General features: G+C 67.5%; 111 protein-coding genes (2 of these 111 only partly in view). 70 read left to right on the forward strand and 41 right to left on the reverse strand.

From position 1 onward, the window contains the following. Both otsB and kstR read right to left on the reverse strand, forming a co-directional pair. Positions 1 to 223: the 5' portion of a trehalose-phosphatase gene (otsB, locus tag JK358_RS23685; protein ID WP_201950605.1), read on the reverse strand. Its footprint begins 2348 nt before the window's first position; the window shows 223 of its 2571 coding nt (coding positions 1–223); it begins with the start codon at positions 221 to 223; the stop codon falls past the left edge of the window. 253 nt (positions 224 to 476) lie between these two features. Next, positions 477 to 1124, reverse strand: coding sequence for a cholesterol catabolism transcriptional regulator KstR (gene kstR / locus JK358_RS23690; protein WP_201950613.1), 648 nt, complete (start codon positions 1122 to 1124; stop codon positions 477 to 479). 124 nt (positions 1125 to 1248) lie between these two features. Between kstR and JK358_RS23695 the strand changes: the two genes are divergently transcribed. Genes JK358_RS23695 through JK358_RS23720 form a run of 6 tightly spaced genes read left to right on the forward strand, consistent with a single transcriptional unit; the run spans position 1249 to position 8220 of the window. After that, positions 1249 to 3414 carry an acyl-CoA dehydrogenase family protein gene (locus JK358_RS23695; protein WP_201950616.1) on the forward strand — a complete coding sequence of 722 codons (2166 nt, stop codon included), beginning with the start codon at positions 1249 to 1251 and terminating at the stop codon, positions 3412 to 3414. Positions 3415 to 3440: 26 nt separating this feature from the next. Next, complete coding sequence (locus JK358_RS23700; RefSeq protein ID WP_201950619.1) at positions 3441 to 4508, forward strand: acyl-CoA dehydrogenase family protein; 1068 nt, start codon at positions 3441 to 3443, stop codon at positions 4506 to 4508. Continuing rightward, positions 4493 to 5662, forward strand: a complete 1170-nt coding sequence (locus JK358_RS23705) for an acyl-CoA dehydrogenase family protein (protein ID WP_201950622.1) — start codon at positions 4493 to 4495, stop codon at positions 5660 to 5662. Before JK358_RS23700 ends, JK358_RS23705 begins: the two co-directional genes overlap by 16 nt. A 58-nt stretch (positions 5663 to 5720) precedes the next feature. Continuing rightward, positions 5721 to 6632, forward strand: a complete 912-nt coding sequence (locus JK358_RS23710; RefSeq protein ID WP_201951424.1) for a bifunctional MaoC family dehydratase N-terminal/OB-fold nucleic acid binding domain-containing protein — start codon at positions 5721 to 5723, stop codon at positions 6630 to 6632. Beyond that, entirely contained in the window at positions 6629 to 7048 is a 420-nt protein-coding gene (locus JK358_RS23715; RefSeq protein WP_201950625.1) for a MaoC family dehydratase, read from the forward strand. Before JK358_RS23710 ends, JK358_RS23715 begins: the two co-directional genes overlap by 4 nt. Beyond that, complete coding sequence (locus tag JK358_RS23720) at positions 7045 to 8220, forward strand: lipid-transfer protein (protein WP_201950629.1); 1176 nt, start codon at positions 7045 to 7047, stop codon at positions 8218 to 8220. Before JK358_RS23715 ends, JK358_RS23720 begins: the two co-directional genes overlap by 4 nt. Before the next feature lie 20 nt (positions 8221 to 8240). On the opposite strand, the gene JK358_RS23725 is transcribed toward JK358_RS23720, so the two are convergent. Next, positions 8241 to 8675 carry a PIN domain-containing protein gene (locus JK358_RS23725; RefSeq protein WP_307817697.1) on the reverse strand — a complete coding sequence of 145 codons (435 nt, stop codon included), beginning with the start codon at positions 8673 to 8675 and terminating at the stop codon, positions 8241 to 8243. Continuing rightward, complete coding sequence (locus tag JK358_RS40420; RefSeq protein ID WP_201950632.1) at positions 8672 to 8881, reverse strand: type II toxin-antitoxin system VapB family antitoxin; 210 nt, start codon at positions 8879 to 8881, stop codon at positions 8672 to 8674. Before JK358_RS40420 ends, JK358_RS23725 begins: the two co-directional genes overlap by 4 nt. A gap of 125 nt (positions 8882 to 9006) precedes the next feature. Here JK358_RS40420 and JK358_RS23735 point away from each other — a divergent pair, with 125 nt between their 5' ends. Then, positions 9007 to 9324 carry a hypothetical protein gene (locus JK358_RS23735; protein WP_372440707.1) on the forward strand — a complete coding sequence of 106 codons (318 nt, stop codon included), beginning with the start codon at positions 9007 to 9009 and terminating at the stop codon, positions 9322 to 9324. On the opposite strand, the gene JK358_RS23740 is transcribed toward JK358_RS23735, so the two are convergent. Next, positions 9308 to 9898, reverse strand: coding sequence for a TetR/AcrR family transcriptional regulator (locus JK358_RS23740; RefSeq protein WP_201950635.1), 591 nt, complete (start codon positions 9896 to 9898; stop codon positions 9308 to 9310). The two genes, JK358_RS23735 and JK358_RS23740, sit on opposite strands and share 17 nt — an antisense overlap. A gap of 78 nt (positions 9899 to 9976) precedes the next feature. On the opposite strand from JK358_RS23740, the gene zapE reads away from it, so the two are divergent. From zapE to JK358_RS23785, 9 genes are all read left to right on the forward strand, one after another. After that, the gene (gene zapE / locus JK358_RS23745; RefSeq protein WP_201950641.1) at positions 9977 to 10966 is read left to right on the forward strand and encodes a cell division protein ZapE; all 990 of its coding nucleotides are present in this window, start codon (positions 9977 to 9979) and stop codon (positions 10964 to 10966) included. Between the two features lie 187 nt (positions 10967 to 11153). Continuing rightward, positions 11154 to 12347: a glycosyltransferase family 4 protein gene (locus JK358_RS23750; protein WP_201950643.1), complete on the forward strand. Its 1194-nt coding sequence runs from the start codon at positions 11154 to 11156 to the stop codon at positions 12345 to 12347. A 2-nt stretch (positions 12348 to 12349) separates the two neighbouring features. Next, positions 12350 to 13807, forward strand: a complete 1458-nt coding sequence (locus tag JK358_RS23755) for a UDP-glucose dehydrogenase family protein (RefSeq protein WP_232851828.1) — start codon at positions 12350 to 12352, stop codon at positions 13805 to 13807. A 353-nt stretch (positions 13808 to 14160) separates the two neighbouring features. Then, a complete protein-coding gene (locus JK358_RS23760; protein ID WP_307817698.1) occupies positions 14161 to 15105 on the forward strand; it encodes a DUF4129 domain-containing protein in 945 nt (314 codons plus the stop codon). A gap of 49 nt (positions 15106 to 15154) precedes the next feature. After that, positions 15155 to 15655 (forward strand): hypothetical protein, encoded by a 501-nt coding sequence (locus tag JK358_RS23765; RefSeq protein WP_201950647.1) that lies wholly within the window; start codon positions 15155 to 15157, stop codon positions 15653 to 15655. A 25-nt stretch (positions 15656 to 15680) separates the two neighbouring features. Continuing rightward, positions 15681 to 16643: an AAA family ATPase gene (locus JK358_RS23770; RefSeq protein ID WP_201950648.1), complete on the forward strand. Its 963-nt coding sequence runs from the start codon at positions 15681 to 15683 to the stop codon at positions 16641 to 16643. Positions 16644 to 16723: 80 nt separating this feature from the next. Further along, entirely contained in the window at positions 16724 to 17998 is a 1275-nt protein-coding gene (locus JK358_RS23775; protein WP_201950650.1) for a DUF58 domain-containing protein, read from the forward strand. Further along, positions 17995 to 18450 (forward strand): hypothetical protein, encoded by a 456-nt coding sequence (locus JK358_RS23780; RefSeq protein WP_201950653.1) that lies wholly within the window; start codon positions 17995 to 17997, stop codon positions 18448 to 18450. Before JK358_RS23775 ends, JK358_RS23780 begins: the two co-directional genes overlap by 4 nt. Positions 18451 to 18591: 141 nt before the next feature. Continuing rightward, on the forward strand, positions 18592 to 19167 hold the full coding sequence (locus JK358_RS23785) for an RNA 2'-phosphotransferase (RefSeq protein WP_201950665.1): 576 nt from the start codon (positions 18592 to 18594) through the stop codon (positions 19165 to 19167). Here JK358_RS23785 and JK358_RS23790 read toward each other — a convergent pair. Beyond that, a complete protein-coding gene (locus JK358_RS23790) occupies positions 19133 to 19489 on the reverse strand; it encodes a hypothetical protein (RefSeq protein ID WP_201950668.1) in 357 nt (118 codons plus the stop codon). The two genes, JK358_RS23785 and JK358_RS23790, sit on opposite strands and share 35 nt — an antisense overlap. A gap of 191 nt (positions 19490 to 19680) precedes the next feature. Here JK358_RS23790 and JK358_RS23795 point away from each other — a divergent pair, with 191 nt between their 5' ends. After that, positions 19681 to 20718 (forward strand): AraC family transcriptional regulator, encoded by a 1038-nt coding sequence (locus tag JK358_RS23795; RefSeq protein ID WP_201950675.1) that lies wholly within the window; start codon positions 19681 to 19683, stop codon positions 20716 to 20718. A 7-nt stretch (positions 20719 to 20725) separates the two neighbouring features. Here the strand turns inward: JK358_RS23795 and JK358_RS23800 are convergent, their stop codons facing one another. The 4 genes from JK358_RS23800 to JK358_RS23815 all read right to left on the reverse strand — a co-directional run bounded on the left by JK358_RS23800 (position 20726) and on the right by JK358_RS23815 (position 24714). Then, positions 20726 to 22306 (reverse strand): alkaline phosphatase D family protein, encoded by a 1581-nt coding sequence (locus JK358_RS23800; protein WP_201950679.1) that lies wholly within the window; start codon positions 22304 to 22306, stop codon positions 20726 to 20728. A gap of 132 nt (positions 22307 to 22438) precedes the next feature. Further along, positions 22439 to 23371 carry an AraC family transcriptional regulator gene (locus JK358_RS23805; protein WP_201950681.1) on the reverse strand — a complete coding sequence of 311 codons (933 nt, stop codon included), beginning with the start codon at positions 23369 to 23371 and terminating at the stop codon, positions 22439 to 22441. Positions 23372 to 23427: 56 nt separating this feature from the next. Beyond that, on the reverse strand, positions 23428 to 24360 hold the full coding sequence (locus tag JK358_RS23810; protein WP_201950683.1) for an NADP-dependent oxidoreductase: 933 nt from the start codon (positions 24358 to 24360) through the stop codon (positions 23428 to 23430). Between the two features lie 117 nt (positions 24361 to 24477). Further along, on the reverse strand, positions 24478 to 24714 hold the full coding sequence (locus JK358_RS23815) for a glutaredoxin family protein (RefSeq protein WP_201950685.1): 237 nt from the start codon (positions 24712 to 24714) through the stop codon (positions 24478 to 24480). A gap of 107 nt (positions 24715 to 24821) precedes the next feature. On the opposite strand from JK358_RS23815, the gene JK358_RS23820 reads away from it, so the two are divergent. Further along, complete coding sequence (locus tag JK358_RS23820; protein ID WP_201950687.1) at positions 24822 to 25046, forward strand: DUF433 domain-containing protein; 225 nt, start codon at positions 24822 to 24824, stop codon at positions 25044 to 25046. Between the two features lie 63 nt (positions 25047 to 25109). Further along, positions 25110 to 26105: a CAP domain-containing protein gene (locus tag JK358_RS23825; RefSeq protein WP_201950690.1), complete on the forward strand. Its 996-nt coding sequence runs from the start codon at positions 25110 to 25112 to the stop codon at positions 26103 to 26105. A 157-nt stretch (positions 26106 to 26262) separates the two neighbouring features. Here the strand turns inward: JK358_RS23825 and dmpG are convergent, their stop codons facing one another. From dmpG to JK358_RS23840, 3 genes are read right to left on the reverse strand one after another with little or no spacing between them, the layout of a single operon-like run. Beyond that, positions 26263 to 27312 carry a 4-hydroxy-2-oxovalerate aldolase gene (gene dmpG / locus JK358_RS23830; RefSeq protein WP_201950702.1) on the reverse strand — a complete coding sequence of 350 codons (1050 nt, stop codon included), beginning with the start codon at positions 27310 to 27312 and terminating at the stop codon, positions 26263 to 26265. 12 nt (positions 27313 to 27324) lie between these two features. Further along, positions 27325 to 28230, reverse strand: a complete 906-nt coding sequence (locus JK358_RS23835) for an acetaldehyde dehydrogenase (acetylating) (RefSeq protein ID WP_201950705.1) — start codon at positions 28228 to 28230, stop codon at positions 27325 to 27327. A 41-nt stretch (positions 28231 to 28271) separates the two neighbouring features. Further along, complete coding sequence (locus tag JK358_RS23840; protein ID WP_201950708.1) at positions 28272 to 29057, reverse strand: 2-keto-4-pentenoate hydratase; 786 nt, start codon at positions 29055 to 29057, stop codon at positions 28272 to 28274. Positions 29058 to 29200: 143 nt separating this feature from the next. Between JK358_RS23840 and kstD the strand changes: the two genes are divergently transcribed. Continuing rightward, on the forward strand, positions 29201 to 30913 hold the full coding sequence (gene kstD, locus JK358_RS23845) for a 3-oxosteroid 1-dehydrogenase (RefSeq protein ID WP_307817699.1): 1713 nt from the start codon (positions 29201 to 29203) through the stop codon (positions 30911 to 30913). A gap of 255 nt (positions 30914 to 31168) precedes the next feature. Next, positions 31169 to 32032 carry an enoyl-CoA hydratase ChsH3 gene (gene chsH3, locus JK358_RS23850; protein WP_201950718.1) on the forward strand — a complete coding sequence of 288 codons (864 nt, stop codon included), beginning with the start codon at positions 31169 to 31171 and terminating at the stop codon, positions 32030 to 32032. Here the strand turns inward: chsH3 and JK358_RS23855 are convergent. After that, positions 32023 to 32484: a hypothetical protein gene (locus JK358_RS23855; protein ID WP_201950719.1), complete on the reverse strand. Its 462-nt coding sequence runs from the start codon at positions 32482 to 32484 to the stop codon at positions 32023 to 32025. The two genes, chsH3 and JK358_RS23855, sit on opposite strands and share 10 nt — an antisense overlap. Before the next feature lie 228 nt (positions 32485 to 32712). Between JK358_RS23855 and JK358_RS23860 the strand changes: the two genes are divergently transcribed. Next, positions 32713 to 32907 carry a type II toxin-antitoxin system VapB family antitoxin gene (locus JK358_RS23860; RefSeq protein WP_201950720.1) on the forward strand — a complete coding sequence of 65 codons (195 nt, stop codon included), beginning with the start codon at positions 32713 to 32715 and terminating at the stop codon, positions 32905 to 32907. Continuing rightward, positions 32904 to 33326 carry a PIN domain nuclease gene (locus JK358_RS23865; RefSeq protein ID WP_307817700.1) on the forward strand — a complete coding sequence of 141 codons (423 nt, stop codon included), beginning with the start codon at positions 32904 to 32906 and terminating at the stop codon, positions 33324 to 33326. Before JK358_RS23860 ends, JK358_RS23865 begins: the two co-directional genes overlap by 4 nt. Positions 33327 to 33380: 54 nt before the next feature. Here JK358_RS23865 and hsaB read toward each other — a convergent pair whose 3' ends face one another. Genes hsaB through hsaA form a run of 4 tightly spaced genes read right to left on the reverse strand, consistent with a single transcriptional unit; the run spans position 33381 to position 36923 of the window. Continuing rightward, entirely contained in the window at positions 33381 to 33968 is a 588-nt protein-coding gene (gene hsaB / locus JK358_RS23870; protein ID WP_201950723.1) for a 3-hydroxy-9,10-secoandrosta-1,3,5(10)-triene-9,17-dione monooxygenase reductase subunit, read from the reverse strand. 1 nt (position 33969) lies between these two features. Continuing rightward, positions 33970 to 34869 carry an iron-dependent extradiol dioxygenase HsaC gene (hsaC, locus tag JK358_RS23875; RefSeq protein WP_201950725.1) on the reverse strand — a complete coding sequence of 300 codons (900 nt, stop codon included), beginning with the start codon at positions 34867 to 34869 and terminating at the stop codon, positions 33970 to 33972. 2 nt (positions 34870 to 34871) lie between these two features. After that, complete coding sequence (gene hsaD / locus JK358_RS23880; RefSeq protein ID WP_201950728.1) at positions 34872 to 35750, reverse strand: 4,5:9,10-diseco-3-hydroxy-5,9,17-trioxoandrosta-1(10),2-diene-4-oate hydrolase; 879 nt, start codon at positions 35748 to 35750, stop codon at positions 34872 to 34874. Between the two features lie 3 nt (positions 35751 to 35753). Continuing rightward, the gene (hsaA, locus tag JK358_RS23885) at positions 35754 to 36923 is read right to left on the reverse strand and encodes a 3-hydroxy-9,10-secoandrosta-1,3,5(10)-triene-9,17-dione monooxygenase oxygenase subunit (protein WP_201950731.1); all 1170 of its coding nucleotides are present in this window, start codon (positions 36921 to 36923) and stop codon (positions 35754 to 35756) included. A 209-nt stretch (positions 36924 to 37132) separates the two neighbouring features. Between hsaA and JK358_RS23890 the strand changes: the two genes are divergently transcribed. Together JK358_RS23890 and JK358_RS23895 are read left to right on the forward strand one after the other, a co-directional pair. Then, positions 37133 to 38347: a 3-ketosteroid-9-alpha-monooxygenase, oxygenase component gene (locus JK358_RS23890; protein ID WP_201950733.1), complete on the forward strand. Its 1215-nt coding sequence runs from the start codon at positions 37133 to 37135 to the stop codon at positions 38345 to 38347. Then, entirely contained in the window at positions 38347 to 38676 is a 330-nt protein-coding gene (locus JK358_RS23895) for a hypothetical protein (protein WP_201950735.1), read from the forward strand. The genes JK358_RS23890 and JK358_RS23895 overlap by 1 nt, the downstream gene beginning before the upstream one ends. Before the next feature lie 7 nt (positions 38677 to 38683). Here JK358_RS23895 and JK358_RS23900 read toward each other — a convergent pair whose 3' ends face one another. Together JK358_RS23900 and JK358_RS23905 are read right to left on the reverse strand one after the other, a co-directional pair. Further along, positions 38684 to 39094, reverse strand: coding sequence for a cupin domain-containing protein (locus JK358_RS23900; protein WP_201950736.1), 411 nt, complete (start codon positions 39092 to 39094; stop codon positions 38684 to 38686). A 42-nt stretch (positions 39095 to 39136) separates the two neighbouring features. After that, the gene (locus tag JK358_RS23905; RefSeq protein WP_201950738.1) at positions 39137 to 40204 is read right to left on the reverse strand and encodes a saccharopine dehydrogenase NADP-binding domain-containing protein; all 1068 of its coding nucleotides are present in this window, start codon (positions 40202 to 40204) and stop codon (positions 39137 to 39139) included. 97 nt (positions 40205 to 40301) lie between these two features. On the opposite strand from JK358_RS23905, the gene JK358_RS40425 reads away from it, so the two are divergent. The 6 genes from JK358_RS40425 (at position 40302) to JK358_RS23935 (ending at position 47583) form a co-directional block, all read left to right on the forward strand. Beyond that, a complete protein-coding gene (locus JK358_RS40425; RefSeq protein WP_201950739.1) occupies positions 40302 to 41216 on the forward strand; it encodes an AraC family transcriptional regulator in 915 nt (304 codons plus the stop codon). Positions 41217 to 41313: 97 nt separating this feature from the next. Further along, a complete protein-coding gene (locus JK358_RS23915) occupies positions 41314 to 42048 on the forward strand; it encodes an SIR2 family NAD-dependent protein deacylase (protein WP_201950741.1) in 735 nt (244 codons plus the stop codon). Between the two features lie 81 nt (positions 42049 to 42129). Further along, positions 42130 to 43695: an ABC transporter substrate-binding protein gene (locus tag JK358_RS23920; RefSeq protein ID WP_307817702.1), complete on the forward strand. Its 1566-nt coding sequence runs from the start codon at positions 42130 to 42132 to the stop codon at positions 43693 to 43695. 206 nt (positions 43696 to 43901) lie between these two features. Continuing rightward, positions 43902 to 44885: an ABC transporter permease gene (locus tag JK358_RS23925; RefSeq protein ID WP_232851777.1), complete on the forward strand. Its 984-nt coding sequence runs from the start codon at positions 43902 to 43904 to the stop codon at positions 44883 to 44885. A gap of 128 nt (positions 44886 to 45013) precedes the next feature. Further along, positions 45014 to 45805 carry an ABC transporter permease gene (locus tag JK358_RS23930; protein WP_307817703.1) on the forward strand — a complete coding sequence of 264 codons (792 nt, stop codon included), beginning with the start codon at positions 45014 to 45016 and terminating at the stop codon, positions 45803 to 45805. Next, a complete protein-coding gene (locus JK358_RS23935) occupies positions 45802 to 47583 on the forward strand; it encodes an ABC transporter ATP-binding protein (RefSeq protein ID WP_201950743.1) in 1782 nt (593 codons plus the stop codon). The genes JK358_RS23930 and JK358_RS23935 overlap by 4 nt, the downstream gene beginning before the upstream one ends. Before the next feature lie 18 nt (positions 47584 to 47601). Here JK358_RS23935 and JK358_RS23940 read toward each other — a convergent pair whose 3' ends face one another. Continuing rightward, the gene (locus tag JK358_RS23940; RefSeq protein ID WP_201950744.1) at positions 47602 to 48354 is read right to left on the reverse strand and encodes a DUF427 domain-containing protein; all 753 of its coding nucleotides are present in this window, start codon (positions 48352 to 48354) and stop codon (positions 47602 to 47604) included. A 121-nt stretch (positions 48355 to 48475) separates the two neighbouring features. Here JK358_RS23940 and JK358_RS23945 point away from each other — a divergent pair, with 121 nt between their 5' ends. Then, complete coding sequence (locus JK358_RS23945; protein WP_201950746.1) at positions 48476 to 49894, forward strand: amino acid permease; 1419 nt, start codon at positions 48476 to 48478, stop codon at positions 49892 to 49894. 211 nt (positions 49895 to 50105) lie between these two features. Here JK358_RS23945 and JK358_RS23950 read toward each other — a convergent pair whose 3' ends face one another. The 5 genes from JK358_RS23950 to JK358_RS23970 all read right to left on the reverse strand — a co-directional run bounded on the left by JK358_RS23950 (position 50106) and on the right by JK358_RS23970 (position 55959). Continuing rightward, a complete protein-coding gene (locus tag JK358_RS23950; RefSeq protein ID WP_201950755.1) occupies positions 50106 to 51149 on the reverse strand; it encodes an acyl-CoA dehydrogenase family protein in 1044 nt (347 codons plus the stop codon). Positions 51150 to 51321: 172 nt separating this feature from the next. Further along, a complete protein-coding gene (locus JK358_RS23955; protein WP_201950759.1) occupies positions 51322 to 52374 on the reverse strand; it encodes an acyl-CoA dehydrogenase family protein in 1053 nt (350 codons plus the stop codon). A gap of 19 nt (positions 52375 to 52393) precedes the next feature. Beyond that, positions 52394 to 53524: an acyl-CoA dehydrogenase family protein gene (locus JK358_RS23960; RefSeq protein WP_201950761.1), complete on the reverse strand. Its 1131-nt coding sequence runs from the start codon at positions 53522 to 53524 to the stop codon at positions 52394 to 52396. Next, entirely contained in the window at positions 53525 to 54415 is an 891-nt protein-coding gene (locus tag JK358_RS23965) for an enoyl-CoA hydratase (RefSeq protein WP_201950762.1), read from the reverse strand. Next, a complete protein-coding gene (locus tag JK358_RS23970; protein ID WP_201950764.1) occupies positions 54412 to 55959 on the reverse strand; it encodes a FadD3 family acyl-CoA ligase in 1548 nt (515 codons plus the stop codon). The genes JK358_RS23965 and JK358_RS23970 overlap by 4 nt, the downstream gene beginning before the upstream one ends. 70 nt (positions 55960 to 56029) lie before the next feature. Here JK358_RS23970 and JK358_RS23975 point away from each other — a divergent pair, with 70 nt between their 5' ends. The 8 genes from JK358_RS23975 (at position 56030) to JK358_RS24010 (ending at position 64172) form a co-directional block, all read left to right on the forward strand. Next, positions 56030 to 57250 (forward strand): acyl-CoA dehydrogenase family protein, encoded by a 1221-nt coding sequence (locus tag JK358_RS23975; RefSeq protein ID WP_201951448.1) that lies wholly within the window; start codon positions 56030 to 56032, stop codon positions 57248 to 57250. Further along, positions 57247 to 58041 carry an SDR family oxidoreductase gene (locus tag JK358_RS23980; RefSeq protein WP_201950767.1) on the forward strand — a complete coding sequence of 265 codons (795 nt, stop codon included), beginning with the start codon at positions 57247 to 57249 and terminating at the stop codon, positions 58039 to 58041. Before JK358_RS23975 ends, JK358_RS23980 begins: the two co-directional genes overlap by 4 nt. A 218-nt stretch (positions 58042 to 58259) precedes the next feature. Then, the gene (locus tag JK358_RS23985) at positions 58260 to 59000 is read left to right on the forward strand and encodes a hypothetical protein (protein WP_201950769.1); all 741 of its coding nucleotides are present in this window, start codon (positions 58260 to 58262) and stop codon (positions 58998 to 59000) included. Positions 59001 to 59332: 332 nt separating this feature from the next. Beyond that, the gene (locus tag JK358_RS23990; protein ID WP_201950770.1) at positions 59333 to 59941 is read left to right on the forward strand and encodes a TetR/AcrR family transcriptional regulator; all 609 of its coding nucleotides are present in this window, start codon (positions 59333 to 59335) and stop codon (positions 59939 to 59941) included. Positions 59942 to 59991: 50 nt separating this feature from the next. After that, positions 59992 to 61143: an acetyl-CoA C-acetyltransferase gene (locus tag JK358_RS23995; protein WP_201951450.1), complete on the forward strand. Its 1152-nt coding sequence runs from the start codon at positions 59992 to 59994 to the stop codon at positions 61141 to 61143. A gap of 247 nt (positions 61144 to 61390) precedes the next feature. Beyond that, positions 61391 to 61867 carry a hypothetical protein gene (locus tag JK358_RS24000; protein WP_201950771.1) on the forward strand — a complete coding sequence of 159 codons (477 nt, stop codon included), beginning with the start codon at positions 61391 to 61393 and terminating at the stop codon, positions 61865 to 61867. Between the two features lie 13 nt (positions 61868 to 61880). Next, the gene (locus JK358_RS24005) at positions 61881 to 62333 is read left to right on the forward strand and encodes a YbaB/EbfC family nucleoid-associated protein (protein WP_201950774.1); all 453 of its coding nucleotides are present in this window, start codon (positions 61881 to 61883) and stop codon (positions 62331 to 62333) included. 447 nt (positions 62334 to 62780) lie between these two features. Then, a complete protein-coding gene (locus JK358_RS24010; protein WP_201950777.1) occupies positions 62781 to 64172 on the forward strand; it encodes a uracil-xanthine permease family protein in 1392 nt (463 codons plus the stop codon). Positions 64173 to 64232: 60 nt separating this feature from the next. Here the strand turns inward: JK358_RS24010 and JK358_RS24015 are convergent, their stop codons facing one another. Continuing rightward, positions 64233 to 65072, reverse strand: a complete 840-nt coding sequence (locus JK358_RS24015) for a metallophosphoesterase family protein (RefSeq protein ID WP_201950780.1) — start codon at positions 65070 to 65072, stop codon at positions 64233 to 64235. A 136-nt stretch (positions 65073 to 65208) separates the two neighbouring features. Between JK358_RS24015 and JK358_RS24020 the strand changes: the two genes are divergently transcribed. After that, complete coding sequence (locus tag JK358_RS24020) at positions 65209 to 66045, forward strand: SDR family oxidoreductase (protein ID WP_201950783.1); 837 nt, start codon at positions 65209 to 65211, stop codon at positions 66043 to 66045. A 234-nt stretch (positions 66046 to 66279) separates the two neighbouring features. On the opposite strand, the gene JK358_RS24025 is transcribed toward JK358_RS24020, so the two are convergent. From JK358_RS24025 to JK358_RS24040, 4 genes are read right to left on the reverse strand one after another with little or no spacing between them, the layout of a single operon-like run. Beyond that, the gene (locus JK358_RS24025; protein ID WP_201950794.1) at positions 66280 to 67368 is read right to left on the reverse strand and encodes an NAD(P)H-dependent flavin oxidoreductase; all 1089 of its coding nucleotides are present in this window, start codon (positions 67366 to 67368) and stop codon (positions 66280 to 66282) included. Continuing rightward, the gene (locus tag JK358_RS24030) at positions 67365 to 68174 is read right to left on the reverse strand and encodes a CoA-transferase subunit beta (RefSeq protein ID WP_232851778.1); all 810 of its coding nucleotides are present in this window, start codon (positions 68172 to 68174) and stop codon (positions 67365 to 67367) included. Before JK358_RS24030 ends, JK358_RS24025 begins: the two co-directional genes overlap by 4 nt. Beyond that, a complete protein-coding gene (locus JK358_RS24035) occupies positions 68171 to 69049 on the reverse strand; it encodes a CoA transferase subunit A (RefSeq protein WP_201950796.1) in 879 nt (292 codons plus the stop codon). The genes JK358_RS24030 and JK358_RS24035 overlap by 4 nt, the downstream gene beginning before the upstream one ends. A 5-nt stretch (positions 69050 to 69054) precedes the next feature. Beyond that, positions 69055 to 69819, reverse strand: a complete 765-nt coding sequence (locus JK358_RS24040) for an enoyl-CoA hydratase family protein (protein ID WP_201950798.1) — start codon at positions 69817 to 69819, stop codon at positions 69055 to 69057. Positions 69820 to 69869: 50 nt separating this feature from the next. On the opposite strand from JK358_RS24040, the gene JK358_RS24045 reads away from it, so the two are divergent. From JK358_RS24045 to JK358_RS24065, 5 genes are all read left to right on the forward strand, one after another. After that, on the forward strand, positions 69870 to 70667 hold the full coding sequence (locus tag JK358_RS24045) for an SDR family oxidoreductase (RefSeq protein WP_372440710.1): 798 nt from the start codon (positions 69870 to 69872) through the stop codon (positions 70665 to 70667). Between the two features lie 90 nt (positions 70668 to 70757). Next, complete coding sequence (locus JK358_RS24050; protein ID WP_201950801.1) at positions 70758 to 71669, forward strand: SDR family oxidoreductase; 912 nt, start codon at positions 70758 to 70760, stop codon at positions 71667 to 71669. Between the two features lie 521 nt (positions 71670 to 72190). Beyond that, positions 72191 to 73504 carry a TrbL/VirB6 family protein gene (locus JK358_RS24055; protein ID WP_201950803.1) on the forward strand — a complete coding sequence of 438 codons (1314 nt, stop codon included), beginning with the start codon at positions 72191 to 72193 and terminating at the stop codon, positions 73502 to 73504. A 10-nt stretch (positions 73505 to 73514) separates the two neighbouring features. Continuing rightward, positions 73515 to 74027, forward strand: coding sequence for an ImmA/IrrE family metallo-endopeptidase (locus tag JK358_RS24060; RefSeq protein ID WP_201950814.1), 513 nt, complete (start codon positions 73515 to 73517; stop codon positions 74025 to 74027). 73 nt (positions 74028 to 74100) lie between these two features. Beyond that, a complete protein-coding gene (locus JK358_RS24065) occupies positions 74101 to 75135 on the forward strand; it encodes a hypothetical protein (RefSeq protein WP_201950816.1) in 1035 nt (344 codons plus the stop codon). Between the two features lie 530 nt (positions 75136 to 75665). Here JK358_RS24065 and JK358_RS24070 read toward each other — a convergent pair. Both JK358_RS24070 and JK358_RS24075 read right to left on the reverse strand, forming a co-directional pair. Further along, positions 75666 to 76082, reverse strand: coding sequence for a helix-turn-helix domain-containing protein (locus tag JK358_RS24070; protein ID WP_011207048.1), 417 nt, complete (start codon positions 76080 to 76082; stop codon positions 75666 to 75668). A gap of 379 nt (positions 76083 to 76461) precedes the next feature. Further along, positions 76462 to 77628 carry a steroid 3-ketoacyl-CoA thiolase gene (locus JK358_RS24075; protein WP_201950826.1) on the reverse strand — a complete coding sequence of 389 codons (1167 nt, stop codon included), beginning with the start codon at positions 77626 to 77628 and terminating at the stop codon, positions 76462 to 76464. Between the two features lie 132 nt (positions 77629 to 77760). Here JK358_RS24075 and JK358_RS24080 point away from each other — a divergent pair, with 132 nt between their 5' ends. Continuing rightward, the gene (locus tag JK358_RS24080) at positions 77761 to 79023 is read left to right on the forward strand and encodes a cytochrome P450 (RefSeq protein WP_201951460.1); all 1263 of its coding nucleotides are present in this window, start codon (positions 77761 to 77763) and stop codon (positions 79021 to 79023) included. A 134-nt stretch (positions 79024 to 79157) separates the two neighbouring features. Here the strand turns inward: JK358_RS24080 and JK358_RS24085 are convergent, their stop codons facing one another. Genes JK358_RS24085 through JK358_RS24100 form a run of 4 tightly spaced genes read right to left on the reverse strand, consistent with a single transcriptional unit; the run spans position 79158 to position 82806 of the window. After that, positions 79158 to 79574, reverse strand: coding sequence for a nuclear transport factor 2 family protein (locus JK358_RS24085; protein WP_201950829.1), 417 nt, complete (start codon positions 79572 to 79574; stop codon positions 79158 to 79160). Continuing rightward, a complete protein-coding gene (locus JK358_RS24090) occupies positions 79571 to 80740 on the reverse strand; it encodes a thiolase family protein (RefSeq protein ID WP_232851841.1) in 1170 nt (389 codons plus the stop codon). Before JK358_RS24090 ends, JK358_RS24085 begins: the two co-directional genes overlap by 4 nt. Positions 80741 to 80793: 53 nt before the next feature. After that, complete coding sequence (locus tag JK358_RS24095) at positions 80794 to 81870, reverse strand: thiolase family protein (protein ID WP_201950834.1); 1077 nt, start codon at positions 81868 to 81870, stop codon at positions 80794 to 80796. Between the two features lie 12 nt (positions 81871 to 81882). Further along, entirely contained in the window at positions 81883 to 82806 is a 924-nt protein-coding gene (locus tag JK358_RS24100) for a Zn-ribbon domain-containing OB-fold protein (protein ID WP_201951473.1), read from the reverse strand. Between the two features lie 167 nt (positions 82807 to 82973). Between JK358_RS24100 and JK358_RS24105 the strand changes: the two genes are divergently transcribed. From JK358_RS24105 to JK358_RS24120, 4 genes are all read left to right on the forward strand, one after another. Continuing rightward, on the forward strand, positions 82974 to 84032 hold the full coding sequence (locus tag JK358_RS24105) for an LLM class F420-dependent oxidoreductase (RefSeq protein ID WP_201950836.1): 1059 nt from the start codon (positions 82974 to 82976) through the stop codon (positions 84030 to 84032). A 169-nt stretch (positions 84033 to 84201) separates the two neighbouring features. Further along, positions 84202 to 85827, forward strand: a complete 1626-nt coding sequence (locus JK358_RS24110) for an acyl-CoA synthetase (protein WP_201950837.1) — start codon at positions 84202 to 84204, stop codon at positions 85825 to 85827. 176 nt (positions 85828 to 86003) lie between these two features. Further along, positions 86004 to 87005 carry a sigma-70 family RNA polymerase sigma factor gene (locus JK358_RS24115; RefSeq protein WP_201950839.1) on the forward strand — a complete coding sequence of 334 codons (1002 nt, stop codon included), beginning with the start codon at positions 86004 to 86006 and terminating at the stop codon, positions 87003 to 87005. A 179-nt stretch (positions 87006 to 87184) separates the two neighbouring features. Beyond that, positions 87185 to 87928 (forward strand): helix-turn-helix domain-containing protein, encoded by a 744-nt coding sequence (locus JK358_RS24120; RefSeq protein ID WP_201950842.1) that lies wholly within the window; start codon positions 87185 to 87187, stop codon positions 87926 to 87928. Between the two features lie 2 nt (positions 87929 to 87930). Here JK358_RS24120 and JK358_RS24125 read toward each other — a convergent pair whose 3' ends face one another. Both JK358_RS24125 and JK358_RS24130 read right to left on the reverse strand, forming a co-directional pair. Further along, entirely contained in the window at positions 87931 to 89553 is a 1623-nt protein-coding gene (locus JK358_RS24125; RefSeq protein WP_201950844.1) for an acyl-CoA synthetase, read from the reverse strand. A gap of 134 nt (positions 89554 to 89687) precedes the next feature. Then, positions 89688 to 90107, reverse strand: coding sequence for a VOC family protein (locus JK358_RS24130; RefSeq protein WP_201950846.1), 420 nt, complete (start codon positions 90105 to 90107; stop codon positions 89688 to 89690). Between the two features lie 178 nt (positions 90108 to 90285). On the opposite strand from JK358_RS24130, the gene JK358_RS24135 reads away from it, so the two are divergent. The 4 genes from JK358_RS24135 (at position 90286) to JK358_RS24150 (ending at position 92983) form a co-directional block, all read left to right on the forward strand. Continuing rightward, positions 90286 to 91482: a glycosyltransferase gene (locus JK358_RS24135; protein ID WP_201950848.1), complete on the forward strand. Its 1197-nt coding sequence runs from the start codon at positions 90286 to 90288 to the stop codon at positions 91480 to 91482. Between the two features lie 79 nt (positions 91483 to 91561). Continuing rightward, entirely contained in the window at positions 91562 to 92251 is a 690-nt protein-coding gene (locus JK358_RS24140; RefSeq protein WP_201950850.1) for a maleylpyruvate isomerase family mycothiol-dependent enzyme, read from the forward strand. Positions 92252 to 92387: 136 nt separating this feature from the next. Continuing rightward, positions 92388 to 92567, forward strand: coding sequence for a hypothetical protein (locus JK358_RS24145; protein WP_201950851.1), 180 nt, complete (start codon positions 92388 to 92390; stop codon positions 92565 to 92567). After that, complete coding sequence (locus tag JK358_RS24150) at positions 92564 to 92983, forward strand: hypothetical protein (RefSeq protein WP_232851779.1); 420 nt, start codon at positions 92564 to 92566, stop codon at positions 92981 to 92983. Before JK358_RS24145 ends, JK358_RS24150 begins: the two co-directional genes overlap by 4 nt. Before the next feature lie 51 nt (positions 92984 to 93034). Here the strand turns inward: JK358_RS24150 and JK358_RS24155 are convergent, their stop codons facing one another. Further along, positions 93035 to 94156, reverse strand: a complete 1122-nt coding sequence (locus JK358_RS24155) for an acyl-CoA dehydrogenase family protein (protein ID WP_201950855.1) — start codon at positions 94154 to 94156, stop codon at positions 93035 to 93037. 22 nt (positions 94157 to 94178) lie between these two features. Continuing rightward, complete coding sequence (locus tag JK358_RS24160; protein ID WP_201950861.1) at positions 94179 to 95372, reverse strand: acyl-CoA dehydrogenase family protein; 1194 nt, start codon at positions 95370 to 95372, stop codon at positions 94179 to 94181. A 156-nt stretch (positions 95373 to 95528) separates the two neighbouring features. Here JK358_RS24160 and JK358_RS24165 point away from each other — a divergent pair, with 156 nt between their 5' ends. The 15 genes from JK358_RS24165 to JK358_RS24235 form a co-directional block, all read left to right on the forward strand. Then, positions 95529 to 95717: a ferredoxin gene (locus JK358_RS24165; RefSeq protein ID WP_201950863.1), complete on the forward strand. Its 189-nt coding sequence runs from the start codon at positions 95529 to 95531 to the stop codon at positions 95715 to 95717. 45 nt (positions 95718 to 95762) lie between these two features. Then, positions 95763 to 96665 carry a 3-oxoacyl-ACP reductase gene (locus tag JK358_RS24170; RefSeq protein WP_201950864.1) on the forward strand — a complete coding sequence of 301 codons (903 nt, stop codon included), beginning with the start codon at positions 95763 to 95765 and terminating at the stop codon, positions 96663 to 96665. A gap of 309 nt (positions 96666 to 96974) precedes the next feature. Beyond that, a complete protein-coding gene (locus tag JK358_RS24175; protein WP_201950866.1) occupies positions 96975 to 97739 on the forward strand; it encodes an MlaE family ABC transporter permease in 765 nt (254 codons plus the stop codon). A gap of 4 nt (positions 97740 to 97743) precedes the next feature. Next, complete coding sequence (locus tag JK358_RS24180) at positions 97744 to 98595, forward strand: MlaE family ABC transporter permease (RefSeq protein WP_201950870.1); 852 nt, start codon at positions 97744 to 97746, stop codon at positions 98593 to 98595. A gap of 30 nt (positions 98596 to 98625) precedes the next feature. Next, complete coding sequence (locus tag JK358_RS24185) at positions 98626 to 99852, forward strand: MCE family protein (RefSeq protein WP_372440711.1); 1227 nt, start codon at positions 98626 to 98628, stop codon at positions 99850 to 99852. Continuing rightward, on the forward strand, positions 99849 to 100874 hold the full coding sequence (locus JK358_RS24190; protein WP_232851780.1) for an MCE family protein: 1026 nt from the start codon (positions 99849 to 99851) through the stop codon (positions 100872 to 100874). The genes JK358_RS24185 and JK358_RS24190 overlap by 4 nt, the downstream gene beginning before the upstream one ends. After that, positions 100871 to 101932, forward strand: coding sequence for an MCE family protein (locus JK358_RS24195; RefSeq protein WP_201950874.1), 1062 nt, complete (start codon positions 100871 to 100873; stop codon positions 101930 to 101932). The genes JK358_RS24190 and JK358_RS24195 overlap by 4 nt, the downstream gene beginning before the upstream one ends. Then, positions 101929 to 103164 carry an MCE family protein gene (locus JK358_RS24200; protein ID WP_201950877.1) on the forward strand — a complete coding sequence of 412 codons (1236 nt, stop codon included), beginning with the start codon at positions 101929 to 101931 and terminating at the stop codon, positions 103162 to 103164. The genes JK358_RS24195 and JK358_RS24200 overlap by 4 nt, the downstream gene beginning before the upstream one ends. Beyond that, positions 103164 to 104399 (forward strand): MCE family protein, encoded by a 1236-nt coding sequence (locus JK358_RS24205; RefSeq protein ID WP_201950880.1) that lies wholly within the window; start codon positions 103164 to 103166, stop codon positions 104397 to 104399. Before JK358_RS24200 ends, JK358_RS24205 begins: the two co-directional genes overlap by 1 nt. Then, on the forward strand, positions 104396 to 105805 hold the full coding sequence (locus tag JK358_RS24210; RefSeq protein ID WP_201950882.1) for an MCE family protein: 1410 nt from the start codon (positions 104396 to 104398) through the stop codon (positions 105803 to 105805). The genes JK358_RS24205 and JK358_RS24210 overlap by 4 nt, the downstream gene beginning before the upstream one ends. Then, on the forward strand, positions 105802 to 106578 hold the full coding sequence (locus JK358_RS24215) for an Rv1363c family protein (RefSeq protein WP_201950884.1): 777 nt from the start codon (positions 105802 to 105804) through the stop codon (positions 106576 to 106578). Before JK358_RS24210 ends, JK358_RS24215 begins: the two co-directional genes overlap by 4 nt. Beyond that, positions 106575 to 107063 (forward strand): Rv1363c family protein, encoded by a 489-nt coding sequence (locus JK358_RS24220; protein WP_201950885.1) that lies wholly within the window; start codon positions 106575 to 106577, stop codon positions 107061 to 107063. Before JK358_RS24215 ends, JK358_RS24220 begins: the two co-directional genes overlap by 4 nt. Positions 107064 to 107259: 196 nt before the next feature. Continuing rightward, entirely contained in the window at positions 107260 to 108186 is a 927-nt protein-coding gene (locus tag JK358_RS24225; RefSeq protein WP_201950886.1) for a hypothetical protein, read from the forward strand. Then, positions 108183 to 109409 carry a crotonyl-CoA carboxylase/reductase gene (gene ccrA / locus JK358_RS24230; protein ID WP_201950890.1) on the forward strand — a complete coding sequence of 409 codons (1227 nt, stop codon included), beginning with the start codon at positions 108183 to 108185 and terminating at the stop codon, positions 109407 to 109409. The genes JK358_RS24225 and ccrA overlap by 4 nt, the downstream gene beginning before the upstream one ends. Next, a protein-coding gene (locus JK358_RS24235; protein WP_201950892.1) for an SDR family NAD(P)-dependent oxidoreductase crosses the window boundary here: on the forward strand, positions 109406 to 113167 show its 5' portion. Its footprint extends 1839 nt past the window's final position; only the first 3762 of its 5601 coding nucleotides appear in the window; the start codon lies at positions 109406 to 109408; its stop codon lies beyond the right edge, outside the window. The genes ccrA and JK358_RS24235 overlap by 4 nt, the downstream gene beginning before the upstream one ends.

Raw genomic sequence — 113167 nt, forward strand, 5'->3', positions numbered from 1 at the left:
GATCTCGTAGGGCTCGGCCGGAGATCACGGCGGCGGTAGTTCCGGTGAGTCCGGCGAGCGCGCGCAGCGCACTGACGGACTCCCTGTGGGGATAGGCCTTCGCGGGGTCGGAAACGATGGGCGCGATGGTCCCGTCGTAGTCCGATGCGACCAGCAGCCGAGGCACTCGGGCGATGGCTGCCAACGCACGGCGAAGTTCGAGTGGCAAATCCTGTGCGCTCACGCATCCAACCTAATGATCGGAGGAGATTTTTCAGGGCGCGAGTGATGCTACTGGGTAGAGATTGCCCACTTGTTCTGGCGGTGATACATAGCGTTTACAGGACACTTGCACACCGTTCACCGAATGTGTGATCTTCAACCCGTCCAGGCCCCTGAACAGCTGAAACAGCAACGGCCGCCCACTCTCCGGGGGTGGGCGGCCGTTGCGCACAACCGAGCGAACGCCCGGCGTGCGAACTACAGCGGGGGAGTCGCTACTCCTTGTTGCCGATCAGCAGATCGACCGTCAGCTCCAGGCGCTCGGTCACATCGGTGGCCGACGCCCGGCGGGTCAGCCAGGCCACCAGGTTGGACAACCACACGTCGGAGATGACTCGGGCGATGGCCAATTCGCGGTCGGTGGGGGTCTCGTCCGAGAGCGCCCGCGCGAAGAACCGGTCCATCACCTTGCCGACGCGATCGACCTCGGCGGCCGCGGAGGCGTCGGCGAACATGAACGCTCGCGTCATGGCCTCGGTCAGCAGCGGATCGCGCTGCATGGCCCGGGTGACCTGGGTCAGCAGCAGGTGCATGCGCTCCTGAGGCGTGTTGCCCGCCAACGGCTTGCGACGGCCTTCGAACTGCTCGAATTCGCGGGCCAGCGCGGACACCAGCAGGTGCACCTTGGACGGGAAGTATCGGTACAGCGTGCCGACGGCGACATCCGCGCGTTCGGCGACCGCGCGCATCTGGACCGCGTCGTACCCACCCTTGGAGGCCAGCGCGAGCGTCGCGTCGAGGATCCGTTTGCGCCGGTCGCGCTGGGCGGCGGAGCTCAGATCCTCCTCGCTGAGGGTGGTCACGGGCGCGGTGCGCGCGGCGGCTACCCCATCGGCGGCCTGCGATCGGGAGGGACTGGCCATCGGTTGAAAGTCCTTTCCTGGATACGAGTTCGTACCGCGACCGGGCGGCGCTTGACTTACGCCCGGCTGGAACATTAGAACATGTTCTAGGAGCTGAAGTCACGCCGGAAAGGCGGTATGGAGTGTGACCATAGCCACCACTGACGAGCATAAAGCCGTTCAGGAGTCGATGCGCGGATGGGCCGCGGCAGTGCGCCCAATTGCAACAATGCGAACCGGTGCACCGGAATATTGGCGCGAATACTGGTCGCGCCTGGCCGATCTCGGAATTTTCCGGGTGGCGGTTCCGGAGGAGACGGGCGGGGCCGGTGGTTCCGTCGGTGATCTGGCCGTTCTGGTGGAGCAGGCGGCGCATGATCTGGTCGGCGGACCGGTGCTCTCGACTGCGCTGGCGGGGCTCGTCGCGGGCGAGATGCTCGACGAGAATACGCCGTGCGGGGTGGGCCTCGGGGCCGAAATCGCAATATCCGGAGGTGAATCCGATCTCACCCTGACGGGTGAATGGGATTTCGTGACCGGTGCCGCACCCGGCGCCGCCGTCCTGCTGCCGCTTCGCGACGGTGACCGGCGGCTCTGGGCTCTGATCGACGCCGATGCGCCGGGTCTGCGGGTGGAGCCGCTGGACACCATCGACCGGAGCGTGCCGCTGGCCCGCGTCGTGTGCGCGGATGTCGCTGTGGCCCAGGACCGCGTCTTCGAACCGGCCCAGGATGTCCGCGATCTCGCGGCGGTGCTGCTGGCCGCCGAGGCCGCGGGCATCGCGGGCTGGTGCCTGGAGACGGCGGTCGAATACGCCAAGGTGCGTGAACAATTCGGTAAGAAGATCGGCGAATTCCAAGCGGTCAAACATATTTGCGCGTGGATGCTGTGCCGGGCCGAACAGATTCGCGCCGTGGCCGCCGATGCCGCGCACGCCGTGGACTCCGGGAGTTCGGAACTCGCGCTGTCGGCGGCTGTGGCGCTGGCGGTTTCGCTGGACGCCGCGGTCGAGACCGCGAAGGACTGCATTCAGGTGCTGGGTGGAATCGGTTTCACCTGGGAACATGACGCGCATCTGTATTTGCGCCGGGCCACCGCGCTGCGTCAGCTGGTGGGCGGCAGCGCGCACTGGCGGGCTCGCGTCGCCGAGCTGACCTACGCCGGTCAGCGGCGTTCGGTCGGCGTCGGCCTGGACACGGATTCCGATGCGGCCGAGGGCGACTCGGCCTGGGATTCGCTCGGCATCGACGCGGCCGAGGCCGCGGTGCTGGCGGCGGATCTGGCCAAGATCGCGGCCCTGCCGGTCGAGCAGCAGCGTGACGCGCTGGCCGAGTCGGGCCTGCTGGCCTCGCACTGGCCGGCCCCCTACGGGCGGGGCGCGGGCCCGATCCTGCGGACCTGGCTCGACGATCAGGTCCGCAAGGCCGGTATCGAGCTGCCGGAGTTGGCCATCGCCAACTGGGCCATTCCGACGCTGCTGCAGTGGGGTACCGCCGAGCAGATCGAGCGGTTCGCCCTGCCAACGCTCACCGGCGAGGTGATCTGGTGCCAGCTGTTCTCCGAGCCCGGCGCGGGTTCGGATCTGGCGGCGCTGCGCACGGTCGCCGAGCGGGTCGAGGGCGGGTGGAAGCTGCGCGGCCAGAAGGTGTGGACCTCGCTCGCGGACAAGGCGACGTGGGGTATCTGCCTGGCGCGCACCGACGCCGACGCGCCCAAGCACAGGGGCATCAGCTACTTCCTGGTCGATATGAAGAGTGCCGGGCTGGATATCCGGCCGCTGGTGGAGATCACCGGCGAGGCGCGTTTCAACGAGGTGTTCCTGGACGATGTCTTCGTGCCGGACGAATGCTTGGTCGGCACACTCGGAAATGGTTGGAAGATCGCACGTTCCACTTTGTCTGCCGAACGCGTCGCCATGGGCGGCAAGGGAATCGGCGACGAATTGGAGAAGCTGATCTCCGCCGCGCCGAAGTCCGGCCCGGGTGCGGAATTGGTCGCGGACCGGCTCGGCGGACTTATTGCCGAGTCAATAGCTGGAACTTTGCTGGAAGCCCGAGCTGCCCAAAAGCTGCTCAGCGGCGGCGATCCCGGCCCGCAGAGTAGTGTGCGCAAGCTGGTCGGTGTGCGGCACCGGCAGGCGGTAGCCGAATTTGCCGTCGAATTGTCCGGTGCGGCGGGTGCTCTGGAAACCGAAGTGGTGAAAGAATTCCTGCTCACGCGCTGTTTGTCGATCGCGGGCGGTACTGAGCAGATTCTGTTGACCGTCGCCGGTGAACGAATTCTCGGACTACCGCGCGAATCGCACGGCTGAGTCCACACTTCAACCGGGAGCATGGAATGGACTTCACCAGGGACGAGAGCCAAGACGCTGTCGCCGAGGTTGTCGTAAGTTTGCTGGAACGCGAAAGTGCGCGCGATATCGCACTGTGGCCGGTAATCGCGGAGAGCGGTCTGCTGGCCGTGCCGCTGCCCGAGCGCTTCGGCGGCGACGATATGGGCCTGGCCGAGGTGTCGGCCATGCTCACCGAGCTGGCCACCGACGCCGTGCAGACCCCGGCGCTGAGCACGCTCGGCTTCGGCGTGCTGCCGCTGCTGGCCATCGGCGTGCCGGATGCCGTGGCGGAGAAGGTGTTTCCCGCCGTCGCGGAGGGCGCGGTGCTGACCGCCGCCCTGCACGAGACGGGCTCCCCGTTCACCGTGAAGCCGGACACCGTGGCCGTCGCCGACGGCGCGACCGTGCGAGTCACCGGTCACAAGATCGCCGTGCCGTACGCGGACACCGCGCGCTGGATCCTGGTGCCCACCGATCAGGGCATCGCGATCGTGGACGGTGAGGCCCCCGGCATCACCCGCACCGCGAGCCCGAGTTCCGATGGCGTGCCGGAGTTCTCGCTCCAGTTCGACCAGGTGCAGATCCCGGCCGAGCAGCTGCTGCCGGACGGCCTGGCCGACCTGCACCGCTACGCGCTGGCCTCGATCGGCTCGGTGGCGGACGGTCTGCTCAAGGGCGTGATCGCGCTGACCGCCGAGCATGTCCGCACCCGTCAGCAGTTCGGCCGCCCGCTGGCCGAATTCCAGGCGGTGGCCCAGCAGATCGCCGACGTCTACGTGGTCTCGCGTACCCTGCACGCGGCCGCGCTGTCGGCCAACTGGGCGCTCGCGCAAGAGGATCCGACCGCCGAGCACCGCGAGCGCACCGACGACGACCTGGACGTGCTCGCCTACACCGTCGCCTCCGAGCTACCCGCGGCCCTGCAGAAGTGTCATCACCTGCACGGCGGCATCGGCGTGGACGTCACGCATCCGCTGCACCGCTACTACTCACAGGCCAAGGACATCGCCCGCTGGCTGGGCGGCGAATCGTTTCGGCTGGACCGACTTGGAGCAAGATGTTCATCGACCTAACCCCTGAGCAGAAGCAACTCCGGGACGAATTGCGTTCGTACTTCACCGGTCTCGTGACTCCCGAAGAGGAGGCCGAGATGCTGGTGAACCGCCACGGCGACGCCTATCGCGCGGTGGTGAAGCGGATGGGCTCCGACGGCTGGCTCGGCGTGGGCTGGCCCAAGGAGTACGGCGGCCAGGGCTTCGGGCCGGTCGAACAGCAGATCTTCTACAACGAGGCCGTCCGCGCGGATGTGCCGGTGCCGCTGGTCACGCTGCTGACCGTCGGCCCGGCCCTGCAGTCCTTCGGCACCGACGAGCAGAAGCAGAAGTTCCTGCCCGGAATCCTTACCGGCGACGTGCATTTCGCCATCGGCTACTCCGAGCCGGAGGCCGGCACCGACCTCGCGGCCCTGCGCACCAGCGCGGTCAAGGACGCGAACGGCGACTGGATCGTCAACGGGCAGAAGATCTTCACCACGGGCGCGCACGAGGCCGACTTCGTCTGGCTGGCCGTGCGCACCGGCACGGTGGAGTCGCGGCACCGCGGCATCACGATCCTCATCGTCGACACCACCGATCCGGGCTACTCCTGGACCCCGATCATCACCGCCGACGGCGCGCACCACACCAACGCCACCTACTTCGACAATGTCCGCGTCCCCGCGAACATGATCGTCGGCGAGGAGAACGGCGGCTGGAAGCTCATCACCACCCAGCTCAATCACGAGCGGGTGAGCCTGGGCCCGTCCGGCAAGATCGACCAGCTCTACCACCGCGTGCGCGACTGGGCGCAGCGCCAGGGCGTGCTCGGCGAGGCCGACGTGCGCCGCTCGCTGGGCCGCCTGCACGCCATGGTGCGGTTGAACGAACTGCTGAACTGGCAGGTGGCCTCCAATATGGAGCGCCCCGACGCGGCCCCGGCCGATGTCATCGCCGATGCCTCCGCCACCAAGGTGTACTCCACCGAGGCGCTGCAGGAGGCCGGTCGCCTGGCCGAGGAGATCGTGGGCCGCTTCGGCGATCCCGCCTCGCCCGAGACCGCGGAACTGCTGGTCTGGCTGGACAAGCGCACCAAGCAGAACCTGGTGGTCACCTTCGGCGGCGGCGTGAACGAAGTCATGCGTGAGCTGATCGCCCAGATGGGTCTCAGCCTGCCGCGCGTCCCCAGATAGGAGTGTCCTTGTGACGCAGAGCTATACGGCCGATGACATCCGCGCCGCCGTCGAGAAGATGAAGGCGGCGGGGGAGTCCGCGCCGCGGGCGGGACGCGATCCGGTCAACCAGCCCATGATCAACAACTGGGTCGAGGCCCTCGGCGACGCCAACCCCATCTATGTGGACGAGGCCGCGGCGCAGGCGGCCGGGCACCCCGGCGTCGTCGCGCCGCCCGCCATGGCGCAGGTGTGGACCATGCTGGGGCTGGGCGGTGTGCGCGCCGACGACGATCCGATGACGCTGACCAACCAGCTGTTCGACGACGCCGGGTTCACCTCCGTGGTCGCCACCAACTGCGAGCAGACCTACCACCGCTACCTGCAGATCGGTGAGCAGGTGACGGTGCGCTCCAGCATCGAGGAACTGGTGGGGCCCAAGAAGACCGGGCTCGGCGAGGGCTGGTTCACCACCTACCGCACCAACTGGTACGTGGGTGAAGAGCTGGTCACCGAAATGCTGTTCCGCATGCTGAAGTTCGCGCCCGGCACCGGTGCGCAGCAGGCCGCGCCGGACACCGCGAAGTCTGAGGATCTCGCCAAGCGCGTTCGCCCCACAGTTTCCCGGGACACTGACTTCTTCTGGGAGGGAACGAAACTCGGCGAGCTCCGCATTCAGCGTATGCCAGACGGGACGTTGCGGCATCCTCCCGTGCCCGCGCTGTGGAAGGACCACACCGAGCAGAGCGACTATGTCGTGGCCTCCGGTCGCGGCACCGTCTTCAGCTTCGTCGTGCACCACGCGCCGAAGGTGCCGGGCCGGCAACTGCCGTATGTGGTGGCCCTGGTCGAGCTCGAGGAAGGCGTCCGCATGCTCGGTGAGCTGCGTGGCATCGACCCGTCCGAGGTCGAGGTCGGGCTCTCCGTGGAGGCCGGTTTCGAGGCCATCGACGACGACAACACCGTGCCCTATTGGAAGGCCATCCGATGACCGCCACCGTCGAGCCGGCCGCTGTGCAGGTCGGAACAGTCTTGCCCGAGTTGGTGATTCACGCCGACACCACCTTCGTGGTCAGCTCGGCGCTGGCGACCCGCGACTTCCAGGACGTGCACCACGATCCGGCGAAGGCCGTGGAGCGCGGCTCCAAGACCATCTTCGTCAATATCCTCACCGACACCGGTCTGGTGCAGCGCTTCGTCACCGACTGGGCGGGCCCCCGCGCCATCGTGAAGAAGATCGCGCTGCGCCTGGGCGTGCCGCTCTACGCCGGTGACACCCTGACGCTGTCGGGCACGGTGTCGGCCATCGACGGCGAGGACATCACCATCGACGTGGTCGGCCGGGACAGCCTCGGCGACCACATCACGGCGAAAGCCGTCATCTCCCTGCAGGAGGCACGCCCGTGAAGGGTCTGAGCGGGCGCGCGGCCATCGTCGGCATCGGCGCCACCGATTTCTCCAAGGACTCCGGCCGCAGCGAATTGCGTTTGGCCGCAGAGGCGGTCACCGCCGCCATCGCGGACGCGGGCCTGACTCCGGCCGACGTGGACGGCCTGACGACCTTCACCATGGACACCAACACGCAGGCCGCCGTGGCCCGCGCCTCCGGTATCCCGAGCCTGAAGTTCTTCAGCAACATCCCCTTCGGCGGCGGCGCGGCCGCGGCCACGGTGCAGCAGGCCGCCATGGCCGTGGCGACCGGCATCGCGGATGTCGTTGTGGCATACCGGGCATTCAACGAGCGCTCCGGAAACCGCTTCGGCCAGTTCGCAACCCACCTCGCCACCGGCAACCCGAGCTCCTCGGGCGTCGACAACGCCTTCTCCTACACCCACGGCCTCGGCACCCCCGCCGCCCAGGTCGCCATGGTCGCCCGCCGCTACATGCACGTATACGGCGCGCGCAGTGAGGATTTCGGTCGCATCGCGGTAGCCGACCGCAAACACGCCGCGGTGAACCCGGCCGCCCACTTCTACGGCAAGCCCATCACCCTGGAAGACCACCAGTCCTCCCGCTGGATCGCTGAACCCCTGCATCTGCTCGACTGCTGCCAGGAAACCGACGGCGGCGTCGCCATCGTGGTGACGAGTGCCGAACGCGCCAGGGACCTCCCCAACAAGCCCGCCGTAATCGTCGGCGCCGCACAGGGTTCCGGCGCCGACCAGTACGTCATGACCAGCTACTACCGCGACGCCATGACCGGCCTCCCGGAAATGCGCCTGGTCGGCGAGCAGCTCTGGGCGCAGAGCGGCCTGGGCCCGCAGGACATGCAGGCCGCCATCCTCTACGACCACTTCACCCCGTTCGTGCTCATGCAGCTGGAAGAACTGGGCTTCTGCGGTCGAGGCGAAGCCAAGGACTTCATCAAGGACGGCGCCATCGAACTAGGCGGCAAACTCCCCCTCAACACGCACGGCGGCCAACTCGGCGAGGCCTACATCCACGGCATGAACGGCATAGCCGAAGGCGTCCGCCAAATCCGCGGCACCTCCGTCAACCAGGTCGAAAACCTGCAACACATCCTGGTCACAGCCGGAACCGGCGTCCCCACCTCGGGCCTGGTACTCAGCGCCAACTGAGGTCGTCCCCGCGGGCATTGTCAGTCGATACTGCCCTGCGGGGCGACCCAGATATGCGGTTGCCGCGTCACGGTCGCGATGTGCTCGAAGTCGGCGTCGTAGTGGACCAGGACCGCGCCGTGGAATTCGGCGACGGCCGCGGTCATGAGGTCGATGATTCCCGCTGCCCGGTGCAGGCCCTGGCGTGCCATCAGCAGTTGGACTTCGCGTGCGCGGTCGGCGATGGACTCGTTGATCGGCAGGTTCACGTACAGAGATCGGCGACGCTGGGCGATGTTCTGGACATCGGCGAGGCTGCGGCCGGAGTATCCGGCTTCGAGATCGACTGTCACACAGGTGGCGGCTGCTCGATCGGCGATCAACCCGGTGAGCACATTTCGCACCGCTTCGTGTCGCACCCGCGCGGCGGCCGACGTATCGATGAGGTGCAGGCGGAGTGGGGTCGGGTCGGTCACCGCCGGGCCTTGGTCATGACTTCCGGATCATCGATATCCGGCCCGAGCCCGATGCCGTAGGGATCGTTGAGGATTTGTTCGATGCGGCGTCGCCGCTGGGCGACGAACTCCAGCGCCGCGTTGACCGTGTCCTTCTTGGTCGTCGTGCCGAGCTCCTTGGCAGCCAGGGCGAGGGCCTCGTCGTTCAGGTCGATCATCGTCTTCATATGTCTCACGATATGTCTCCAGATATATGTCCAGCAATATCATCAGGCATTCGGAACGGTCCAGAGTCCGGACGGGTTTCGGTTTCCGGCTCGGTCTTCGGGCGTAGATTGGGCAGGATCTCGATGTGAGGAAGGGGGTCGGGGCGATGTTGCAGGATCGGCTGAGCGAGCTCACGGCTGCGCACAGGGCTCTGGTCTACGGTGAGCCGTATGAGACCTCCGATGGGTCGACGGTCATCACGGTGACGGGCGGGCTCTTCCATCCGCGGCCGCTGGGTGTCTTCGTGGTGCACGGTGGTGAGGTGAAATGGGAAGCGGCGGTGGATGATACGCGGATCGCGTTGCTCGGTATCCTGACCGGGCTCATCGCGGCCGCGTTCGCTACCGCGGCGGTGTTCAAGCGGCCGCCGTGGCCGGATCTGCGGATCACTCAGCGGCTTTGAGCTGAACTGTCAGTGCGCTCGCCAGTTGATCGACGCTGGCGGGCGTTCCCGGTGCGAGGGTGGTGCGGTAGCCGGCGAAGCGGTCGAAGACCAGGCCCTCCAGCACTGCGATGAAATCGGCTGCGGCCGTGTCCGGTTCGTCTGCGCCCAGGAGGGCGAAGAGTCCGGTGGCGCGCTCGTGTGAGAACAGGCAGCCGACGAGTTTCGCGTGCAGTTCCGGATCTCCGAGCAGATCGATGATGAGCGCGTGTCGCGCGATCAGATGGTTGCGGCGGCGCGTCAATAGCTGATCCAGCCACGCGGCGATGCCCTGTGCGAGGCCCTCGGGGTCGACGGTCGCGGGCATTTCGAGGTTTCCGGCGGTGAAATCCGTGCGTGAGCGGGTGGCGATGCGGTCGACCACGGCCTCGACGAGGGCGCGTTTGGTGCGGAAGTAGTACGAGGCCGAGCCGGGCGGCAATTCCAGGACGGTGTCCAGTGCGCGGTGTGTGAGGGACCGAAGTCCTTGGGTCGCAATCAGATCGATGGCGCTGTCGACGATCAGGGTGCGCCGGTCGGGTGTGGAGGTGGTCACTTCGGGTTCCTTACGTCGGCTCGATCCTCTACAACTATAGAGGAAGCTCTACGGATGTAGAGGACGAAGGAGGCTCCGATGGAAACCCGCGACGTGGTGCTGGACGCGGATCAGCGGATCGCGGCGGACCGGTTGGCCGCCATCGCGGCGCGGGTCGGGAAGCGCTGGCATCGTCCACGTGGGCTGTACCTCTGGGGCGGGCCCGGACGCGGCAAGACCATGCTGATGGATCGCTTCTATGCCGCCGTCGCGTCGAAGCACAAGCGCCGCTTCCATTTCCACAGCTTCTTCGCCCAGCTGAACGCGGCCATCCACGAGTACGGCACCCTCGACAAGGCGGCGGACTCCCTGCTGGGCGGCGTCGATCTGGTCTGCTTCGACGAGTTCCACGTGCACGACTCGGGTGACGCCCGGCTGGTCTCCCGGCTGCTGGACCATCTCTTCGCGCGGCACATCACGCTGGTGGTCACCTCCAACTACCCGCCCGCCGACCTGCTGCCGAATCCGCTGTTCCACCCCATGTTCGAGCCGACCATCGACCGCATCCTGGAGCACCTGGACGTGCTCTCGGTGAACGGCCCGCAGGACTACCGCCGTCTCGGCGGCAAGCACACCGGTTTCGCGGCGGGGGAGTACGTGGTCGGCGCGTGCCCGGTGACCGGCTCCGCGCAGGTGCCCGTCGCCCACCGGCTGCTGAACGCCCGGGTGGCCGAGAACGGTTCGCTCACGGTCGATTTCGCGGAGCTCTGCGGAATTCCGGTGTCGGCGGCCGATTTCCTGGAGCTCGCGCGCACCTACACCCGTTGGACGGTCTGCGAGGTGCCCGCACTGTCCGATGTCCCCGCGGACTGGGTGATGCGCTTCGTGAATCTGGTGGACGTCCTCTACGACACGGATCATCCGCTGTCGCTCTACGCTGCGGTTCCGCTGGCGTGCCTGGCCGGCCGAATTGCTTACGTTCCAGATCTGTACCGAGCCATCAGCCGCCTGTCCGAGCTCACCCCCGCACAGCTGCCCCGATTCATCGGTGGTGCCTCAGGTTCGCGGCCCGCCTCGATTCTGGACTGACGGAGCGGGGGAGCGAAGCGGAGGAGCGGAGGAGGGAAGAATCGAGGTAACAGGGCCGCGAACACGCCGGAGCGAAGCGGAGGCAAATTAAACACAGCTTCATGTGCCGTCTACGCGCACGGGGTTCGGTGTTGCTACCCACTCCTTAACGTGCAGTCAGGAGGCAGCACCGAACCGGAGGGGACCGATGCGAATCCGCGATCAGGTAAGAGGTCCCGCACCGCGGCGGCCGAGCCACCCTGGCGCCCGGCTACGAGTGCTGGTCGTCGCCGAGAGCTTTCTTCCCCAGGTGAACGGCGTCACCAACTCCGTACGCCGGGTACTGGATCATCTGGCGGCCAAGGGACACGAAGCCGTCCTGATGGCTCCCACCGGGCCCGCCAAGTACGCCGGATTCCATGTGCACGTGGTGCGCGGAGCCCGGCTCCCGTTCTACCGTGACTTCCGCATCGGCCTGGAGACCCGCCGCAGACTGCGCGGGATCATGCGCGAATTCCAGCCCGACGTCGTGCATATCGCCTCGCCCGCCACCCTGGGCTATCAGGCCGCACGGGTGGCGGCGGAGCTGGACGTGCCGACCGTGGCCATCTACCAGACCGATCTGGTGGGTTTCGCCGAACGCTACGACCTGCCGGCCGGCGTCCGCGCCATGGCCGCGCTCACCCGGCGTATCCACCTGCAGGTGGACCGCACCCTGGCGCCCTCGACCGCGAGCCTGCGCCAGCTGGAGCTGATGGGCATTCCGGGACTGTCCCGCTGGCCGCGCGGTGTCGATCTGCAGCAGTTCGATCCGGCCCGCCGCTCGGAAGCCCTGCGCGCCCGGCTCGCACCCCACGGTGAGCTGCTGGTCGGCTATATCGGCCGCCTCGCACCGGAGAAGGAACTCGAACTGCTCGCGCACCTGCGCACCGTCGGCGGCATCCGCCTGGTGATCGTGGGCGGCGGCCCGGAGGAGAAGCGCCTGCGCAAACTCCTGCCGGACGCGGCCTTCCTGGGCGTGCTGCACGGCGACGAACTGGCCGCCGCGTACGCCTCCCTGGACGTCTTCGTGCACACCGGCCGCCACGAAACCTATTGCCAGGCAGCGCAGGAGGCGCTCGCCTCCGGCGTCCCGGTGGTGGCTCCGGCGTCGGGCGGCCCGATCGACGTGGTCACCCCGGGCACCGGCTTCCTCTACCCGCCCGGTGACGCCGACGCCATGGTGAACCTGGTGCGGCGTCTGGTCTCCGATCCCGCACTGCGCGCCAAGACGGCCGATGCCGCCCATCGCAGCGTGCAGGACCGCTCCTGGGACGCGGTCAACAACCTGCTGATCCGCCACTACCGCGACGTGATCGCCGAGCGCCGCTCCGACGGCCGGCTCACCAAGGAGGCATCCTGATGCTGCGAATTTCCGTGATAGGCACCGGATATCTGGGCGCCACGCATGCCGCGGGCATGGCCGAACTCGGTTTCGAGGTGCTCGGCGTCGACAACGATCCGGCCAAGGCCGCCGCGCTGGCCGCGGGCCGGGTGCCGTTCCACGAGCCCGAGCTGCCCGAACTGCTTGCCGGGCACGTGCACTCGGGGCGGCTGCGGTTCGGCACCTCCCTGGTGGAGGCGGCCCGCTTCGCCGACATCCATTTCCTGTGTGTGGGAACGCCTCCCGGCCGCAACGGCGCGGCGGATCTGTCGCAGCTGTACTCCGCGCTCGAGGGTCTGGTGCCGCATCTGACCCGCAACTGTCTGATCGTCGGCAAGTCGACGGTGCCGGTAGGGACCGCCGAGGCGCTCACCGCCCGCATCGCCGAGCTTGCGCCGCAGGGTATTTCGGTGGATCTGGCATGGAACCCGGAATTCCTGCGCGAGGGTCACGCCGTCTTCGACACCCTGCACCCGAATCGCCTGGTCTTCGGCGTCACCACGCCGGACGCGGAATGGGCGTTGCGCCAGGTGTATTCGACCCCGATCGCGGACGGCTCCCCGGTGGTGGTCACCAACCTGCCCACCGCCGAGCTGATCAAGGTCTCCGCGAACGCCTTTCTGGCGACGAAGATCTCGTTCATCAACGCCATGGCCGAACTGTGCGAGCTCACCGGCGCGGATGTCACCCTGCTGGCCGACGCCCTCGGCCACGACGATCGCATCGGCCGCAAATTCCTCGGCGCCGGACTGGGTTACGGTGGCGGCTGCCTGCCGAAGGACATCCGCGCCCTGATCGCGCGCGCCGGTGAACTGGGCGCGGGCGAGGCGGTCGAATTCCTGCGCGATGTCGACACCGTGAATCAGCGTCGCCGCGAGCGCGTGGTCCGCGACACCCTGAACCTGGTGCGCGCCACCGGAAACGCGCGTCCTCGCGTGGGCATCCTGGGTGCGGCCTTCAAACCGCTCTCCGACGACGTCCGCGACTCTCCGGCCCTGGATGTGGCCAAGCGCCTGCACAGCGCGGGTGTGGAGGTGAGCGTGTACGACCCGGCCGCCACCAATCCGGCGCGCGCGGTCGCCCCGCAGTTGATCTACACGGCCACCGCCGCCGCGGCGCTGCACGAGGCGGATGTGGTCCTGCATCTCACCGAGTGGTCCGAGTTCCGGGACCTGGACCCGGTTTTCCTGCGCACGGTGGCGCGTGGCGGCGTCATCATCGACGCCCGCAACACCCTGGACCCGGAACCGTGGCTCGCCGCGGGCTGGGATTTCCGCGCCTTCGGCCGCCTGGTCGAACGCCGCACCACCCCCTCCCTGGCCTTCCCGCTCCCGGATTCGGTTCCCGTGCAGCCGAATCCCGCGTCCGAGCCGGCGCGGGCACTGGTCACGCCGTCGCCGCTCACCCGGCTGCGTTCGCGCGTCCGCCGGACCGCCTGAATGCGTCGTGCCCGGCCCCTGCCTCGGGTGCCGGGCACGACGTCTCGGGGATCACTCGCACCCAGGGCATGACATTTCATGCCGCGGACGCGGAGCGCCGGCTCCGAACGTCGTGCGGGAGTGCGTCATTGGGGCGCGACCGCGACTGATCCGGGTTCGTCATAGATCCTCACCGCGCGCCGCGCGGGATTGTGCGTGCGCACAGCTGATTCCTGGCACATTCGGTCATGAGCGACAAGCCGCTGATTTATGTGTCATCTGCATGTAACCGGCGTTCGCGATTTTCGTCCCGACGGACCGCTTGGCATGTAACTATGTGCCTGATTTTGCAGAAACTCCGGTTGGGGGTGATCGTGACTGGGGTGGGGACGGTGGTCTCGCGCGCGACCGCATTGCTCGCGCTGCTGATGTTCGCCGTCTTCGCGCTGCGCGGATACATTCCGGGCACCGGCGGTCCACCCGCCCCGCGCACGCCCTCGGCCGTGGCCATCGCCCTCATGCCGGTCCTGCTGCTGGTCTCGATCGTGATCCTGGTGGCAGGCGTGATCAACAGCCAGCATCGGCTGCCGCTGGCCATGCCCGAACCCGACCGGGACGCCGACCGCCGCTCGTGGAAGCTCGGCGGCCTCGGCCTGCTGATCCTCATCGGGCTGGCCGCCGTCGCCTTGGCGCTCACCGCGCTGATCTCGGTGTATCTGGTCGGCCCCGGCAACGAGGAGCGATCGGGAACCGGGGTCGCGACCCAGGCGCCGTCGGAAACCACCGGTGCGCCCGTGCATTCCGTCGAACCGGCGACCGATATCGTCTCGGCCCCCGCCCTCACCGGAACCGCGCTGCTGATCGTGGCGATCGGCGCGACCGTGCTGGTGCTGGTGGCCATGACCGGTCTGGTGGTGGTCGCGGTGAGCTCGACGCGCCGTCCCGCCAAGGCCGCCGGCCTGCTGCCGCCCGCGAAGAAGACCGAGGCGGTCTCACTGGCCAAGGTCGCGGAGATGGGCCTGGCGGCCATGATCGCGCCCGGCCAGGACCCGCGCACCGCCATCATCGCCTGTTACGTGGCCATGGAGAGCGGTCTGGCCCAGGCCCGTGAGGTCGCGCCGCTGGTCTCCGACACCCCGTCGGAGGTGCTGGCCCGCGCCTTCGATCGCGGCTTCCTGCACGATGCCTCGGCGCGGGAACTGGTGGCGCTGTTCGAGGAGGCGCGGTTCAGCCCGCACTCCATGCTGGAGTGGCAGCGGATGCGGGCCGAGCAGCTGCTGCGTATCGTATTGGCTGACCTGCAGGGGGTCGCGGCATGAAAGATGTTGTCGCAGTGCGGGTCCCGGGCAATCGAACGGGGGTTCGGCGATGAACCGGCTGGTGATCGTGATCGGCGCGGTGCTGCTGGTCGGGGCGGCGGAACTCGTCGTCCTGGACAAGGCCCGCGAATCACTGCTCGTGGTGGCGGGTATCCCGGTGGCGGGTGCGCTCGTCCTGCTGATCTGGTCGCTGCTGGAACGTGCCCGCCGCCTGCAGAGGGAACCGGAGGACAACGAAATCGACAACGGGCCGGCGGAGATGCTGCACCGCTGGCAGGCGCGGGCCACCATGCTCGCCGACCGCGCCGACGGCACCCGCGCCGACTGGGACCGGCATCTGCGGCCGCTGCTGGCCAAGGAATTCGAGCTCACCAGCGGGCATCGGATGGCCAAGAACCGGCGCGCCACCGAGCAGGCCGGGCAGCTGCTGTTCGGACCGGAACTGTGGCGCTGGGTGGATCCCGCCAATGCGGCGCTGCGTGATCAGTCGAATCCGGCGCCGGGGCGACCCGCGCTGGACGAGATCCTGCGCCGCCTCCAGAACATGTGAAACGGGTTGAGATGCGAGAAATGACATGACATCACCGATGGATGTGACCATCAAGCGCACCGAGGCCGTGCTGCGGGAAATGTCGCGGGTCGTGGTCGGCAAGCGGGACGAACTGCAGCTGATCATGATCGCCGTGCTGTCCGGCGGGCACATCCTCATCGAGGATCTGCCCGGACTGGGCAAGACCCTCATCGCGCGCTCGTTCGCGTCGGCCCTCGGCCTGAACTTCACCCGCGTGCAGTTCACGCCGGATCTGCTGCCCGCGGACCTGATCGGCTCCACCATCTACGACATGCATTCGGGCCGTTTCAGTTTCCGCCGCGGCCCGGTGTTCACGAATATGCTGCTGGCCGACGAGGTCAACCGCACCCCGCCCAAGACGCAGGCCGCCCTGCTGGAGGCCATGGCCGAGGGCCAGGTCTCCATCGACGGTGAAACCTTCCTGCTGCCACAGCCTTTCGTGGTCATGGCCACCGACAACCCGATCGAGTACGAGGGCACCTACCCGCTGCCCGAAGCCCAGCTCGACCGCTTCGCCCTCCAACTGCGCCTCGGCTACCTCTCCGAACAGGACGAGATGCAGATGATCCGCCGCCGCCTGGAACGCGGCGCGCAGACCCCGCAGGTGGGCCAGGTGGTCGACGCCGACGGTCTGCTCGAGATGCGCCAGACCGTCGAATACGTGACCGTGCACCCCGACGTCGTCGGCTACGTGGTCTCCCTCGCCGCCGCCACCCGCAACCACCCCCAGGTCGAAGTCGGCGCCTCCCCCCGAGCCGAACTCGACCTCGTCCAAATGGCCCGCGCCCGAGCCCTTCTCAACGCCCGCGACTACGTGGTCCCCGAGGACGTGAAGGCGCTCGCCATCCCCGCCATGGCCCACCGCATCACCCTGCGCCCCGAAATGTGGGTCCGCCGCATCCGCGGCGAGGACGTCATAGCCGAACTCCTGCGCCGCCTCCCCGTCCCGCGCGCCACCCCCGCGTGAGCTGCCCGTGATGCGTTCCGCAATGCGCTCCCCTCGTGGTGCCGGGCTGACGACGGTGTCGCACTCGGAGGTGAGCGCCGATGAAGCATCGTGATGTCAGTGCGGCGGTCGAGGTCGAATTGCGCTGGCGGCCCGCGCCGTTGGTGTTCATGCTGGCCGCGGTGTCCGCGCCCGCGCTGGTGCTGGCGATCATCCTCGGGCAGTGGCAACTGGTGGTGTTCGCCGCGCCGATGATCGGGGTGCTGGCCAGTGCGCCGCTGCAGCAGTCGCGGACGCGGATCCAGGTGGACGGGGCGGGGGTGCTGCGCTGCTTCGAGACCGAGGAGGTGGAGCTGGCCGCCGCGGCGTTCGTGGAATCGGGACATGCGTTGCTGCGCTTGCATTCCGAGCCGATTCACGGCATGGAGGTGCGGGTCGAGGAGGCGGTGGATTCCGGGCCCGCGCCGGCCGGGCTGCGGCAGTCGCTGTCCGCGTCGCGGTGGGGCAGGTATCCGGTGCCGGTGCGGGTGACCGCGTTGAATCCGGCCGGGCTGGCGGTGGCGTCGGCACGCTTGTCGGCGGGGGACGTGTACGTGTACCCGATCGCCGATCCGCAGCGAACCCGGTTGCCGCGCACCGAACTTCCGGAGCGCATCGGCATGCATCTCACGCGCAGGCACGGGCCGGGCGTGGAGTTCGCCGATGTTCGCGCCTACGCGCCCGGTGATCAGCTGCGCACCGTGAACTGGGCGGTGAGCGCCCGGCGCGGGCGGCTCTTCGTGACCGAGCGCTTCACCAACCGTGCGGCGGATGTCGTTGTGCTGGTGGACACTTCGCTGCAGGCTCCCGGCCCGGCCTCGGAATCCCTGGAATTGTCGGTGCGCGGCGCGGCCCAGGTGGCGCAGTCCGCGCTGCAGGCCGGTGACCGCACCGCCGTTGTGTGCCTCGGCAAGTCGCCGCGCTGGCTGCGTCCCGATATCGGCCGCCGCCAGTTCTATCGCATCGTCGACACCGTCCTGGACGTGGGCGACGAGCACATCGCCACCGTCGGCACCCTGGCCCCGCACGCGGCCGTCCCGATCGGCGCGGTCGTGGTGGCCTTCTCCACTCTGCTCGACACCCAATTCGCGCTGTCGCTCATCGATCTGCGCAAGCGCGGGCACGTCGTGGTGGTGGTCGACGTGCTGCGCGGCACGCCGTTCGGGCCGGGGCTGGACCCCACGCTGGCCCGCATGTGGCAGCTGGAACGCAGTTCCATGTATCGCGATATGGGCACCGTCGGCGTGGATATCGTCGCCTGGCCCGAGGACGCCCGCCTGGATCAGGTCATGCGCCTGCTGCCCGAACACCGCCGTACGGTCCGGGTGCGCCGATGACCCGATTCCTGGCCGTCCTGTCCGGCCTGCTGCTGGCCTTCGCCGTCACCCTCGTCGAACCGTGGCCCGCGCTGCCCGCCCTGATCCTGGTGATGGCGGGCTGGCGGTGGCGGGTGTGTGCCGTCGGCGCGGTGCTGGTGGCCCTCGGCACGCTCGCCTTCGCCGATACGGGCGCACTGGTCGCGGGGTCGATCGGCCTGGTAGCGACCACATATCTGCTGAATACGGCCACCGTCTCGGCCCCGGTCGGCGTGGTCCCCACCACGATCCCGTCGGTGGGCGGGGCACTGGTCTTCACGGTGGCCGCCGGCGTCGCGACGCTGCTGCCGACCGGACTGGCGTGGATCCCCGTCGCCGCCCCGATCGCGGTGATCTTGCTGTACGCCTTGGTGATCCGGGGCCTGGCCGACGACCGGCCCGCCGCGCCGGTGGCCCCCGCCCCGCCCGAATGACGTGTCATCCTGGCCGTTATCCGGCGCGGGTGGCCCGATTTCGGCGGACATTCCGACATTTCAGGCGAATTCCGGCCAGGGGTGTGCAAATCGCCGGATAATTCGGTGTCGATCGTCCGGGGCCTCTGATTCACTCTCCGCATGGACGACGCACGACTGATCAAGACCTCGAAGCGGCTGTCCTATCACCTGCGCCACGCCCCGGGGGAGATAGGACTGGAGCCCGACGCGGCGGGCTGGGTGGGCGTGAGCGAGTTGCTCGCGGGCCTCGCGGGGGCGGGACGAAACCTCAGCCGCGCCGATCTGGACGAGGTGGTCGCTCGAAACGACAAGCGCCGCTTCGAATTCGACGTCTCCGGCACGCGCATCCGCGCCAGCCAGGGCCACAGCATCGACGTCGAACTCGACTATCAGGTCTCCGTCGCACCGGACCTGCTCTATCACGGCACGGTGGCCTCGGTCCTGGGCCTGATCCACGCCGAAGGCCTGAAACCCATGCGGCGGCACGCCGTTCACCTCTCGGCGAGCTACGAGACCGCCGTGCGGGTCGGCGCGCGGCGCGGAAAGCCCGTGGTGCTGACCGTCGATGCCGCCGCCATGCAGCGCGACGGCTACGAATTCCACGTCAGCACCAACGGTGTCTGGCTGGTCGCCGCGGTACCGCCGGCCTATCTAGCCCCGTTTACTGCAGGGCAGGAGGCATCCGGCACGGTTTGATGCGCCCCGCGTCCACCAGCACTCGGAACGCCGAGGCTTTGCGGGGGCATTCGGCGACCGGGCAGTCGCGGTGCCGCTGCATGGTGCGGTGCGCCTCCTGCACGGTGAGCTCGTGATCGGGCGCTTGATGCGACCAGGTCGCGGGGTCGGAGAGCGCGGCGGGGGAGTCCGCCGGAGATGCGCTGCGCTCGTTGATGATTCGTTCGCGAATCCGATCCACCGACAATCTGTCCGGATCGCGCCGAGGTTGCAGGCTCACGATGGTGACACTCATGATCGCGAGCATTGCGAGGGTGGCCGTGAACACTTGCCAGGCGGCCATTGGTTCACCTTCTCCGTGTTTCGGTTGTAGAGGGCCTATCGGGTGTAGTTCGCTAGACATTCACTGTATGACCGAAATTGAGGTTTCCGCCAGTGTTTCGCAGGTCAGAAACAGGCGAATTTCGGCCTATTTCAGGAACTTACCTGCCGGTTTCGGGGTTCCGTACGCCGAAAGTTTGCGAAGATTCCCCAGTGACGGACGGTCTCGCGCAACTTCGCTCCATCACCAGTGCGGCCCTGCTGGTCGAATTCGCCAGAGGCCGCGACATCCCCCTGAAGGCCCTCTTACGCGATACCGGAATCCGCGAACCCGATCTGATCGATTCCACCGCGGAGATCACCCTCGGCCAGGAGCTGGCCCTCATGCGCAATGTCGTCACCGGTGTCGGCGACGAACCCGGCATGGGGCTCATGGCCGGCCTGCTCTGCCATCCACCCAGCCTCGGCGTCCTCGGATTCGCCCTGATGAGCTGCCCCACCGTCCGCGAGGCGGTCGGCCTGGCCCTGCGCTACGCCGACCTCTCCTTCACCGTGGCCCGCCACACCCTGGTCCTCAACGAGAACGAGGCCTCCATCGTCCGCGACGACAGCGCCGTCCCCCGGGGGGTGCGCCGCTTCGCCGTGGAACGCGATGTGGCCGCCATCTGGACCATCCAGCAGGACGTCATGCCCATGCGGCCACCCATCACCCGGGTCGCGGTCGCCTTCCCGCCGCATCCGGTCTACGAGATGTTCGGCGCCATGCTCGGCGTGGAGGAGGTGGTGTTCAACGCCCCGCGCTCGGTGGTCACCGGCCCGCTCAACATCCAGGATCTCCAACTGCCGCAAGCGAATTCGGCCACCGCGCGCTTCTACGAACAGCAGTGCGCCGACCTCGTGCAGCGCCGCAAACGCCGCCTGGGCATCAGCGGCCAGGTCCGCAAACTCCTCATCACCCGCGGCGGCATCGCCGACCAGGCCCGCATCGCCGCGGATCTCGACATCAGCGTCCGCACCCTGCGCCGCCGCCTCGCCGACGAAGGCACCACCTTCCGCGAATTGACCACGGAGACAGTCGGTCTGATCGCCGAGGAGCTACTCATCACCGGAATGACGGTGGAGCAGGCCGCGGTTCGCCTCGGCTACGCCAGCGTCTCTGCCTTCACCTCGGCGTTCCGCTCCTGGAAGGGGCAGTCCCCGGGCCAGTTCGCGCGGGAGAACCGGGGCCGGGTCTCGGCCCGGGTCTCCTGACCGGGTGTCACACCGGGTTGAGGCCCGGACGTCCATCCTCGATGACGAAAGAGGCCCTGGTCTCCACCGGCGCGCCTTCCCTGGAGACATAGGGCACGGCCCGGAAATCCGCTCGCACCTCGCGCGGGCTGATCCGGGTCCGCACATAGCCGCGGCGATTGTTGAAGAACCGGATGTGCGGGTTGCCGGGCAGCACCGCCTCCACATCCGGCCGCGATTCGGTCCCGTCGCCGCCACTGGTGATCGACGTGGCCACCAGCTCGGTCCCGAGCGTGGCCGAGCCCGGATCGTCCCAGCGCTGCTTGATGTCCGCCGCCCACGCGGCATGCACATCCCCGGTCAGCACAACAGGATTGCGCACCTTCGCGTCCACCCATCCCTGCACCACCCGATCCCGATTCGCGGCATACCCGTCCCACGCGTCGAGATTGTTCTTCTCACCGGCCCCCGGGTCCAGATCCAGCTGTGCGAAGAACACCTGCTGCCCCAGCACATCCCAGCGCGCCCGGGACTCCCGGAAGCCGTCCAGCAGCCAGCGCTCCTGTTCGGCTCCGGTGATGCTGCGCGCACCGTCGGTGCGCGCCGGGCAGCTCTTCAACCCGTCCCCGCACGCTTGATCATCCCGGTACTGCCGGGTGTCGAGCATGTGAAAAGTAGCCAGATCGCCCCAGTGCAGCCGCCGATACAGCTGCAGCGCACCATCGTTCGGCATCGACGACTTCCGCAGCGGCATGTTCTCGTAGTACGCCTGGAAAGCCGCCGCCCGCCGCCGCGCGAACTCCGGCTGCGGAATCTCCGGCTTCTCGTACACCAGGTTCGCCCAGTTGTTGTCGACCTCATGGTCGTCCCACACCACCGCCCACGGCGCGATCGCATGCGCCGCTTGCAGATCCGCGTCCGTCTTGTACTGTGCGTGCCGCTGCCGATAGTTGGCGAGCGTCTCCGTCTCCGGCCCCGCATGCCCGCGCGGATTCCCCTCCGGCAGCGTGTACACCCCCGCCTGATACTCGTAGATGTAATCCCCAAGGTGCAGAACGAGATCCGGATGTTCCTCGGCCAGCCGCCGATAGGCCGTGAAGTACCCGTGTTCGTACTGCGAGCAGGACACGAAGCACATCGTCATCTCGCCACCGGTCCCACTCCCGTTGTCCGGCAACCCCGTCCCCCGCGCCGGCGCGGTCCGAGTCCGCCCCGCTGGCGACACCTGCCCCTCGGCCCGGAACCGATAGAAGTACTCCGCCCCGGACGACAGCCCCTCCACCTCCACATGCACGCTGTGCGCGGATTCCGCTGCGGCATCCACACTCCCGCGGCGCAGCACCTTCCGGAACTGCTCGTCCTCCGCCAGCTCCCACTCCACCGCCACCACCCGCCCCGGCATCCCGCCGAGCCCATCCTCGGCAAGCGGCTGCGGCGCGAGCCGAGTCCACAACACCACCCCATCGGAAGTCGGTTCCCCCGAAGCCACCCCTAGCGTGAACGGCTCCGCGAGCGCGGTCTTCTTCGTGCGCCCACACCCCGCGGCCAGCAATCCGAGCGCGGCAACCCCACCCACCAGCGCGTCACGTCGAGAGATCCCACCGGACATAGCCCATCCCTTCTCGCAATCACCCCATCGCACCATCGCAGAGTGACAACCCCGCCGCACCTGAACGAACACTTCCCATTCGCCGCGGGATCTGCTGGGGGGCCGCCGTCCGGGCCGGCTGCTCCTGAGCGGTCAGGCAGCGGGGCGGGCGTGGCGGCGGTATCGGCCGGGGGCCAGACCGTATTCGCGTTTGAAGGCTTTGCCGAAGGCGAATTCGGAGGTGTAGCCGCACCGGGTGGCCACCGTGCTGACGGGGAGGTCGTCTTCGCGGAGGAGGCGGGCGGCGGTGGTGAGACGCCAGCGGGTGAGATAGGCGAGTGGGGGTTCGCCGACCATGGTGGTGAAGCGTTTGGCGAAGGCCGCTCGGGACAGGCCGGAGCGGTCCGCGAGGGATTGCACCGTCCAGGGGGTGGCGGGAGACTCGTGCATGGCTTCGAGGGCGGGGGAGATCGCCGAATCCTTCAGGGCGGCAGCCCATCCCACCGTTTCGGAGGCGGGCTGGTCTTCGATCCAGGCGCGGAGGATGTAGAGCAGCAGGGAGTCGATCAGGGCGGGGACTATGCCGCCGGTGCCGATGCGGGGGTTGTCGAGCTCCGCGCCCAGCAGGTGGATGGCGGCGGCCAGTTCGGGATGGCGGCCGTGGCGGGCGGGGAGGTGGATGAATTCGGGGAGTTGACGCAGCAGCGGGTGGGGGCGCGCGCCGTCCAGGTGGTAGTTGCCGCACAGGAGGCTGGTGCGCGGGCCGTCGCCGCCCAGGGAGACCGCGCCCACCGGTGGCTTCGCGATGTACTGCTCCGGAGTGGGGAGGTGCGCGGGGGTGTCGGGGTGGTCGGCGAGGATGTGACCGGCGCCGTCACGGATGAAGATGACATCGCCCGGGCCGAGGGCGATGGGGGTGGAATCCTTGTCGGACAGGATGATCCAGCAGGTGCCGTGCAGGACGACGTGGAAGCCCGCGCCGAGAACCTCGGGCAGCAGCATGGCCCACGGGGCGCGGCCGTCGGTGCGCACCGAGGACGGCGCGCCGGTGCGCATCGAGGCCAGCGCCTCCGTGAGGACATCCATTCCTGTTCTCCTGCTCTGGTATTCGCGGATGCCGAGGACCGGCCGCCGCGCCGTGTTCAGTCTTCGCGCACCGCGAGAACGACCTTGCCGACCGCTCGGCCGGAGCCGACGATCTCGTGGGCTCGGCCCGCCTCTTCCAAGGGGAAGCTCGCGGAGACGTGCGGGCGCAGCCTGCCCGCGTCCACCAGCTCCGAAATCGCTTCCAGCGCGGCGTAATCCGGTTCCACCGAGACGCCGGCGAAACGGCGGCCCGCGGCCCGTACGGCGGCGGCGCGTTCCGGGTTCATATGCTCCATGATGCTCACCAGGATGCCGCCCGGCTTCAGTACCCGCACCGATCGTTCACCGTCGGCATTGGAGTCGAGGACGATATCCAGATCGCTCAGCACCTCGGTGTAATCCGTGGTGCGGTAGTCGATTACCTCGTCCGCGCCCAGCGAGCGCACGAAGTCGTGCTTGGCCGCGCTGGCCAGGGCGATCACGTAAGCCCCACGGGCCTTGGCGATCTGGACGGCGAGGTGGCCGACGCCGCCCGCCGCACGGTGAACGAGCACCCGATCGCCGGGGCCGACATTCGCCTTGTCGACCAGGCCCTGCCAGGCGGTCAGCGCGGCCAGCGGCAGGGCGGCGGCCTCGATGTGGTTGAGCGACTCGGGTTTCCGCGCCACCTGCCGGGACGGCGTGGCCACGTATTCGGCGTACCCGGTGGCGGCGCGCGGGAAGAACGGCATCCCGAACACCTCCTCGCCGATCTCGTAGCGCGCACCCGGCCCCACGGCCTCGACCACGCCGGAGATATCCCAGCCGACACCGAACGGCGGCGCGCCCAGCAGCGGGAGGTAGCCCGCCCGCACGGCCACGTCGACCGGGTTCACGCCGCTGGCGTGCACTCGCACGAGCACCTCGCCCGACAGCAGTTCCGGCTTCTCGACCTCCGCGACCTCGAGCACCTCGGGGCCGCCGACCGTCTTCTGAATCACCGCGCGCATTGCCTGCTCCCTAGCCTTCATTCCGTTGAACTTGTTGCCGTCAACGTTAGAAAGCCGCAGGAAGACTTTGAATGCCTTCGAGTCTCCAGTTTTTGTCTCTACGTCTTCGAGTGCAGACTACAGCCCCAGGGCGGCTTTCAGTTCCGCATTGGTCGGCTCGACCAGCACCGTCCCGCCCGGCAGCACGATGACCGGAATGTTCTTCCGCCCGGAGAGCTCGACGGCCCGCGCCCGCGCCGCCTCGTCGTGTTCGACGTCCACCTCGGTGAAGGCCACCTTGTTCTCCCGTAGCCAGGTCTTCGCGCGGCGGCAATCTCCGCACCAGTCGGCCCCGTACAGCACGATGTCGTCCATGCCGATCGACAGTAGAGGACCGGCCGCGCGGTTCCCTCGGCCCAACCCTCAGACGCCGGTCACCGCGCCCTCATAGTGCGGTAACAGTCGGGCCGTAGGGTCATGGCATGTCCAAACTCGAGCGCATCGTGTTCGACCCGGAAGTCTGCGGCGGCAGACCGGTGATCCGCGGTTCGCGGTACCCGGTGGATTTGCTGCTGGACCTGCTGTCGGTGGGCCTGCCGGTCACCGAAATCCTCGACGACCATCCCGAACTGAACGCCGACGACATCCTCGCCGTCATCGAATACGGCGTGCTCGGCGCGTACCGGCGCTCGTTGGTCCCTCATTAGAAACTGATTCGCTCCCGGCGGGAACCTGTGTGCAACTTCCCAACCAGCACAAGGAATCCCACCGTGAAGCTCTCGACCACCGCCGCCGCAGCCCTCGCCGTCGCCGCCGGCGCGAGCCTGTTCGCCCTCCCGGCCGCACCGGCCGCAGCGCTCACCAACTGCGAGGTCGACACCGCCGCCCTCGCCCTGAACCAGGACGAGCCCGACGTCTTCGACGCCATCAACGTCATGCGCGCCGAAGCGGGCCTGCCGGCTGTGACCCACAGCGAGGTGCTCGCCCGCCCGTCCGAATGGGCCAGCAATGACAGCGCCGACCGCGGCCGGGCCCCCGCCGATCACATCGACACCCTGGGCCGCGGCATCCAGACCCGGTTCACCGAATGCGGTGTCCCCGCGGCCTCCGCCATCGCCGAAATCAACTACTACGGCACCTCCGGCAACCCCACCGACGCCATGAACTTCTGGGCCAATTCGCCCACCCACAAGGCGATCATCCTCGACGGCGGCCTCACCCAGGTAGGCGTCTCCGCCATCTCCCAGAACGGCAGCCGCTACTGGACCGTCACCTTCGCCTCGGGCGTCTCCGGCGGCACGGGCGGCACGCAACTCCCCGCCTCGACCACCCGCGACAACCTCACCGCCGCCCAGCACCAGGCCGCCTTCGACGACCTGACCGCCCAGGGCTACCGCCTCACCGACATCACCGCCACCGACGGCGGCGACCCCCGCTACTCCAGCACCTGGACCCGCAACGACGGCCGCTCCTGGCAGGCCCGCCACGGCCTGGACTCCGCCGCCTACCAGTCCGCCTTCGACGACCTGAACAACCAGGGCTACCGCCTCACCCTGGTCCGCGGCTACGAGGTGAACGGCTCCTCCCGCTTCGTCGGCATCTGGGAGCAGAACGACGGCCGCCGCTGGCAGGCAGGCCACGACATGACGGTCACCGACTACAACAGCCGCACAACCCTGTTCACCCACCAGGGCTACACCCTGGTCCACGAGCACTACTACACCGTCCACGGCGAAACCCGCGTAGCCGCCATCTGGAACGGCTGACCACCCGGCCTACCCCGCGAAGGTCAGCCTCCGGCAACAGGATCACGAAACGGGACCGGGCCGGGACCGCTGGTGCGGTCCCGGCCCGGCCGGTTGCCCCCGAAGCTGGTTGTCCCTCCGAGCTCAGGCGGCTAACCCAGGGTAACAACCGGACATATCACGCGGTGGCGGTTGCCTCACGCTGCAGTTCCAGGGCGATGTCGATGAGCTGATCCTCCTGGCCGCCGACGAGTTTGCGCTTGCCGGCGCGGACGAGCATTTCGGCGGCGGAGACGCCGTAGCGCTCGGCCTGGCGTTCGGCGTGACGGAGGAAGGAGGAGTAGACGCCGGCGTAGCCCATCATGAGGGCCTGGCGGTCGAGCAGGCACTCGGACGGCATGGCCGGGCGGACCACGTCTTCCGCGGCGTCGGTGACGGCGAAGAAGTCGACGCCGGTCTTGATGCCGAGCTTGTCGCAGACGCCGATGAACGCCTCGACGGGCAGGTTGCCCGCGCCCGCACCGAAGCGGCGTGCGGAGCCGTCGATCTGGGTGGCTCCCGCGCGGACGGCGTACACGGAGTTGGCGACGGCGAGGCCGAGGTTCTCGTGACCGTGGAAGCCGACCTGAGCGTCGTTGCCGAGTTCGGCGACCAGAGCGGAGACGCGGTCCGAAACCTGCTCCAGGACAAGCGCGCCCGCCGAGTCCACCACGTAGACGCACTGGCAGCCCGCGTCGGCCATGATGCGGGCCTGCTTGGCCAGGTTCTCCGGGGTGGTGGAGTGGGCCATCATGAGGAAGCCGACCGTCTCCAGGCCGAGATCCCGTGCGAGGCCGAAGTGCTGGATGGAGACGTCGGCCTCGGTGCAGTGGGTGGCGATGCGGCAGATGCTCGCGCCGTTGTCCTGCGAGATCTTGATGTCTTCCTTGACGCCGACACCGGGCAGCATGAGGAAGGCGATCTTGGCCTGCTTGGCGGTCTCCGCGGCGGCCTTGATCAGTTCCTGCTCAGGGGTTTTGGAGAACCCGTAGTTGAACGAGGAACCGCCGAGGCCGTCACCGTGCGTGACCTCGATGACCGGGACGCCCGAACCATCCAGGGCGGCAACGATATTGCGCACCTCGTCCACGGTGAACTGGTGGCGCTTGTGATGCGAGCCGTCACGCAGCGAGGTGTCGGTGACGCGGACGTCGAGTTCGCCCGAGAAGGGCTTCAGGATATTGCTCATTGATGAAACTCCTTACACCCGAGCGGAGATGATCTGGTCGGCCAGCACGTCGCCCACGCGGGTGGCGGCGGCGGTCATGATGTCGAGGTTGCCCGCGTACGGCGGCAGGAAGTCGCCCGCGCCCTCGACCTCGACGAAGATCGACACCTTCGCCATGCCACCCGAAACCAGTGACGGATCGTCGAACTGCGGGTCGTTGAGCAGTCGGTAGCCTGGCACGTACTCCTGGATGGACTTCTCCATGCGGAAGATGCTGTCCGCGATGGCATCCCGATCGGCGTCCTCGGGGATGGCGCAGAAGATGGTGTCGCGCATGATCATCGGCGGCTCGGCCGGGTTCAGGATGATGATGGCCTTGCCGCGCTCCGCGCCGCCGATGGTCTCGACGCCCTTGGAGGTGGTCTTGGTGAACTCGTCGATGTTCGCGCGGGTACCGGGACCGGCCGACACCGAGGACACCGACGCCACGATCTCGGCGTACTGCACCGGCACGACGCGGGAGACGGCCGCCACCATGGGAATCGTGGCCTGGCCACCGCAGGTGATCATGTTGACGTTCGGCGCGTCCCGCAGCGAGTCCAGGTTCACCGGCGGAATCACCGCCGGGCCGACCGCGGCCGGGGTGAGGTCGACGGCGCGGATGCCCGCGGCCTCGTACTTCGGCGCGTACGCGCGGTGCACGTAGGCGGAGGTGGCCTCGAACAGCAGGTCCGGCTTCTCATCCAGGGCGAGCAGCCAGTCCGCGCCCTCGGCGGAAGTCTCCAGACCCAGCCCGCGCGCCCGCTTCAGGCCCTCGGAATCAGGGTCGATGCCGATCATCCAGCGCGGCTCGATCTTCTCCGAGCGCAGCAGCTTGTAGAGCAGATCGGTGCTGATATTGCCGGACCCCACGATCGCGGCGGTGACTTTGCTGGTCACGTTGTTCTCCTACTCGACGAGGTTCAGCTGAAACGGCTGTGTCATTCGAAACGAAGGTGGACGGAACCGAGTCCGGCGAACTCGGCGGTGAAGTCGTCACCCGGGCGGGCGTCGATGGCGCGGGTGCAGGAGCCGGGCAGCACGATGTCGCCCTTCTTCAGGCGCACGCCGAAGGAGGCCACCTTGCGGGCCAGCCACGCCACCGCGATGGTCGGATCACCGAGCACGGCGTCCGAGCGGCCCTCGGCCACGACCTCGCCATTGCGGGTCAGCACGGCGTCGATCTTCTTGATGTCCAGCTCATGCGGCGCGACCCGCTCGGGCCCGAGCACCCAGCCCGCGGAGGAGGCGTTGTCCGCGATGGTGTCGCAGAGCCCGATCTTCCACTCCTTGATGCGGGTGTCGATGAGCTCGATGGCGGGCGCGTACGCGACGGTCGCCGCGAGCACATCCGCCTCGGTGCAGTCCTCGCCCGGCAGATCCGCGCCGAGCACGAAGCCGACCTCGACCTCGACCCGCGGGTACAGGTACTTGGACGTATCCACCGGAACGTCTTCGAAGACTTCCATTTCCGCGAGCAGGTGCCCGTAGTCCGGCTCGTCCACGCCCATCATCTTCTGCATGGCCTCGGAGGAGAGCCCCACCTTGTGGCCGATGACGCGTGAACCGCTGTTCACGCGCCCGCGAATATTGATGAGCTGGATCTCGTAGGCATCGACCACGTCGATGCCGGGATGCCGGGCGACCAGCGGGTCCAGCGGCACGCGGTCGCGCTCGGCGACGGCGAGTTCGGTTGCCAGTTCACTCCGTAGCGCGTCGGTCAGCACGCTGTGTTCCTTCCATAGAGGGCAAGGCCGATGGCCGTAGCGGTAACAAGCCTAGAAACTGAAACGAGTTTTTGTGAAGAACATCGCGTCAGTGGTCCCATCTGCCAGACCAACATAGACCAAACCAGGATTGATTCTATAACGTGTTCTACATGACTGATCGGGATTACGACGTGGTGGTGGTCGGCAGCGGTGCCGCCGGTATGACCGCCGCCCTCACCGCTGCTCACAACGGTCTGCGCGTGGTGCTCATCGAAAAGGCCGCTCACTACGGCGGATCCACCGCCCGCTCGGGTGGCGGCGTATGGATTCCGGGCAACAAAGCGCTCAAGGCCGCCGGTCGTCCCGATGACCGTGAACAAGCCCGCACCTACCTGCACAGCATCATCGGAGACGTGGTGCCCAAGGAGCGGATCGACACCTACATCGACCGCGGCGCGGAAGCCTTCGACTTCGTGCTCGAGCACAGCCCGCTGCAGATGAAGTGGGTCCCCGGCTACTCCGACTACTACCCGGAGGCCCCGGGTGGTCTGGCCGACGGCCGCTCGTGTGAACCGAAGCCGTTCAACGCCAAGATCCTCGGCGACGAGCGCTTCAACCTGGAACCGCCGTACGCCAAGGCGCCGCTGAACGTGGTCGTCATGCAGGCCGACTTCGTACGGTTGAACCTGATCAAGCGTCACCCCAAGGGCATCATGCGCGCCATGCGCGTCGGCGCGCGCACCTACCTGGCCAAGTGGACCGGCAAGCACATCCTCGGCATGGGCCAGGCCATCATCGCCGCCATGCGCAAGGGGCTCATGGACGCGAATGTGCCGGTGCTGCTGGAAACCCCGATGACCAAGCTGATCACCGACGAGACCGGCCGGGTCACCGGTGTCGAAGCCGTGCACAAGGGTGAAACCGTCGTGTTCAACGCCCGCTACGGCGTGGTGCTGGGCAGCGGCGGCTTCGAGCACAACGCGGAGATGCGCACCAAGTACCAGCGCCAGCCCATCACCACCGAGTGGACCACGGGCGCGGTCGCCAACACCGGCGACGGCATCATCGCGGGCATGGAGGCGGGCGGCGCGGTCGACTTCATGGAGGACGCCTGGTGGGGGCCGACCATCTTCAAGGGCGGCAAGCCGTGGTTCGCGCTCGCGGAGCGCAACCTTCCAGGAACCATCATGGTGAACGCCGACGGCAAGCGATTCGGGAATGAGTCCGCTCCTTACGTCGAGGCTGTGCACACCATGTACGGCGGCGAATATGGACAGGGTGAAGGACCGGGCGAGAACATCCCCGCCTGGCTGGTGTTCGACCAGCGCTACCGGAACCGCTACATCTTCGCCGGATTGCAGCCCGGCCAGCGGATTCCGTCCCGGTGGATGGAAAACGACTACATCGTCAAGGCGGACACCCTCGAGGAACTGGCCGCCAAGATCGGCGTCCCCGTCGAGAACCTGACAGCAACCGTCCAGCGTTTCAACGGCTTCGCCGCCACCGGCAAGGACGAGGACTACGGTCGCGGCAACAGCCACTACGACCGCTACTACGGCGACCCGACCGTGAAGCCCAACCCCTGCCTCGCCGCACTGGTGCAGGGCCCCTTCTACGCGGCCAAGATGGTCCCCGGCGACCTCGGCACCAAGGGCGGCCTGGTGGCCGACACCTCCGGCCGCGTCGAGCGTGAGGACGGCACGATCATCGACGGCCTCTACGCCTCCGGCAACTGCGCCACCCCCGCCATGGGCCACACCTACGCCGGACCGGGCGCGACCATCGGCCCCGCCATCACCTTCGCCTACCTGGCCGTCCTCGATATCGCCGAGAAGGCGAAGCAGGAGCAGGCCGCGGCGAGCAAGGCGTCCTGAACCGTCCCAACCCGGTTCAGGATCGGGTCGGGCGCGGACACAGGTCACGTTGGAGCCCTCGCCCGGCCCACACCCCCGCACCGGCGCTGTACCCATTACCCCGGCGCCGGTGCGGGACCCACAATCGAATCAGTCCCGCCGAGCGGGCCGACGGCTTGCGCCGGTTGATCGCCGCGCCGCACTATCGGCCCCGAGCGCGGGTCTCCCCGCGGGCACCCGTGGGTGAGCGCCCACCGACCTCACGAGGAGAGCTTCATGCCCATCGATCCGAGCATCGCCCTAGGCGCGCAACTGGAGTCCATCGACTTCGCCTGGACCCCCACCGACGTCCAGCACTACAACCTCGCCCTGGGCGCGGGCGCCCGCTGGACCGACCCCGCCGAACTGCGCTACCTCGACGACCGCAACCCCCAGGTCCTCCCCACCTTCGCCACGGTCGCCCCCTTCTTCCACGAGACCGAACCCCCGAAGGTCCAGTTCCCCGGCATCGACATCGACCTGGCCAAGGTCGTGCACGGCAGCCAGGAAGTCGTTGTCCACCAGCCCATCCCGTCCTCCGGCAAGGCCACCTTCGAACGCCGCATCAGCGAAATCTGGGACAAAGGCTCGGCCGCCGTCATCTGGCAGGAGCACACCGCCACCTCCTCGGACGGCGAACTCCTTTGGACCGCACGCTCTTCCATCTTTGCGAAAGGTGAAGGCGGCTTCGGCGGCGACCGCGGCCCCAGCTCGAAATCCGAACTCCCGGACCGCGCCCCGGATTTCGACATCCTCACCCCCACCCTCCCCCAGCAGGCCCTCCTCTACCGCATGTGCGGCGACCGCAACCCCCTGCACTCGGACCCCGAATTCGCCCGCGCCGCAGGCTTCCCCAACCCGATCATGCACGGCCTGGGCACCTACGGCCTCATCTGCAAGGCAGCCACCGACGCAGTCCTGGACTCCGACGCCTCCCGAGTAAAGGGTTTTCGCACCCGCTTCGCCGGCGTCCTCTACCCCGGCGAAACCCTCCACTCCCGCATCTGGAAGACCGCCGAAGGCGAACTCACCATCACGGTCACCGTCGTCGAACGCGAAGAGTCCCCGGTCCTCGCAGACGTAGTCCTCACCTACGCCTGACCGGTTGCCTTCGAGCGCCGCGCTTGGGTTGTGTCGAACGGGCCGCGTAGGCGTCGAGCCAACTCGGGGTCGGAGTAGACCTCCGCAGTAGATTGCCATTCGCGCAGAGCCCGCGAGAACGGCAGCAGCAGACCGGTTTCCGCACCTGCGAGCAGGTGATCCAGCAGCTCCTCGACGCACTGTGGCCGTGCGTCAATGGGAAGCCAGACCAGCCATGGGAGCTCCTCGGCGAACACTTCTTCGGCCAGGGCGCGGTTCGCTTTCGCGACGATCGCGAGCGAACGAGCGGCGAGGCCGAGTCCTTTGACCATCGCTTCGAAGCGCTCCGACCTCATGAGTACGAGGTTCTCCGCATCCCTCCGCTCGAGTATCACGTCAGCGTCATCCAACGCCGGAAACACGCTGGTCTGTTTGTTGATCAGCGTTGAGAACGGGAAAGTGCGGGTCGCCATGCCGCCATGGTATTCGAATACTTCGAAACTAGTTCGAAACTAGTTCGAAAGTTTGAGGCAGGCCTCTCGCGGGCTGTGACCGGGTAGCGCAGCCCGCAAATCACCGGCTTGCCGTGGCAGATGGACGGGGTGGAGGCCCGGTAACAACTTGACCAGTGCTGATGATCGTTTTTGGGTCATGGCGATATCATGAATGCGATAACGGGCGCATCCAGTCGGAGGTAGCATATGCGTACAACGATCGACCTAGCGGATGACTGGGAAGAGGCTGCAAAGGTGCTCGGAACCGAAGGTAAGACCGCAACTGTCAACGCTGCCATCAGCCGTGTGATCGCCGAACACCGGCGCGGTGAGGCCGCCAGCATTCTGGCCAGCGTGGAGCTCGACCTCGACGACGAGACCATGCGGGAGGCGTGGGCGTGAGCACTGCGGCGATCTATCTCGCCGATAAGAGCGCCCACGCGCAGCGCAGCCACAGCGAGATCGCTGCCAAGCGGTTGGACCGCGAAATCCGTAGTGGTCGTCTAGCTGTCTGCGAGATCGTTGCTCTCGAGCTACTCTATTCAGCTCGCAACCCTGGCGACTACGAGCGAGTCAACACCGCGCTCTCAGCGTTGCCGTGGGTGCACACCGGTCGCGAGGAGATGGAGCGTGCGCTCGAAGTGCAGCGGCTGCTTGCCAGGAAGGGGCAACACCGCCGCCCTCTTCCGGATCTCATCATCGCCGCTACCGCAGAACTTTCGGGACTGACAGTCCTGCACTATGACCACGACTTCGACCTGATCGCTGAAATCACAGGGCAACCGGTCGAATGGATCGTTGCTCGTGGAACGGGCGGCTAGCCAACGATAGATGTAGATGGGGCCCGGCACTCGATTGCCGGGCCCCATCTGCGGCTAGAGCCAGGTGTCCAAAGTGGTTGTGGTGAGGAAGTGTTCGAGGTCTGCGCGCCAGGGGGCGGGGGTGGACTTCTCGGGTTCTATGGCGGTGTATTGGCCTCGGTAGAAGAGCAGGGGCCTGTCGGAGTCGGTGGACTCCGACAGGGCCTGGACTCGGCCGATCACTATGTAGTGGTCGCCGCCGTCGACGACGTTGGCCACTGTGCACTGGAGTGTGGCCAGGGCGCCGTCGAGGATTGGGAGGTTGAGATCCGAGGTGTGCCAGTCGATTCCGCCGAACTTGTCGGGTTCTCGGGAGCCGAAGCGGGCGCACACCGGCTGCTGTTCTTCTGCGAGGACGTTGACGCAGAAGCTGCCGTTCTTTTCTATAGCCGCCCAGGAACGGGATTCCTTGGTGGGGCAGAAGAGGATGAGCGGCGGGTCGAGGGAGAGGGCGGCGAACGATTGGCAGGCGAAGCCGATCGGCGCGCCATCTTCGTCGAAGGTGGTGATGACGGTGATGCCGGTGCAGAAGCTGCCCAGCACATTGCGGAATGCGCGGGGGTCGATCGCCGGGTCGGTCGTGGTCAAATCGTTCGCCCCCATGTCATTTGAAGCCGACGGTGAAGTCGTGGCCCCACAGGGAGACCGCGGTGGATTCGCGGGCGATCCAGGAGTGGTCTTCGACTTCCAGTCCCTCGCAACCGAATTCGATGTCGAAGCCGCCGGGGGTCTTCATGTAGAAGGACAGCATCTTGTCGTTGATGTGGCGGCCGAGGGTGGCCGACATCTTGACCTTCTTGCGGTTGGCGCGGTCCAGGCAGAGGCCGACGTCGTCGGAGTTCTCCACCTCGACCATGAGGTGCACGATGCCGGTCGGGTTGGGCAGCGGCAGGAAGGCGAGCGCGTGGTGGCGCGGGTTGCAGCCGTAGAAGCGCAGCCAGGCCGGGTCGCCGTCCGCCGGGCGGCCGACGATCTGCGGAGGCAGCCGCATGGAGTCGCGCAGCCGGAAACCGAGCACGCCCTGGTAGAACTCCTGGGCGGCGGCATCGTCGTTGCAGGTGAGGACGACGTGGCCCAAGCCCTGCTCCTCGGTCACGAACTTGTGGCCGTACGGGCTGACGAAGCGGCGGGCCAGGTACTGCATGCCGTAGAAGGCTTCGAGCGTGTTGCCGGAGGGATCCTCGAAGCTGATCATGCCTTCGACGCGGCGCTCGGTGAGCTCCTCCTTGGTGCCCTCCTTGAACGGCACCCCGTGCGTGTTCAGCGTCTCCCGAAGCTCTTGCAGCGCAGGCGCGTCCGCGACCTCCCAGCCCGAGACCTGCAGCCGGTCCTTCTCACCGGGCACGATCACCAGGCGCGCCGAGAACTCGTCCATGCGCAGGTACAGGTGGTCCTTGTTCGGACCGTCCCCCTCCATCATGCCGAGCACCTTGAGCCCGTACTCGCGCCAGGCCGCCATATCGGTGGCCTCGATGCGCATGTATCCGAGCGAACGAATACCCATGCTCACTTCTCCTTGACGCCGAGCAGGAAGTCCGTTGCCAGGCGGTTGAATTCGTGGAACTTCTCCAGCTGCGCCCAGTGCCCGCAGCCGCCGAACACATGCAGCTGGACTCGCGGCACCATCTTCAGTGCTACGAGCGCGCCGTCGATCGGGTTCACCCGGTCTTCACGGCCCCAGATCATGAGTACAGGCTGCCGCAGTTTGTAGGCGTCGCGCCAGATCATGCCCTTGGCGAAATCGGCTCCGGCGAAGGACTTTCCCATGGCGCGGGTGGCGGCGAGCGCTTCGGGGGTGGACGCCGAAGCGAACCGCTCTTCGATCAGTTCCGGTGTGATCAGCGATTGATCGAACACCATGATCCGCAGGAACGCCTCCAGGTTCTCCTTCGTGGGCTCGAAGTTGAACCGCGACAGCGCTTTCACGCCCTCGGTGGGATCCGGCGCGAACAGGTTGGTGCTCAACCCACCCGGACCCATGAGCACCAGCTTGCCCGCGCGATCCGGGAAGTCCAGCGCGAACCGGGTGGCGGTGCCGCCGCCGAGCGAATTGCCCAGCAGGTGAACGCGTTCGGTGATGCCCAGGGTGTCCAGCAGATCCTTCAGCGCGGTCGAACTGTGCACGAAGTACTGCGGGTGATCGACCGGCTTGTCGGACAGCCCGAAGCCCGGCTGATCCACGGCGATAACGTGAAAGTCCTTCGCCAGCACCGGAATGTTCTTGGCGAAGTTCGACCACGACGAGGCCCCCGGCCCGCCGCCGTGCAGCAGCACGATGGTGGGCCCGTTGCCGACGCCGGCCTCGTGGTAGTGCAGCTTCAGATCCTCGCGGACCTGCGCGTACTTGGAGGTGGACTCGAAGGTGAGCTCTGCGACGGAGGTCATCGGCTACACCATCGTGTCGGTGATCGGCAGCCCGAAGGCGTGCGTGCCGTACATGACATAGGCGCGTTCGGCGTCGTTGGCCGCGTGCACCCGGCCCGCGTGTGCGTCACGCCAGAAGCGCTGCAGCGGAGTGCCGTTGGCGAGCGCGGTCGCACCCGAGGCCTCGAACAGCCGGTCGATGGAGGCGACGGCGCGGCCCGTGGCGCGCACCTGATCGCGGCGCGCGCTGGCGCGCAGGTCGAACGGAACGTCCTTGCCCGCCACCAGCAGTGCGTATTCATCGGCCACATTGCCCGACAACTGACGCCACGCGGCGTCGATATCGGAGGCGGCCTCGGCGATGCGCACCTTGCCGAACGGATCGTCCTTGGCCTTCTCGCCCGCGTAGGCGGCGCGCAGGCGCTTGCCCTGGTGCTCGACGTGGGCTTCGTACGCGCCGTACGCCATACCCACGATCGGGGTGGAGATGGTGGTGGGATGGATTGTGCCCCAAGGCATCTTGTACACCGGGTCGGTGTTCTGCTCCAGGCCGGGCGCGCTCAGCTCGCTCATGGCGCGGAAGCTCAGGAACCGGTGCCGGGGCACGAACACGTCCTTCACCTTGATGGTGTTGGATCCGGTGCCGCGCAGCCCGACCACATGCCACACGTCGTCGATGTTGTACTCGGTCCGCGGGATCAGGAAGGAACCGAAGTCGACCGGCTTGCCGTCCTTGATGACCGGTCCGCCCACGACCACCCAGTCGCAGTGATCGGAGCCGGAGGACCAGGCCCACGCACCGTTGACGATGTAGCCGCTCTTGTCCTCGGTGAGCACGCCCGCGCCCATGGGCGCGTAGGAGGAGGAGATCCGCACATCGGTGTCCTCGCCCCACACCTCTTCCTGCGCACGCTGATCGAACAGCGCGAGGTGCCAGTTGTGCACGCCGACGATGCCGGCCACCCAGCCGGTGGAACCGCAGGCGGAGGCGATCTTGCGGACGGTGTCGTAGAAGACGACGGGGTCGCCGGCGTGGCCGCCCCACTGGCGCGGCTGCAGCAGTTTGAAGAATCCGGTCTCCTGCAGGTCCTTGACGGACTCCTCGGGGAGTTTGCGCAGGTCTTCTGCCTCCTGCGCGCGTTCGCGCAGTGTGGGCAGCAGCGCCTCGACCCGCTCAACTACTTCTTGCGTCATCTCGCCAGTTGCTCCTGCCTGGTGCGTGCGTCTTCCGACGTCTGGTAAGCGGTTCTACTTGCCCCTGAGAGTAGAACACGTTCCTATTCCAGTCCAGAATCCGGTTCATTTCCTGCGCGGACGGCCCCCATCCTGGTAGTTGGTGCAATCGCTGGCATCTTGTCGCGTCATTTTGTAACGTGTTCTAGTACTTCCAAGGAGGATGAACGATGTCGACAACCCCGCCAGGGCCCCGCGGAAAGGTCCGTGAGATCGACGTGGGCAGCATGCCCACCCGGTATGCCCGGGGCTGGCATTGCCTGGGTCTGGCCAAAACCTTCCGCGACGGAAAGCCGCACTCGGTCAACGCGTTCGGCACCAAGCTGGTCATATTCGCCGACAGCAAGGGCGATTTGAAGATCCTCGACGGGTATTGCCGGCATCTCGGCGGCGACCTGTCCATGGGTGAGATCAAGGGTGACACCGTCGCCTGCCCGTTCCACGACTGGCGCTGGGGCGGCGACGGCAAATGCAAGGCGATCCCGTACGCGCGCCGCGTGCCCCCGCTGGCCCGCACCCGCGCGTGGACCACCCTCGAGCGCAACGGCCAGCTGTTCGTCTGGCACGACCACGAGGGCAACCCGCCGCCGGACGACATCACCATCCCGTATATCGACGGCGCGTTCACCAACGCCGACGGCAGCGGCCTGGAGTCGATCAGCGACGGCTGGACCGACTGGACCTGGAACTCGATGCTCATCGAAGGCGCGAACTGCCGCGAGATCATCGACAACGTCGTGGACATGGCGCACTTCTTCTACATCCACTACGCGTTCCCGACGTTCTTCAAGAACGTCTTCGAGGGTCATATCGCCACCCAGTACCTGAACAGCAAGAGCCGCCCCGACATCGGCATGGCCGCCAAGTCCGGCGTGGACACGCTGCTCGAGTCGGAGGCGTCGTACTTCGGCCCGTCCTACATGATCAACCCGCTGCTCAACAGCTACAACGGGTACGAGGTCAAGACGACCCTGATCAACTGCCACTACCCGGTGACGCAGGACTCGTTCATGCTCATGTGGGGCGTCACGCTGGAGAAGCCGAAGGGTCTGCCGGAATCGCAGGCCGAGAGCTTCGCCAAGAAGATGACCGAGGGCGTCTCCGAGGGCTTCCTGCAGGACGTCGAGATCTGGAAGCACAAGTCCAAGATCGAGAACCCGCTGCTCACCGAGGAGGACGGCCCGGTCTACCAGTTGCGCCGCTGGTACGACCAGTTCTACGTGGACGTCGCCGACGTGGACCCGAAGTCCACGCAGCGCTTCGAATTCGAGGTCGACACCGCCAAGGCCAATGTGGCCTGGGAAGCTGAGGTCGCCGAGAACCTGCGCAAGAAGCGCGAGGCGGACGAGGCCAAGGCGGCGGAAGCACAGGAGGCGGGAGTCTGATGACCAGCTGGGCGAAAGCACCGGATTTCGCGGACCGTCCCGAACGGCGCGAGGAAGTGCGCGCCCAGACAGTCCTCGACAAAGAGCACTACATGGAGTCGGGCTTCACGCCCATCGGCTGCCGCACCTGCGGCACCGAGGTGCTCGTGCGCAAGCACAGCAGCCATCAGCGGACCATGCAGTGGACGGTCAACCCGGCCGACCACTGCCCGGTGTTCCGCGAAATGGCCGCCGCCGGACCGGTTTTCGGCAAGCCCGACACCTGCCCCAACCTGGAGAAGACCATCGATCACGCCCTCGCCGAGGGACTGCTCGAGATCGACGACTGAACGCGGCTCAATCCATTCGGAAATCCGCGAAGTCGAAGCCCGGCGCGACCACACAGCTCACCAGCACGTGCTGATCGCCCGCCGGGCGGGCGGCCTGTGACACCCCACCCGGGACCACCGCCTGGGGCCGATGCCCCTGCGCGACATCGGGTCCGAGGATGATCTCCTCACCCCCGATGTTCAGCAGCAGGGGCCCGCCCTGATGCCAGAACCAGATCTCGTCCGAGGCCACCGTATGTGGCGCGGACTTCTCACCCGGAAGCAGCAAGAAGTAGATGGCGGTCGCGCTCGCGCGCTTGCCGTCGTAGCCGTCCGGCTCGAATTCCACTGTGCTGCGCCAGGTTTCCCGATACCAGCCGCCCTCCGGGTGGGGCTGCAGATCCAATTCCACGGCGAGTTCCGGGCGATCATCGCTCATGGCCCCAACGTACCCGCCGAATCTTCGCCGCGCGGGACGTATTCAGGCGCGCGCCGGTGCCTCGCCGATGCCGAAGGTGATGCCGTGCGGGGCCAGGGCATTCAGGAAATCCTCCGGATCGAAGGCTTCGGCCGGAGCCAGCGCGCCGGGTTTCGCCACGCCCGTGCCCAGTCGCGCCGCCACCTCGACCGCCATGATGGCCGAATCGCGGTAGGAGTCGACGCCGCTGAGCAGGCCCCGCACCACCGCGCCGTCCGCACCATAGGTGTCGACGATCAGGTAGTAGCGCAGATCGGAATCCGGTGTGTCGGGCATGGCTTCGATTGCCTCGGCGGTGAATCCGCTCAGATGTCCCAGGATCGTGGCATCCAACGCGCCCGCGACGTAGGAGACATCCGAATGCCGGGGAATGGTGAGCACCGAGGACTGCGGGAACTTGCCGACCGCGGTGGGCGCGGCCGCACCGGGGAACACCATCTCGGTGTACCTGGTGGCCGGACCCGTGCGGAATTCGCCATTCTCGTAGTGGAATCCGCCGTCGCGGAACGAATCCAGGTTGGCGAGAACCGTTTTCGCGCTCCCCTTGGAACCGTGGCCGCCGCTCAGGCTCAGGTGACTGATCACCAGTTCGGCGGGGCCCTGCACCCGACGGGTGGTGAGGTAGGCGAGCAGGTCGCCGGACAGGTTGTTGTCGGTGATGCCGGAGACCACCGTGACACCGGCCGCCTCGGCGCGGGTGTTGTAGTCGTTCAGGACCTTTCGCAGGAAATTCTGCTCGCCGGAGGTGTCGGTGTAGTGCGCGCCCGCCGCGATGGCTGCGGCCAGCACCGCCTCGCCGAAGTCGATGAACGCGGCCAGGCCGCTGATCACCACATCCGCGCCGGTGAAGGCGGCGACCAGGGCGGCGTGATCGTTCAGGTCGGCGACGCGGATCTCGGCGTCGGGCAACCCGGCCGCCTCGGCGGCGGCGCGCAGGCGATCGGCATTGCGGCCCACCAGGATCGGGGTGAAGGCGCGGCGGCGGAGCTCACCGAGGATGTAGCCGCCGGTGTGGCCGGTGGCTCCGTAGACGGCGACGGTGGGGGACTGGGTGCTGATCTGCTTCGTCATGCCTAGAACATTAGGGTCGAGAAGTGAGCGTATGAATGGCTGTAATGCTCACCTGTATGCCTGAAACGCTCATACTTCGAGCTGTACGGTGTACCTCGTGGACATTCTCAGCGAGACCATCGCGGCCATCCGCACCGGCAGGCCCGCCTACGGGCTGTTCGTCCGGCATGCGCCCTGGGGGCGTCGCTATCCCGTCGTGCGCGGGGCCGGATTCCACGTGGTGCTGCAGGGTTCGTGCTGGGTGCTCACCCCGGGAGCGGAACCGTTCGCGCTCGGTGCGGGGGACGTGCTCTTCATGCCGCGCGGTGCGGACCACGATCTGGTCGACCAGCCGGGCACTCCGATCACGGAGGTGGCCGTGCCCGGTGAACCGCGCGAGATCGTCGGTCCGGGGGTGCGGACCGCGCTGGTGTGCGGGGCCTACGAGCTGGGCAGGCAGCGCAGTCATCCGCTGCTCGACGAGCTACCCGAATTCGTCCATCTCCCAGCGCGTCCCGGCCGTCATCCGGCCCTGCGATCGGCCGTCGATCTGCTCGCGGGGGAGATCGCGGAACCGAGTCTCGGGACGGACGCGGTCATTCCCGCGCTGCTGGACACGTTACTGCTCTACATCCTGCGCGCCTGGTTCGCCGAACACGCCGACACCGCCACCGGATGGGCGGGCGCGTTCACCGATCCCGCGGTCGCGGCGGCGCTGCGCGTCATCCACGACGATCCCGCCCACGCCTGGACGGTCCCCGAACTCGGTGCGGTGGCGGGTGTTTCGCGGGCCACGCTGGCCCGGCGGTTCACCGCCACCGTCGGCGAACCGCCGCTGTCGTATCTCACCCGCTGGCGGCTGCTCACCGCCGCGCGGCTGCTGCGCGAATCCGACACACCGCTCGCCGGGGTGGCCCGCAAGGTCGGCTATCAATCCGAGTTCGCCTTCGCCAAAGCTTTCAAACGCGAATACGGTTCGGCCCCAGGGCAATACCGGCGCACCGCCGATAGCCCGGACACGGTGGCCGTCTGATCGCATCGGCGACCGGGTGGCGAAGGCTGGGAAGACTGTACTTTCGGGGGTGCGTGGCCGGTGGCCGAGCGGCCGTGGCGGGCCTACGCTCGGGGGAATGGACTGGCGCGAGCACAGTGGACCGATCGGAGTTCTCACCGGGGCGGGCATCTCCACCGACTCCGGCATACCGGACTTCCGTGGGCCCCGAGGGGTGTGGACGAAAGATCCGATCGCGGAACTGCTCTCGACCTACCAGAACTATGTCGCCGATCCGGAGCTACGAGTGCGCGCCTGGCTGGCGCGCCGCGACAATCCCGCCTGGCAGGCCCGGCCGAATCCGGCGCACGAGGCGCTGGTGCGGCTCGCCGAATCGGGCCGTGAGGTCGGCATCATCACCCAGAACATCGACCGGCTGCATCAGCGCGCGGGTTCGAAGACCGTGGTGGAGATCCACGGCAATATGTTCGAAGTCGTCTGCGTCGACTGCGAATTCGAGACCACCATGCGCGCCACCCTGGACAGGGTGGCGGCCGGTGAACCCGATCCGGCGTGCCCGGCCTGCGGCGGCATCCTCAAGGCGGCCACCATCATGTTCGGTCAGCAGCTGGACCCGGGATCCATTCGCGCCGCGGTGGAGATCGCCGAATCCAGTGCGATCTTCGTGGCGGTCGGCACCTCGCTGCAGGTCGAGCCGGCGGCATCCATGTGCGCGGTCGCGGTGGACGCCGGGGCGCGCCTGGTCATCGTGAATGCCGAGCCGACGCCGTACGACGAATACGCCAGTGAGATCGTGCGGGATCCCATCGGTGACGCGCTGCCGCGCCTGGTGGACGAGATTCTGGCGGTTTGAGGTTCGGCGTCCCGCCGATCGGGCACACTTGCGTCATCCCCTGCAACAGGGTAGGCAAACCTAAGCCGTTGGGTGCCGGGTGTGAAGCGAGGGGACGATATGAACCTGTCGAGACGTCAGCTGTTCCAGGCCGGCGGCGGGCTGACCCTCGCCGCACTGCTCGCGGCCTGCGGCGGCAACGACAACGGCGCTGTCACGGTCGTTTCCGGGCCACCCCGACCCGGCGGAACCCTGCGCGTGGGCGCGCTCGGGCGACCCGGGGCCATCGTCCGCGACCCGCACGGCTCACAGGCCAACGAGAGCGACTACCTGATCCTCAGCCTGCAGTTCGACACCCTCACTGTGCCCGGCGCCGAGACCATCACCGCACCGCGACTGGCCACCGCCTGGCAGGGCTCCGAGGACCTGCGCACCTGGCGGTTCACCCTCGCCTCCGGCGCGACCTTCCACGACGGCAGGCCGGTCACCGCCGCCGACGTGGTGTACTCGCTGCGCCGCCTGCGCAATACGCCCGCGGGCGCGTCCCGCCTGCCCGGCATCCGCCCGGAGAACATCACCGCCGACGGCGCCGGCACCGTCGTGCTCGTCTCCGACTACCCGAATGCCGAACTGCCGCAACTGACCCGGCTCACCACCTTCGTGATCCCCGACGGCACCACCGACGCGGGGATCGAATCCGCCTCCGGCACCGGCCCGTTCAAGCTCGACTGGTTTCGTGGCGGCAATGCCCGGCTGGTGCGCAACGAGAACTGGCACGGCGGCCAGGTGTATCTCGACGCCATCGAGGTCTCCATCTTCGAAAGCCCGCAGGCCATGGCCACCGCCCTGCTCGCCGGCCAGATCGACCTCGCCTCCAACGTGGGCGCGGTCGCCGCACGGACGGCCAAGAGCCGCAAGGACATCCAGACCATCCAGCGCAAGAACGACATGGCCATGCCGATCGTCATGCGCACCGCCGCGGGCAGCCCCTTCGCCGACGCCCGCGTCCGCGAGGCGCTGCGCCTGAGTGTCGACCGCCCGGCCATGGTGGCGCAGGTCCTCTCCGGCTACGGCACCATCGGCAACGACATCCTCGGCACCGGCGACCCGTCCTACGACCGCGCCATAACCCAGCGCACCCGCGACATCGCCAAGGCCAAAACCCTGCTCGCCGAAGCTGGTTTCGACACCGGCAAGACCTATCGCCTCTACACCACAGAGGACATCGCGGGCCTCGCCGAATCGGCCACCCTGTTCGCGACCCAGGTCCGCGAATCCGGCATCAGTATCGACGTCGTCAAACAGGAATCCGGCACCTTCTGGGACAACACCTGGCAGAAAGCCGACCTCTACACCACCTATTGGGGCACCAACGACTCCGTCCTGTTCTTCGCCAGTAAGACCATGCTCTCCGACAGCGGCCAGAACGAATCCGCTTGGAACGACCCGGAATTCGACGCCGCCTACCGCGCCGCCGTAGCCACCGCCGACCCCGCCGCGCGCACCGATCTCCTGCATCAGCTCCAGCGCATCCAACACACCCGCTCCGGCTACCTCCTGTGGGGCATGGCCGACGGCATAGACCTCGCCACCACTCCCGTCCAAGGCCTCCCCACCCTCCCCGGCTACGGCAGAGTCCAACTGGAACGCACATGGCTGGCGACCTGAGGCCCGGCGATACCGCACCCGGACCCATTGAACCCGAACCGATTTCACCGGAATCGGGACTTGCGGCACCCGCGGGAACGGCGGCGGGCAAGGAGACTTCATCCGCATCCGCGTCGGCGAGCTCGACAACTCCGGCGGCCGTGCCGCGACGGGCGAACCCTTCTGCTGTGGCTCTGCCACCAGCGGAAGCCGGTGCGGGGCGCGGTATGTCGACCGAAACTTCGCCCGGATCGGCGCGGCGGCCGATGGAGTGGACGAGCGCTGTGCGGTTCGGATCCACCCTCGTGAAGCGTGCCCTGCTGCTGACGGCGCTGCTCGCGCTGATCTTCGTGGCCGTGGATCTACTGCCAGGGGACGCGGCGGGGGCTGCCGCCGAGCGCGGCGAGAGCGCGGCGGACACCGCGCGTCGCCGCGCCGTGCTGGGCTTGGATCGTCCTGTGCTGGAACGGTTCTGGGACTGGATCAGCGGACTACCGACCGGTGACCTCGGCACCTCCGCGCGCGGTGTTCCCGTTACCGAGCTGATCTCCGGTCCCTTCCCGAACACCCTGCTGCTGGGCGGAATCGCACTCCTGCTGACCGCCGCCCTCGCCTTGACGCTCGGCTGCTGGGCGGCGCTGCGGCCGGGTGGTGCGGTTGATCGCGTCATCTCCGGTCTGGCTACCGCGACGCTGGCCCTTCCGGAATTCGTTGTGGCCGTGGCACTCGCCGCGATTCTGTCGCTGTGGGCCGGTTGGCTCCCGGCCGTCACCCTCACCGACGCCACGGGCAGCCCCACTGACTGGAGCATGCTGGTGCTGCCGGTGCTGGCGCTCACCGTTCCCCAAACCGGGTGGAACATCCGCATCGTGCGCGCCGCCCTGGCCGACGAGGCGCGCGAACCGCATGTCGAAGCCGCGGTGCTGGACGGCCTTGCGCCACAACGCATTCTGTTTCGCCATGTGCTTCCGGGCGCTCTCCCGGCCGTGGTCACCGGTCTCGCCACCTCCACCGGCATGCTGCTCGGCGGGGCGGTCGTGGTCGAAACGGTGTTCAACTACCCCGGTGTCGGCTCGGTCCTCGCCTCCGCCGTGGCCGATCGCGACGCCCCGCTGATCGCCGGTGTGGCCGCACTCACCGGTGCGGTGATCACCCTGCTCCTGCTGGCCGCCGACCTCGTCCGTGACGCACTGTCAGGAGTCCGCCGATGACCCCGGTTCCCGACCGGAGCGAGGCGTCGACTCCATCGCCCGCAAGGTCCACGACTGGTGCCGGAACGGCTCAGCGGAGCGGAATCGGCTCGGCGGCAGGTGGATCCGGGCGTCGTCGCGTCGCCGCCGTGGTGCGGCTGCTGCCCGCACTGCTGCTCGTCGGAGCGGCGCTGCTCGGTCCGTGGTTCGCTCCACATGCCGTCGATGTTCCGGTGACGGGGCCCTATGCGGAACCGAGTGCGGTGGCTCCGCTGGGCGGGGATCTGCTCGGGCGGGATGTGTTGAGCCGGGTGCTCGCGGGCGGGTGGGATCTGGTGGTTTCCGCACTGGTCGCGGCGGTTCTGGTCACCGGGCTCGCGGCGGTGCTCGGGGCGGCCGGGGCGTTGCGGCCCGGTTTCGGGCGTGTGCTGGATCGTGCCGCCGATCTGCTGATTCTGCTGCCCGCGGTGCTCGGTCTGCTGGTCGTCGCCATGGCGTGGCGGGATGGTGGCCGTCCCGCCATCGTCGTCGCCGCGGTGGTGCTGGGTGTGCCGTACGCGGTCCGTCTGGTGGCCGGGGCCGCCGCACCGGTGGCTGCCTCCGGATATGTGGAGGCCGCCGCGGCGGGCGGTGAACGCCTGGGCCACCTGATCTTCCGCGAGGTACTGCCGAACCTGCGCGCCACCCTGCTGGCCCTGTTCGGTCTGCGCTTCGTCGCCGCCGTCTACATCGTCGCCACGGCGGGCTTCCTCCAGATCGGCCCGCAACCGCCCGCCGCCGACTGGGCCCTCATGATTCGCGAGAACGGCCCCGGCATCATGCTCAACCCCTGGCCGGTCATCGCCCCGAGCATCCTCATCGGCTTGCTCGCCATGAGCGTCAACCTCGCCGCGTCGGCCCTCGCACCCCAGCTCGGCCGCAAGGCGGTGAGTCTTCGATGAGTGTCGGCCGGGCGCAGTCGGCGGCGATCCAGGTGGAGGGGCTCACCATCGCGGCCGAGGACGGTCGTCTTCTGCTGCGGGACACGACTTTTCGTGCCTTGGAGGGGAGGGTGCTCGCGCTCACGGGTGCATCGGGAGCGGGCAAGACGACCCTGCTGCGGGCGGTGACGGGTTGGTTGCCGCCGGGGACGGTACGGACCGGCGGGCGGGTGCGGGTGCTGGGGGAGGACGTGTTCGAGCTGGACGAACGCGGGGTGCGTGAACTACGGCGCAGGAGGATCGCCTACGTCGGACAGGATCCCGGTGCGGCGCTCAATCCGCGCATGCGGGTGCGGTCCCTCGTTCGCGAGCTCACGAACGAAAAGACCGATCCGGCAGTACTTCTCGCCGACGTTCGGCTTCCATCCGACGCAAGCCTTCTCGCGGCCCGGCCACGCGGGCTCTCCGGCGGCCAGCAGCGGCGCGTGGCCATCGCCCGCGCCCTGGCCCGCCGCCCCGAGGTGCTGCTGCTCGACGAACCGACGGCCGGGCTGCATCCCGGCCTCCGGGACGAGATCGGCGACCTGCTGCTCGAACTCGCCCGCGCCCGTGGACTCGCCGTCGTATTGGCCTGTCACGACCTCGAACTCGTTGAGCGCATCGCGGATGACGTAGTGCACCTGACACCTTCGCGGGTGCCGGTCGGCACCGCCGGGCCGCAGGAGCGCCGCCCCCGGACCGGTGAAGCGTGCGTCGCACCCAACGGCACCGCCGGGCCACAGGAGCACCGCTCCCGGACCGGTGAAGCGTGCGTCGCACCCATCGGTACTGCCAGGCCGCAGGAGCGCCGTCTTCGGACCGGCGAAGCAGGGGTCGCACCCATCGGCCGCCTCATCACCCCGGCCGAACCTTCCGACGCGCCCACGATCGAAGTGGCCCCCTCCTCTGAAGGCGCTCAGAGCACCCCCGCCAGCGGTGGCGCGGACTCCGGTGACAGCACGCACCCCACGGAGAGCGCGGGGGCCGGATTCGATACGCGACAGCCTGTTCTCGCGGTACGCGGACTGTATGCGCGGTTCGCGGACAGCGGCGTCGAGGTGCTGCGGGATATCGCGCTCGCGGTGGGGACCGCCGAAGCCGTGGGGATCGTCGGGCCTTCCGGATCGGGGAAGACGACTCTGGCGCGGGTCATCGTGGGGTTGCAGCCGGCGGAGCGTGGAGTGGTGGTGCTCGACGGGGCGGAGCTGCGGGGCGAGTCGCGACGACGGAGCCGGGAGGAGCGGCGACGGGTGCAGCTGGTGCCGCAGAATCCGTTGGGCGCGTTGAATCCGAGCCGGACCGTCGGGGCGACGCTCGCCCGGCCGTTGCGGCTGCACCGCCGGTGTGCACGGGGCGAGACCGCCGCACGGGTGACGGAGCTGCTGGCGGCCGTGCATCTGGAACCCGGCTTCGCGCAGCGGTTTCCGCACGAGTTGTCGGGTGGGCAGCGGCAGCGGGTGGCCATCGCGCGGGCGCTGGCGGCAGAGCCCGATGTGCTGATCTGTGACGAGGTGACCTCGGCCCTGGACGGGCCGACCGCCGACGCGATCATGGATCTGCTCGCGGAGCTGCGGGAGCTGCACCGGCTGGCGCTGGTGGTGATCGCACACGATCTGCCGCTCATCGCCGACCGCACCGATACCGTGGCGGTGCTCGATTCCGGTCGAGTGGTCGAATTCGGCGGCACCGCCGAGGTTTTCGCGGATCCGGCACACGAGGTGACGCGGGCGCTACTGTCCCGTGCGCCGGTCACCGCCTGACCGGGAAGCGACTACCGCCTAGCTGAACGGTGACTTCGGCCGCTCCTGGAGTTCGCCGTCGATATAGATGTCGACCTTCTCGTTGTAGAAGCAGGCCATACCCGCAATCTTCTGGCTCTCCGGCAGCGGCGTCCGGTATGTCCAGACAATGTCCGGATACTCGTTCTCGCCGACCCGCACGCTCCAGTACGCGGCCTTTCCCTTGTAGGGGCACTGGGATTCGGTGGTCGAGGGTCGCAGCAGGTCCATGCGCACATCGGTCAGCGGCAGGTAATACCGTGCGGGCAGGCCGGTTTCGAACAGGATGCTGGGGCGGCGCGAGTCCGCGACGGTGACGCCGTCGACCTCCACGCGAATGTGGCGGGAACTGGCCAGGATGTCGACCCGGCTGTACGGGTCGCGCGGGTGCACGTAGATGGGTTCGTCCTCCTCGAACCACTGGTCCATGGCATCGAATTCGATGCGCACCAGATCCCGGAGTTCGCTGACGGGCGAGTCGAGGAAGCGCACCGCGGCCCCGAACGCGGTCGAATTGTCGACCAGCACATCGAATTCCGTGCCGTCGCCGCGCGAACTGGAGCGGTGCGTCTTTCCGGACGGTTCGAGTTTGGCGGTGAGATCCGCGGCGGGGAGGTAATACGTGGGGAAGTAGGGATGCTCCCAGACCAGGACCGGCCGGGTGGTGTCGGCGACCAGATGGCCGCCCAGGTAGGTGCGAACCCGCTTGGCGCAGGATTCGACGCGGACGGTAGCGGGCTTCGTCTCGCTCATACCCTCCGACGGTACGCCGGGGTCTCGCGACCCAGATCACACCTCGGTTTTTGGGCGCATGACCAGGACCGTTATGGTGTTGGCGCAACATTGTGGCAAACAGTGAGGAAGTGGCTGTCAGATGCCGGACGAGAACGTCCAGACACAGGACGGGGACGTCGCCGCGCACCAGGGTCTCCGGACCGGACTGCGCCGCCGTCATATGACGATGATCGCCATCGGCGGTGCGATCGGCGCGGGACTCTTCGTCGGCAGCGGCTCGGTCATCCAGACCGCCGGACCCGCCGCGATCCTCTCCTACGCCGCCGCCGGACTCCTCGTGCTGTGCGTGCTGCGTGCCCTCGGCGAGATGGTCGTCGCCCGCCCGGTCGCGGGCTCGCTGGCCGAATACGCGCGCATGTCCATGGGCCCGTTCGCCGGATTCCTGGTCGGCTGGCTCTACTGGTACCTGTACGTGGTGCTCGTCGGCGCGGAAGCCGTTGCGGGAGCGGCGATCCTGGGCCAGTGGATCGACCTCGACCAGTGGGTCCTGTCCGCCGGCCTGCTCATCGTCATGACCGCCGTGAACCTGATCTCGGTCAAATCCTTCGGTGAGTTCGAATTCTGGTTCGCCTCCATCAAGGTCGTGGCCATCGTGCTGTTCCTGGTGGTCGGCATCGCCTGGGTGACCGGCCTGTGGCCCGACTCCGAACCCGGCTTCCACAACCTGACCGCCTTCGGCGGCTTCGCCCCCAATGGCGTGAGCGGCATCTTCTCGGCCATCGTGGTGGTCATGTTCGCCTTCGGCGGCACCGAGATCGTCAGCATGGCCGCCGCCGAATCCAAGGAGCCCGGCCGCGAGGTGGCCCGCGCCACCAACAACGTGCTGTGGCGCGTCGGCATCTTCTACGTGGCCTCGATCTTCCTGGTCGTCACCATCCTGCCGTGGAATGACGCCAAGGTCCTGACCAGCCCGTTCGTCAGCACCCTGGACCGCATCGGCATCCCGGCGGCGGGCACGATCATGCAGGTGGTCATCCTGACCGCGGTGCTGTCGGTGCTGAACTCGGCCATCTACGTCTCCTCCCGCATGCTCTACGTGCTCACCCGCGACGGCGACGCGCCCGCCTCCCTGGTGAAGCTGAACAAGCGCGGCGTCCCGGCGCGCGCGGTCCTGCTCGGCACGGTCGCCGCCTGGGGCGCGGTCATCGCCTCCTACATCTCCCCGGACAAGGTCTTCACCTTCCTGGTGAACTCCATCGGCGTGATCCTGGCCTTCGTCTACGTGGCCATCATGTTCTCCCAGCTGCGCCTGCGCTCCCGCCTGCGCCGCGAGGACCCGTCCGCCCTGACCTACCGCATGTGGGGCTACCCGTACCTGTCCTGGCTGGTCGTCGTAGCCATCGGCGTCGTCTTCGTCGCCATGGCCCGCAACCCCGACCAGCGCAACCAACTGATCGCCTCCACGGTGAGCCTGCTCTTCGTAGCGGCCCTGTACCCCCTGCGCGCCAAGTTCGGCCGCAAGCCCCCGGTACGTGAGGTCGAGATCCTGCACCACTGACCCGAATACCACTGCGCCACACCACAGCTCGCACCGAACCAGGCGATTCCGGACCCCATGCTGATCTGGACTTGCTCGACCGGTGGTTGAGTCGATCGATCATGGTCGGCACCGCGGCTGAGTTGCTGGAGGGCGGCGAAATGCCACTCAACGCCGAGCGGTCCGCGCACGGTGAGTGCGCGGACCGCTCGGTTGCAGGGGAAACGGAGTTCTAGGCCGGTCGTGCCAGCGGGTGTGCGGGGGTGCCGAACAGTTGTGCGTCGCCGTGGGCGCGCTTGAAGAACAGATGCGCGTCGTGCTCCCAGGTGATGGCGATACCGCCGTGCATCTGCACAGTCTCCGACACCACCGAGTTCAGTGTGGCGATGGCGTGCAGTCGCGCGGCGGCGATGTCGACCGCCTCGGCGGACCCGTCGGCCAGACCCGAAACAGCCAGGTACACCAGCGAACGCGCCGACTCCACCAGTACGTACATATCCGCCATGCGATGCTTCAACGCCTGGAAGCTGCCGATGGGCCGCCCGAACTGCACGCGGGACTTGCTGTACTCCACGGTCATGTCCAAGCACCGCTCGGCCGCGCCGAGCTGCTCGGCAGCCACTGCGGCCCAGGCGATTTCCCGCAACCGGGCGATATCGACCGGACCGAGCGCGCGAGCCTCGACCGACGCGAAGTCGATCGTGGTCAGGCGACGAGTCGGATCCATGGGCGGCACGGCGGTCCGGGTAACGCCCTCGGCATTTCCGTCGACCTCGAACAGGCCGTCGGCGGTCACCACGAGCAGAGTGTCGGCATAGGTGCCGTCGAGCACGTAATGCGCCGTCCCGGAAAGCTTTCCGCCGTCCGCACGGACCCCGAACGAATCCCAGCCGCTCGCCCCGGCCCAGCACACCGCGAGCGTGCGCGCACCCTCTGCGACCTCGGGCAGCAGCCGCGCACTCGCCTCGGCGTTCCCGGCCAGCAGCACCGCCTGCACACCCAGCACGGCGGACCCGAGCATCGGCGGCGAGGCAAGCGTGCGCCCCAATTCCTCGACCACGAGCAGGGATTCGACCAGTCCGACGCCCACGCCCCCGAATTCCTCCGGAATGGCGAGCGCCGCAACCCCGACCTGCTCGCACAGCAGCGTCCACAACTGCTCGTCGTACCCGCGCTCACCCTCGAGCCCGCGCCGCATGGCCGCACTGTCCCCGTGCTTGGCCAGCACGGCGCGGACGGTGCTGGCGAGTTCCTGCTGTTCGGCGGTGATGGTCATGCGTCGGCTCCGATGAGGTCGAAGTGCAGCGTGCTCGCGGGGCGAGACGGATGCGAGGTTTCGGAATGGTTGTGGTGGCGGGCCGAAGCCGGCCGCCCGCACGCAGCGCCACCGCTCGGACCGGTGAATTCGGTGAGCCGGGCGGTGATACTCCGGAAGCGGGCGGGCCGGATCATGCGGCCGTGCCCGATTCCGCGCGCAGGGCGGCGGCGATCCGTGAGCGGTGCAGATCCGGTGTGCCCCAGGCGGACCGCAGTGCGGTGACCTTGGTCAGCCACAGGGACAGGTCGCATTCGGCGGTGTAGCCGATCGCGCCGTGCACCTGGAGGGCGATGCGGGCGGCCTGGTAGGCGGCTTCGCCGGCGGCCAGTTTGGCGGCGGAGACGTCGCGGGCCCGGGTGGTGGCGTCCGTGCCGTCCTGGAGCGTCAACGCGGCACGGTAGAGCAGCGGCTGCGCCATCTCCAGGCCGATGAGCACATTGGCCAGGTGGTGCTTGATGGACTGGTAGCGGCCGATGGGGGTGCCGAACTGCTGGCGCTGCTTCACGTACTCGACGCTGGTGTCCAGCAGGGCGCGGCCCGCGCCCAGCAGCTGCGCCGCGGCAGCGAGAGCGGCTGTGTCGAAAGCGGTTTCGACGGCCTCGCGCACGCCCGCGCCCTCGGCCAGGATGTCGCCCTGGTGCACCGCGAACAGGCGGCGGGCGGCGTCGATCGAGGTCACCTGCTCGTCGACCACCGCCACCGAGAGCCGGTCGCCCTCGGCCAGCAGCACCAGGTCGGCGATATCGGCGTCCAACGCGAGGACCGTCCCCGATGCCGCCGAACCGGCCGAGACCGCCGAGGCGGTGGCCAGGCCCAGGGTGCCGAGCTTCGCGCCCTCGGCGAGCTCCGGGAGTCGCGCGGCGGCGAGTGCCGAATCCGGAAGTGCCTGCAGCAGAGCCGGAATCGCGGCGGCGGTCTCCACCAGCGGTCCGGGCACGGCGGCCCGGCCGATCTCGGTGAAGGCCACGATCAGCTCGACCGGACCCGCGCCGAAGCCGCCGTTGTCCTCGGTGATGGTCAGGCCCAGCGCGCCCGCCTCGGCGAGCTGGCCGATGAGCGCCTTGCCCGCGGCGGAATCGCCCGCGCCCCAGGCGCGTACGACGCCGGGCGTCTTGGCGGACTCGCCGATCTTGCGCAGGCTGGCGGCGAAATCGTTCTGTTCTGCGGTCAATGCGAATCGCATGTCGTCGTCCTCCGGGTGGCTATCGCGGCAGGCCGAGCAGGCGTTCGGCGATGATGTTGCGCTGAATCTCGTTGGTGCCCGCGTAGATCGGGCCCGCGAGCGAGAACAGGTAGCCGTCGGTCCAGGCCGACTCCTGTTCGGCGGCCGCGCCGTGCAGATCGAGCGCGGTCTCGTGCATGGCGATATCGAGCTCGGACCAGAACACCTTGTTCATCGAGGATTCCGCGCCCAGCTGACCGCCGTCGGCCAGGCGGGTGACAGTGGCCCAGGTGTTGAGGCGGTAGGCCTCCGCGCCGACCCAGGCGTCCACCACGCGGTCACGCACGGCGGTGTCGGTCTCGGAACCGACTGTGCGCCACAGGTCGATGAGCTTGGCGGCGGTGGCGTTGAACCGGCCGGGGCTGCGCAGCGACAGGCCGCGCTCATTGCTGGAGGTGGCCATGGCGACCTTCCAGCCGTTGTTGGCCTCACCGATCACATCGGCGTCCGGCACGAACACATTGTCGAGGAAGATCTCCGCGAACCCGGGCTCGCCGTCCAGCTGCGGGATCGGCCGCACGGTGACGCCCTCGGCGGTCAGCGGGAACATCAGGTAGGTGAGCCCGCGGTGCCGCTCGGCCTCCGGATCGCTGCGGAACAGGCCGAAGCCCCAATCCGCGTAGGAGGCACGGGAACTCCACGTCTTCTGCCCGTTGAGAATCCACCCGCCATCGGTGCGCTTGGCGGTGGAGCGGATACCCGCGAGGTCGCTACCGGCCTCGGGCTCCGACCAGGCCTGCGCCCAGATGTCCTCGGCGCGCGCCATTCTGGGCAGGATCCGGGCCAGCTGCTCCGGCGAACCGTGCTCGAAGAGCGTCGGCGCGAGCAGGAAGATGCCGTTCTGCGAGACGCGTCCGGGCGCACCGGCGGCGTAGTACTCCTCCTCGAAGACCACCCATTCGGTCAGCGAGGCGTCCCGCCCGCCGTACTCGGCGGGCCAGGCCACACAGGACAGCCGGGCGTCGGCCAGCTTGGCCTCCCACGCCCGGTGCGCCTCGAACCCCTCGGCCGAGTCCATGGACGGCAGGGGAGTGGCGGGCACGTTGGCGGCCAGGAACTCCCGGACTTCCTTCCGGAATTCCTCGGTCTTGCTGTCGAATTCGAGATCCACCTACTCGGCCCCGTTCTGCTGTGTCGTGGTCGCCGTGGCCTTCATGGACTTGGCGTTCATGCCGCCGAGCGAGTCCGCTCCGACCTCGGCGTTGTGGGCGTGCGCGAAGTGATGCAGCCCGAAGACGGAATCCATGCCGGCGCGCATGCCCATCAGGTCCTCGCACTGGTTGACGGCCTTCTTGGCGAGCGCCAGCCCGAATTGCGGCATGGCCGAGATCTTCTCGGCCAGCGCGAACGTTTCGGTCTCCAGGTTCTCCCGCGCCACAACGCGATTCACCATGCCCCACTCGTACGCCTCGGCGGCGGTGAAGCGGTCACCGGTGAACAGGATCTCCTTGGCCCGGCGCGGACCCAGCACCCACGGGTGCGCGAAGTACTCGACACCCGGGATGCCCATCCGCACAACGGGATCGGAGAAGAACGCGTCCTCGGAGGCCACGATCATGTCGCACGACCAGGCCAGCATGAGCGCGCCCGCGATGCACGCGCCCTGCACCATGGCGATGGTCGGCTTGGGGATCTCCCGCCAGCGGCGGCACATGCCCAGGTACACCTCGGATTCGCGCGCGAACCGCTGGTCGCCGCCGGGCCGGTCCACATGGTCCCACCACAGCGCGGCCTTGTTCTCGTACGAGATGTGATGATCGCGGCCAGGAGTGCCGATATCGTGCCCGGCGCTGAAATGCTTTCCCGCGCCGCCCAATACGATCACCTTGACCTCGGCGTCCTCGACGGCCCGCGTGAATGCGGCGTCGAGCGCGTAGGTCATGACCGAGTTCTGCGCATTGCGGTAGTCCGGCCGGTTCAGCGTGACGACCGCTACGGGTCCGCGCTTCTCGTACAGGACGACCTCGCCCTCGTCCGGGACCGCTCCCAGTTCCTGGCTCATGCCGTCTCCTCACGTAGTTGCCGCTTCAGTACCTTGCCCGCCGCGCTGTAGGGCAGCGCGTCGCGGAACTCGACGAACCGCGGGACCTTGTAGTTGGCGAGCAGCTTCTTGGCATGCGCCACAACATCTTCGGTGGTCAGTTCGGCCCCCGGCTTGCGCACCACGTACGCCTTGCCGACCTCGCCCATGCGCTCGTCCGGCACCCCGATGACCGCGCTCTCGGCGACTCCGGTCAGCCGGGCCAGCGCCTGTTCGATCTCGGCGGGATACACGTTGAAGCCGCCGGAGATGTACATGTCCTTGAGCCGGTCGGTGATCTTGATGTAGCCGCGTTCGTCGATCACCGCCACGTCACCGGTGTGCAGCCACCCGTCCGGATCGATGGTGGCGGCGGTGGCCTGCGGATCGTCCAGGTAGCCGAGCATGATCTGCGAACTGCGCAGCAGCAGTTCGCCATTGTCGGCCAGCTTGGTCTCGAACCCGTCGATGGCCCGGCCGCAGGTGTTCGCGATGGTCTCCGCGGAATCCTCGGGACGGCACATGGTGCCGAAGCCACCGGATTCGGTCTGCCCGTACGCGGTCAGCACCACCTCGAAATCCAGTTCACCGCGCATTCTTTCGATGAGCACCACGGGCACGGTGGCCGCGCCGGTGACGGCGACGCGCAGCGAGGACAGGTCGGCCTGCGCCCGCGCGGGATGTTCGAGAATGGTCTGGAAGATCGTGGGCGGCCCGGTGAGCACGGTGATCTGCTCATCGGCCACCAGCCGCATGGTCTCCGGCACGTCGAAGGTGATCTGCGGGACGATGGTCGCGCGGGTCACCAGGCACGCGAGAATGCCCGCCTTGTAGCCGAAGCTGTGGAAGAACGGCGGCACCACCAGGTACCGGTCCGTGCTGTTCAGCGTGGCGCAGTCGACCCAGGCCCGCGCGCTGGTCAGCGCATTGGTGTGCGGGATGAGCACGCCCTTGCTGCGCCCGGTGGTGCCGGAGGTGAAGAGGATGTCCGAGACATCTTCGGGCCGAACGGATTCCGCGCGTGCGATGGCGTCCTCGAGGCTGACGGCCTCGGCCAGCTTCGGCAGTTCGTCCCAGCCGATGGCGTTCTCGACCGCCGCGTCCCGGTCACCGGGAATGACGATGATCGTCTCGATGGCGAGTTCCGGTGCGTCGGCCCGCAATTCGGCCAGTCGATCGCGCCCCAGGAAATCGCCCACGATGAACAGCGCCTTGGCTTCGACCCGCGCCAGCACGTCGGCGGCTTCGTCGGCCACGTACCGGGTGTTCAGCGGCACGATGACCGCGCCCACGTAGTGGGTGGCCAGTGCCGCGGTGACCCAGTGATGGGTGTTGGGAGCCCAGATGCCGATCCGGTCGCCGCGCTGGAGGCCGCGTGCGAGCAGCACACGGGCAGTCTCACGGACCGAGTCGAGCAGTTGTGCCCAGCTCAGCCGCACGGCACCGTCGAACACGGCGGGTGCGTCACCGTGGGTGTCCACGGCGGCGTGCAGCGCGAGCGGTGTGGTCTGCGGTGGGGATGTCACGGGGTCTCCGAGCGTCCGAGAACGGGTCTAACAAAGCAAGTGCTTGGTAGGTTACTCTACGGAGGTGAGCATGATCCAGACCCCCGAACCGGCCAGCGGGATCAGCGCTGCCGAGGACGCGAAGTTCCGCTCCGACGTGCGGGAATGGCTGGCCGAAACCCTGAACGGCGAGTTCCGTGAACTGCGCGGTCTGGGCGGACCGGGCCGCGAGCACGAAGCCTTCGACGAGCGCCTCGAATGGGACCGCCACCTCGCCGCCGCCGGCTGGACCTGCCTGGGCTGGCCCAAGGAGTGGGGCGGCCGCGACGCCACACTGCGGCAGCAGGTCATCTTCCACGAGGAGTACGCCAAGGCCGACGCGCCCAGCCGGGTCTCGCACCTGGGTGAGGAACTGCTCGGCCCGACCGTGCTGGCCTTCGGCACCGAGGAACAGAAGAAGCGATTCCTGCCGGGCATCAAGAACGTCACCGAACTGTGGTGCCAAGGCTATTCGGAGCCCGGCGCGGGCTCGGACCTCGCCGCCGTCACCACCTCCGCCTACCTGGACGGCGACGAGTGGTCGATCTCCGGGCAGAAGATCTGGACCTCGCTGGCACACCTGTCCGACTGGTGCTTCGTGGTCGCGCGCACCGAGAAGGGGTCGACCCGGCATCACGGCCTGTCCTATCTGCTCGTGCCCATGAAGCAGCCGGGCGTCGAGGTGCGGCCGATCATCCAGCTCACCGGGACCGCCGAATTCAACGAGGTCTTCTTCGACAACGCCCGCACCGCGGCCGATCTCGTGGTCGGGCAGCCCGGCGACGGCTGGAAGGTCGCCATGGGCACGCTGACCTTCGAGCGCGGCATCTCCACGGTCGGCCAGCAGATCCGCTACGCGCGTGAGCTTTCCGATCTGGAGGCCGTGGCCCGCAAGCTCGGCGCACTCGAAAACCCGGTCATCGCGGATCGTTTCGACAAGATGCTGGTCGGGCTGCGGGTGCTGCGCGCCCACGTGCTGCGCACTCTGGAGTCCGGTCACGACGGGGCCACCGTCGACGCCCGCACCGCCGCCGGTTCGGCCTCGGTCACCAAGCTGCTGTGGGCCAACTGGCATCGCGAGCTGGGCGAACTGGCCATGGATGTGCTCGGCGCACCCGGCCTGATCGCCGACGCCCCGGGCGACGATCTCAATGCCTGGCAGCGACTTTTCCTGTTCAGCCGTGCCGACACCATCTACGGCGGCTCGAACGAAGTGCAGCGCAACATCATCTCCGAGCGCGTGCTCGGACTTCCCCGAGAGGCTCGTCCGTGAGTGACCTTTCCATCGCCCCCGAGATCACTCCGGGGCACAATCTGCTGGCCGGCAAGGTCGCCGTGGTGACCGCCGCCGCGGGCACCGGCATCGGTTCGGCAACCGCGCGCCGCCTGCTCTCCGAGGGCGCGGATGTACTCGTCTCCGATTGGCACGAGCGTCGCCTGAAGGAGACCGAGGAGGCGCTGAAGGCCGAATTCCCGGATCGTCGAATCGCTTCCGTGCCCTGCGATGTGAGCAGCACCGAGCAGGTGGATCAGCTCATCGCGCAGGCCGTGCAGGCCATGAGCCGCATCGACATCATGGTCAACAATGCGGGCCTGGGTGGTGAGACGCCGGTCGTGGATATGACCGACGAGCAGTGGGACAAGGTTCTCGACATCACGTTGAACGGCACATTCCGCGCGACCCGGGCCGTGCTCAAGTACTTCCGCGAGGCCGGGCACGGCGGCGTGATCGTCAACAACGCGAGCGTGCTCGGCTGGCGTGCCCAGCACGGGCAGGCGCACTACGCGGCCGCCAAGGCGGGCGTGATGGCACTGACGCGCTGCTCCGCTGTCGAGGCGGCCGAGTACGGTGTGCGCATCAATGCCGTGGCTCCGTCCATCGCGCGGCACGCCTTCCTGGACAAGGTCACCTCGGGTGAGCTACTCGATCGGCTCGCCGCGGGTGAGGCTTTCGGCCGCGCCGCCGAACCGTGGGAGGTGGCCGCGACCATCGCCATGCTGGCGAGCGACTACACCACGTACCTGACCGGTGAAGTGGTTTCCATTTCGAGTCAGCGCGCCTGATTTATGGCGTTCGCCCGATTTCGAAATCGGGCGTGCGTAATTCGAGCGCCCGGGTAGTGCGGAGTGTCCGCATCATCCGGGCGTTTCGTCGTTCCGGCGGTGGTCACAGGGGGTGCGTGCATGCCCATATTTCTTGCGGCGAAAAATGCCGGGGACACGTTACCCCTGGTTGTGCAATCCTGGTTTAGGCCGGTTCCGCAAAGCGAAGGGCGCGACCCATGGGTCCGGAACGCCGACAAGAACAAGCCCCCGAAGAACTGGAACTCGAGCTCGTGCGCGAGGTCGTCCTGGCACGCCGCAGGCTCGATAATGTCGTCATGGCCGCACTCACCCTGGGTGCGGAATTACTCGATCACGATTCCGAACGCGCCACCGCCATGCGTGCGGCACAGATTCTGGAACAGCACGCCGTGGACGAGGGCGATGTGGTTCGCGACCCGCGAGCCGCACTGCGCAGCGACATGATTCGAGACCGCGAACGCGCCCGGCGACTCGGACTCTCCCGAGAGAACGGGCACGGAGTCACCGCGGCCGAAAGACACCGCCGAAAACAGACCGCCCTACTCTGTGAAGTGCGCGCCGACCTTCTGGAAGTAGTGCGGCGCTGTCGCGGAATGCGCTACGACCGCGCCGCCTTCGCCGACGGCATCGCACAGGGATTATGCGCCGCCACAGACAAATTGGTCATCGGCGCCGATATGGAGACCTACCGCGCCTGGCAGCGCGGCATGGTCCTCAAGATCAGCGAAGAACCCGACGGCGCCGGCCCGCCCCGCGCCATGGCCACAGTCGACGCCGGCCCCGGCCGCGGCCCCCTGACCGTCGAATGGGACAGCCCCGAAAGACGCTTGGCCCTCGTAGCCCGCATGGCCCGCGCAGGCATATCGCCCGTCGTCATCTGCGACCGCCTACTAGCCGACCTCTCCGTCTCCTCACCCCTCCGCTACAGCGTGCGCTGACGCGGCCGTGGGCCAGGAGCGGGCCTGAGGCCCTGGGGGTGTTGGTGGTTGGGGTTCGGGGGCGAAGCCCCTGAGAGGCCCAGGGAGGGCTGGTGGTTGGGGTTCGGGAAGCGAAGCCCCATGAGAGGCCCAGGGAGGGGCTGGTGGTTGAGGGTTCGGGGGCGAAGCCTCTGAGAGGCCCAGGGGGCTGGTGGTTGGGGTGCGGGGGCGAAGCCCCTGCGAGGTCCGGGGAGGTGTTGGTGGTTGGGGGGTTCGGGGGCGAAGCCCCTGAGAGGCCCCGGAGAGTTGGGGCTACCCTCGACCAAGCAAACGCTTGGTTGTATATTGGCCTGGTGACCCAACCAGACTCTTCGAAGTCCGCACGCCGTAGCGAGCTGCTCGGGCTGGCCGCCACCCTGTTCGCCGAACGCGGACTGCGCGCGACCACCGTCCGGGATATTGCCGACGCGGCGGGGATTCTATCGGGGAGTCTCTACCACCACTTCGATTCGAAAGAAGCGATGGTGGACGAGATCCTGCGTGGGTTCCTCGACGACCTGTTCGCCCGGTATCGGGAGATCGTCGGCTCGGGCCTGAGCGCCCGCGACACCCTCGAAGCCCTCGTGATCGCCTCCTACGAATCCTTCGACCGCTCGCACGCCGCCGTCGCCATCTACCAGGCCGAGGCCAAACGCCTCAGCGCCACACCGCGTTTCAACTACATCGCCGAGTACAACAAGGAGTTCCGCGAGCTCTGGCACCAGGTGCTCACCAACGGTGTCGCCGACGGCAGCTTCCGCTCCGAACTCGATATCGAACTGGCCTACCGGTTCCTGCGCGACACCGTGTGGGTGTCGGTGCGCTGGTACCAGCCCGGTGGCCGCATCACGGTCGACAGCCTCGCCAAGCAGTACCTCACCATCGTGCTCGACGGGCTCACCACCCCGAATTCGCGCGCATAGCAGTAGGAGTTCCCGATATGTCTGCACCGTCCCGCCGCCAGTACGCACCCATGCGCGAGGCGTATGTCATCGACGCCGTGCGCACCCCGGTCGGCAAGCGCGGCGGCGCGCTCGCCTCGGTGCATCCGGCCGATCTGGGCGCCGCCGCACTGCGGGGCCTGATGGGCCGCAACAAGATCGACCCGAAACATGTCGACGATGTGGTGTTCGGCTGCTGCGACACCATCGGCCCGCAGGCCGGAAATATCGCTCGCACAGCGTGGTTGGCCGCCGGCTACCCGGAATCCGTTCCGGGCGTGACGGTCGACCGCCAGTGCGGCTCCTCGCAGCAGTCGGTCACCTTCGGCGCGCAGGCCATCATGTCCGGCACGTCCGAGGTGATCGTCGCGGGCGGCGTGCAGAACATGAGCGCCATCCCGATCTCCGCCGCCATGCTCGCGGGCCAGACCTACGGCTTCGACTCGCCCTTCGTCGGAGCCGAGGGCTGGGACCACCGCTACGGCACCGGCGAAGTCTCCCAGTTCAATTCGGCCACCATGATCGCCGAGAAGTGGGACATCTCCCGCCGCGAGATGGAGGAGTGGGCGCTCCGCTCGCACGACCGCGCCCGCAAGGCCATCGCCGAGGGCAAGTTCGATCGCGAAATCGTTCCGGTGGGTGATTTCTGGATCGACGAGGGCCCGCGCGAGACCAGCCTCGAGAAGATGGCCGGCCTGCAGCCCCTCGCCGAGGGCAGCCGCATCACCGCCGCCCTCGCCAGCCAGATCTCCGACGGCGCGAGCGCCACCCTGCTCGCGTCCGACTGGGCGGTCGAGGAATACGGCCTGACCCCGCGCGCCCGCATCCACCATGTGAGCGCCCGTGGCGCGGACCCGATCTACATGCTCACCGCGCCGATCCCGGCCACCAAGTGGGCTCTGGAGAAGACCGGCCTCACCATCGACGACATGGACGTCATCGAGATCAACGAGGCCTTCGCCTCGGTTGTCCTGGCCTGGATCAAGGAGACCGGCGCCGACCCGGAGAAGGTCAACCGCAACGGCGGCGCGATCGCCCTCGGCCACCCCCTGGGAGCCACCGGCGCGAAACTGTTCTCCACCTTGCTCAATGAGCTGGAGCGCGTGAACGGCCGCTACGGCCTGCTCACCATCTGTGAGGGTGGCGGCACCGCCAACGTCACCATCATCGAGCGCCTCGGCTGATTCCGGCACGTATTTCCGGAGGCCGTGCACCAGTCCGGTGCACGGCCTCCGTGCGTCTCTGGCCCGACCTTTTCACCACTCGGCTTCGTTATCGGCGCAGCCGTCGCGGGTGGCACCATGCACGTGCCGATCTTCGGTGATATTCCGCCGGTCAGTGAAGAGGAGAGCCATGCGAATCATCCGGGCCGTACCCCTCGGCCTCGGCCTGCTGGCGGTCGCGTCATGCGGAACGACGGAAGGAACGGGTGTGGACGAAAATCTGACCCTGGAGCAGGCGCAGAGCCGATCCCTCCAGTACATGACCGAGACTCTTTCCGAACTGCCCGCCGGTGCCTACCTGTCGAGCGTGCATCCGCAATCCCCTGACGGGCGCGGGTTTTCCCGGGGGAGCATCGTCGGCTGCGACGACAAGGCCTCGAAAACGGGTGGCCCGGTGAACTTCGGCCTCAACTACTGGGTGCTCGGCCTGCCGTCCGGCTCGGGTGACCGACATGTCGACACCGTCGTGCAGTCATGGGAGGACAAGGGCATGCGAGTCGTGAAGCGGCGGGGCGAACCCGGCAGCGACTACGACGTGTACGTGGACTCCACGGACGGCTATCGGCTGGTCGCCGGGCGCAATACGGGAAACGACGTCTACCTCACCGTTTCGTCGCCGTGCTTTCCGCGACCGGCGCCGAAAACGGATGTCGACACCATGCCGTCCGTCGTGAACCACCCCTAGGGAGCTGAATCCGATGTCGGTCGAGCGGCGGTTCGAGGAGCTGGGTCAGAAGGCTCGGCGGGTGCAGGAGGCCGTCGAGCAGGTGCGCGGGTGCGCCACCGTGCCGGGGGTGCGGATCGAGGTGGGTGCGGACGGTCGCATCACCGGCTTGGACGTGGGGAATCCGCAGCTGGCACAGGCGATTTCGGAGGCCCACGCGCGAGCGCTGCGACATGCGGGGGAGCAGGTGGGAGACCTGCGGCGGGAGCTCGCCGACGACCCGATGGTGGTGTCGATGACCCGCCGCCTGCTCGCGGAAGAGGTTGCGGCAGAAGCGGAATCGCATACCCCCACCGCCGCGCCGCCGGGACGCGAGCTCGCCGCGCCCCTCCCGGAACCCGAGCCCTTCAACGAGTTCGAGGATCCGGACTACGAGAATCCCTACGCCCTCCCACCGGATGTGCAGCGGCGGTACGGACTGCGCTGAGTCAGCGCCCGCTGATCGGGTAGCTATGTCGTGCAAGGTTTTTCGCTTGATCTCGGTGAGCAGGTCGAGGTCGGGGAGATCGGACCATTCGGGGCCGAGCAGACGCGGGAGGTCGTGGTAGTGGATCGCCGCTTCGTCCAGTCCGAGGGTGCGGCAGGCTTCGAGTAGGTCGGCGTTCAAGTACCCGGCCACGGCGAGTTCGATGCCGCGCTGAGCTGTCACGTCCCGGGCCAGCCGGATGGCGGATATCAGGCCGGGGGACGGGGCGACGCCGTCGACTTTGGCCCGGGCACGGGCGGTGACGAGGGAGGAGAGATCGTTCGCGCCGATTACGGGCGTTCGCGGAACTGTGCTGGTCTGGAACCCGCGTGGGGTTGCGAAGCTGTCGGTTTGCCCGAACTACGATGTCCGGGATCGTTTCCCGGACTCAGGAGAAAGCGGGCTGTTATGGATCTGGGTGTCCGCTGGACGCTGCACGGGGACGGGCGTACGCCCGCTCCGGGCGTTGTGGTGAAACCGGATGAGCGGCTGTCGTGGCCGCGCACCGCCGGATTGGGTGCACAGCATGTGGTGGCCATGTTCGGCGCCAGTTTCGTCGCGCCGGTGCTGATGGGCTTGGACCCGAACCTCGCCATCATGATGTCGGGCGTCGCGACGATAGTGTTCCTGCTCGCCACTCGCGGCAAAGTGCCCAGCTATCTGGGTTGTTCGCTGTCCTTCGTCGGGGTCGCGGCGGTCATCCGGGCTCAGGGCGGCAGCAGTGCGACGGTCACCGGCGCGTGTCTCGCGGTCGGTGCGGCGCTGTTCCTCATCGGTCTGGCGGTGCAGAAGTTCGGCGCCCGCATCATCCACGCCGCCATGCCGCCGGTGGTGACCGGCGCGGTGGTCATGTTGATCGGCTTCAACCTGGCCCCCGTGACCGCTTCCACCTACTGGCCCCAGGACCAGTGGACGGCCCTGCTGGTCATGCTCTTCACCGGTCTGGCCGTGGTCGGCCTGCGCGGATTCTGGTCGCGCATAGCCATTTTCCTCGGTTTGATCTTCGGTTACGGCATCTCCTGGCTCTTCGACCGCCTCTTCGGCAAGATCCACTCCGCCGACGGCTCCGGCGCGGTCACCGACCACTGGCGTCTGGACCTGTCCGGCGTGGGCAAGGCGGACTGGATCGGCCTCCCCACCCTGCACGCCCCCTCCTTCGAGTGGTCGGCCATCCTCGTCGCGCTCCCCGTGGTCATCGCCCTGGTCGCCGAGAACGCGGGCCACGTCAAAGCGGTAGGCGAGATCACCGGCACGTCCCTCGACAACAAACTCGGCACGGCGATCGCTGCGGACGGCGCGGCCTCCATGCTCTCCACGGCCGTGGGCGGCCCCCCGAACACCACCTACTCTGAGAACATCGGCGTCATGGCCGCTACCCGCGTGTACTCGACGGCGGCCTATTGGGCCGCAGCGGCTTTCGCCCTCCTCTTCGGCCTCTGCCCCAAATTCGGCGCGGTGGTCGCCGCCATTCCCGGCGGCGTCCTGGGCGGCATCACCGTCATCCTCTACGGCATGATCGGCCTGCTCGGCGCGCAGATCTGGACCAACGCCAGGGTCGACCTCCGCAATCCCCTGAACCTGGTCCCCGCCGCGGCCGGCCTCATCATCGGCATCGGCAATGTGAGCATGAAGTTCACCGACACCTTCACCCTCAGCGGCATCGCCCTGGGCACCCTCGTGGTCATCACCGGCTACCACGCCCTGCGCCTGTTCGCACCGGCCCACTACAAGGTCGAAGAGCCCCTCCTGGACGAGGGCACCTCCTCCTACGACGAGCCCACCGACACGAGCAAGAAGTAGCGTTCGAGTCCACAGTTGCAGTCGCAATCGCTGGATCGTCCCCGACTGTTTGCTCCCGGTTCAACCTGCGGCAGGCTCGGTCAAGGCGTCGACCGAGTAGGGCAGGGGGAGGATGTGCCAGGAGTGATCGGGGGAGTAGGCGGGGTGCTGGGACGCGTTGGGGTCGGCGGCGAGGCCTTCGACGCGGGTGCGGTGGGTGTCGGTCGAGGGGATGGAGTCGGTGTAGCGGTAGTGCAGGTGGCCGTGGAAAAGGATGGTGGGGTGCAGGGTTTCGACGAGGCGTTGGACGCGGTCCTGGTTGGGGAAGCATTCGGGTTTGTTCTTGCGGTTGAACTTGGGGGATGAGGCCCGCGGTTTGTCGTGGGTGAGCAGGATGTCCACGGGTGAGCTGTCGGCTTCCAGGAGGTCGTCGAGTTCCTGGTCGGTCATCTCCTCTTCGGGGAACCAGAGGGTGCCGGTGGTGACGCGCTGTCTGCGGGAACCGGTGAGGTCGTCGCGGCGGGCCTCGCGGGCCAGGCGCCAGTGCTTGTCGGTGGAGTAGGCGCCACCGAAGGCGGCGAAAGTGGTGTCGTCCCAGGTCCAGCGGTGGCCGCGCGGGGCGTAGCGGACGAATTTGCGGCAGAGCAGGAAGCCCTCGTCGTCGCGGCGTTCGCTGTAGTACTCGTGCAGCAGGGAGCTCTTGTCGTGGTTGCCGTCGAGGAAGTAGACGGTGACGCCGGCCTTGCGGGCGGCCTTGTTGACCACGTCGAAGTAACGACGGCCGGAGGGGATGTGCTCCCAGGCGCCGAAATCGCCCACCGCGAAGATCTTCTCGCAGTCGTTGCGCACCGCGACCTGCAGCAGCGCCAGCGCGTGGCTGGAGTTGCCGTGTAGATCTCCGACAATCAGGACATTCCCCATGGGGCCATGGTCGCAGCCGGGAGAGCTCCTGGCACATCTATTTCGTCGTGGCACGTAAGTGGCTGTCCGGGGCGCGCGGCCCGGAGCCGGGCGACGAGACCCGACCTTCCCGCCGCGCCGGAACTAGGCTGACCGCATGAGTTCTGTTTTGGTGACCGGCGCGGCCCGGGGGATCGGCAAGGCCATCAGCCTGCGGCTGGCGCAGGACGGCTGGCAGGTCTACGCCGGTGTCCGCAACCTGTCCGACGGTGAGGCGCTGGCGGCGCAGGATTCCCGCATCACGCCGGTGCTGTTGGATGTCACCGACGCCAAGCATGTCGCCGCCCTCGACGAGGTGTTGCCCGCGGACCTGACCGCGGTGGTCAACAATGCGGGCATCGTCGAGGACGGGCCGGTCGAACTGCTCGATCTGGACGCGCTGCGCACCCAGTTCGAGGTGAACGTCTTCGGCGCGTTGGCCGTCACGCAGGCGGTGCTGCCGCGGCTGCGGTCCACGCGCGGCCGGATCGTGTTCATCTCCTCGCTCAGCGGACGCATCGCCACACCCGGCACGGGCGCCTACAACTCCTCCAAGTTCGCGCTGGAGGGCCTGGTCGACGCGCTGCGAATCGAACTGCGGCCGTGGGGGATTCGCACCTCGCTGGTGGAACCCGGCCCGATCGACACCGATCTGTGGACCGGCGCGACGCAGATGGTCGACGACACCATCGCCCGGCTCACCCCGGAGCAGCAGGCGCTCTACGGCGGCCACCTGCGCGGACTGCGCACCATGTCCGAGCGGGTTCCCAAGATCACCGCCCCGGTGGAGACCGTGGTGAACGACGTCGGGAAGGCGCTCACCGCGAGCCGTCCCAAGGCGCGGTACGTGGTCGGGCTCGCGGGCAAGGCGCAGCTGATCGCCGCGAGCCTCACCCCGACGCCGGTGCTGGACTTCGTTCTTGGCTTGGCCTCCGGAGTGCCGCGCAAGAAGTAGGCCGCGTTCCGTCACGGCGGTCGCCGGGCTTCCGCGTGGAAACCGGCCCGGAACGCGCGGAAGCCGCCCCCGGGCGAGAGGTTCCGGGGACGGCCCGTGCACAACCGAGGTTCGCGGTCGTGCGAACGGATCGGACATGGTGGTCCGAATCCGTTGGAGTGCGCGGGGATTGTGTCCACCGCGCGGTTCGAGGGCGCTGCGGGGCGTACTTCCGCAGCGCTCGAGGGGAATTGGTCAGGCTGTGGCTGACTCCGTATCCGCCACACGGTATTTCGCGAGGCCGTCGATGCGTTCCACGGCTTCCTCGATGATCCGGTCGATGAGCTCCTGGCAGGTCGGAAGATCCTCGATGATGCCCGCCACCTGACCCGAGGCCAGCACGCCCGCCTGCGTATTGCCTTCCACCAGACCGGCTTTCAGCAGCATCGGGGTATTCGCACCCATGACCACCTGGGACCAGGTGAGATCCTTGTGCTTGCGGGTGTTGAGCCCCTCTTTGGCCATGGTCGTCCACTTCATACCGGTCATGCTCTTGAACTTGGCGGCGTTGACCAGCGCCGCGACCAGACCCCGGGTGCGACCCGAATGTTCCAGCTTCTCGACCAGCTCCGTCTTCAGCACGCGGTGCGGCATGCCGTCGACCTTGGTGGAGACGACGGTGTCCTGTAGCCCGCGCTGCAGGTACTCCTGCTTCACCGAATCCGGCACGCTGCTGTCCTGGGTGAGCAGGAAGCGGGTGCCCATGGCGACACCGGCCGCACCGTAGGACAGCGCCGCGGCCAGGCCACGGCCGTCGAAGAAGCCGCCACCGGCGACCACCGGAATATCCACCGCGTCGAGCACCGACGGCAGCAGCAGAGTCGTTGCGACGGAACCGGTATGACCGCCGCCCTCACCGCCCTGCACGATCACGGCGTCCGCGCCCCAGGACGCCACCTTCACCGCATGCTTGGCGGCGCCGATGGACGGCATGACCACCACGCCGTTGTCCTTGAGCCGCGCGATGAGCTCCTTCTTGGGAGCCAGCGCGAACGAGGCCACCTTCACGCCCTCGCGGATCATCATCTCGATTCGGTCCGGGGCGTCCGACAGGTCGGCACGGATGTTCACGCCGAACGGCTTGTCGGTCTTCGCCTTCGTCTTGGCGATGGCCACCTCGAGTTCGTCGAGGTTCATGGTGGCCGAGGCCAAAATGCCCAGCCCGCCCGCGTTCGCGGTGGCGGCGACCAGGCCCGGACCGGCGACCCAGCCCATGCCGGTCTGCACGATCGGATGCTCGATGCCGACCAGTTCGGTCAGCGGCGTCCGCAGCCGCGCGGTCATGCCTGCACTTCCTTCTCACGGAAGCCCTTGGGATCGAGCACCGTCCGGATGATGGTGAGCTCTTCCTCGGTGGGCCAACGGGTTTCGCCCGCTTCGGCCAGCCCGGCCACCTCGAAGGAGGTGTTCTCGGCGACCTCGTCGGCGGTCACGCCCGGGTGCAGCGACAGCGCGCGCATGGTGTGATCCGGGCCGTTGTAGTCGAAGACGCCCAGGTTCGACACCACGCGATGCAGGTGGTGGAACCGGAAGGCCGGATTCTCGGGATCGATCTTGTCGTAACCGATGCCGGAGACGATATCGACCGAGTCCCCGAACACCCGCCTGTTGTGCTTGGGCACGAAGTAGCTGGTGGCGTGGTTGATGGTGTTGCCCGGCGCGCCGCGCACACCGAACATCTGCCGCGACGGCTGCTGCAGCGGACCGAAGGCCGACAGGTTCTGATTGCCGTACCTATCGAGCTGATTCGCGCCCATCACCACGTGCCTGCGGCCGGACGCGACCACGTCGAACACCTTGGAGAACGGAATCCAGCCCTCGATCGGAGCCTTCCCGCCGATGGCCGGAACCTCGGCGAAGAACAGCGCCTCACCGTCGGACAGCAGCAGATCCGGTTCGAAGGTCAGCCGCGCCAGTCGCGCACCGATGGTGGTGACGGTGGACATCGGGCTGGCCATGATCTCGCCCGCGCCCCGGAAGATCTCGGCCGCCGCGACGACGCAGACCTCGGCCCGGGTGATGGGCCCACCCGTCGCCCGACCACCACCCCTCGTGGAATCGCCCTGCGATGCTGTGATGTTCTCGCTCATTTCTGCTGCTCCTCGGCGAAAGCCTGGACGGCGGCCTGGTATTCGGCTTCCGAGACGTCCAGGTAGCGGGCCTTGAACTCGGCCCACGACTCGGGCGTCTTGGCGGCCTCCACATAGTGGCGCTGGAACTTCTCGTCGCGGCCGTAGCTGCCGGAGAAGGTGAAGTGCGCGCCGCCGGGGGCCTCGACCACGCCGTCGACCATCATGCGGTTGAGGATGATCGCCTGCTGCGGAACGGCTTTCACCAGTTCCTCGGTCTCGACGAGCTGATCCACCGACAGGTAGCGCTTCTCGGCGGAGAGCATGTAGAGATCATCGAAGTACGGGTCGACGCCGGTGTAGGCGGCATTGCCGTGCTTGTCGCCCAGATCCAGGTGCACGAAGGCGGCATCCAGGTTGAGCGCGGGCATGGCGACGAGGGTCTCGGTCTTGCCGTCGGTCGGGTACGGCGACTCGACGGTCTTCAGTTCGCCCTCCCAGAAATCGATGACGGCAGAACCCAATCCGGCGCGGATGGGCAGGAACGGCAGGCGGGCGGCGGCGGCCTGCAGGCCGCACTTCACCATGCCCTCGTCCATTTCGCGCACGGTGATCGCGCCCTCGGTGCGCGCCTTGGCGAACCACGGGTCGTAGAACGGCGCGGAGTCCAGGGATACGAAGCCGTAGTACGCCTTTCGCACCTTGCCGGCCGAGCACAGCAGGCCCAGATCCGGTCCGCCATAGGTGACGACCGTCAAATCCTTGATATCCGAACGCAGAATCGCGCGGACCAGGGCCAGCGGCTTGCGCCGGGAGCCCCAGCCGCCGAGACCGATGGTCATCCCGCTGCGCAGTTCGCCGACGACCTCGTCGAGCGACATTCGCTTGTCGCGCATGGCTTTTACTTCTCCTTCTTCTGCGCGGCGATATCGTCGTCGAAGCGCGCCCGGATCTCATCGGCGACACCCGCGAGGTTGAGCTCCATGGTGAAACCCTGCTCGTAGCGGTAGGACCGGTGCACGTCCTGCACGTCGATGCCGTTCAGCGCCCGCTTGGCGGCGCGGATCACGCGGCCGTCCTTGTTGGCGATGTTCTTGGCGACTTCCATTGCGGCGGCGTCGAGTTCGGCGCGCGGCACCACCTTGAACACCGAGCCGTAGTGGTGCAGCTGCTGCGCGGTGAGGGTGCCCGCGGTGTAGAACATGGTGCGCATCAGATGCTGGGGGACCAGTCGCGCGAGATGGGTGGCCGCGCCGAGCGCCCCGCGATCGACTTCGGGCAGACCGAAAGTCGCGTCATCCGAAGCCACGATCACATCCGAATTACCGACCAGGCCGATGCCGCCGCCGAGGCAGAAGCCGTTGACGGCGGTGACCACGGGGACCTGGCAGTCGTAGACGGCGGCGAAGGCCTCGAAGCAACCGTGGTTGGCCCGGATCAGCTTGGTGTGGCCGACGTCGGCGTTCATCTCCTTGATGTCGACACCGGCGTTGAAGCCGCGACCTTCGGCGCGCAGTACGACGACCCGGGTCTCCGGGTTGCGGCCGGCTTCGCGGATGGCGTCGGCCAGGGCGAACCAGCCGTCCGACGGCAGGGCGTTGACCGGCGGGTAGTCGACAGTGACGACTTCGACGCCCTCGGTTTCGGTGTGACGGTTGATCCCCATCGAATGTCCCATCGTTGGCAAAACAAGCAAGTGCTTGGTAGGTTAGCACGGTGGCAATCGAAGTGAACCTCTCCGGTTCTGTGGTCCTGGTGACCGGTGGCGTGCGGGGAGTCGGCGCGGGAATCTCCCGGGTTTTCCTGGACGCCGGAGCAACCGTGGTGGCGTGCGCGCGCCGCCCCGCGGACGAACCCGTCGCGAGCAGTGGGCGGGAGATCGACTTCCTGCCCTGCGATGTGCGCGACCCCGAATCGGTGCGCGGTCTCATCGACGCGATCGTCGAGAAGTACGGGCGGCTCGACACCGTGGTGAACAACGCCGGTGGCGCGCCCTTCGCCTTGGCCGCCGACGCCAGCGCCAACTTCCACTCCAAAATCGTGCAGCTGAACCTGCTCGCGCCCCTGCTGGTCTCGCAGGTCGCCAACGAGGTGATGCAGAAGCAGGAGTCCGGCGGCTCGATCGTGATGATCTCCAGCGTGAGCGGCCACCGGGCGTCCCCGGGCACCGCCGCCTACGGTGCGGCGAAAGCCGGTGTGGACAGCCTGGTTTCGTCGTTGGCCGTCGAGTGGGCGCCCAAGGTCCGGGTGAACTCGGTCATCTGCGGCATGGTCGAGACCGAGAGTTCGCATCTGCACTACGGCGACGAGGACGGTGTCGCCGCAGTCAGCAGCACGGTTCCGCTGGGCCGCATGGCCGCCCCCGAGGACATCGGCCACACCGCCGCCTTCCTCGCCTCCCCGCTGGCCGCCTACATCAGCGGCGGTGCGCTCGTGGTGCACGGTGGCGGCGAGAAGCCCGCCTTCCTCGAAGCGTCGACCGCGGATGTCCCCGCCGTCGCAGGCGGCCGCTGACACCGCGGCCACGAGCCCTTCCCTCTTCCGGGGATGTCGGGGGCGCAGCCCCCGAATTCCCTCCTCTCACTCATCAGCGAGGTATTCGATATGACCGACAACAAGATCTGCGACGGCCGCGTGGTCATCGTGACCGGTGCGGGCCGGGGTATCGGGCGGGCGCATGCGCTGGCCTTCGCCGCCGCGGGTGCGAAGGTCGTGGTGAACGACCTCGGGGCCGAGCTGGATGGCGCGCCGAGCCCGGATTCGCCGGCCGCGCAGGTGGTCGAGGAGATCAAGGCGCTCGGTGGCGAGGCCGTGGTGAACGGTGACGACATCTCCGACTGGGAGGGTGCGCGGCGGCTCATCGCGAGTGCCGTCGAGGCGTTCGGGCGGCTGGACGTGCTGGTGAACAATGCCGGTATCGTCCGCGACCGCATGCTCGTCAACCTCGGTGAGGACGAGTGGGACGCCGTCATCAAGGTGCACCTGAAGGGCCATTTCGCGCCCATGCGGCATGCCGCCGAGTACTGGCGCAACGAGGCCAAGGCGGGCCGGACCCCCGAGGCGCGCATCATCAACACCAGTTCGGGCGCGGGCCTGCTGGGCAGCGTCGGCCAGGGCAACTACTCGGCCGCCAAGGCCGGTATCGCGGGTCTGACCCTCACGGCCTCAGCCGAATTCGCGCGGTACGGCATCACCGTGAACGCGATCGCCCCCGCGGCGCGCACCCGGATGACCGAGACGGTGTTCGCGGACATGATGGCGGCTCCGGAGGACGGCTTCGACGCCATGGCCCCGGAAAACGTTTCGCCGCTGGTGGTCTGGCTGGGTTCGGCCGATTCCGCCGGTGTCACGGGTCGCATGTTCGAGGTCGAGGGTGGCAAGGTGACCGTGGCCGACGGCTGGCGGCACGGCGCGTCCATCGATCGCGGTGCGCGCTGGGAGCCGGCCGAGCTGGGTCCGGTGGTGCGCGATCTGCTGGGTAAGGCCACCACCCCGGAGCCGGTCTACGGAGCCTGATCTCCGGTCGCGGCAGCTACTTTCATCGCCGGTATCCCACTGGGATACCGGCGATGCTTGCTTTCCGGACATCTCCGTCATCCTGATCGAGCGCAGAATGTGATGCAATACACACGCGGCGCTGAAAGCCTCTGACCTGCTGATGTTTTGCTGTCCGTTAAGTCCGCATTGAGGGTCTTGGACCAGCGATATCGGTGACTGGTGAGGCTCCTGATGGGTGTGAGGCATTGGGCAAATGCCCAATTGCGCTGGGGCTCTTGTTCATATCCGGTACATCGGGTGGTTGGCAGGCGTACGGTTTGTAAGCACCCCTAATGCCACCAAGACTTGTGCGGGCCGGCCTGGTGGCCGTTACTATGACCGCGTTCCGCAAAGGTCCGGCAATCGGGGCGACCGGGCTCTACCGCTCCAGCCTGCCTGGCGGGTTGGACTTCCCACACCGGGTGGGGACGAAAAGCCGACTGCGCAAAACTCGATGAGGGGATGGCTGTCGCATGATCTTTGGTCGTGCATTGCGCTTGGTGGCAGTGACCGCAGCTGTCGCCGGTTCGGCGATGCTCGGGCCGGTCACCGCCGATGCGCAGCCCGGCGGCCTCGACCTGGAGCCCGCGCCCGCGAGCGACGACCCGGCCCTGAGCGTGCCCGTGCCGCAGGCCGCCGCCCCCGGGCAGGTGAACGGCGCTCCGGGCCAGGTGAACGGCATCGCCCCCGGACAGGCCGGTGGCGCGATCCCCGTCAATCCCGTCGCCGGGCCCGATGACGTCCTCGCCGCCTTGCTCGGTCTCGGCGCGGCCGGAACCGGTTCGGCCGCACTGGGTTCGGCCGCGGTCGGCTCCGCCGGAATCGGAGGGCTGCTCGGCACCGGTTCCGCCGCAGTGGGTTCGGCCGGTGCGACGACAGGCTCCGCCGTGCTCGGCACCGGTTCGGCCGGACTCGCCACCGGCTCCACGGCTCTCGGAACCGGTTCGGCGGCAGTGGGTTCCGCCGGTGCGGGCACCGGATCGGCGCTGGGCTCGGCTGCGGTGGGTACGGGCTCCGCACTCGGCTCGGCGGGCGCCGGTACGGGTTCGGCTCTTGGCTCCGCCGGTATCGGCACCGGCTCGGTGCTCGGAACCGGTTCGGCCGCAGTGGGTTCCGCTGGTCTCGGCGCTCTCGCTCTGCTCTTCGGCACCGGCTCGGCCGGTATCGGCTCCGCCGCCGTCGGTTCCGCGGCGGTCGGCTCCGCGGGTCTGGCCGCCCTCTGTACCGGTTCGGCCGCCGTCGGTTCCGCCGGTATCGGTTCTGCTGCCCTGGGTTCCGCTGCGGGTGGCTCTGCCGCCGCGGGTTCCGCCGCCACCGGTTCGGGAGTCGGTTCCGCCGGTGTCGGTTCGGCCGAAGCCGGTTCCGCCGCAGTGGGTTCGGCGGCCGTGGGCTCGGCCGGTGTCGGTTCCGCGGCCGTCTGCGCCTCACCGCTGCTTCTGCTGCTGTTGATTCCGCCGCCCGAGCCGGAGGTACCCGCGATCCCGCTGGAGATCCCGCAGCCGCCCGCGGCTCCGGCGATTCCGGCGCCGGTCGTGCCGGTGGTGGCTCCGGAGGCTCCCGCCCCGGAACCGGAACCGGCGGCCGCGCCGCCACCTCCGCCACCGACTCCTGTTCTGGCACAACCGATGCCGCAGGTGCGGCCGACCTCGAGCGACAGCCCGCTGCCGCCCATCAAGGTGCTGTCGGTGATCGGCGGCCTGGTGGCGTTGACGCTGGTGGGTGCGGGCTCGGGTGCGGTGAGCTTCCAGAGTGCGTCGGCGGCGCAGGGGCGCATCGACGCCGCGCGGGCCGCGTTCTTCGGACCGAGGCTGTGAGGGGACCGCGATGACCGAGAGCAAGGCTCATAGCATCGGGTCCTACCGCCGGGTGGCGGCGGCGGTGGACGCCGTGTGCGCGGTGGCGGCCGATTTCGACGCCACCACCCTCGACGAGGTGGTGCTCGCCATCTCCGCCGAGCGGCGTCGGCCCATCGAAATCGCCAGTGCCCAACTGGGTCCCGGCGTCTGCGGTCAGCGCCGCAGCTATCCCGACCGGGATGTGATCGTGCTGGCCACCTCGCTGCCCAGCCGCGACCACACCCTCGCGCACGAGCTCGGCCACATCGTCTTCGACCATCCGGGCGAGGCGGCGACCGAGGTGGTGCTCGAAGCCAGCGATGATCTCATCGCCTACATGCTCAGCCAGCGCGCCCACCAGAAGGTCGTCGACCTGGGCGAGGACGAGCAGTGCGAATGGGAGGCGGAGACCTTCGCGAGCATGCTCATGACCCGACTGCGTGTGTTCAACAGCCGGGGCGCAGGCGTCTCGGTCCTTCGATTCGACGAGGCACTCGGATGACCGAGTCAGGCCCCGGAGGCGGCAGCGTGCGTAACCACGGAGGGGCCCTCGGACATCCGCAGGAGGGCGCGGCATGATGTTCTGGTTGACGGCCATGTTGGTCTGGATGGCGGCCGGGGCGCGAGTGGGCCGGGTGCTGGTGAAACCGGCGACTACCGCGCGGGTCGCGATCGTGGTGGCGGTGGCCGCGGTGGCGGCCGCGGTGACCATCGCGATTCCGGATGTCGCTGTGGCAGTGGATCATGCGGCGAAGAACGGCATCCGCGGGCAGTGGTTGTCCGATCGGGCGACCACCTCGGCGTGGATTCTCTTCGCTACCGCCACTTCGGTGGTGGCGGCCGCCGCGTGGCCGGTGGTCTCGCGCCGGAATCTGCGGCAGATCGCCTGGATGATCTACGCGGGCGGCGCCATCGCCATGGCGCTGACACTGCTGTGGTCCATCACCTTCGGCTGGGTGATCGTGCTGCTGGAGTCGCTGTTCATCGTGGTCACCGGCGTGCGCAATCTGGACTGGACCACCCTGGGCCGTGGTATCGCCCTGTATTCCTCGGGCACCGCGCTGGTGGGAGTTCTTGCGGCACTGTCGATTCGGCGTGACGTCATGGATATGCCGATGGCGCGCCCCGGCGCCGAGGACTGGTTCTGGCCGGCGTGGCTGGTGGCGAGCCTGCTCATCGCGGTCGGCGCGGTGTGGATCGTCATCGAGATGTGGTGGCGAGCCCGCCTGCTGCTGAAGCAGATTCGCACCCTGCACCGGGTGCTGATCGGCCGCTTCCCGGAGGTGGTGGCCAAGGATCAGACCGGATCGGCCACACAGCTCAAGGCTTCCGATCAAGTGGCGCAGATCATGGACGCGCTCTATCTGCAGTCGGGTGGCGGTATGGAGCTGGCCGCGGCGGGCGCCCCGCCCGAGTCGGTGACCGAGCGGGCCGAGCGGGTGGCCCGGTGGGCGCGCAATCCGTTCGGCGACGTTCTCATCGACGGCCGTTGGATCGCGCCGCCGCCGGGTGTGGGTCCGCGCGGGTGGGTCCAGGCGATTGCCCGCGCCTTCGACGCGGAGGCTTCGAGCGGTACTCCGACCGCGAGCCGTAGCGCCGCACAACGCTGAGTACAGATGTCGCTGCGGGGCCGAGTGGGATGTCCGCGAGGCCCCTGCGCGCAGATCTCGGGAAGATCAACATCGATAGGTTGAACCCCGTGGAACTATGGGGTTGACACCGACACAATTCGTACCGGCCGGTCCGTCTCTTTTGTGTCGGATTACGAATGTCGCAATTGCGCCGGGCTATACGCGGCACAGTATTCGAATCGTCGTTTTGGTGCATTCGCCGCGAAACGCGCACAGCACTCATAACGACATAGTGCACAAACTCGTTGGTTTGTGTCCCGGTGTGACCCGGGCATGGCAACGCCAGGATTGTGCATAGTGCACCAGGCGCAGCGTCGTACGCCACATGGCCTCAGCGCCCTGAGACCGGTGCAACACACTTCACCCGAGCCGAATGGATCAGTGGGTCGGGGACGCGGCCCTGCAAGCCGCGCCCCGGCCCGCTCCTGGTACGGCCTGGAGCAGTCCTGTTACAAACCAACACAGTGCGGCCTCCGAGCTAGCCGCACTGTGTTGCCTTGAGACGGGGCCTATTCCGTGCCGTCCGGAGGAATTTCGGGCAGGCCTTCGCTTGCCCGAAGCTTCTCCGCCATGGAGGTGAGGAGGTTCTGAGATTCTTCGGAGAGGTCGAACGCCCTGCTCGACAACCGACGAAGTCCGTAGCCCTGCAGCTGGGACAGCAGCTCGAGATCGTGATCGATCTTCGCCGCGTAGATGTCGTTGAAGAAGTAGTCCGGTTTGACCTTGAAGAACTTCGCCAGAGCAGCCACCGTCTCGTCGGACGGATTCGTGCGCTGTCCCGACCGCAACTGCGAGAGATACGGTTTCGAGATCGGATGGCCTGAGGCCGTAAGCGCAGCCGCCACCTCTGCGTTGGTGTGCGGCTTTCGCCCGGGGGGATGCACGGTTTCGAACAGCTTGTTCAGCCGCGCCGCGAAATCAGCCATTGTGAGCCGCCCAATTCCCTTCGCTGTACTAACAGTCGTTATCTCGGATACGTATCATTGATATTAGCGGCTCAGTAACTGAAAACCTACGCCTGATTCGCGATTTCCTTGAAGCTTCTAGGCGGTGATCCTGTGAAGCGTCCGTGGCTTGGGCGTTTGCGGGCCACCCCCACGGTTCTTGCCGAGCGCTTAATGGTGCCGGTTCTGGCCCGTCGCGAGGGTCTTCCCGGACGGGCCGCCAGTAACCATAAGATAGCTGACGTCTCATCTTCTTGTCTGTACCGGAGATTGTGTGGTGTACGCCACTTTTCGCGGCGCCTGGGATGAACGTTCAACCTGGCCGCAACGGACCCCAACTGGCCCAAAATGATTGAAACGGCTACAACCTCTCGATGATGGTTCCCGTCGCGAGTGCGCCACCGCAGCACATGAGGATCATGGCGGTGCTCTTGTCCGACCGCTCGAGTTCGTGCAAAGCCGTTGTGATCAACCGCGATCCGGTGCTGCCGACCGGATGGCCGAGCGCGATCGCGCCGCCGTTCACGTTCACCCGGTCGAAGTCGGGCTTGTGCACGTTGGCCCAGGACAGCACGACCGAGGCGAAAGCCTCGTTGATTTCGAACAGATCGATGTCGTTGATGCTCATACCGGTCCGCTCGAGCAAGCGCTCGCACGCCTGTACCGGTCCGTCCAAATGGAATTCGGGCTCGCCGCCGACCAGGCACTGCGCCACGATGCGAGCGCGCGGGCGCAAACCCTCACGCTCGGCGGCCTTTTCATCCATCAGCAGCACCGCCGCCGCGCCGTCGGACACCTGAGAGGAGGTGCCGGCGGTGTGAATTCCGCCCTCCAGCACCGGCTTCAGCTTGGCCAGGCCCTCGCGGGTGGTCTCGCGCAGTCCCTGATCGCGCGTGACATCCATGGTCTCGCCGGTGAGTTCGCCCTCCTTGGTCACCTGCGGGGCATCCTTGATGGTGAGCACCTCGCGGTCGAACCGGCCTTCGGCCCACGCCTGCGCGGCCAGGCGCTGCGAGCGCTCGCCCAGCTCCTCGACATCGTCGCGAGTAATGCCGCGCCGCTTGGCAATTCGCTCCGCGGCCCCGAACTGGTCGGGCATGTCCAGGTTCCACGACGCGGGGCGGCGCGGACCGGCGTGCGTTCCGACGTTGGCGCCCAACGGAACATGGCTCATGGACTCGATGCCGCAGGCCAGGCCGACCTCGATCGCGCCCGTGGCGATGAGGCCCGCGACCAGGCCCGCGGCCTGCTGCGCCGAACCGCACTGATTGTCGATGGTGACCGCGCCGGTCTGCCACGGCAGCCCCGCGTGCAGCCAGGCGGTGCGGGTGACATTGTTCGACTGCTCGCCCACCTGCATGACGCAGCCGCCGATGACCTGCTCGACCAGGGCCGGGTTGAGCTCGGCCCGCTCCAGTACGCCCTTCTGGGCCGCGCCCAGCAGTTCGGCGGCGTGCAGCCCGGCCAGCCAGCCGTTGCGCTTGCCGATCGGAGTGCGGCCGGCCTCGACGATGACGGGTGTACCCATTGGTTTCCTTCCGACGCGGAACTGCAACGAGTTCCTTAGAGGTAACTTAGGCCGCTTAACGGCTCCTTCCCTAGTTTTACCGCCTATGCTTCAATAGCGGTAGAACGTGTTTCAGTTAGACGAAGGAGTCAACTGGTGGTGGATACGCATGCCCGGCCCGATGTGCCGGACGGATTCGACGTCACCGACCCCGATCTCTGGGCCCAGCGCGTGCCCGTCGACGAATTCACCGAACTCCGTAAAGCGGCTCCCATCTGGTGGAATGCCAAGTCTCCCGAGAAGGGCGGCTTCCAGGACGACGGCTTCTGGGTGGTGAGCAAGCACGCCGACGTGAAGGAGGTCTCACGCCGCAGCGACGTCTTCTCCACCTACGAGAACACCGCCATCCCGCGTTTCAACGACGAGATCACCCGCGAGCAGATCGAGATGCAGCGCTTCGTGCTGCTGAACAAGGACGCTCCGGAGCACACCAAGCTTCGCAAGATCATCTCCAAGGGCTTCACGCCGCGCGTCATCAACGGCATGCGCGCCGAGCTGAAGGATCGCGCCGAGAAGATCGTCAAGGCCGCTGTCGAATCCGGTTCGGGCGATTTCGTCGAGCAGGTCGCCGCCGAGCTCCCGCTGCAGGCCATCGCCGACCTCATCGGCGTGCCGCAGGAGGACCGGATGAAGCTGTTCCGCTGGTCCAACGAGATGACCAGCTACGACGATCCCGACAGTGATGTCGATCCGATGGTCGCCTCCACCGAGATCCTCGGCTACTCCTGGCAGATGGCCGAGGCCCGCAAGGCCTGCCCCGCCAATGACATCGTCACCGAGCTCGTGCAGGCCGAAATCGACGGTGAGGCACTGTCTTCCGAGGAATTCGGCTTCTTCGTCATGATGCTGGCCGTGGCCGGCAACGAGACCACCCGCAATGCCACCACGCACGGGATGCTCGCGTTCATGGAGAACCCGGAGCAGTGGGAGCTTTTCAAGAGGGAACGCCCGAAAACCGCTGCGGACGAGATCATTCGGTGGGCGACGCCGGTGAGCATGTTCCAGCGCACCGCCCTCGAGGACACCGAGCTGTCGGGTGTGCAGATCAAGAAGGGCCAGCGCGTCATCCTGCTGTACCGCTCGGCCAACTTCGACGAAGAGGTCTTCGAGGACCCCTTCACCTTCGACATCACGCGCCAGGACAACCCGCACCTGTCCTTCGGCGGCACCGGCGCGCACTTCTGCATCGGCGCGAATCTGGCACGTCTGGAAGTCGACCTGATCTTCAACGCCATTGCCGACCACATGCCGGACATCAGCGCGCTGGGTGATCCCAAGCGGCTGCGTTCGGGCTGGTTGAACGGGGTGAAGGAACTGCAGGTGGATTACACCGGCGGGTGCCCTGTAAAGCACTGACCCACAACGCATTGCGGCGAGCGTCCGGATACTGGACGCTCGCTTTATTTTGTCACCGTGACGGGGCGCAACGAAAAGGCGGGCGACCGGAAACCCGGTCGCCCGCCTTGCCCTTCGGACCCCAACCGAAAGATCTAGGCCGGTTTCATCGTCGCCATGGCTCGCTCCGTCTCCCAGAACGCCCGCAGCGCAAGGATTTTGCCGTCCTCGGCCACCCGGTAGGTGAACACGCCCTCGGCGTCGATGATCTGGCCGCCCATGGTGGTGCGAATGCGGCCGGTGAAGGCCACCTCACCACCGCAGGCGAAGGAGTCGTCGAAGAGGAACTCGATGGACTCGGTGGGGGCGATCGCCTTGTCCCAGAACGCCGCAATAGCTTCCGGGCCGCGATGGCCCTTGCCCTCGGGGTCGAAGAAGGACGGGCCCACCGGGTCCTCGACGATGCCGTCGGCGGCGAACAGCGCGACCCAGGCGGCCTTGTCCTTGGCACGCACCGCGGCCTGCGAGGCGAACCCGGCGACCCGCGCCGGATGCTCGGTGGTCGTCGTCATGACGGCTGCTCGCTTCCCACGACCCACATCGAAAAGTACTGTGAGCCACCACCGTACGCATGTCCGAACGCCTTGCGGGCGTTTTCGACCTGGTAGTCGCCGGCCCGGCCCATGACCTGCTTGGCGGCCTCGGCGAAACGGATCATGCCGGACGCGCCGATCGGGTTGGACGAGAGCACGCCACCCGACGGATTCACGGGAAGCTTTCCGCCGATGGCGGTTTCGCCCGCATCGGTGAGCTTCCAGCCCTCGCCCTCCGGCATGAAGCCGAGGTTCTCCAGCCACATCGGCTCGAACCAGGAGAAGGGGACGTAGATCTCGGCCGCGTCGATCTCCTCCAGCGGATTGGTGATCCCGGCCTGCTTCCACAGCGCGGCGGCCGCGGCCTGCCCGGCCTTCGGGTTCACCTGATCGCGCCCGGCGTAGGCGAGCGGTTCGGTGCGCATGGCGGTGCCGTGAATCCACGCCACCTTCTTGCCCTGCGCCTCAACGGCTTTCGCCGAGGCTTCGTCGCCGATCACGATGGCGCACGCGCCGTCCGAGGACGGGCAGGTCTCGTCGAACCGGATGGGATCCCACAGCATCTGCGAGGCCATCACCGACTCCATGGTGATATCGGGCTGCTGCAGATGGGCGAACGGGTTCTTCGCGCCGTTACGGCGATCCTTCACCGCCACCATGGCGCCGATGTGCAGCGGCGCGTTGGCGCGGCGGATGTAGGCGCGCACGTGCGGGGCGAAGTAGCCGCCCGCGCCCGCGCCGACCGGCATGGTGAAGGGCACCGGATTCGACAGCGCCCACATGGCATTGGATTCCGACTGCTTCTCCCAGGCGATGGCAAGCACCTTGCCGTGCACGCCGCCCTGCACCATGTTCGCGGCCACCACGCCGGTGGAGCCGCCGACCGAGCCCGCGGTGTGCACGCGCAGCAGCGGCTTACCCGTCGCGCCCAGGGCGTCGGCGAGGAAGAGCTCCGGCATCATGGAGCCCTCGAAGAAGTCGGGGGCCTTGCCGACCACCACCGCGTCGATCTCGGCCATGGTCAGACCGGAATCGGCGAGGGCGCGGTCGATGGCCTCCCGGACCATGCCCGCCATGGACACGTCCGACCGCTTGGTCACATGATGAGTTTGTCCGGTGCCGAGCACCGCGGCGGGGAGTGTCAGCCCACCCGTCGCCCGACCGCCACCCCCCACCGAATCGCTGCGCGATGCTGTGCTCATTTTGCCTCCAGAGTGGCGACGAGGTTCTGCTGCAAGGCGGGACCGGAACTGGCGTGTGCCAGTGCACGATTCGCATTGCCGTTGAAGATTTCCCGGGCGGCGAAGCCGATGCGCTCCAGGCCCGCGGCGAACATCGGATTACCGGACAGCGCGCCGCCGGACGGATTGATCCGGGTGGAGCCGTTCAGGCCGAGCGCCTCCTTGAGGATGACCTCCTCGTGGCTGTACTGCGCGTGCAGCTCGGCCACGTCGAAATCGGTTGCGCCACCGTTGATCGCGGCCTTGGCGGCACGCGCGGTGGAGTCCGAGACGGTCAGGTCGCGAGCGCCCAGCACCGGGGTGTCGATGTAGTGCGCCATACCGGTCAGCCAGGCCGGGCGATCGGTCAGCTCGCGGGCGCGGTCGCCCACGGCCAGCACGATGGCCGCCGCGCCGTCGGTGATCGGCGCGATGTCGTGGGCCCGGAACGGATTCGCCACATAGTCCGCGGCCAGCAGCTTGTCGACATCGGTCTCGGTGCGCGCGGTGGCGGAGGCTCCGATGCGGGCGGCGTCGGCCGCACTGCGCGCGGCGATCTCGGCCATGTCGCGCTCGGTCCAGCGGCCCGCGTCCAGGCCCGCGCGGGCCTGCAACCCGGCCATGGAGACGGCGTCCGGCCACAGCGGCGCGACCAGGTACGGATCGGTCTGCAGGGTCAGCACCTGCCGCAGGGTGCCCGCCGACGGCTTCCCGAAGCCGTACACCAGGGCCGTCTGCGCCTGTCCGGAGCGCAGTTTCACCCACGCCTCGTACAGTGCCCACGCCGCGTCCATCTCCACGTGCGACTCGTTGATCGGCGGCACCGCGCCGATGGAGTCGATCGCGGAGATGAACGAGAAGGCGCGCCCGGCAAGGTAATCCGAGGAACCCGAGCACCAGAAGTCGATATCGGACTTGGTGATGCCGAGCTTCTCGTACAGCTCGGTGAAGCACGGCGCGAGCATCTCCACGCCATTGGTGGTGCCGAAGGTCTCCGGCACGTGCGGTGCGTGGGCGAAACCCACCACCGCGATATCGGTTGCGTTGTAGGTCAACGTGATCAGCCCTTAGAGGTGGTGCGCGAAGGAGTCGAACTCGGCATCGGGTTCGCCGGTGGGGCGGAAGTGGTCGATATTGCCGATGGACAGGCCCCACTCCTCGCGCGGCTTCCAGACGGCCTCGACGCGCAGACCCATGCGGACCTCGCTGGCATCCAGGCCCAGCACCAGGTGCAGGAACGGAATGTCCGCGCCGTCGAGCAGGATGTAGGCCGCCACGTACGGGGGCTTGATGCGCTGGCCCATGAACGGCACGTTCACGATGCAGAAGGTGGTGACGATGCCCTTGTCGGACACCTCGACGTAGTCGTCGGTCGGCTCGCCGGTGCGCGGGTCCGCGCCGCGCGGCGGGAAGTACACCTTGCCGTCCATCTTGGCGCGCGCGCCCAGCAGGCGGCCCTCCATGATGGCCTTCAGGAATTCGCCTTCCTGCGGCGCGGCGGTGTGCTTGAAGGACAGGTCGACGGGCGTGATGAGCCCGGTCACCGCATCGCCGCCGTCGCCGGAATAGGTTGGGGCCTGCGAGGTTTCGCCCGGTTCGAAGCATGCGATGTCGTGGATGTCGCCGGTGCGCTCGGCCGCCCAGCGGGCGCGCACCCGCAGGCCGGTCGAGATTTCGTCCGGTGCGGCCACGTCCACCGCGTGCAGGATCGAGGTGTCGGCCCCGTCCAGTTTGATCAGCGCGTAGGCGAACGGCCGGTCGAAGGGCTGGCCCGGCAGCGGCTCGGCCACCCAGGACCAGGTCTGCACGGTGCCCACGTCGGCGACGTCGACGAAATCCGTCAGCGCCTCCGAGGTTTTCGGGTCGTATTCGGCCGGCGGCACGATGACCCGCCCGTCCGAGCCTCGCACGCCGACGACCTTGCCGGAACGCAGTCCGGTGAGGAACCGTCCGATGGTCGGTCCGGTGGAGCGGGTGTAGTCGAATTGCATCCGCAGCGGTGCGGACAGTATCTCGGTGTTCCCCAGAGTCACGAGATCGAGTAGAACAGGTTCTAAGAACGGTCGCAAGAGTCAGCTCTACAAGGGTCATGTTCCTGCCAACCCCACAGGTGGGGGAGCACGGGAGCGGACGCCCGGTCCCGAAGGAAGGACGCCACATGCGTTTCGGTTTGCAACTCGGATATTGGGGCGCGCAACCGCCCGCCAACGCGCCGGAGTTGATCAAGGCCGCCGAGGAGGCCGGATTCGACGCGGTGTTCACCGCCGAGTCCTGGGGATCGGACGCCTTCACGCCCCTGGCCTGGTGGGGTTCGGACACCACGCGGCTGCGGCTCGGCACCTCGGTGGTGCAGCTGTCGGCGCGCACGCCCACGGCCACCGCCATGGCGGCCCTGAGCCTCGATCACCTCAGTGGCGGCAGAGCGATTCTGGGACTCGGCGTTTCGGGCCCGCAGGTGGTGGAGGGCTGGTACGGCCAGCCGTTCGCCAAGCCGCTCGCCCGGACCCGCGAATACGTCGACATCGTGCGGCAGGTGCTGGCTCGCGAGGGCAAGGTGACCAGTGCCGGGCCGCACTATCCGCTGCCGTTCAACGGTGCGGGCGCGAGTGGCCTGGGCAAGCCGCTCAAGTCGATCACGCATCCGCTGCGTGCGGATCTGCCGATCTGGCTGGGCGCCGAGGGCCCGAAGAACGTGGCCCTCACCGCCGAGATCGCCGACGGCTGGCTGGCCATCTACTACACGCCGCGACTGGCCGATATGTACAACGAGTGGCTCGACGAGGGCTTCGCGCGCCCGGGCGCCCGGCGTTCGCGGGAGGACTTCGAAATCGCGGCTACCGCACAGGTTGTCATCACCGAGGATCCGGAGGCGGCGCTGGCCTACCTGCGGCCGGTGATGGCGCTCTACATCGGCGGCATGGGCGCGGAGGATATGAACTTCCACGCGCAGGTGTACCGCCGCATGGGCTACGGCGAGCAGGTCGACGAGATCACCCGGCTGTTCCGCTCGGATCGCAAAGAGGATGCGGCCAAGGCGGTTCCGGACGAGCTCATCCACGACACCATGATCATCGGCAACGAGGCGCACGTGCGCGAGCAGCTGAAGGTGTGGGAGTCCGCGGGCGTCACCATGCTGCTGGTGGGCGTGCGCGATCTCGATCAGATGGCCAAGCTGCGGCCGATCATCGAGGCCGAGAACGCCGCGAACCAGCGGTAGAACCTGTTTCGAATTCTGAACCCGCCCGGAATGGTCCGGGCGGGTTTTCCGCCGTGGTATTCCCTTTCGGCATACTTGGCCGTAATCTGTGGCGGGGGACACATCCGGTCGATCGACCAAGAAAAATCTGTGGCTTGTCACACACAAGAACACGTTCTATTTTACCTGTGTGAGCTACAACATTGCGGACCTTGTCGAACACACCATCGACCTCATGCCGGAACGCGTCGCGCTCGCCGATGACACCCGTTCGGTGACCTACGCCCAGCTGGAGGACCGGGCCAACCGGCTCGCCCACTACCTGCAGGAACAGGGCGTGAAGCCGGGTGACAAGGTTGGCGTGTACTCGCGCAACACGATCGAGGCCGTCGAGGCGCTCGTCGCGATTTTCAAAGCGCGCGCGGTCATGATCAACGTGAACTACCGGTACGTCGAGAACGAGTTGCAATACATCTTCAGCAACTCCGACATGGTGGCTCTCATTCACGAGCGCCGCTACGCCGACAAGGTGGCCAATACGCTGCCGAACGTCCCCGGCGTGAAAACCGTCATCGCCGTCGAGGACGGCACCGATCTGCCGCTGGGTGAGGGCACCGTCGAATACGAGGCGGCCATCGCCTCCCAGCACGGCGAGCGCGACTTCGAGGAGCGCTCCTCCGACGACATCATGATGATCTACACCGGTGGCACCACCGGCCTGCCCAAGGGCGTCATGTGGCGGCAGGAGGACTGGTGGCGCGTGCTCGGCGGCGGCATCAACTTCTACACCGGCGAATTCATCCAGGACGAGTGGGAGCAGGCCAAGGGCGGCGCGAGCGGCAACTCGCCGATGGTGCGCTACCCCATCCCGCCGCTGATCCACGGCGGCTCGTTCACCGCCACGCTGCACAGCCTGTTCGACGGCGGCAAGGCCGTCATGCTGCCGGAGTTCTCCGGGCACAACGTCTGGCAGGCCATCGACCGGCACGGCGTGAACATGATCTTTATTACCGGTGACGCCATGGCCCAGCCCATGCTCGCCGCGCTGGCCGAAGGCAACCCGGAAACCGGTGCGCCGTACCAGCATTCGAGCCTGTGGGTGCTGGCCTCCAGTGCCGCGCTGTTCTCGCCCACGCTCAAGGACCAGTTCATCGAGAAGTTCCCGAACGCGCTCATCACCGACTCCATCGGCTCCTCGGAGACCGGGTTCGGCGGTCTGTCGGTGGCCACCAAGGGCACCACGCACACCGGCGGCCCGCGCGTGAAGATCGACGGGTCCACCCAGGTCATCGATGACGAGGGCAATCCGGTCGAGCCGGGATCCGGCAAGGTCGGCCTGCTCGCGCGCAGCGGCAACATTCCGGTCGGGTACTACAACGACCCGGTCAAGACCGCGGAAACCTTCAAGACCTTCAACGGGATTCGCTACTCCATCCCCGGCGACTTCGCCCGCGTGGAGGAGGACGGGACCGTCACCATGCTGGGCCGCGGCTCGGTGTCCATCAACTCCGGTGGCGAAAAGATCTACCCCGAAGAGGTCGAGGGCGCGCTCAAGGCGCATCCCGAGGTGTTCGACGCGCTCGTGGTCGGCGTGCCGGACGAGCGCTGGGGCCAGCGGGTCTGCGCGGTCGTGCAGTGCCGCGGCGAGGTGCGGCCGACGCTCGAGGAACTGCGTCCCGTGCTGAGCCAGGAGATCTCCTCCTACAAGATGCCGCGCAGCCTGTGGTTCGTGGACGAGATCAAGCGCAGCCCGGCCGGCAAGCCCGACTACAAGTGGGCCAAGGCGCAGACCGAGGCGCGCGACGCCGACGAGTGAGGCCGATGTGAAAGTTGTGCCCGCCTGTTGCGAAACAGGCGGGCACCCATCGTTTTCGGGTGGTGTTTCTTGTCGGTCGGCTGTGCAAGAGTGGTCGGCATGAGCGAGCGCAGCGAGCGAATCACGAACACAGCGCGCGTCGCGCATGCCGGCGCCGAGCGCAGCGAGGTGTCGGCATGAGCGACACGGCAGGCCGGTCCACCACCATTACGGACGACGTATTGCGCTCCTTCGAGGGGCACCGGCGCGAGCTGTGCGCTTACGCCTACCGCATGCTCGGCTCCTCCTTCGAGGCCGAGGACGCGGTACAGGAAACCTTCACCCGGGCCTGGAAGTCCTACGACTCGTTCGAGGGCCGCTCCAGCGTCCGTTCCTGGCTCTACAAGATCACCACCAATGTCTGTCTGGACATGCTGGACGGTCCGCAGCGCCGGGCCAGACCGATGGACCTCAACGGTCCCTCCACACCCGACTCCCCGCTCCCCATGCCCGAGCCGGATTACGTCTGGGTTGAACCCATCCCGAACGGCCTCGCCTTCGGCGCGGACCCGGCCGAGGCCGCCAGCACCAAAGACACTCTGCGCCTTGCCTTCGTCGCCGCCGTGCAGCATCTGCCGGCCACCCAGCGCGCCATACTCATCATGCGCGAGGTGCTGCGCTTCTCGGCCAGCGAAACCGCCGACATGCTCAATGTCTCCCCGGCCTCGGTGAACAGCGCCCTGCAGCGCGCCCGCGCCACCATGTCCAAGGTGCAGGACGTCTCCACGATCTCCGACGTCTACGACGAGGCAGACGAGCAGCAGCGCAAACTGGTCGACGATTTCGTCAAGGCCTTCGAGTCCTACGACATGAACGCCCTCACCGCCCTGCTGAAAGCCGATGTGGCACTGTCCATGCCGCCGATCCCGCTCTGGGTGTCCGGCCCGGCGAACGTGGCCGCCTTCATGCTCGGCCACGGTCACGCCTGCCGCAATTCCCGTATGGTTCCGGTCGGCGTCAACGGCATGGCCGGCTTCGCCCACTACAAGCCGCACCCCGAAGAGCCGGGTCTGTGGACCCCCTGGTCCATCACTGTGCTGGAATTGGATGGCGACAAGGTCTCCGGCCTCAACTTCTTCCTCGACACCGAAAAGCTTTTCCCGCTCTTCGGTTTGGCGATGGAATACCGGGAAAACTAAGGCCGGGAGCCCCTACGGAGACCACGCCGCCGCGCACGGTGGAGCACCGGGGTGGTCCGGTGCAGCGCGGCGGCATGCGTGACGGCCCGCCGGGAAGCAATTCCCGGCGGGCCGTTCATGTTTCACCGCAGGTGAGGTACTGTGCGGACACGGTAGGACCGCGTAGTGATGGAGGTGCGGTGGCCCGGACCGAATCCGATCTGGCTGAACTGCTGACACATTCGCGGAATCTGCTGGATATCGCCCTCTCCGACATGATCGGATCGCAGCGCACCGCCGACGCGGTCACACCCCTGTGGCCGGACGAGCGGTGGGGCACCGACCTCGAGCACATGCTCGCCAACGCCCGGCACGAGGCCATCCTGGCCATTTCCGGTCCGGTCCGGCACGAGCCGGAATACGGTGCGGGCAAGGTCCTGCTGCACGAACTGCACGACGCGGGCACCAAGGTGCGCTTGCTCCTCTCCCCGGACTACGTGCGCAGCCGCGAGCAGCGCGCCACCCCCACCCGCTTCGCCGTCAACTCGCAGATCCGCGTCACCGACACCGACTTCTGCAACACCGTCATCATCGACCGCCGGGTGGCCGCACTGTGGGCGCACACCGCCGACCGGCAGCCGCGCGGCGTCCTGGTCACCGAACCCACCCTGCTCGGCGTGATCCACCAGTTCGCCACCAAGACCTGGTCCACCGCCCGCCGCCTGCGCGACCACCTCGACGCGGACGACGCGGCGCTGGGTGAGAACGCGCTCGCGGTCATCCGCTATCTCAACGAGGGCCTGATCGACGAGGTGGCGGCCCGCCGGCTCGCGGTCTCGGTCCGCACCTATCGCCGCTACGTCGCCGACATCATGGACCGCCTCGGCGTCACCACCCGCTTCCAACTCGGTGCCCGAGCCCGAGAACTCGGGCTGCTCAGCTGATTTCAGCGCGGAGCGACCGCCGCGTCCGCATGTGCGGCGGCATATCGCTTCGCTGCCGCGTAGTTCGCCTTGCCGCTGGGCTGACGTGTCACCTCGTCGACGATCCAATAGCGCCGGGGCGCTTTGTATCCGGCAATCCGGGACCGCACATGCGTGTCCACCTCGCGCAGATCCAGGGTCGCTCCCGCCCGAGGTTGCACGATGGCCGCCACGCCCTGACCGAACCGTGCGTCGGATACTCCGATAACCAAGGCGTCGAACACATTCGGATGCGAGGTGAGCGCGCCCTCCACCTCCTCGGGAAAGACCTTCTCGCCGCCGGTGTTGATGCACTCCGAGCCGCGGCCCAGCAGAGTGACGGTGCCGTCCGCCTCGTAGCGGGCATAGTCGCCCGGCACCACGTACCGTTGGCCCGCCACCTCCACGAAGATGGTCGCGGACTTCTCGGGATCCTTGTAATAGCCGAGCGGGACATGGCCGGTGCGTGCCATGCGGCCGATCGCGCCCGGTGCGGGCGGCACCAGGTTTCCGTCGTCGTCGATCAACGCGGACTGCGCCCCGAACTTCACCCTGGGGCCCTGGGAATGATCGGCGTCCCTGGTGACCACGGACAGGCCGGTGCTACCGCTCTCCGAGGAACCGACGACATCGGTGATGAACAGATTCGGGAACAGGTCCAAGTACTGCTGTTTCAACGACTGGGAGAACAGGGCGGCCTGGCTGGTGAACGCCCACAGCGACGAGGTGTCGTAGGCGGTCTCCCGGTAGGCGTCCAGTAGCGGCCGGGCCATGGCATCGCCGACCACGGCCAGCACGTTCACCCGATGCCGCTGCACCGTCCGCCACACCTCGTGGGCGTCGAACCTGGGCACGAAAACGATGGTGCCGCCGGAGTTGAGTGTGATGAACGCGGCCCACTGCGCCGCGCCGTGGATCAGCGGGGCCAGTGGGGCCATGACGATTCCGGCGGGGGAGTTCTTCGCGGTGTTCGCGAGCTCCCATTCGTCGGCCACGTATTCGCCGGTGACATGGTTGATGCCGCCGCCGAGGCTGCGCCAGACGTCCTCATGGGTCCACATCACGCCTTTGGGCATGCCCGTGGTGCCGCCGGTGTAGAGGATGTAGAGGTCGTCGGAGGCGCGCTGTTCGAAATCGCGTTCGGGGGACCCGGCGGCCAGGGCGTCGGCATAGGCGACGCCGCCGAAACGGGTGTAGTCGAGTCCCGAATCATCATCCACGACAACGAATTCCGTGAGCTTCGGACAGGCGTGGGCGATCTCCGCAACCACCTCGGAGTAGGTGCGCTCATGGATGAGCGCCTTCAGGTCGGCGTTGTCGGCGATGTAGCGCACCTCCTCGGCCACGTAGCGGTAGTTCACCGATACCGCGACCGCGCGCAGCTTGTAGGCCGCGAGCATCGTCTCCAGCGCCTCGATGGAGTTGCGCGAGTACACGCCGACATGGTCGCCACGCCCGATTCCCTTGGCGGACAAGTGATGTGCGAGGCGGTTCGCACGCTGGTCGAGTTCTCGGTAGGTGACCTGCCGGTCGCCGCAGATGACGGCTATCCGATCCGGTACCGCGTCCACTGCATGTTCGAAAAGGTCTGCGACATTGAGAGCCATGCGGTTCACCCTGGCAGCGCGTGAACGGGTGGAGAACGGAAAAGCCCTGGCAGGAAAGGGTCAGTGACGACAGGAAGTGGTCAGGGCAGCGCTCGGCCCGCCGAATTGTTCGGCGGGCCGGGGGTTTTCGGGGGTCAGTTGGTGCCGGGGTAGTCCATGAAGAAGGGCTCCCACTGGTGGCCGTCGGGGTCGAGGAAGGTGCGGCCGTGCATGCCTACCTGGGCTTCCTGGGCTCGCTTGTCGGTGTTGATCTCTTCGGTGCCGCCGGCTTGCAGGGCGGCTTCGGTGAGGGTGTCCACTTCGGCGGCGCTGCCGAGGGCGACCGCGTAGGCGGCGGTCACGGTGGCCTTGGTGTCGCCGATGGGGCGGGGGGAGAAGGTGGTGAAGAAGTCGTGGGTCAGCAGCATGAGGCAGATGTTGTCGTCGACCACGATGCAGGCGGCGTTGCCGTCGGTGAAGTCCTGGTTCACCTTCCAGCCCAGCGCCTCGTAGAAGGCCTTCGACCGGTCCAGGTCGGAGACGGGGAGGTTGATGAAGATCATCTTGCTGGCCATGGTGGCTCGTCCTTTCCTTCCGCAATCCCATTGCGTGTTCATCGGTGTCATGGGTGAGGACGGGGCGTGCGTGGAAAACTCATCGGTTATGCGGCACTGTGGTCTGTGACACATCATTTGCGCATCGCCCGGTGGCGGGTCGGGGCGGCATGCAAGAGTGGCTGTTGGGAGGTGCCTGATGAAGAACAGCTACCTGGTCGCGCTCACCGGCGGCGGCGGGACGGTACCGCCGGAGCTGGGCGTGGTGCGCCGCCTCGTCGAGCGCGGGCACCGGGTCACCGTGCTCGCCGAGGAATCCATGGCCGCCGAGGTGGCCGCCACCGGTGCGCGGTTGCGCGCCCGTGCGGGTGTGGGTTTCGCCGCCGACACCGCTGATGAGATCGACAGTGCGGCACCGGATTTCGTACTCACCTCCGGTCATGCGTTCGGGGCCATGGTGGCCGCGCAGAGCCGGGGGATCCCGTTCGTCGTGCTCATGCCGGGCATCTACCCGCTGCCGGTCGAGGGCACGCCGCCGCCCGGCTCCGGATTCGGGCGGGCGCTGGGGTCGCTGAGCCGGACCCGCGACAGCGTCGTGGGCTCGCTCGTGCAGCGCCGCTGGGATCAGGAACTGCTGCCGAAACTCAACGATCTGCGCGCCGGATTCGGGTTGGAACGGCTGGCGCACTATCGCGATCAGGTGCAGCTGGCGCATCGGCAGCTCGTATTGTCCAGTGCCGCATTCGATTTCCCGGCGCAGTGGCCCGATGGTGTGCGATTCACCGGGCCGGTGCTGGACGATCCGCCCTGGGCCCGCGATAGCGAGTGGGCCGTGCCCGAGGGTGGCGATCCGCTGGTGCTGGTCTCGCTGTCCTCCGCCTTCGGGCACCGCACCGACACGCTGCGGCGGGTGGCCGATGCGCTCGGCAGGCTTCCCGTGCGCGGTGTCATCACCACCGGCCCCGCGGTCGAGCCCGCCGATATCTCCGCACCTGCCAATGTGTCCGTGCTGCGGGGCGCTCCGCACCGTCAGGTCATGCGCCACGCCGCCCTGGTCGTGACGCACGGCGGCCACGCCACCCTCATGAAGGGCTTCGCCGCCGACCTGCCCGCCCTGGTCCTGCCGCACGATCGGGAGGGTGCCGACAACGCCGCCCGCGTCCGCGCCCACAGTGCCGGAATCGTCTTGCCCCGCACGGCATCTCCGCATCGCATAGCCCGCGCCGTGCAGCGCCTGCTCCGCAGTCCTGCCCACTACCGTGCCGCCGCGCACCTCGGCCGCGCCATTCGCGACGACGCCGCCGGTGATCAGCTCCTGCGCGAACTCGAACCGACGGGAGATCATCCAGGCGTGCTGCCGGAGCGTATCTTTCCGGTCCGCGAATTCGAATCCTGACCGCCCGCCCCCGAATTCGGCTGTCCGATTTCCGAGCGTCTCCCGCGCGGCGAGTACGGATCCGGATTACCGTGACCGCATGGATTTCCTGGCAGTCCTGCGCACCGAGCTCACCACCTTCGGCGGTCTGATCACCCCTGACGCCGATCTCGCGGCCCCCGTCCCCACCTGTGGCGACTGGACCTTCTACGACCTCGTCGACCATATGGGCCAGGGCAACCTCTGGGTGGTCACCGCCGTGGCCGAGAACCGCGGCGACTTCCAGGGCCCACCCGCCCCGAAGGACGCCACCGACCTGCGTGCCTGGTACGACGAAACCGCCGACGCCATCCTCGAATCCCTCTCGGCGGCACCGGAAACCCCCGCCTGGACCTTCACCCGCCTGCTCCCGCGCAACGTAGCCTTCTGGCGTCGCCGCCGCGCCCAGGAAACCCTCATGCACCGCTGGGACGCCCAGAACGCCCTCGGCACCCCGCAACCCTTCGACCCGGCGCTCGCCGACGACGGCATCACCGAGATCTTCGAAATGTTCGCCCAGCGCATGATCGACCGCGGCCTCGCCACCGCCCCCGCCACCGCCCTGCGCGTCCGCAGCACCGACACCGACCGCACCTGGACCTACGGCCCCGGCGACGCCGTCACCGAAATCTCGGCCACCGCATCCGATCTGCTGCTCGCCCTCTGGCAGCGCATCCCCACCTCCGCCCTCACTTGGGAGGGCGACCGCCCCGCCGGCGAGAAGGTCCTGGCCGGGCCCCTCGTCCCCTGACTTCCGGTATGACGAAAGTCGTGTCTACTGATTGTCTACTCGGTAGAATCCGGGTATGACTGATGCTCGGACGTCGATCAAGACAACGGTGGCGACTCGGGACAAACTAAATGCCCTGACTCCCAAGGGGCGGACCATGGAGGACACTCTGCGGATGCTCATCGCCGAGCACGAGTCACGGCGGATGCGTCAGCGAATGGCCTGGGAGGCGCGGCTCGAACGCGCGCAAGCCGATCCGCAGGCCGTTGTCTGGGCCGAGCGGGAGGCCGACCGATTGGCCAAGTACCTCGAGGATCGCCAGGCGGGTGGACGGTGACAGGATTCGTTGTGGACGACACCATCATCCACGCGTACTCCCATGGTTCGAACGTCGCTGCCCACCTGATCGCGAGCCTGGCCGCCCGGGATATCAGAGCTTCGTTCGCCGCTGTGGCTCTCGCGGTCGCCGAGGCGGAATTGTCGGAGGAGCAGTGCGATGAGATCAGCGGCGTCATCGACCATCTGGAGTCGTTGTCGCTGGAACCGCTGTCGGATGCCGAGGAGGTCTTCGAACTCTCGAGGATCATCGGGGTGATGGGCGATCCACAGGATGTGGCCGCAGCGCACATCATCTATACCGCGAAGCGTTTCGACTGGCCGATCATCACGGTGGACCGAGCACGGTGGAAGCCGGTCGCGGCCAGGCTGCCATGGGCGCTCGAGCTGGTCGAGCTCTCCGAACCCGGGGCATGAGAAGAGAACGGCAGCAGCACCTTTCGGGGCTGCCGCCGTTCCCCGGTGGTACTACTGCGCGGCCAGCTGCGCGCCGAGGGCGCGGAGGTGGTCGGTGGCGCCGCCGAGGGCGAACTCGTTGTGTTTGGCGGCGGTGAAGTACTGGTTGACGATGTGGTCGCGGTCGATGCCTACGCCGCCGTGGATGTGGACGACGGTGTGGGAGACGCGGTGGCCTGCCTCGGCTGCCCAGTATTTGGCGGTGTGGATTTCGGCGGTGGCGTCCAGGCCTTCCGAGAGACGCCAGGCGGCCTGTTGGACGGCGAGGCGGACGCCCTGGACGTCGATGTAGGCGTCGGCGAGGCGCTGGGCTACGGCTTGGAAGCTGCCGATCTTGCGGGCGAACTGTTCGCGTTCGCGGGCGTAGTCGGCTACCAGTTCGAGGCCCTTTTCCAGGGTGCCGAGCTGCTGGGCGGCGAGGGCGAACCAGGCGCGTTCCAGGAGCCAGGTGAGGATTTCCGGGCCCTGGTCGAGGGTGGCGATCAATTCGGCGGGGGCGCCGGCGAATTCGATCTCGGCCTCGGGGGAGCGGTCGGTGACGATCTGGTCGGAGATGTGGACGGCGGGGTCGGACGGGTCGACCAGGAAGACCGCGGCGACGCCGTTCACGGTGGCGGGCACCAGGATTCGGGCGGCCTGGCGGGCGTAGGGGACGGTGGTCTTGAGGCCGGTGATGCGCCAGGAGCCGTTCTCGTCGGCGGTGGTGACGGGGTTGGCGGGCTCCCAGTTGCGTTCCTCGCTCAGGGCCGCGGTGAGGATGATCTCGCCGGTGGCGGCCTGAGAAGCCAAGGCGCGCTGGGATTCCGAGCCGAACTTCGCCAGCGCGCCCGCGCCCAGCACGATCGACCACAGGTAGGGGACCGCGGCCACGGACTTGCCGAGCTCGCGCAGGATGGCGGCCTGCTCGAGGACGCCGAAATCGCTGCCGCCCACCGACTCCGGGAGTGCGGCGGACAGCACGCCGGTCTCGGCGAGCGAGGCCCACAGCGCTTCGTCGAAGCGCACGGTGGGGTTGCCGTCGGCGGCGGTGTTCTTGTCGAGTTCACGCAGCTTGTCGGCGGTGACCAGCTTGCCGGTCACGTCGGCGGTGAGGCGGGCCAGATCCTGCTGGGCCTCGGTGAGAGTGAAATCCATTGGAGTTACCTGGCTTTCGAAATCAGCGGGCGGCCGGGGGCTGCTTCAGGGCGGTCATGGCGATGATGTCGCGCTGCACCTCGTTGGTGCCGCCGCCGAAGGTGAGGATCAGGCAGGCGCGGTGCATGCGCTCGAGCCGCCCGCGCAGCTGCGCGCCCGGCGAATCCTGGCGCAGGTAGGCCTGCGGCCCCAGCACCTCCATGAGGGTGCGGTAGGCCTCGGTGGCCAGTTCGGTGCCGTACACCTTGCAGGAGGAGGCGTCCCACGGCCGCGGCGCGGCATCCCCGCCCGCGTCGGCGCGCGAGGCGACCTCCCAGTTCAGCAGCTTGAGGTACTCCACCTTGGCGTGCACCTTGGCCAGCGCGAGCTGCACCCACTCCTGGTCGATGACGCGGGAACCGTTGGAGTTCTTGGTGTTGCGCGCCCACTCGGTGGTCTGCGCGACGGCCAGCGCCAGCGGCGCGGAGGAGGTCAGCGCGACCCGCTCATGGTTGAGCTGGTTGGTGACCAGCGACCAGCCGCCGTTCTCCGGCCCGACCATGTCGGAGTTCTTGACCCGCACGTCCTGGTAGTAGGTGGCGGAGGTGTCCGGCCCGGCCATGGTGTGCACGGGCGTCCACGAGAAGCCCTCGGCCGTGGTGGGCACGATGAACATCGAGATGCCCTTGTGCTTCTTGGCATTCGGATCGGTGCGGGCGGCCAGCCAGATGTAGTCGGCGTAGGCGATGAGGGAGGTCCACATCTTCTGCCCGTTGATGATCCAGTCGTCGCCGTCGCGCACCGCGGTGGTGCGCAGCGAGGCCAGGTCGGTGCCCGCGCCGGGTTCGGAATATCCGATGGCGAAATGCAATTCGCCCGCCGCGATCTTCGGCAGGAAGAATTTCTTCTGCTCTTCGGTGCCGTAGTGCATGATCGTCGGCGCGACCGAGTTGATGGTCAGGAACGGCACCGGCGCGCCCGCGATGGCGGCCTCGTCGGTGAAGATCAGCTGATCCATGGTGGAGCGGTCCTGGCCGCCGTACTCCTTCGGCCAGCCGAGCGCGAGCCAGCCGTCGCGCCCCATTTCGGCGACGACCTCGCGGTACACATTGCCCGAACCGTATTCGCCGGTCTGGGCCGAAAGGGCCTCGCGCCGTTCGGGAGTGATCAGTTTGGCGAAGTAGTCACGCAGCTCAGCACGAAGCTGTTCCTGTTGCGGCGTGTAGGCGATCCGCATGGTAGGTACCCCTAGCCTGAAGTTTCAGAGTTCTGCGCATCATCGCACAGGGGGTGGAACTTGTTCCAGTATGAGGGTCCCCTAAGCCCATTTCGACTACCTCGTAAAGCACTTGCTTGTTACTCTCGGGCCATACCTGCGGTTAAGGAGTCACCAATGAAGGTCACCGTTGATTTCGACCAGTGCGAAGCGAACGGCATCTGTGTCGGAATCGCCCCTGAAGTCTTCGATCTCGATGACGACGACCAGCTGCACGTCCTCGTCGACGAGGTGCCGAAGGCGGATGAGCACGACGTGAAGACTGCGGTCGCGCAGTGCCCCAAAGCGGCGCTGAAGCTCGCCTGAATCGATGCTTGCCCGCGAAGTGGAACACGTTCTAGAGTCGGCCCGGTGAGCGATTCTGATGTGAGTCTTGCCGGCCGGGTTGCCATCGTCACCGGAGCCGGTGCGGGCCTGGGCCGGGCCGAAGCCCTCGAACTGGCCCGGGCCGGAGCGTCCGTCGTGGTGAACGACCTTGCCGAAAACGACGCCGTCAGCGCAACCCTCGCCGATATCCGCGCGCTGGGTGCCAAGGCGGAGTTCGTGGCGGGCAGCATCGCCGAACGGTCCACCGCCGATGCCCTGATCAGCACCGCCGAGCAGGCCTTCGGCGGGCTGGACATCGTGGTCAACAATGCCGGGATCACCCGGGACAAGATGCTGTTCAACATGTCCGACGAGGATTTCGACGCCGTCGTCGCGGTGCACCTGCGCGGACATTTCCTGCTGACCCGCAATGCCGGGTCGTACTGGCGCGGCAAGTCCAAGGAGACGGGTGCGCCGGTGTACGGTCGCATCATCAACACCTCCTCGGAGGCGGGCCTGCTCGGACCTGAGGGTCAGGCGAACTACGGCGCCGCCAAGGCCGGTATCACCGCGCTGACGCTGTCGGCCTCGCGGGCACTGTCGCGTTTCGGCGTGACCGCCAATGCCATTGCCCCGCGCGCTCGGACCTCCATGACCGAGAAGGTCTTCTCCGCGGCGCCCGAAGAGGGCCCGGATCCGCTGTCGCCCGATCATGTCGCGCGCCTGGTGGCCTACCTGGCTTCGCCGGCGGCCGAGGCCGTCAGCGGGCAGCTCTTCGTCGTCTACGGCCCGATGGTGGCCCTCATGGCCGCGCCGGTGGTGGAGCAGCGCTTCGACGCCGAGGGCGAGTGGACGACCGAGGGTCTGGCCGCCACCCTGGGCGGCTATTTCGCGGACCGTCCGGCGAACGCGACGTTTTCCGCGTCCTCGCTGATGGATCTCGGCTGATAGGACAGATCCGCCAAACTCGCCGTCACGGGCGTTTTTACTCCGTCCAGCGGTTGATCATGGGATCGATCGTTGGTAGGAAGGATCAAACTATGTGTGTGTGGCGCCTCACAAGGGCGTCACGCGCATACCGTCGGTCATGGGATGAACATGTTCTCGTTTCTGGACAGTTGTTCAGAAAGATTGCCTGTTCATAAGGCCGAAACCTACCCGAACTAGACGAGAACGTGTTCTAATCTTGAAGCGGGACCGAGATCACATTCAGATCTCGGGTGCTATAGCTAGGCAGGGGCAGGAGGAATAGCGGGAATGAATGAAGTCCTTGCCGTACCGCTGCGGGCGGTCGGAGGGTTCTTCGAACTCGCCGGTGCTGTCGCTCGCGCTGCGGTGCGGCCCCCGTTCCAACGACGGGAATTCATCGATCAGGCCTGGTTCATTGCCCGGGTTTCCATCTTTCCGACCCTATTGGTCGCGATTCCGTTCACCGTCCTGGTGAGCTTCACACTCAACATCCTGCTCCGGGAGATCGGCGCGGCCGACCTGTCCGGGGCCGGTGCGGCTTTCGGCGCGATCACCCAGATCGGCCCGATGGTCACCGTGCTCATCGTGGCCGGCGCGGGCGCCACCGCGATCTGCGCCGACCTCGGCGCACGCACCATCCGCGAGGAGATCGACGCCATGCGCGTGCTGGGCATCGACCCGGTGCAGCGGCTCGTCGTCCCCCGCGTGCTCGCCTCCATGTTCGTGGCGGCACTGCTCAACGGCCTGGTGTCGGCCATCGGCATCCTGGGCGGCTTCATCTTCTCCGTCTTCCTGCAGGACGTGAATCCGGGCGCTTTCGTCAACGGCATCACCCTGCTGACCCATCTGCCCGAGGTGATCATCTCCGAGGTGAAGGCCATGTTGTTCGGACTCTGCGCCGGACTGGTCGCCTGCTATCTGGGGCTGAACGTGAAGGGCGGTCCGAAGAGCGTCGGCGACGCGGTGAATCAGACCGTCGTTTTCGCGTTCATGGCTTTGTTCGTCATCAATGTCGTGGCAACCGCCGTTTCCATCAAGTTCGCGGTGCGGTGATCTCATGGCTTTCGTGATTCAATCCCGGTTCCCGCGAGTGACGCGGCGTGCCCAGAAGGTCTCGGACGGACTGGATTCCGTCGGCAAGCACGCGGTCTTCTACGCGCAGTCCATCGCCTCGGTACCGAAGGCGCTGGTGCACTACCGCACCGAGACCATCCGGCTCATCGCCGAGATCTCCATGGGCACAGGCGCACTCGCGGTCATCGGCGGCACCGTCGTGATCGTCGGCTTCCTGACGCTCGCGGCCGGCGGCACCATCGCCGTGCAGGGCTACAGCTCACTCGGCAATATCGGCGTCGAGGCCCTGACCGGCTTCTTCGCCGCCTTCATCAACGTTCGCATTGCGGCGCCGGTGATTTCGGGCATCGGCCTGGCGGCGACACTGGGCGCGGGCACCACCGCGCAACTCGGGGCCATGCGCGTCTCCGAGGAGATCGACGCACTCGAGGTCATGGCCATCCGGCCGGTGCCCTTCCTCGTCGGCACGCGGCTGCTGGCCGGCATGCTCGCGGTCATTCCGCTGTACTCGCTGGCGGTCATCGCCTCGTTCATCGCGAGTCGCTTTGCGACCGTGGTGATCTACGGGCAGTCAGCTGGTGTGTACGACCACTACTTCGAAACCTTCCTGATTCCCAGCGACATTCTCTGGTCGTTCGCGCAGGCGATCTTCATGGCCATCGCGGTCATGTTGATCCACACTTACTACGGTTTCCACGCCGCGGGTGGTCCCGTGGGCGTCGGTGTCGCGGTAGGCAATGCGGTGCGCGCGTCCCTGATCGCCGTCGTCATGGTGACGCTGTTGATGTCGCTCGCCATCTACGGCACTTCCGGCAATTTCCATCTCTCCGGGTAGGGCGGCGGCATGGTTCAAGAACGTGAGAGGGTGCAGAGTCCGATCGGCTCGCCCTTCATCGAAAAGCAAAGACCCAAAAGGGCTTCGGAACAGGGCTGGTTCATCAAGCTCGCCGGCCTGGGGTTGGTCCTCGGGCTGGTCGCGGTCGTCGCGATCTGCCTGGTCATGTTCGCGGGCGGCTTCGAGAACACCGTCAAGGTGACCGTGGCAGCCCCGCGCAGCGGCCTGGTGCTGGACCCGGACGCCAAGGTGAAGATCCGCGGCGTCGAGATCGGCAAGGTCTCGGGCATCACCACCACCTCGTCCGGTGCGCAGATCGAATTGGCCTTGGACCCGGACAAATTGAAGATGGTCCCGGCCAATGCCCTGGTGGATATCAAGTCCACCACGGTGTTCGGTGCGAAGTACATCAACTTCATCTCGCCGGACAACCCGTCGTCGGATTCGCTGCGGCCGGGTGCGGTCGTTCAGGCCGATGACGTGACGGTCGAATTCAATACGCTCTTCCAGCATCTCAACGATGTGCTCCTCAAGGTGGAGCCGGAGAAGCTGAACGCCACGCTGACCGCGCTGGGCACGGCCCTGGACGGGCGCGGTGAGAAGCTGGGCCAGCTGCTGGCCGACAGTGACGCGTACCTGCGCGACATCAACCCGAGCCTGCCCGACCTGCGCCGCGATCTGCAGATCTCGGTCGGCGTGACCAACCTGTACGCCGACACCATCCCGGATCTGTTGCGCACCACCGACAATATGACGGTCACCGGCGGCACCATCGTCGACGAGTCCGCCAATTTCGACCGGGTGCTGCTCGAGCTCATCGGCCTGTCCAACCAGACCGGCGCGGTGCTGAACGAGAACGCCGATCCGCTGATCAGCTCGCTGAACCTGTTGCGCCCCACCACCGATCTGCTCAACGAGTACAGCCCGGCGCTGTACTGCCTGGTGGTCGGATCGGCCGACGCGCTGCCGGTCGGCAACCGCATCTTCGGCGGTGACGGCCCCTACGTGACGCTGAACGCCGGCTTCATGCCCGGCGGCACGCCGTACGAGTACCCGAAGGATCTGCCGAAGGTGAACGCCACCGGTGGCCCGCACTGCGAGAACATTCTCGATCGGCAGCCGGGCAGCCACTCCAACTACCTCGTCACCGACACCACCGAGGGCTATGTGTGGACTCCGCCGACCGGCACGAGTCTCAACGGGCCCAAGGTCTTCCAGTACTTGTTCGCGGGAATGCCGGGGGTGCCCAACCCATGAGGATCAAACCGCACGCGAGCACCGTGAAACTGGGGATCTTCACCCTGGTCATGGTGCTGGTCCTCGCCGGGCTGGGGGTGATCTTCAGCCAGATGCGCTTCTCCCGCTCGACCAGCTACCACGCGATCTTCACCAGCTCCTCCGGCATGCTGCCGGGCGCGAAGGTGCGCATCGCCGGTGTGCCGGTGGGCTCGGTGGAGCGGGTGTACGTCAAGAACAATCAGGCGTACGTCGACTTCGACATCGATCGTGAGTACCGCGTCTACGCCAGCACCCAGGCCGCCATCCGCTACGAAAACCTCGTGGGCGACCGGTATCTGGAGCTGCTGGACGGACCGGGCAGCGCGCAGCCGCTGAAGGAAGGGGCCACCATCGGCCTCGACCGGACCAAGCCCGCACTCGATCTGGATATGCTGCTCGGCGGCTTCAAACCGCTGCTGCGGGGCCTGAATCCGCAGCAGGTGAACGATCTGACCGGGGCCCTGCTGCAGGTGTTCCAGGGTCAGGGCGGCACGCTGGTCACCCTGCTGAACAGCTCCGGCTCCTTCAGCAAGACCCTCGCCGATCGGGATGCCCTGATCGGTAGCGTGATCAACAACCTGAACACCGTGCTCGGCACCATCGACGAGCACAATCAGGAGTTCTCGACCACGCTGAACGAATTGCAGCGTCTGGTCAGCGGTCTCGCCGAGGACAAGGATCCGATCGGCGCCGCGCTGCCCCGATTGGCCGGAGCCACCGGCGATCTCACCGGCCTGCTGCAGGAGGTTCGTCCGGATCTCAAGTCGGATATCGAGCATCTGGGCCGCCTGGCGACCAATCTCGACAACTCCAGCGGTGAGCTCCAGTACGTCCTGGATCTGCTGCCCGAGACCTACAAGAAGCTGATTCGGATCGGGTCCTACGGTTCGTTCCTCAACATGTACGTCTGTGGCGCGCATTTCCTCGTCACCGCGCCGGACGGCAGCACCCAGCGGATCAACGCACCGGGTGCGGACAGGGACGGAAGGTGCGCCCGGTGAACGGAACACGCTCCCCGCTGATCAATATCGGCGTCGTCGGCATCGTGCTGTGCGTGACGATCTGCCTGACCGCGCTCCAGTTCGACCGGTTGCCGTTCGTCCGGGCCGGCGCGGAATTCAATGCCTACTTCGCCGACGCGGGTGGCCTGCTGCCGGGTGATCCCGTGCAGGTCGCCGGTGTGCGCACCGGCCGCGTCGAAGAGGTGGAGCTGGACGGCGCCAAGGTGAAGGTCCGCTTCACCCTGGACGAGAACATCGTGCTGGGCGGCAGCACCTCCGCGGCCATCAAGACCAATACGCTGCTGGGCCGCAAGTCGCTGGAGGTGACACCGGCCGGAAGCGGAGCCATCCGCAAGGACGACGTGATTCCGCTGGACCGCACCACGTCGCCGTACTCGCTGACCGACGCGTTGAGCGAGCTGACGACGACGGTGCAGGGGCTCGACACCGATCAGGTGAACCGGACCCTGGACACGCTGTCGGAGGCGTTCACCGACACCCCCGGCCCGCTGCGTTCGGCGCTGGACGGCATCACCGCGCTCTCCAAGAGCCTCAATACCCGTGACGACGCGCTGCTGCAGTTGCTCGGCCGCGCCCAGAACGTCACCTCGGTGCTGGGCGAGCGTGCGGCGCAGATCAATTCGCTGCTGGTCGACGGCAACAGCCTGCTCGGCGAGCTAGACGCCCGCCGCGCCGCGATCAGTCAGCTGATCGTGTACGTGAACGGATTGGCCCAGCAGCTCAGCGGTTTCGTCGCCGACAACGAGGAACAGCTGAAACCGACTCTGGACAAACTGAATTCGGTGTTGGAGCTGCTGCAGAACAACCGGGACAACATCAGCAAGGCCCTCATCGATCTGGGTCCGTTCGCGGGCGCGCTCGGTGAGCAGGTCGGCAGCGGGCCGTACTTCCAGGCGTACCTGGCCAATGGTTCCGGCAAGATGCTGCAGGTGCTGGTCGACGCCATGGTGTGGCCGGAGCATCTGCCCGACGCGCTGCGCGAGTGGCTGAACCCGCTGCCCTCGATCCAACCCGCGATTGTGGAGCCGCCGCGATGAACGCAATTCGAAAGGTGCCGCGCACGGCTCGCTTGATCGCCGTGGCGCTGGTGGTGGCGCTGGCCGGTTGGCTGGCCTACACGGTGCTCTCCGATATCGGCAAGAAGCACATCACCGTCGCCTTCCCCTCCACCGTCGGCCTGTACGCCGGCGACGAGGTCCGGGTGCTGGGTGTGAAGGTCGGCACGATCGATTCGATCGAACCCGGCAAGAACGGCGTGACCGTCGAGCTCACCGTGGACCGCGGCATCGATCTGCCCGCCGACGCCAAGGCCGTGATCGTGTCGCCGTCGCTGGTGACGGCGCGCTTCATCCAGCTCGCTCCGGCCTACACCACCGGCCCGAAGATGGGTGACAACGCCACGATTCCGGAGAACCGCACCGCGATTCCGGTGGAGTGGGACGACATCAAGGCCGAGCTGACCAAGCTGGCCACCGCGCTGGGCCCGATCGGCGAGGACGACAAGGGTTCCTTCGGCCGGGCCATCGACACCGCGGCGGCGAACCTGGGCAACGGCAATGCCGAGGCGTTCCGGTCCACGCTGCGGGAGCTGTCCAGCACGCTGCAGACCCTCTCCGACGGCCGGACCGATCTGTTCGGCACCATCAAGAACCTGCAGAAGTTCGTCGACGTGCTGTCCAAGTCCAATGAGCAGATCGTGCAGTTCGGCGGCCGATTGGCCTCGGTCTCCTCGGTGCTGGCGAATGTGTCCACCGATCTGGGCACGGGGCTGGACAGCCTCGACAGCGCGATCGTCGATGTGAAGCGATTCCTGGACTCGCGCGGCGACCAGCTCACCGAGAGTGTGGAGCGGCTGTCCGAGGTCACCCAGAACCTCGCCGATCACCGGCCCGAACTCGAGCGCGTCCTGCACTCCGGTCCGACCGCGCTGGTGAACTTCTACCAGCTCTACAAGCCGGCGCAGGGCACCCTCACCGGCACCCTCGCGGCGCCCAACTTCGCCAACCCGATCGCCTTCCTGTGTGGTGCGGTCGAGGCGGTCGAGATCAACGACGCGCAGAAGAGCGCCGACCTGTGCAAGCAGTACCTGGGACCGGTGTTGAACTCCCTCGCGATGAATTACCCTCCGCTGCTGCTCAATCCCGCGACGCAGCAGAACGCCTTCCCCGACCAGCTCATCTACAGCACGCCCGACGTGGCGGCTCGGGCGCAGCCGGGCGCTCCGGCGACCAGCATCACCGACCTGCTCATCCCCGGAGGTGGACAATGATGAGCCGCCGAATTCGCCTGGCGGGCATGACGATCGGACTGGTCGCCGTGCTCGGGGTGAGCGGATGCCAGTGGGACGGCCTGAACTCGCTGCCGCTGCCCGGTGCCGAGGGCACCGGGGAGGGCTCCTGGCAGGTCCGCATCCAGATGCCGAATGTGACCATGCTGACCCCGAATTCACCGGTGAAGGTGAACGACGTGTCCGTCGGCACGGTCCGGAAGATCGAGGTCGAGGACTGGCACGCGCTGGTCACCGTGAGCCTCGAGAAGGGCGTGGAACTGCCCGCGAACGCCGTCGCGCGCGTCGGCCAGACCAGCCTGCTGGGCAGTAATCACCTGGAGCTCGACGCGCCGGAAGGTGAACCGGCACAGGGCCGTTTGCAGGACGGAGACGTGATCCCGCTGTCGCGGGCGGGTGCGTTCCCGACCACCGAGCAGACGCTGTCCTCGCTGTCGGTGGTGCTCAACGGCGGTGGCATGTCCCAGGTGGAGACCATCACCCGGGAGCTCAACGCCACCTTCACCGGCCGCACCGACGCCATCCGCGATCTGCTGCCGCAGTTGACCGAGCTCACCACGACCCTGGATCAGCAGACCGGCGACATCATCGCCGCCATGGCCGGGCTGGACCGTTTCGGCGGCGTGCTCGCGCAGCAGAAGGATCAGGTCGCGGCCGCGATCACCACCATCCATCCGGCCCTGACGGTGCTCGCCGATCGCCGGGTCAACATCACCAATGCCATTACCTCCCTTGCTGATCTGAGCGATGTCGTGCAGCGGATCATCGACGAGGGCGGCGACAGCCTGAAGGCGAATGTGGCGAATCTGGAGCCGGCGCTGAAGTCGCTGGCCGACACCGGCGGCAAGCTCGCCGAATCGCTGCAGTGGCTGCTGACGTTCCCGTTCCCGATCAAGAACATCGACAAGGTCATCAAGGGCGACTACATGAACCTGTGGATGACCGCGGATCTCACCGCGTCTCGCCTGGATTCCAACTTCCTGACCGGCACCGCGCTCGGCGGCAGCCTGGGTGGCGTGCAGTCCACCCTCGGTCTGGGAATCGGGGTGCCCGCCACGGCGATGGGAACCGGTGACCCGCTCACCGACCCGTACAAGAACCCGGCCGAGACCACCGCGCCGGAGCCGAGTATCCCAGGGCTGCCTCCGATTCCGGGTCTGCCCGCGATTCCGGGGCTCACCGTGCCCGCCGACGGACAGGGGGGTACCGGACAGTGAAACTCACGAAGTTCGTCAAGGTTCAGCTGGCCATCTTCTCGGTGCTGACCGTGATCGGCCTGACCGTCATGGGCGGCAGCTATGTGGGCATCCCCGCCATGTTCGGCATCGGGAGATACACCGTCACAGTCGAATTGGCGGCGACGGGTGGTCTCTACGAGACGGCGAACGTGGCCTATCGCGGCACCAATGTCGGCAAGGTGAACGAGGTGCGGCTCACCCCCAAGGGAGTCGCCGCCGAGCTGTCCATCGACAGCGACTTCAAGATCCCCGGCGATATCGACGCGTACGTCAAGAGCGTCTCGGCCGTCGGTGAACAGTACGTCGATCTGGTGCCCGCGAAGGACCCGAAAGGCGCGAATCTGCAGGATGGTTCGGTGATCCCGGTGGAGCGCACCAAGCTCCCGCAGGACGTCGGCGCCATGCTCGATCAGGCCGACCGGCTGCTGTCCACGGTCGCCGACACCAAGCTGCAGGAGGTCATCCAGGCCGCCTTCACCGCCTTCGACGGAGCCGGTCCGGAACTGCAGCGGTTCATCGACTCGGCCTCGCTGCTCGTGCAGGAGGCCAAGGCGAACACCCAGCCGACCAAGGATCTGCTGGCGCAGCTCGGCCCGCTGCTGGACACCCAGAACCAGTCCGAGGACGCCATCCGCAGCTGGACCCAGGATCTGGCCACGGTGACAGACCAACTGCGCGAACATGATCCGGCGCTGCGGTCGCTGCTGCAGAACGCGCCGACCACGGTGCAGAAGGTCAACCAGACCTTCCAGGACCTGAAGCCGACCCTGCCGATCCTGCTCGCCAATATGATCAGCGTGGGCCAGGTGGGCGTCACCTATCACGCCGGTATCGAACAGATCCTGGTGATCTACCCGCCGCTGCTCTCGGCTCTGCTCACCGCGATTCGCGGTCCGACCGAATACGGCGCCCGGGTCGACTTCATGCTCGGCCTGAACGATCCGCCGGGCTGCACCACCGGCTTCATCTCACCCGACGACCGGCGGTCGCCGGCCGATCTGACCCAGATTCCCACCCCCGACAATCTGTACTGCAAGGTTGCGCAGAACGCCAAGGAGGCCGTGCGCGGTATCCGCAATACGCCGTGTATGGAGGTGCCGGGCAAGCGGGCGCCGACTCCGGAACTGTGCCGTGACCCGCAGGGTTACGTGCCGCTCGGCAACAACCCGCCGTTCGGCCCGCCGCAGCCTGTTGACAACGAGGGCAACCCGACCAGTAACCTGCTGGGTAACCAGACAGCCCCCTTCATCGGGCACGCCGATCCGGCCACCGGCACCTATGTCGGACCTGATGGCAGTGTGATCCGACAAGGGAATATCAACCCAGATGGTTCCACCAGGGTGCCGTCGAGCTGGCAGGAAATGCTTCAGGAGCCAACGCGATGAGCGAAACCACAGCAAATCGAAGCCGCACTCGGCGGCGTGTTCAGCGGCAGGCCGGTCCGCCGGCCGACGGTGATCAGGCCGCGGTCGAAGTCCGCACCTCGGCGGTTGCCGTGGCGGACAACGAAGCCGTGGTCGCCGAGGCTTCGGATGCTGTGGTTTCGACCGAAAAGGCCGCGGCGGAGAAACCCGAGCTGACGAAGGCTGAGCCGAAGAAGGCTGCGGCTCCGGCGGTTTCGCCCGCGCCGAAGTCGCGGTCGAAGTTCGACCCGCGCCGGGCGTTCGACGGGCTCGACCGGGTGGGCACGGTGGCCGCCGTGGTCGCGCTGCTGTCGGCGCTGCTGCTCATCGGCTCCGGGGGCGTGTTCTTCTATCACCAGAACCGGGCGGACGCGCTGAACGACCGTCGCGCGGAATACATTCAGGTCGCCAAGCAGGCGTACCTGGACCTGGCCACCGTCAAGGACAGCACGGCCGGTGCGGACATCGATCGGCTGATCGCGGCCGCGGGCGGCTCCCTCAAGGACGAGTACGCGCAGAACCGCGAGCTGTTCAAGCAGATCTTCGAGCAGATGAAGATCGACTCCAGCGGCACCATCCTCGCCGCCGCCATCGAATCCAGTGACGAGGATTCGGCCAGCGTGCTGCTGCTCGCGCGGCAGACGGTATCCAATACCGCCACCAACGGTCCCGTGCAGAAGGACTACCGCATGCGGATTCACGTGCAACAGGAAGGCGATACCCTGACCGCCACCTCCGTGGAGTTCGTGCCGTGAAATTCGACAAGCGCTCCCTCCTCATCGGCTCCGCCGCAATCCTTTTCATCGCGGCGGTCACCGCCGCCGCACTGACCGGCTGGGGTTTCTGGTCCGACCGGCAGGCCGAGCAGAATCGCGCCGGCGCGGTCGACGCCGCCCAGCGCACCGTGGAGGCCCTGTTCTCCTACGACTACAACACCGTCGACCACGAATTGCCCAGGGCAGCGGAGAATCTCACCAGCGACTATCGCGACTCCTACAAGCAGGTGACCGAGCAGCAGGCCATTCCGGCGGCGAAGGAGCAGAAGCTCACCGTCCGCACCACCGTGCAGGCGACCGGCGTGATCGAGACCTCGCGGACGCATGCCACCGTCCTGGTCTTCAGCAACCAGCTGTTCAAACGTGCCGATGCGGCCGAGGAAACCCTCAGCGGCTCGCGCCTGCAGGTCGAACTGGCCAAGGAGGACGGGCGCTGGCTCGTCTCGAACATCACGCCGGTCTGATCTCCGGCTGAACCACCCGAAACGCGCGCGGCGGATGCCGCGCGCGTTTTTGTTTTCTCTGCAGTATGAAATCTGTTGTGCGCTAAAACATTCAGACCAAGCGGTATTGAAAGACGTTAAGTAACAGTAACTTTCACTGAAATCGTTCTTGACACCAACTGGAACCGGTTCTAGATTTGGCGTCGGGAGGGATTCGATGACTACGTCTTATCTGCTGGGTGGGCATATTCCGCTCGCCGATTCATCCGTCCGGGAATTTCACGACAGATTTCCCTTGATTCGCCGCTCGTATGAACAGACCTCCGAGTGGACCGGACTTTCCGTGTCGGATCTGCTGGGCGGCGGTCGCCGGGCGGGCCGCGAAGAACTGCACGCCTTCGACGGATTGCGGCAGGCCGCGCTGATCGTCGGAATGCACGACGTGCTGGCGGAATACGGTGTGCACCCCGACGCCGTCGGCGGAATAAGCCTCGGCGGATTGATCGGCGCGGGTCTCGCCGGCGCGGTCGACCGCCGGGATCTGTTCGACATGCTGCACCACCACCGGCTCGTCCCACCGCGTCCGGCAGGCGAACGTCCGCAGGGAATGGCCGTCGCGGCATTGCGACTGGGCGACGATCCGCGGAAGTATTACGGAGAGCATCGTCCCGGGGTGTATCTCGCCGCCGACTACGACGCGGCATACGGCGGCGACGTGCACGTGATCGTGCTGTCCGGCTACGCCGACGCCCTCGAGGAGCTGGTGGCCGAGCATCCGCGTCAGATGCAGATGCTGGACGAGTATCCCGGCGCGTTCCACAGTCCGCTCGCGCAGTACGCCTCGGACTTCATCGCGCCCTATGTCGCGGGTATGACCATCCGGGATCCCGAGATCATGCTGCTCTCCCCGCATGAGGCGGGCGCGGTGATGACCGCGGACTCGGTGCGGGATTTCTTCGTGCACAACCACGTTCGCCAGGTGGGCGTCAAAGCGCTGATGACGGAGGTCGAGCGCATCGGCACCACCACGGTGGTGGGGCTGGGGCCGGGCCTGCCGCAGGGGCTGGTCGTGGAACCGCTGACCATGACGCTGATACTCACGCCCGATGAGCTGGAGGCGGCCGGAAAGGTCCTGACGGCGTGAAGAAATCGCTGTACGCGCTCGGTGAACTACCACCCGTCGGACATATTCCGGAGAAGATGCTGGCATCGGTTGTCCGACCCGAGCGGTACGGCGAGCCGATCGACGCATTCCGTGAGGAAGTCGTCGATGTGCCGTCCATCGGGCCGAACGAAGTACTCGTCTACGTCATGGCCGCGGGCATCAATTTCAACAATGTCTGGGCGGCCCGCGGCATTCCGCTGGATGTTGTCGCGGCCCGCCGAAAACGCGGCGCCGCAGAGGATTTCCATATCGGCGGATCGGAGGGCTCGGGAATCGTCTGGGCGGTCGGCGACCGAGTCGGCAATGTCGCGGTCGGCGACGAAGTGGTGCTGTCCTCGTGTATCTGGGACGAATCGGCCGCCGATATCAGAATGGGTGCCGATCCCATGACCTCGTCGAGCCAGAGCGTGTGGGGCTACGAGGAGAACTACGGTTCCTTCGCGCAATTCACGGTGGTCCGCGACTATCAATGCCATCCCAAGCCGGAAAGGCTCTCCTGGGCCGAAGCCGCCGCATTCATTCTGACCGGCGCCACCGCGTATCGGCAGCTGCTGGGCTGGTATCCGAATGTGGTGCGGCCCGGCGACCCGGTACTGATCTGGGGCGGCGCGGGCGGCCTCGGTTCCATGGCCATACAGATCGCGCGAACCTACGGCGGCCGCCCCGTCGCGGTCGTGTCCAGTGCGGAGCGGGAGAAATACTGTAAAGACCTGGGCGCCAACGGAGTTGTGAACCGGCGCGAGTTCTCGCACTGGGGACGCCTCCCGGATATCGGCGACCAGGACGCCATGGCGCGGTGGTTCGCCGAAGTCCGCCGATTCGGCGCCGCGTACTGGGAAGCGCTCGGCGCCAAGCGTTCTCCCCGGATCGTGCTCGAGCATTCGGGCCAGGACACCATTCCGACGTCGATCTACCTGTGCGACAACGCGGGCATGGTGGTCATCTGCGGCGGGACCACCGGATACAACGCGGATGTCGACCTGCGATACCTGTGGATGCGGCAGAAGCGGTTGCAGGGTTCGCATTTCGCGAACCTGCAGCAGTGCCGGGCCATTACCGAGCTGATCGCGAGCGGTGATGTCGATCCGTGCCTGTCCCGGGTCGGCACGTTCGCCGAAATCGGAAAAATGCATCAGCTGATGTGTGACAACCAGCAGCCGCCCGGAAATATGGCGGTGCTGGTCAACGGGGGGTTGTCGTGACAGGTCTGGTACAGCCGGACGATTCGATCGCCGTGATCGGCCGAGCCGACCGGCCCGCCGACGGACCGGAAGGGTTCGACGCGGAGTTCTTCGGGATCAGCGCCGAGGACGCCGCGGCCATGGACCGGCGGCACTGGTCTATGCTCGAAATGAGCTGGGAGGCAGTGGAAGTCGCTGGAATCGACCCGATGGAACTGCGCGGCGGTGATATCGGGGTCTTCCTCGGCGCGGCGGGCGGCGGGCACAGCGTCATCGCACGGGCGCTGGATCTGCGCGGCCCCGCGCTGAGCATCGACACCGAGGCTGCCGCACCGGCGGCCGTGGATCTGGCGGTGCGCGCACTCGCGGCGGGGGAATGTTCGCTCGCCCTGGTCGGCGCGGAGTCGTCGATGCTGCTGCTGGAACGACTGCCCGACGCCCATCGCAACGGCCACCGGGTGCTGGAGCTGGTGCACGGCGCGGCAGTGCCGCCCGCGCCGCCGATCACCCTCGCCGCTCCCGGACAGCGTGTGCCGCTGGTGGTCTGGCCGATCTCCGGGAAGACGCCCGAGGCGCTGACCGCACAGGCCGCGCGGCTGGCCGACCACGTCCGCGCGCATCCGGAATTCAGCGGGCGCGAGGTAGGCCACGCGCTGACCACCACGCGCAGCACCTTCGACCATCGTGCGGTGGTGCTGGGTCGCAATCGCGTCGAACTGCTCGCCGCGCTGGACGCCATGGCGGAGGGCAGGCCGGACGGGCCGACCCGCGGCCACGCCACCTCCGGCCGCCGGATCATGTTCGTCTTTCCCGGACAGGGTCAGCAGTACGCCGGGATGGCCGCCCAGCTGTTGCGCGAATCCCCGGTCTTCGCAGCGAAAATCGCGGAGGTCGACGCCGCACTGTCGGAGTTCGTCGATTGGTCGCTGATCGATGTGCTGAACGAGGCCGACGGCGCACCGACCCTGGAGCGGGTCGACGTGGTGCAGCCCGCGCTCTTCGCGACCATGATTTCGCTGGCGGCACTGTGGAATTCACTGGGCATCGAGCCCGCCGCGGTACTGGGGCACTCACAGGGCGAGGTGGCCGCCGCGTATGTCGCGGGCGCGCTGACGCTGCGGGATGCCGTCCGGATCGTCGCGCTGCGCAGCAAGCTGCTCCGCGAACTGGACGGCACCGGCGGCATGGCCTCCATCAATGCCCCCGTCGCCCGCGTGCGTGCGCTGATGGCCGATATCGACGACCTCTACATCGCCGCGGTCAATTCCCCCGGCACCACGGTGGTCGCGGGCGGCATCTCCGGCCTGTCCCGCATCCTCGCATCGTGTGCGCGAGAAACCTTGCGGGCCAGGAAGGTTCCGGCCTCCTGCGCCGGACATACACCCCACGTCGACGTCCTGCGCGAGCGGCTCGATGCCGCGGTGGCCCCGATCACCGCTCGGACAGCCGATCTTCGCTTCTTCTCTACCGTCACCGGGAGCGAGCTGGACAGCCGGGAACTCGGGCCGGACTACTGGTTCCGGAACCTGCGTGAACCGGTGCGGTTCGAGGAGGGTTTCCGGGCTGCCGCCGAGGCCGGGTTCGACGCCTTCTTGGAGATGAGCGCGACTCCGGTACTGACCGCCGCCATGTTCGAATCGCTCGGTGACGCAGCCGATTCCGCGGTTGTCGTCGGATCGCTCAAGCGTGACGACGCGGGTATCCGGCGACTGCTCACCTCCGTCTCCGAAGCCCATGTGCGCGGTGTGACCCCGGACTGGGCGGCCATCTATCCGGTCGGCTCCGCGAACCCGATCACCCTGCCCACCTACGCTTTCCAGCGCCGCGTGTACACGCCGTCCGGCGTCTCCGGTGCGCGTGGCGACGAGCCCGGCGGCCTCGGCCTGGTCACGGCCGGGCACCCGCTGCTCGGCGCGGTGGTCGAGCGGCCCGGCGGCGACGGGTTCCAATTCCTCACCGGTGTCTCGGTCGAAACCCATTCCTGGCTGGCCGATTACACGGTGCACGGCACCGCCGTCCTGCCCGCCGCGGCCCTGCTGGAACTGGCGCTGCACGTCGGCGACCGGCTCGGGGTGCCACGGGTGGCGAAGCTGACCGTGCACAGCCCGGTCGCGGTGCCCGCCGACGGTGCGGTCGATCTCCAGGTTGTCGTAGGCGAGTTCCAGGACGCCGCGCGTACGGTGGCCGTCTACTCGCGCCCTACGGGCTCGGGTGCTCCGCTGGGCCGGAGCCGGTGGATGCTGCACGCCGACGGTGTCCTCACACCGCCCGAGACCGCGGCCGCCGACACCCACGGGTTGAGCGTGTGGCCGCCGGTCGGCGCGGAACCGGTACCGGAACCCGGGCTGGTGTACGAGGACCTGGCGGAGCTGGGTTTCCGGCACGGTCCGGCCTTCCGGGGTATGAAAGCGCTCTGGCGGCGCGGCGCGGATATCTTCGCCGAGGTCGCGGTGCCCGGCGTGGTGGCCGACGCGGAGCGGTACGGGCTGCATCCGGCGCTGCTGGACGCGGCCGTGCAACCCGTCGGCGCGGCCGCGACACCGCTGCCGTCCGCACCGGACTCGGTCCGGATGCCGATCGCATGGGAGAACGTCGAACTGCGCGTGACCGGCGCGCGGGCCGCGCGGGTGCGCTTGACCTCCGGCAGCGCCGACCACAGCAATTGGGCGCTCGCCGACGCTGCCGGGCAGATCATCGCGACCGGCGCGGTGCGGGTGGGTGAGGTCTCGCTGCGGGACAGCGCCGCGCACGCGGATTCCGGTATGCGGGAATCGCTGTACGACGTGGGATGGTCGGCCGTTCAGGCTTGGCGTCGGCGTTATTGCGCCGGGCCGGGAGAGTGGGTCATCGTCGGTGATCAGCCGTCCGGCGTGCGCGACTCCGCCGGGCTCATGACCTACCCGGATCTCGACTCGCTGTACAGCGCAGCGGATTCTGGAGCCGCAGTGCCGAAGGTCGTGCTGCTTTCCCGGTGTGCCGCCGCCCGCGCCGAGCCGGGCGCGGAGCCGGTCGGCCGGGTCCGCGACGAACTGGCGGCAATGCTGGCGCTGGGCCGAACCTGGTTGGCGACGGAGCGATTCGCCGACACCAAGCTGGTAATCCTCACCACCGGTGTCCACGCGGTCGAACCCACCGACGACGTCTCGGATCTGATCGGACCGGCGGTGTGGGCCATGGTGCGCAGCGCACAGGCGGAATACCGGGATCGGATCCTGCAACTCGATATCGACGGTGCCGGGATCAGCCTCGACCAGCTCACCAGTGCGCTGCGGCTCGACGAGCCCGAACTGGCATTGCGGCAGGGCCAATTCTTCGCCAGGAGAATTCGTTCCGGCGTCGACGGCACGGATGGCGCGCCGCTGACCGGGCCCTGGCGGCTGGTCTTTCCGGCCTCGACCGACAATACGGCGGCGCCGCTGGTGGATCTCGACGTCTCGACCACACCCGGCGTCCACCCGCTTCCGGACGCCGAACCCGCGTTCCACACTGTCGCAACGCCACTCGGTGCGGAACGGGCGCTCGGCGCGGAACCCGCGCCCGGTGCTGTGCTGGTCGCACTGCGCGCGGCCGGAACGTCCGTGGCGGTCGGTGCGATGGATTCCGGGTCGTCTCGGATGTTCGAGGCGGCGGGCATCGTGGTCGCGGCCGGCCCGGATTCCGGCGAATTCACCAGGGGCGACCGAGTATTCGGACTCGTCGACGAGATCGCCGCGACGGTGACGGCCGATCACCGGCTGCTCGCGCGCGTGCCCGCGGACTGGTCGTTCGCGGAGGCCGCG

Source organism: Nocardia acididurans (genome assembly GCF_016741815.1).
GTDB lineage: Bacteria > Actinomycetota > Actinomycetes > Mycobacteriales > Mycobacteriaceae > Nocardia > Nocardia acididurans.

What these genes read in the sequence shown, in the direction of transcription:
- kstR (WP_201950613.1), bottom strand. Translation starts at nt 1,124, where the DNA reads ATGGCCAGTCCCTCCCGATCGCAGGCCGCCGATGGGGTAGCCGCCGCG.
- JK358_RS23700 (WP_201950619.1), top strand. Translation starts at nt 3,441, where the DNA reads ATGGACTTCACCAGGGACGAGAGCCAAGACGCTGTCGCCGAGGTTGTC.
- JK358_RS23705 (WP_201950622.1), top strand. Translation starts at nt 4,493, where the DNA reads ATGTTCATCGACCTAACCCCTGAGCAGAAGCAACTCCGGGACGAATTG.
- JK358_RS23710 (WP_201951424.1), top strand. Translation starts at nt 5,721, where the DNA reads ATGAAGGCGGCGGGGGAGTCCGCGCCGCGGGCGGGACGCGATCCGGTC.
- JK358_RS23715 (WP_201950625.1), top strand. Translation starts at nt 6,629, where the DNA reads ATGACCGCCACCGTCGAGCCGGCCGCTGTGCAGGTCGGAACAGTCTTG.
- JK358_RS40420 (WP_201950632.1), bottom strand. Translation starts at nt 8,881, where the DNA reads ATGAAGACGATGATCGACCTGAACGACGAGGCCCTCGCCCTGGCTGCC.
- zapE (WP_201950641.1), top strand. Translation starts at nt 9,977, where the DNA reads ATGGAAACCCGCGACGTGGTGCTGGACGCGGATCAGCGGATCGCGGCG.
- JK358_RS23750 (WP_201950643.1), top strand. Translation starts at nt 11,154, where the DNA reads ATGCGAATCCGCGATCAGGTAAGAGGTCCCGCACCGCGGCGGCCGAGC.
- JK358_RS23765 (WP_201950647.1), top strand. Translation starts at nt 15,155, where the DNA reads ATGAACCGGCTGGTGATCGTGATCGGCGCGGTGCTGCTGGTCGGGGCG.
- JK358_RS23770 (WP_201950648.1), top strand. Translation starts at nt 15,681, where the DNA reads ATGACATCACCGATGGATGTGACCATCAAGCGCACCGAGGCCGTGCTG.
- JK358_RS23775 (WP_201950650.1), top strand. Translation starts at nt 16,724, where the DNA reads ATGAAGCATCGTGATGTCAGTGCGGCGGTCGAGGTCGAATTGCGCTGG.
- JK358_RS23780 (WP_201950653.1), top strand. Translation starts at nt 17,995, where the DNA reads ATGACCCGATTCCTGGCCGTCCTGTCCGGCCTGCTGCTGGCCTTCGCC.
- JK358_RS23785 (WP_201950665.1), top strand. Translation starts at nt 18,592, where the DNA reads ATGGACGACGCACGACTGATCAAGACCTCGAAGCGGCTGTCCTATCAC.
- JK358_RS23790 (WP_201950668.1), bottom strand. Translation starts at nt 19,489, where the DNA reads ATGGCCGCCTGGCAAGTGTTCACGGCCACCCTCGCAATGCTCGCGATC.
- JK358_RS23800 (WP_201950679.1), bottom strand. Translation starts at nt 22,306, where the DNA reads ATGTCCGGTGGGATCTCTCGACGTGACGCGCTGGTGGGTGGGGTTGCC.
- JK358_RS23805 (WP_201950681.1), bottom strand. Translation starts at nt 23,371, where the DNA reads ATGGATGTCCTCACGGAGGCGCTGGCCTCGATGCGCACCGGCGCGCCG.
- JK358_RS23810 (WP_201950683.1), bottom strand. Translation starts at nt 24,360, where the DNA reads ATGCGCGCGGTGATTCAGAAGACGGTCGGCGGCCCCGAGGTGCTCGAG.
- JK358_RS23815 (WP_201950685.1), bottom strand. Translation starts at nt 24,714, where the DNA reads ATGGACGACATCGTGCTGTACGGGGCCGACTGGTGCGGAGATTGCCGC.
- JK358_RS23820 (WP_201950687.1), top strand. Translation starts at nt 24,822, where the DNA reads ATGTCCAAACTCGAGCGCATCGTGTTCGACCCGGAAGTCTGCGGCGGC.
- dmpG (WP_201950702.1), bottom strand. Translation starts at nt 27,312, where the DNA reads ATGAGCAATATCCTGAAGCCCTTCTCGGGCGAACTCGACGTCCGCGTC.
- chsH3 (WP_201950718.1), top strand. Translation starts at nt 31,169, where the DNA reads ATGCCCATCGATCCGAGCATCGCCCTAGGCGCGCAACTGGAGTCCATC.
- JK358_RS23855 (WP_201950719.1), bottom strand. Translation starts at nt 32,484, where the DNA reads ATGGCGACCCGCACTTTCCCGTTCTCAACGCTGATCAACAAACAGACC.
- JK358_RS23860 (WP_201950720.1), top strand. Translation starts at nt 32,713, where the DNA reads ATGCGTACAACGATCGACCTAGCGGATGACTGGGAAGAGGCTGCAAAG.
- hsaB (WP_201950723.1), bottom strand. Translation starts at nt 33,968, where the DNA reads ATGGGGGCGAACGATTTGACCACGACCGACCCGGCGATCGACCCCCGC.
- hsaC (WP_201950725.1), bottom strand. Translation starts at nt 34,869, where the DNA reads ATGGGTATTCGTTCGCTCGGATACATGCGCATCGAGGCCACCGATATG.
- hsaD (WP_201950728.1), bottom strand. Translation starts at nt 35,750, where the DNA reads ATGACCTCCGTCGCAGAGCTCACCTTCGAGTCCACCTCCAAGTACGCG.
- hsaA (WP_201950731.1), bottom strand. Translation starts at nt 36,923, where the DNA reads ATGACGCAAGAAGTAGTTGAGCGGGTCGAGGCGCTGCTGCCCACACTG.
- JK358_RS23890 (WP_201950733.1), top strand. Translation starts at nt 37,133, where the DNA reads ATGTCGACAACCCCGCCAGGGCCCCGCGGAAAGGTCCGTGAGATCGAC.
- JK358_RS23895 (WP_201950735.1), top strand. Translation starts at nt 38,347, where the DNA reads ATGACCAGCTGGGCGAAAGCACCGGATTTCGCGGACCGTCCCGAACGG.
- JK358_RS23900 (WP_201950736.1), bottom strand. Translation starts at nt 39,094, where the DNA reads ATGAGCGATGATCGCCCGGAACTCGCCGTGGAATTGGATCTGCAGCCC.
- JK358_RS23905 (WP_201950738.1), bottom strand. Translation starts at nt 40,204, where the DNA reads ATGACGAAGCAGATCAGCACCCAGTCCCCCACCGTCGCCGTCTACGGA.
- JK358_RS23915 (WP_201950741.1), top strand. Translation starts at nt 41,314, where the DNA reads ATGGACTGGCGCGAGCACAGTGGACCGATCGGAGTTCTCACCGGGGCG.
- JK358_RS23925 (WP_232851777.1), top strand. Translation starts at nt 43,902, where the DNA reads ATGTCGACCGAAACTTCGCCCGGATCGGCGCGGCGGCCGATGGAGTGG.
- JK358_RS23935 (WP_201950743.1), top strand. Translation starts at nt 45,802, where the DNA reads ATGAGTGTCGGCCGGGCGCAGTCGGCGGCGATCCAGGTGGAGGGGCTC.
- JK358_RS23940 (WP_201950744.1), bottom strand. Translation starts at nt 48,354, where the DNA reads ATGAGCGAGACGAAGCCCGCTACCGTCCGCGTCGAATCCTGCGCCAAG.
- JK358_RS23945 (WP_201950746.1), top strand. Translation starts at nt 48,476, where the DNA reads ATGCCGGACGAGAACGTCCAGACACAGGACGGGGACGTCGCCGCGCAC.
- JK358_RS23950 (WP_201950755.1), bottom strand. Translation starts at nt 51,149, where the DNA reads ATGACCATCACCGCCGAACAGCAGGAACTCGCCAGCACCGTCCGCGCC.
- JK358_RS23955 (WP_201950759.1), bottom strand. Translation starts at nt 52,374, where the DNA reads ATGCGATTCGCATTGACCGCAGAACAGAACGATTTCGCCGCCAGCCTG.
- JK358_RS23965 (WP_201950762.1), bottom strand. Translation starts at nt 54,415, where the DNA reads ATGAGCCAGGAACTGGGAGCGGTCCCGGACGAGGGCGAGGTCGTCCTG.
- JK358_RS23975 (WP_201951448.1), top strand. Translation starts at nt 56,030, where the DNA reads ATGATCCAGACCCCCGAACCGGCCAGCGGGATCAGCGCTGCCGAGGAC.
- JK358_RS23985 (WP_201950769.1), top strand. Translation starts at nt 58,260, where the DNA reads ATGGGTCCGGAACGCCGACAAGAACAAGCCCCCGAAGAACTGGAACTC.
- JK358_RS23995 (WP_201951450.1), top strand. Translation starts at nt 59,992, where the DNA reads ATGCGCGAGGCGTATGTCATCGACGCCGTGCGCACCCCGGTCGGCAAG.
- JK358_RS24005 (WP_201950774.1), top strand. Translation starts at nt 61,881, where the DNA reads ATGTCGGTCGAGCGGCGGTTCGAGGAGCTGGGTCAGAAGGCTCGGCGG.
- JK358_RS24010 (WP_201950777.1), top strand. Translation starts at nt 62,781, where the DNA reads ATGGATCTGGGTGTCCGCTGGACGCTGCACGGGGACGGGCGTACGCCC.
- JK358_RS24015 (WP_201950780.1), bottom strand. Translation starts at nt 65,072, where the DNA reads ATGGGGAATGTCCTGATTGTCGGAGATCTACACGGCAACTCCAGCCAC.
- JK358_RS24020 (WP_201950783.1), top strand. Translation starts at nt 65,209, where the DNA reads ATGAGTTCTGTTTTGGTGACCGGCGCGGCCCGGGGGATCGGCAAGGCC.
- JK358_RS24025 (WP_201950794.1), bottom strand. Translation starts at nt 67,368, where the DNA reads ATGACCGCGCGGCTGCGGACGCCGCTGACCGAACTGGTCGGCATCGAG.
- JK358_RS24030 (WP_232851778.1), bottom strand. Translation starts at nt 68,174, where the DNA reads ATGAGCGAGAACATCACAGCATCGCAGGGCGATTCCACGAGGGGTGGT.
- JK358_RS24035 (WP_201950796.1), bottom strand. Translation starts at nt 69,049, where the DNA reads ATGCGCGACAAGCGAATGTCGCTCGACGAGGTCGTCGGCGAACTGCGC.
- JK358_RS24040 (WP_201950798.1), bottom strand. Translation starts at nt 69,819, where the DNA reads ATGGGGATCAACCGTCACACCGAAACCGAGGGCGTCGAAGTCGTCACT.
- JK358_RS24050 (WP_201950801.1), top strand. Translation starts at nt 70,758, where the DNA reads ATGACCGACAACAAGATCTGCGACGGCCGCGTGGTCATCGTGACCGGT.
- JK358_RS24060 (WP_201950814.1), top strand. Translation starts at nt 73,515, where the DNA reads ATGACCGAGAGCAAGGCTCATAGCATCGGGTCCTACCGCCGGGTGGCG.
- JK358_RS24065 (WP_201950816.1), top strand. Translation starts at nt 74,101, where the DNA reads ATGATGTTCTGGTTGACGGCCATGTTGGTCTGGATGGCGGCCGGGGCG.
- JK358_RS24070 (WP_011207048.1), bottom strand. Translation starts at nt 76,082, where the DNA reads ATGGCTGATTTCGCGGCGCGGCTGAACAAGCTGTTCGAAACCGTGCAT.
- JK358_RS24075 (WP_201950826.1), bottom strand. Translation starts at nt 77,628, where the DNA reads ATGGGTACACCCGTCATCGTCGAGGCCGGCCGCACTCCGATCGGCAAG.
- JK358_RS24085 (WP_201950829.1), bottom strand. Translation starts at nt 79,574, where the DNA reads ATGACGACGACCACCGAGCATCCGGCGCGGGTCGCCGGGTTCGCCTCG.
- JK358_RS24100 (WP_201951473.1), bottom strand. Translation starts at nt 82,806, where the DNA reads ATGCAATTCGACTACACCCGCTCCACCGGACCGACCATCGGACGGTTC.
- JK358_RS24105 (WP_201950836.1), top strand. Translation starts at nt 82,974, where the DNA reads ATGCGTTTCGGTTTGCAACTCGGATATTGGGGCGCGCAACCGCCCGCC.
- JK358_RS24115 (WP_201950839.1), top strand. Translation starts at nt 86,004, where the DNA reads ATGAGCGACACGGCAGGCCGGTCCACCACCATTACGGACGACGTATTG.
- JK358_RS24125 (WP_201950844.1), bottom strand. Translation starts at nt 89,553, where the DNA reads ATGGCTCTCAATGTCGCAGACCTTTTCGAACATGCAGTGGACGCGGTA.
- JK358_RS24130 (WP_201950846.1), bottom strand. Translation starts at nt 90,107, where the DNA reads ATGGCCAGCAAGATGATCTTCATCAACCTCCCCGTCTCCGACCTGGAC.
- JK358_RS24135 (WP_201950848.1), top strand. Translation starts at nt 90,286, where the DNA reads ATGAAGAACAGCTACCTGGTCGCGCTCACCGGCGGCGGCGGGACGGTA.
- JK358_RS24140 (WP_201950850.1), top strand. Translation starts at nt 91,562, where the DNA reads ATGGATTTCCTGGCAGTCCTGCGCACCGAGCTCACCACCTTCGGCGGT.
- JK358_RS24145 (WP_201950851.1), top strand. Translation starts at nt 92,388, where the DNA reads ATGGAGGACACTCTGCGGATGCTCATCGCCGAGCACGAGTCACGGCGG.
- JK358_RS24155 (WP_201950855.1), bottom strand. Translation starts at nt 94,156, where the DNA reads ATGGATTTCACTCTCACCGAGGCCCAGCAGGATCTGGCCCGCCTCACC.
- JK358_RS24160 (WP_201950861.1), bottom strand. Translation starts at nt 95,372, where the DNA reads ATGCGGATCGCCTACACGCCGCAACAGGAACAGCTTCGTGCTGAGCTG.
- JK358_RS24165 (WP_201950863.1), top strand. Translation starts at nt 95,529, where the DNA reads ATGAAGGTCACCGTTGATTTCGACCAGTGCGAAGCGAACGGCATCTGT.
- JK358_RS24175 (WP_201950866.1), top strand. Translation starts at nt 96,975, where the DNA reads ATGAATGAAGTCCTTGCCGTACCGCTGCGGGCGGTCGGAGGGTTCTTC.
- JK358_RS24180 (WP_201950870.1), top strand. Translation starts at nt 97,744, where the DNA reads ATGGCTTTCGTGATTCAATCCCGGTTCCCGCGAGTGACGCGGCGTGCC.
- JK358_RS24190 (WP_232851780.1), top strand. Translation starts at nt 99,849, where the DNA reads ATGAGGATCAAACCGCACGCGAGCACCGTGAAACTGGGGATCTTCACC.
- JK358_RS24200 (WP_201950877.1), top strand. Translation starts at nt 101,929, where the DNA reads ATGAACGCAATTCGAAAGGTGCCGCGCACGGCTCGCTTGATCGCCGTG.
- JK358_RS24205 (WP_201950880.1), top strand. Translation starts at nt 103,164, where the DNA reads ATGAGCCGCCGAATTCGCCTGGCGGGCATGACGATCGGACTGGTCGCC.
- JK358_RS24215 (WP_201950884.1), top strand. Translation starts at nt 105,802, where the DNA reads ATGAGCGAAACCACAGCAAATCGAAGCCGCACTCGGCGGCGTGTTCAG.
- JK358_RS24225 (WP_201950886.1), top strand. Translation starts at nt 107,260, where the DNA reads ATGACTACGTCTTATCTGCTGGGTGGGCATATTCCGCTCGCCGATTCA.